93 protein-coding genes and 2 pseudogenes (2 of these 95 running past the window's edge) are annotated in these 115,343 nt (G+C 37.1%); 23 read left to right on the top strand and 72 right to left on the bottom strand.

Annotated features, from left to right (window positions below):
- The 10 genes from B7E05_RS03670 to B7E05_RS03625 form a co-directional block, all read right to left on the bottom strand.
- Window positions 1–367, bottom strand: partial view of a cupin domain-containing protein gene (locus B7E05_RS03670; RefSeq protein WP_080872601.1) — the start only. Its footprint begins 485 nt before the window's first position; 367 of the gene's 852 nt are visible here — the first part of the coding sequence; the start codon lies at window positions 365–367; its stop codon lies off the left edge, out of view.
- 655 nt (window positions 368–1,022) lie between these two features.
- Complete coding sequence (locus B7E05_RS03665) at window positions 1,023–1,676, bottom strand: GntR family transcriptional regulator (RefSeq protein ID WP_143833165.1); 654 nt, start codon at window positions 1,674–1,676, stop codon at window positions 1,023–1,025.
- Window positions 1,677–2,130: 454 nt separating this feature from the next.
- On the bottom strand, window positions 2,131–2,775 hold the full coding sequence (locus B7E05_RS03660) for a class II aldolase/adducin family protein (RefSeq protein WP_080872598.1): 645 nt from the start codon (window positions 2,773–2,775) through the stop codon (window positions 2,131–2,133).
- A gap of 19 nt (window positions 2,776–2,794) precedes the next feature.
- Window positions 2,795–4,186, bottom strand: coding sequence for a four-carbon acid sugar kinase family protein (locus tag B7E05_RS03655; protein WP_080872597.1), 1,392 nt, complete (start codon window positions 4,184–4,186; stop codon window positions 2,795–2,797).
- A gap of 33 nt (window positions 4,187–4,219) precedes the next feature.
- Complete coding sequence (locus tag B7E05_RS03650) at window positions 4,220–4,741, bottom strand: TRAP transporter small permease (RefSeq protein ID WP_080872596.1); 522 nt, start codon at window positions 4,739–4,741, stop codon at window positions 4,220–4,222.
- An 18-nt stretch (window positions 4,742–4,759) separates the two neighbouring features.
- The gene (locus B7E05_RS03645) at window positions 4,760–6,043 is read right to left on the bottom strand and encodes a TRAP transporter large permease (RefSeq protein WP_080872594.1); all 1,284 of its coding nucleotides are present in this window, start codon (window positions 6,041–6,043) and stop codon (window positions 4,760–4,762) included.
- On the bottom strand, window positions 6,040–6,960 hold the full coding sequence (locus B7E05_RS03640; RefSeq protein ID WP_179134444.1) for an NAD(P)-dependent oxidoreductase: 921 nt from the start codon (window positions 6,958–6,960) through the stop codon (window positions 6,040–6,042). Before B7E05_RS03640 ends, B7E05_RS03645 begins: the two co-directional genes overlap by 4 nt.
- A gap of 112 nt (window positions 6,961–7,072) precedes the next feature.
- Window positions 7,073–7,552, bottom strand: coding sequence for a PPC domain-containing DNA-binding protein (locus tag B7E05_RS03635; RefSeq protein WP_179134443.1), 480 nt, complete (start codon window positions 7,550–7,552; stop codon window positions 7,073–7,075).
- A 46-nt stretch (window positions 7,553–7,598) separates the two neighbouring features.
- Entirely contained in the window at window positions 7,599–8,615 is a 1,017-nt protein-coding gene (locus B7E05_RS03630) for a TRAP transporter substrate-binding protein (protein WP_080872590.1), read from the bottom strand.
- A gap of 95 nt (window positions 8,616–8,710) precedes the next feature.
- Window positions 8,711–9,424 (bottom strand): FadR/GntR family transcriptional regulator, encoded by a 714-nt coding sequence (locus tag B7E05_RS03625; RefSeq protein ID WP_080872588.1) that lies wholly within the window; start codon window positions 9,422–9,424, stop codon window positions 8,711–8,713.
- Window positions 9,425–9,684: 260 nt separating this feature from the next.
- Between B7E05_RS03625 and B7E05_RS03620 the strand changes: the two genes are divergently transcribed.
- The gene (locus B7E05_RS03620) at window positions 9,685–10,077 is read left to right on the top strand and encodes a helix-turn-helix domain-containing protein (RefSeq protein WP_080872587.1); all 393 of its coding nucleotides are present in this window, start codon (window positions 9,685–9,687) and stop codon (window positions 10,075–10,077) included.
- A gap of 456 nt (window positions 10,078–10,533) precedes the next feature.
- Here the strand turns inward: B7E05_RS03620 and mqo are convergent, their stop codons facing one another.
- From mqo to B7E05_RS03590, 5 genes are all read right to left on the bottom strand, one after another.
- Window positions 10,534–12,057 carry a malate dehydrogenase (quinone) gene (mqo, locus tag B7E05_RS03610; protein ID WP_281252430.1) on the bottom strand — a complete coding sequence of 508 codons (1,524 nt, stop codon included), beginning with the start codon at window positions 12,055–12,057 and terminating at the stop codon, window positions 10,534–10,536.
- A gap of 95 nt (window positions 12,058–12,152) precedes the next feature.
- The gene (locus B7E05_RS22345) at window positions 12,153–12,326 is read right to left on the bottom strand and encodes a hypothetical protein (RefSeq protein ID WP_245832941.1); all 174 of its coding nucleotides are present in this window, start codon (window positions 12,324–12,326) and stop codon (window positions 12,153–12,155) included.
- Window positions 12,327–12,355: 29 nt separating this feature from the next.
- A complete protein-coding gene (locus B7E05_RS22340) occupies window positions 12,356–12,439 on the bottom strand; it encodes a helix-turn-helix domain-containing protein (RefSeq protein ID WP_245833222.1) in 84 nt (27 codons plus the stop codon).
- A gap of 704 nt (window positions 12,440–13,143) precedes the next feature.
- The gene (locus B7E05_RS03595) at window positions 13,144–13,701 is read right to left on the bottom strand and encodes an RNA-dependent RNA polymerase family protein (protein ID WP_080872580.1); all 558 of its coding nucleotides are present in this window, start codon (window positions 13,699–13,701) and stop codon (window positions 13,144–13,146) included.
- Window positions 13,694–13,990, bottom strand: coding sequence for a transposase (locus B7E05_RS03590; RefSeq protein ID WP_080872578.1), 297 nt, complete (start codon window positions 13,988–13,990; stop codon window positions 13,694–13,696). Before B7E05_RS03590 ends, B7E05_RS03595 begins: the two co-directional genes overlap by 8 nt.
- 432 nt (window positions 13,991–14,422) lie before the next feature.
- Between B7E05_RS03590 and B7E05_RS03585 the strand changes: the two genes are divergently transcribed.
- Window positions 14,423–14,773: a hypothetical protein gene (locus B7E05_RS03585; protein ID WP_080872576.1), complete on the top strand. Its 351-nt coding sequence runs from the start codon at window positions 14,423–14,425 to the stop codon at window positions 14,771–14,773.
- 521 nt (window positions 14,774–15,294) lie between these two features.
- Here the strand turns inward: B7E05_RS03585 and B7E05_RS03580 are convergent.
- From B7E05_RS03580 to xsc, 14 genes are all read right to left on the bottom strand, one after another.
- Window positions 15,295–15,924, bottom strand: a complete 630-nt coding sequence (locus B7E05_RS03580) for a class II aldolase/adducin family protein (RefSeq protein ID WP_179134442.1) — start codon at window positions 15,922–15,924, stop codon at window positions 15,295–15,297.
- Between the two features lie 27 nt (window positions 15,925–15,951).
- The gene (locus B7E05_RS03575) at window positions 15,952–16,974 is read right to left on the bottom strand and encodes a zinc-dependent alcohol dehydrogenase (protein ID WP_218672690.1); all 1,023 of its coding nucleotides are present in this window, start codon (window positions 16,972–16,974) and stop codon (window positions 15,952–15,954) included.
- Window positions 16,975–17,216: 242 nt separating this feature from the next.
- A complete protein-coding gene (locus B7E05_RS03570) occupies window positions 17,217–18,665 on the bottom strand; it encodes a PTS galactitol transporter subunit IIC (RefSeq protein WP_080872569.1) in 1,449 nt (482 codons plus the stop codon).
- 8 nt (window positions 18,666–18,673) lie between these two features.
- A complete protein-coding gene (locus tag B7E05_RS03565) occupies window positions 18,674–18,961 on the bottom strand; it encodes a PTS sugar transporter subunit IIB (RefSeq protein WP_179134441.1) in 288 nt (95 codons plus the stop codon).
- Window positions 18,961–19,443: a PTS sugar transporter subunit IIA gene (locus B7E05_RS03560; protein WP_080872565.1), complete on the bottom strand. Its 483-nt coding sequence runs from the start codon at window positions 19,441–19,443 to the stop codon at window positions 18,961–18,963. Before B7E05_RS03560 ends, B7E05_RS03565 begins: the two co-directional genes overlap by 1 nt.
- A 122-nt stretch (window positions 19,444–19,565) precedes the next feature.
- On the bottom strand, window positions 19,566–21,524 hold the full coding sequence (locus tag B7E05_RS03555; RefSeq protein ID WP_080872564.1) for a BglG family transcription antiterminator: 1,959 nt from the start codon (window positions 21,522–21,524) through the stop codon (window positions 19,566–19,568).
- Between the two features lie 628 nt (window positions 21,525–22,152).
- A complete protein-coding gene (locus B7E05_RS03550) occupies window positions 22,153–22,947 on the bottom strand; it encodes a sugar phosphate isomerase/epimerase family protein (protein ID WP_080872562.1) in 795 nt (264 codons plus the stop codon).
- A 45-nt stretch (window positions 22,948–22,992) separates the two neighbouring features.
- Window positions 22,993–23,772, bottom strand: coding sequence for an SDR family NAD(P)-dependent oxidoreductase (locus B7E05_RS03545; RefSeq protein ID WP_080872561.1), 780 nt, complete (start codon window positions 23,770–23,772; stop codon window positions 22,993–22,995).
- Between the two features lie 48 nt (window positions 23,773–23,820).
- The gene (locus B7E05_RS03540; RefSeq protein WP_080872559.1) at window positions 23,821–25,107 is read right to left on the bottom strand and encodes a TRAP transporter large permease; all 1,287 of its coding nucleotides are present in this window, start codon (window positions 25,105–25,107) and stop codon (window positions 23,821–23,823) included.
- Window positions 25,097–25,591 carry a TRAP transporter small permease gene (locus tag B7E05_RS03535; protein WP_179134440.1) on the bottom strand — a complete coding sequence of 165 codons (495 nt, stop codon included), beginning with the start codon at window positions 25,589–25,591 and terminating at the stop codon, window positions 25,097–25,099. The genes B7E05_RS03540 and B7E05_RS03535 overlap by 11 nt, the downstream gene beginning before the upstream one ends.
- Before the next feature lie 167 nt (window positions 25,592–25,758).
- On the bottom strand, window positions 25,759–26,802 hold the full coding sequence (locus tag B7E05_RS03530; protein WP_080872555.1) for a TRAP transporter substrate-binding protein: 1,044 nt from the start codon (window positions 26,800–26,802) through the stop codon (window positions 25,759–25,761).
- An 82-nt stretch (window positions 26,803–26,884) separates the two neighbouring features.
- Window positions 26,885–27,895 carry a zinc-dependent alcohol dehydrogenase gene (locus B7E05_RS03525; RefSeq protein ID WP_080872553.1) on the bottom strand — a complete coding sequence of 337 codons (1,011 nt, stop codon included), beginning with the start codon at window positions 27,893–27,895 and terminating at the stop codon, window positions 26,885–26,887.
- A 75-nt stretch (window positions 27,896–27,970) separates the two neighbouring features.
- Window positions 27,971–28,936 carry a 5-dehydro-2-deoxygluconokinase gene (gene iolC, locus B7E05_RS03520; protein ID WP_080872551.1) on the bottom strand — a complete coding sequence of 322 codons (966 nt, stop codon included), beginning with the start codon at window positions 28,934–28,936 and terminating at the stop codon, window positions 27,971–27,973.
- A gap of 93 nt (window positions 28,937–29,029) precedes the next feature.
- Window positions 29,030–30,805, bottom strand: coding sequence for a sulfoacetaldehyde acetyltransferase (xsc, locus tag B7E05_RS03515; RefSeq protein WP_080872549.1), 1,776 nt, complete (start codon window positions 30,803–30,805; stop codon window positions 29,030–29,032).
- Window positions 30,806–31,106: 301 nt separating this feature from the next.
- Here xsc and B7E05_RS03510 point away from each other — a divergent pair, with 301 nt between their 5' ends.
- Window positions 31,107–31,448, top strand: coding sequence for a helix-turn-helix domain-containing protein (locus B7E05_RS03510; protein WP_080872547.1), 342 nt, complete (start codon window positions 31,107–31,109; stop codon window positions 31,446–31,448).
- Between the two features lie 1,252 nt (window positions 31,449–32,700).
- Here B7E05_RS03510 and drmB read toward each other — a convergent pair.
- Genes drmB through B7E05_RS03495 form a run of 3 tightly spaced genes read right to left on the bottom strand, consistent with a single transcriptional unit; the run spans window position 32,701 to window position 40,567 of the window.
- Window positions 32,701–34,632 carry a DUF1998 domain-containing protein gene (gene drmB, locus B7E05_RS03505; RefSeq protein ID WP_080872544.1) on the bottom strand — a complete coding sequence of 644 codons (1,932 nt, stop codon included), beginning with the start codon at window positions 34,630–34,632 and terminating at the stop codon, window positions 32,701–32,703.
- 15 nt (window positions 34,633–34,647) lie between these two features.
- Complete coding sequence (locus B7E05_RS03500) at window positions 34,648–38,151, bottom strand: helicase-related protein (protein ID WP_080872542.1); 3,504 nt, start codon at window positions 38,149–38,151, stop codon at window positions 34,648–34,650.
- A 4-nt stretch (window positions 38,152–38,155) separates the two neighbouring features.
- Window positions 38,156–40,567: a hypothetical protein gene (locus tag B7E05_RS03495; protein ID WP_080872540.1), complete on the bottom strand. Its 2,412-nt coding sequence runs from the start codon at window positions 40,565–40,567 to the stop codon at window positions 38,156–38,158.
- Between the two features lie 101 nt (window positions 40,568–40,668).
- On the opposite strand from B7E05_RS03495, the gene B7E05_RS03490 reads away from it, so the two are divergent.
- Window positions 40,669–41,943, top strand: a complete 1,275-nt coding sequence (locus B7E05_RS03490; protein WP_080872538.1) for a DNA cytosine methyltransferase — start codon at window positions 40,669–40,671, stop codon at window positions 41,941–41,943.
- A 358-nt stretch (window positions 41,944–42,301) separates the two neighbouring features.
- Here the strand turns inward: B7E05_RS03490 and B7E05_RS03485 are convergent, their stop codons facing one another.
- The 6 genes and pseudogenes from B7E05_RS03485 to nagA all read right to left on the bottom strand — a co-directional run bounded on the left by B7E05_RS03485 (window position 42,302) and on the right by nagA (window position 48,279).
- A complete protein-coding gene (locus B7E05_RS03485; protein WP_080872536.1) occupies window positions 42,302–42,769 on the bottom strand; it encodes a hypothetical protein in 468 nt (155 codons plus the stop codon).
- Between the two features lie 22 nt (window positions 42,770–42,791).
- Window positions 42,792–43,718, bottom strand: coding sequence for a hypothetical protein (locus tag B7E05_RS03480; protein ID WP_080872534.1), 927 nt, complete (start codon window positions 43,716–43,718; stop codon window positions 42,792–42,794).
- A gap of 146 nt (window positions 43,719–43,864) precedes the next feature.
- Window positions 43,865–44,134, bottom strand: a pseudogene (locus B7E05_RS22635) (IS1634 family transposase); the annotation flags it as partial.
- Window positions 44,135–44,620: 486 nt separating this feature from the next.
- Window positions 44,621–44,764: pseudogene (locus tag B7E05_RS03470) on the bottom strand (UDP-glucose 6-dehydrogenase); the annotation flags it as partial.
- A 653-nt stretch (window positions 44,765–45,417) separates the two neighbouring features.
- The gene (locus B7E05_RS03465; RefSeq protein ID WP_080872533.1) at window positions 45,418–46,746 is read right to left on the bottom strand and encodes a UDP-glucose dehydrogenase family protein; all 1,329 of its coding nucleotides are present in this window, start codon (window positions 46,744–46,746) and stop codon (window positions 45,418–45,420) included.
- A gap of 345 nt (window positions 46,747–47,091) precedes the next feature.
- Window positions 47,092–48,279 (bottom strand): N-acetylglucosamine-6-phosphate deacetylase, encoded by a 1,188-nt coding sequence (gene nagA / locus B7E05_RS03460; protein ID WP_245832939.1) that lies wholly within the window; start codon window positions 48,277–48,279, stop codon window positions 47,092–47,094.
- Between the two features lie 917 nt (window positions 48,280–49,196).
- On the opposite strand from nagA, the gene B7E05_RS03455 reads away from it, so the two are divergent.
- From B7E05_RS03455 to B7E05_RS03425, 7 genes are all read left to right on the top strand, one after another.
- Window positions 49,197–50,300 carry a C40 family peptidase gene (locus tag B7E05_RS03455; protein WP_080872531.1) on the top strand — a complete coding sequence of 368 codons (1,104 nt, stop codon included), beginning with the start codon at window positions 49,197–49,199 and terminating at the stop codon, window positions 50,298–50,300.
- 320 nt (window positions 50,301–50,620) lie between these two features.
- Window positions 50,621–51,652: a YheC/YheD family protein gene (locus B7E05_RS03450; RefSeq protein ID WP_080872529.1), complete on the top strand. Its 1,032-nt coding sequence runs from the start codon at window positions 50,621–50,623 to the stop codon at window positions 51,650–51,652.
- Window positions 51,653–51,772: 120 nt separating this feature from the next.
- Complete coding sequence (locus tag B7E05_RS03445) at window positions 51,773–52,789, top strand: YheC/YheD family protein (protein WP_179134439.1); 1,017 nt, start codon at window positions 51,773–51,775, stop codon at window positions 52,787–52,789.
- 88 nt (window positions 52,790–52,877) lie between these two features.
- The gene (locus B7E05_RS03440; protein WP_080871944.1) at window positions 52,878–54,125 is read left to right on the top strand and encodes an ISL3 family transposase; all 1,248 of its coding nucleotides are present in this window, start codon (window positions 52,878–52,880) and stop codon (window positions 54,123–54,125) included.
- A gap of 376 nt (window positions 54,126–54,501) precedes the next feature.
- On the top strand, window positions 54,502–55,533 hold the full coding sequence (locus tag B7E05_RS03435; protein WP_080872525.1) for a YheC/YheD family protein: 1,032 nt from the start codon (window positions 54,502–54,504) through the stop codon (window positions 55,531–55,533).
- Window positions 55,534–55,743: 210 nt separating this feature from the next.
- Entirely contained in the window at window positions 55,744–56,136 is a 393-nt protein-coding gene (gene tagD / locus B7E05_RS03430) for a glycerol-3-phosphate cytidylyltransferase (protein ID WP_080876202.1), read from the top strand.
- 357 nt (window positions 56,137–56,493) lie between these two features.
- Window positions 56,494–57,798, top strand: a complete 1,305-nt coding sequence (locus tag B7E05_RS03425; RefSeq protein WP_080872523.1) for an LCP family glycopolymer transferase — start codon at window positions 56,494–56,496, stop codon at window positions 57,796–57,798.
- Between the two features lie 587 nt (window positions 57,799–58,385).
- On the opposite strand, the gene B7E05_RS03420 is transcribed toward B7E05_RS03425, so the two are convergent.
- The 5 genes from B7E05_RS03420 to B7E05_RS03370 form a co-directional block, all read right to left on the bottom strand.
- Window positions 58,386–58,883 carry an RpnC/YadD family protein gene (locus B7E05_RS03420; RefSeq protein WP_080872521.1) on the bottom strand — a complete coding sequence of 166 codons (498 nt, stop codon included), beginning with the start codon at window positions 58,881–58,883 and terminating at the stop codon, window positions 58,386–58,388.
- A 175-nt stretch (window positions 58,884–59,058) separates the two neighbouring features.
- Window positions 59,059–60,135 carry an MraY family glycosyltransferase gene (locus B7E05_RS03415; RefSeq protein WP_080872519.1) on the bottom strand — a complete coding sequence of 359 codons (1,077 nt, stop codon included), beginning with the start codon at window positions 60,133–60,135 and terminating at the stop codon, window positions 59,059–59,061.
- Between the two features lie 163 nt (window positions 60,136–60,298).
- The gene (locus B7E05_RS21845) at window positions 60,299–63,757 is read right to left on the bottom strand and encodes a peptidoglycan-binding protein (RefSeq protein ID WP_143833163.1); all 3,459 of its coding nucleotides are present in this window, start codon (window positions 63,755–63,757) and stop codon (window positions 60,299–60,301) included.
- Window positions 63,758–63,971: 214 nt separating this feature from the next.
- Window positions 63,972–64,130 (bottom strand): sigma factor-like helix-turn-helix DNA-binding protein, encoded by a 159-nt coding sequence (locus B7E05_RS03375; protein ID WP_080872518.1) that lies wholly within the window; start codon window positions 64,128–64,130, stop codon window positions 63,972–63,974.
- Window positions 64,127–64,528 carry a sigma factor gene (locus B7E05_RS03370; protein WP_080872516.1) on the bottom strand — a complete coding sequence of 134 codons (402 nt, stop codon included), beginning with the start codon at window positions 64,526–64,528 and terminating at the stop codon, window positions 64,127–64,129. The genes B7E05_RS03375 and B7E05_RS03370 overlap by 4 nt, the downstream gene beginning before the upstream one ends.
- Before the next feature lie 380 nt (window positions 64,529–64,908).
- Here B7E05_RS03370 and B7E05_RS03365 point away from each other — a divergent pair, with 380 nt between their 5' ends.
- The 3 genes from B7E05_RS03365 (at window position 64,909) to B7E05_RS03355 (ending at window position 65,648) form a co-directional block, all read left to right on the top strand.
- Entirely contained in the window at window positions 64,909–65,142 is a 234-nt protein-coding gene (locus B7E05_RS03365; protein WP_080872514.1) for a DUF1659 domain-containing protein, read from the top strand.
- Window positions 65,143–65,175: 33 nt separating this feature from the next.
- Complete coding sequence (locus tag B7E05_RS03360; protein WP_080872513.1) at window positions 65,176–65,388, top strand: DUF2922 domain-containing protein; 213 nt, start codon at window positions 65,176–65,178, stop codon at window positions 65,386–65,388.
- Window positions 65,389–65,507: 119 nt separating this feature from the next.
- Complete coding sequence (locus B7E05_RS03355; RefSeq protein ID WP_080872512.1) at window positions 65,508–65,648, top strand: YvrJ family protein; 141 nt, start codon at window positions 65,508–65,510, stop codon at window positions 65,646–65,648.
- 64 nt (window positions 65,649–65,712) lie between these two features.
- Here the strand turns inward: B7E05_RS03355 and B7E05_RS03350 are convergent, their stop codons facing one another.
- Window positions 65,713–68,679 (bottom strand): peptidoglycan-binding protein, encoded by a 2,967-nt coding sequence (locus B7E05_RS03350; RefSeq protein WP_080872510.1) that lies wholly within the window; start codon window positions 68,677–68,679, stop codon window positions 65,713–65,715.
- Window positions 68,680–69,078: 399 nt separating this feature from the next.
- Here B7E05_RS03350 and B7E05_RS03345 point away from each other — a divergent pair, with 399 nt between their 5' ends.
- Window positions 69,079–70,086 carry a YheC/YheD family protein gene (locus tag B7E05_RS03345; RefSeq protein WP_080872509.1) on the top strand — a complete coding sequence of 336 codons (1,008 nt, stop codon included), beginning with the start codon at window positions 69,079–69,081 and terminating at the stop codon, window positions 70,084–70,086.
- 51 nt (window positions 70,087–70,137) lie between these two features.
- On the opposite strand, the gene B7E05_RS03340 is transcribed toward B7E05_RS03345, so the two are convergent.
- From B7E05_RS03340 to B7E05_RS03320, 5 genes are all read right to left on the bottom strand, one after another.
- Entirely contained in the window at window positions 70,138–71,328 is a 1,191-nt protein-coding gene (locus B7E05_RS03340; RefSeq protein ID WP_245832937.1) for a YheC/YheD family protein, read from the bottom strand.
- A gap of 59 nt (window positions 71,329–71,387) precedes the next feature.
- Window positions 71,388–72,383, bottom strand: a complete 996-nt coding sequence (locus tag B7E05_RS03335) for an ATP-grasp domain-containing protein (RefSeq protein ID WP_080872507.1) — start codon at window positions 72,381–72,383, stop codon at window positions 71,388–71,390.
- Window positions 72,384–72,589: 206 nt separating this feature from the next.
- Window positions 72,590–74,050, bottom strand: coding sequence for an acylphosphatase (locus B7E05_RS03330; RefSeq protein ID WP_080872505.1), 1,461 nt, complete (start codon window positions 74,048–74,050; stop codon window positions 72,590–72,592).
- Window positions 74,051–74,198: 148 nt separating this feature from the next.
- The gene (locus B7E05_RS03325; RefSeq protein ID WP_080872504.1) at window positions 74,199–75,446 is read right to left on the bottom strand and encodes a YheC/YheD family protein; all 1,248 of its coding nucleotides are present in this window, start codon (window positions 75,444–75,446) and stop codon (window positions 74,199–74,201) included.
- 162 nt (window positions 75,447–75,608) lie between these two features.
- Window positions 75,609–76,649, bottom strand: a complete 1,041-nt coding sequence (locus tag B7E05_RS03320; RefSeq protein WP_245832935.1) for a CapA family protein — start codon at window positions 76,647–76,649, stop codon at window positions 75,609–75,611.
- Window positions 76,650–77,073: 424 nt separating this feature from the next.
- Here B7E05_RS03320 and tnpB point away from each other — a divergent pair, with 424 nt between their 5' ends.
- Both tnpB and tnpC read left to right on the top strand, forming a co-directional pair.
- Window positions 77,074–77,430 carry an IS66 family insertion sequence element accessory protein TnpB gene (gene tnpB, locus B7E05_RS03315; protein ID WP_042528993.1) on the top strand — a complete coding sequence of 119 codons (357 nt, stop codon included), beginning with the start codon at window positions 77,074–77,076 and terminating at the stop codon, window positions 77,428–77,430.
- Between the two features lie 97 nt (window positions 77,431–77,527).
- Window positions 77,528–79,084 carry an IS66 family transposase gene (tnpC, locus tag B7E05_RS03310; protein ID WP_080872501.1) on the top strand — a complete coding sequence of 519 codons (1,557 nt, stop codon included), beginning with the start codon at window positions 77,528–77,530 and terminating at the stop codon, window positions 79,082–79,084.
- 228 nt (window positions 79,085–79,312) lie between these two features.
- Here the strand turns inward: tnpC and B7E05_RS03305 are convergent, their stop codons facing one another.
- From B7E05_RS03305 to B7E05_RS03295, 3 genes are all read right to left on the bottom strand, one after another.
- Window positions 79,313–80,758, bottom strand: a complete 1,446-nt coding sequence (locus B7E05_RS03305) for an acylphosphatase (RefSeq protein ID WP_080872500.1) — start codon at window positions 80,756–80,758, stop codon at window positions 79,313–79,315.
- Window positions 80,759–81,004: 246 nt separating this feature from the next.
- Window positions 81,005–82,195: a YheC/YheD family protein gene (locus B7E05_RS03300; RefSeq protein WP_080872498.1), complete on the bottom strand. Its 1,191-nt coding sequence runs from the start codon at window positions 82,193–82,195 to the stop codon at window positions 81,005–81,007.
- Window positions 82,196–82,216: 21 nt separating this feature from the next.
- Entirely contained in the window at window positions 82,217–83,662 is a 1,446-nt protein-coding gene (locus B7E05_RS03295; protein WP_080872496.1) for an acylphosphatase, read from the bottom strand.
- 501 nt (window positions 83,663–84,163) lie between these two features.
- Between B7E05_RS03295 and B7E05_RS03290 the strand changes: the two genes are divergently transcribed.
- Window positions 84,164–85,852: an ATP-grasp domain-containing protein gene (locus B7E05_RS03290; protein WP_080872495.1), complete on the top strand. Its 1,689-nt coding sequence runs from the start codon at window positions 84,164–84,166 to the stop codon at window positions 85,850–85,852.
- A 61-nt stretch (window positions 85,853–85,913) separates the two neighbouring features.
- Here B7E05_RS03290 and B7E05_RS03285 read toward each other — a convergent pair whose 3' ends face one another.
- From B7E05_RS03285 to galU, 13 genes are all read right to left on the bottom strand, one after another.
- Entirely contained in the window at window positions 85,914–86,945 is a 1,032-nt protein-coding gene (locus B7E05_RS03285; RefSeq protein WP_080872494.1) for a CapA family protein, read from the bottom strand.
- Between the two features lie 55 nt (window positions 86,946–87,000).
- Window positions 87,001–88,650 (bottom strand): acylphosphatase, encoded by a 1,650-nt coding sequence (locus B7E05_RS03280; protein WP_080872492.1) that lies wholly within the window; start codon window positions 88,648–88,650, stop codon window positions 87,001–87,003.
- A gap of 99 nt (window positions 88,651–88,749) precedes the next feature.
- Entirely contained in the window at window positions 88,750–90,372 is a 1,623-nt protein-coding gene (locus B7E05_RS03275) for an acylphosphatase (RefSeq protein ID WP_080872491.1), read from the bottom strand.
- A 45-nt stretch (window positions 90,373–90,417) separates the two neighbouring features.
- Window positions 90,418–91,764, bottom strand: a complete 1,347-nt coding sequence (locus B7E05_RS03270) for an ATP-grasp fold amidoligase family protein (protein ID WP_080872490.1) — start codon at window positions 91,762–91,764, stop codon at window positions 90,418–90,420.
- Window positions 91,751–93,907, bottom strand: a complete 2,157-nt coding sequence (locus B7E05_RS03265) for a glycosyltransferase family 2 protein (protein ID WP_080872488.1) — start codon at window positions 93,905–93,907, stop codon at window positions 91,751–91,753. Before B7E05_RS03265 ends, B7E05_RS03270 begins: the two co-directional genes overlap by 14 nt.
- Window positions 93,888–95,843 (bottom strand): glycosyltransferase family 2 protein, encoded by a 1,956-nt coding sequence (locus B7E05_RS03260; RefSeq protein ID WP_080872487.1) that lies wholly within the window; start codon window positions 95,841–95,843, stop codon window positions 93,888–93,890. The genes B7E05_RS03265 and B7E05_RS03260 overlap by 20 nt, the downstream gene beginning before the upstream one ends.
- Before the next feature lie 367 nt (window positions 95,844–96,210).
- Window positions 96,211–97,836: an ABC transporter ATP-binding protein gene (locus B7E05_RS03255; RefSeq protein WP_080872485.1), complete on the bottom strand. Its 1,626-nt coding sequence runs from the start codon at window positions 97,834–97,836 to the stop codon at window positions 96,211–96,213.
- A 126-nt stretch (window positions 97,837–97,962) separates the two neighbouring features.
- Window positions 97,963–98,739, bottom strand: a complete 777-nt coding sequence (locus B7E05_RS03250) for an ABC transporter permease (RefSeq protein ID WP_080872484.1) — start codon at window positions 98,737–98,739, stop codon at window positions 97,963–97,965.
- A 624-nt stretch (window positions 98,740–99,363) separates the two neighbouring features.
- Window positions 99,364–100,140: a glycosyltransferase family 2 protein gene (locus B7E05_RS03245; RefSeq protein ID WP_245832934.1), complete on the bottom strand. Its 777-nt coding sequence runs from the start codon at window positions 100,138–100,140 to the stop codon at window positions 99,364–99,366.
- Between the two features lie 24 nt (window positions 100,141–100,164).
- Window positions 100,165–101,289 (bottom strand): glycosyltransferase, encoded by a 1,125-nt coding sequence (locus B7E05_RS03240; protein ID WP_080872480.1) that lies wholly within the window; start codon window positions 101,287–101,289, stop codon window positions 100,165–100,167.
- Window positions 101,290–101,321: 32 nt separating this feature from the next.
- Window positions 101,322–102,446 carry a glycosyltransferase gene (locus B7E05_RS03235; RefSeq protein WP_080872478.1) on the bottom strand — a complete coding sequence of 375 codons (1,125 nt, stop codon included), beginning with the start codon at window positions 102,444–102,446 and terminating at the stop codon, window positions 101,322–101,324.
- 425 nt (window positions 102,447–102,871) lie between these two features.
- Window positions 102,872–103,000, bottom strand: coding sequence for a hypothetical protein (locus B7E05_RS22495; RefSeq protein ID WP_281252429.1), 129 nt, complete (start codon window positions 102,998–103,000; stop codon window positions 102,872–102,874).
- Between the two features lie 249 nt (window positions 103,001–103,249).
- Window positions 103,250–104,131 carry a UTP--glucose-1-phosphate uridylyltransferase GalU gene (gene galU / locus B7E05_RS03230; protein WP_080872476.1) on the bottom strand — a complete coding sequence of 294 codons (882 nt, stop codon included), beginning with the start codon at window positions 104,129–104,131 and terminating at the stop codon, window positions 103,250–103,252.
- Between the two features lie 191 nt (window positions 104,132–104,322).
- On the opposite strand from galU, the gene B7E05_RS03225 reads away from it, so the two are divergent.
- Window positions 104,323–105,633 (top strand): nucleotide sugar dehydrogenase, encoded by a 1,311-nt coding sequence (locus B7E05_RS03225; RefSeq protein WP_080872475.1) that lies wholly within the window; start codon window positions 104,323–104,325, stop codon window positions 105,631–105,633.
- Window positions 105,634–105,677: 44 nt separating this feature from the next.
- On the opposite strand, the gene B7E05_RS03220 is transcribed toward B7E05_RS03225, so the two are convergent.
- Window positions 105,678–106,787: a glycosyltransferase family 4 protein gene (locus B7E05_RS03220; RefSeq protein ID WP_080872474.1), complete on the bottom strand. Its 1,110-nt coding sequence runs from the start codon at window positions 106,785–106,787 to the stop codon at window positions 105,678–105,680.
- Window positions 106,788–107,083: 296 nt separating this feature from the next.
- Here B7E05_RS03220 and B7E05_RS03215 point away from each other — a divergent pair, with 296 nt between their 5' ends.
- The 3 genes from B7E05_RS03215 (at window position 107,084) to B7E05_RS03205 (ending at window position 108,876) form a co-directional block, all read left to right on the top strand.
- The gene (locus B7E05_RS03215; RefSeq protein ID WP_080872472.1) at window positions 107,084–107,506 is read left to right on the top strand and encodes a hypothetical protein; all 423 of its coding nucleotides are present in this window, start codon (window positions 107,084–107,086) and stop codon (window positions 107,504–107,506) included.
- 90 nt (window positions 107,507–107,596) lie between these two features.
- A complete protein-coding gene (locus B7E05_RS03210; protein ID WP_080872469.1) occupies window positions 107,597–108,349 on the top strand; it encodes a threonine/serine exporter family protein in 753 nt (250 codons plus the stop codon).
- 83 nt (window positions 108,350–108,432) lie between these two features.
- Window positions 108,433–108,876, top strand: a complete 444-nt coding sequence (locus B7E05_RS03205; RefSeq protein ID WP_080872467.1) for a threonine/serine exporter family protein — start codon at window positions 108,433–108,435, stop codon at window positions 108,874–108,876.
- Window positions 108,877–108,993: 117 nt separating this feature from the next.
- On the opposite strand, the gene B7E05_RS03200 is transcribed toward B7E05_RS03205, so the two are convergent.
- Both B7E05_RS03200 and B7E05_RS03195 read right to left on the bottom strand, forming a co-directional pair.
- A complete protein-coding gene (locus tag B7E05_RS03200) occupies window positions 108,994–109,293 on the bottom strand; it encodes an RpnC/YadD family protein (protein ID WP_281252428.1) in 300 nt (99 codons plus the stop codon).
- Between the two features lie 70 nt (window positions 109,294–109,363).
- Window positions 109,364–110,272 carry an Rpn family recombination-promoting nuclease/putative transposase gene (locus B7E05_RS03195; RefSeq protein WP_080872462.1) on the bottom strand — a complete coding sequence of 303 codons (909 nt, stop codon included), beginning with the start codon at window positions 110,270–110,272 and terminating at the stop codon, window positions 109,364–109,366.
- Window positions 110,273–111,187: 915 nt separating this feature from the next.
- Between B7E05_RS03195 and zwf the strand changes: the two genes are divergently transcribed.
- Window positions 111,188–112,663, top strand: a complete 1,476-nt coding sequence (gene zwf, locus B7E05_RS03190) for a glucose-6-phosphate dehydrogenase (protein ID WP_080872460.1) — start codon at window positions 111,188–111,190, stop codon at window positions 112,661–112,663.
- Between the two features lie 102 nt (window positions 112,664–112,765).
- On the opposite strand, the gene B7E05_RS03185 is transcribed toward zwf, so the two are convergent.
- The 4 genes from B7E05_RS03185 to B7E05_RS03170 all read right to left on the bottom strand — a co-directional run.
- Window positions 112,766–113,059, bottom strand: coding sequence for a hypothetical protein (locus B7E05_RS03185; RefSeq protein WP_080872458.1), 294 nt, complete (start codon window positions 113,057–113,059; stop codon window positions 112,766–112,768).
- A 373-nt stretch (window positions 113,060–113,432) separates the two neighbouring features.
- Window positions 113,433–114,074, bottom strand: a complete 642-nt coding sequence (dhaL, locus tag B7E05_RS03180) for a dihydroxyacetone kinase subunit DhaL (RefSeq protein WP_080872455.1) — start codon at window positions 114,072–114,074, stop codon at window positions 113,433–113,435.
- Window positions 114,075–114,091: 17 nt separating this feature from the next.
- A complete protein-coding gene (locus B7E05_RS03175) occupies window positions 114,092–115,093 on the bottom strand; it encodes a dihydroxyacetone kinase subunit DhaK (protein WP_080872453.1) in 1,002 nt (333 codons plus the stop codon).
- Between the two features lie 108 nt (window positions 115,094–115,201).
- A protein-coding gene (locus B7E05_RS03170) for a tripartite tricarboxylate transporter permease (RefSeq protein ID WP_179134438.1) crosses the window boundary here: on the bottom strand, window positions 115,202–115,343 show its end. The gene runs 1,337 nt beyond the window's last position; 142 of the gene's 1,479 nt are visible here — the last part of the coding sequence; its start codon lies beyond the right edge, outside the window — the gene reads right to left on this strand; its stop codon occupies window positions 115,202–115,204.

The following is a 115,343-nucleotide window of genomic DNA, read 5'->3' as shown; positions in this document are numbered from 1 at the left end:
CTTCAAAGTCATCACTGATTTGTGCGAAACGGTACCTATACAATGCAGGTACTATCGCAGAACTCTCGGACACGAGCTCATGCGACGAACCATCTTCGAATTCCAGACGGGCTGATCCCTTAATAATAAAGAACTGGTTGAAATCGACATCATCCGCCTGCCATTCCCCTTCAGAGGCAATACCCCGAACATGAGAGCCGCCGAGTTTACCATTAGAGGCCTTGTCAAGATTCAAAGTCCTCTTTTCAAAAAACGGTGTAGGGCCGTCCTCCCACTCCGCGCTAATCAATGGCGCACCAACCGACTTATTGATTGAAATGGGATGTTTGACATCCCAGTCCGTGATCCATGGAGTTACAGTAGTCATAATTATCAATCCTTCCCTTCAATCTTTTTAGTTGTTTTTAAAAATAATCTTTCTGTTCTGCGCAACATTTACATCATCAATATTTATTATTGTTTCACTACTTTCTCTACTAGCTAACTTCAGGCTCTATATCTCCCCCCTTCGTAATCTATTAATCATATTCGTCAAGCATTCAGCGTGCCTCAGCCGTTTTTGAGCGTGTATCTCCTGTTTTGGGATAGGCTCTCCTGTATGGAAGCTAAGATGCTTAGTCCATTTTAAATTCTAACCCTTAGTGATTCTCATAAAAATGGCTATTATGAAATGGAGTCATCTAGTCAGGTTATCTTAAATCAATGAATCTAAATTAAACTTATTCTTCGCAGTCTGATTAACCATTTACCCTCATCTATTTGTCACCGCTTTCATATTTTACAAAAACCTATTAATTATCAGATTTTTATAAAATAAATAGGTGTGTTATTTATTATGGAAGGCTTTGAATTGGGAAACCTAACTCCGATTTGATGCTAATAAAAGACTTTTCCAAAGCAAACATCTCTCCTTTTGTAATTTCTTGAAACTTATTTTTCTTCATTAATATTAATTATTTTACCTAAATTAAGATATTCGTTATCATCTTCCATTCTAGTAAATAAATTCTTTTTATTACTCTTCACTTTTCAGATTCTTCTATCATATTTAACAAATTTTTATAACTTTTATATTTGTGATCTTTAGTTAACTTTTCAGCTAATTCTTTATCTCTTTCTTTTAATGCCGCTAATATTTCTTTATGCTCTATAATTGATTGCTCTACTGACTCACGTGTACGAAAAAGTTGTGGATACCTTCGCGTATTACTCCATAGATCAAAAATCAGCTTATAAAGACGTTGGTTATTACAATGTTTATATATTGATTCGTGAAAATGACGATTCCATTCTGCATACTCCTCAAATCGCTTTTCATTAATAAAAGTTTGTGAGTCTACAATTATATTTTCCAGCGTTTGAAGGTGGTAGTTTGTTAAATGATCAACAGATAAATTTGTAGCAAGCCCCTCTAACGTGATGCGTAACTCAAATATCTCTCGTATGTTTTCAGTGGACATACTACTGACAACAGCACCAATATGCGGCTTGAATGTAACATACTCTTCTATAGAAAGCTTTTGCAAGGCCTCTCTTACTGGAATTTCACTCATTTCAAATTGACGAGCAATTTGAGAAATTTTTAATCGTTCTCCGGGGGTGAGTAAGCCGTTAATGATATTTTCCCTAAGATGACTGTAAACCTTATCTTTTTTTGTACGATATATATGTTCCACAATTTCTCTCCTTTTGTAAAAAACTATTATTGAAAATAATAATAGCAAGAATATAAGAAGATTAAAATCATTTCATTTGCATCATTAATTTCAAATAAGTATTAGTTTCAAATTCGTATACTTGAATATTTAATACAGCATATCAAAACTATATTTTATGAGTGATTGCGTCTTCTTCTCCAAAACAAAAGTGAAGACTTTTTACAATTTATTTTTTTGAATAAATTTTCTTAATTATTTTATATAAAATAATATAATACAATATATGATTTATGTCAATAATATATTATTTGAATTTTGATATATTTTTAGACAAATTCATTTTTGGTAAGAACTGTTATCAAAGACCTGATTCTACCAACTTACTAATGGATGTATGCATAATTTTATATTTTTCTTAACAAAAAAAGCTATCCATCCCGTCAAACCCAACAGAATGAATAGCTCCCTATCCTTATTTTACTTTATCTATCCCCTTATACCCCGAATTCGCCAAAAAGTCCTCCGCAATTTCATCCGTCAACACGCTCAAAGGTATACCCGATCCCTTCGCCATAATCGCCATTCTACACGTGAACTCCAACGTCTCCAACCGCATCACAGCTTCCTCAACACTATCATCCAAAACAATAACTCCATGATTTTTCAAAATCAGAACATTCGCCTTCTTTGCCGCCTCACCAACTTCTTCTCCTAAAGCGGCACTGCCTGGATGGAAATACGGGACTTCCTCTATCTTCTCAAGGTAATACATCGATTCTATAAATAGCTTCGATTCCATCGTTTGTTCCGAACAGGCAATCAGCGTAGACCAAAAAGGCGATGCATGAATAATGACATTTGCGTCAGGGCGGTTCATATATATGGCACGATGCATCGGTATTTCCTTAGAAGGTTTCTTTGTTCCTTCCCACTCTTGCGTTTCTATATGAACAAAAGCAAAATCATCTTCTGATAGCTGACCCATATTTGTCCCTGAAGCCGTGATAATCATGTTTTCTTTATCATTTCGAGCACTGATATTTCCGGAGTTTCCCCATGTAAGTTGCTTTTGTAGTAACTCATTTCCGGTATGCAGTAATTTTGATTTTATATTCATTGGTTCCCCCCAACTATTTCTATACTTTTACAACATTCCCTTGATGCACTTTAGTAAAATAATCCACTTGACCTAATTGGCCTCCCTTCAAAGCAATTTCTAATCCATTAAATTTCTGGATATCTGAATATGATTTACAAAGTGGGGCTCCAGGAGCGATGCTACGAATCATTTCTAATGCATAAATATTCATTTTTAATGTTGCGTAACTTGACGTATCTCCACCAGCTATGACGATGCGTTTTAAGGTTGTATTTTCTACCGTCGTTTTTATTAACGTTCCAAACTGTTCTCCTAGAAGTTGCCCGCTGTTACTTGGTTCTTTCCCAATAGATTGCAAATATTCTCGGGTTTCATCAATTGATATATCATCAGGTCCAAGTGCCGAATAAACGATGACACTCTTTCCTTCATCAACCAGGTCCTTAACATCATTCATCAGGCCATTTAAATAAGCTGAACTTGTTTTTGAATCCATTAATTTTACAGGAGAAACGTTTAAACCAGTAAAACCATTGTCTAAAGCATGCTTAATTTGATCAGAAGTAATTGGCGAGCAACTTCCTGAAACGACGAGGACTTGCTCTTTTTCTATCCTTCTTTCCCTATCGTTCTCAACATGCTGTTCCTGATTTCCTTTCATAGAATTCCAATACTTCGTTAGCGCATATTCCACTCCAGATGAGCCGATAACAAATGATTGATTCGTTATTGATTTTTCCCAAACCAACTTACCAACTTTCGTTAAATGATCATCCGTCAACACATCAAATAGCAGGCCTTTTGTTTTTTTCTTTGTAACTGTTTTATTTACTGTCTCTTCCAGCTCCGTAAAATAATCATTCATTGTTAAAATATCTGCCAAATCTATAAAGTAATCTGTCTGTTCAGCTAAATGTTTTATTAAATCAGCTTCCTGCATTGGTGTTATTGGATGATTTGACATCACAGGATGATTATCCAGTCGAAACGTTTTATAACCAACTCTGGCAAAATGATTCCCAAACACGGTATAGCGATGTAATGGCGGAGCACCTGCAATAATAGGAACAAAAACCTGCGTAGTATTTATCTCCAAAACCATTTCCAATACTTTACCGATATTCCCCACACTCGGAGAAGAATCAAAGGTGGAACAAACTTTATAATGGTTTGCTGGTGCACCGAGTTCCTGCATTTGTTTCAATATCGGTTTTAATTTTGTTTCCATCTGCTCTGGAGTCATCGTTCGGCTGGTTCCAGCAATGCCAATGCATTGAATATTTGCAAATTTTTCATCAAGCAACTCTTTTGTAGGCGGTTTCAAAAATAAAACTGTCTTTAGGCCGCTAAGTGTCAATGCCTCCATTGCATCTGTTGAACCTGTGAAATCATCTCCATAAAAACTTAAGAGCTTTTGTTGTAACTGCATTTGTAATCCTCCTTGGCAGGAATGTAGTGTTTCCTAAATAGAAGATACATTATTATTAACTAATTCATGGTTCGTATCTTCTTTATTTTTCTTCTTATAACTCTTAAAAATATGATCGAGTGCATGTATTATCATAATAAATCCAGCAATCGGTATGATGGAATATACATATCCCATTGAAATTCCCGATTGTAGACTAACGACATTCATATTAAGTACTGCTAACTGTGTTCCATAGTAAATAAACAAAGCAAACAGGATTAACGCAAAAATATCTTGTATGACTTCAACATATTGTGCTGTTTTACCTTTTAATTTACTAACAATAAAATCCATTCCCATATGCTCTTTACGTTTAAAAGCAATAGCTGCACCTATGAAAGTCAACCACACAAATGTAAATCTTGAGATTTCTTCTAAAGACGCAAATGAAGTGTTAAAAAAATTCCTTCCAAAAATCATAATAACCAGGCTGGCTGTCATTACTACTGTAATCACAATCAGCAGGAACATACATAGTCTGTCCAAGCCTTTACTTAGCTTTGAAATAAACATGTATTCTTCACCTCTTTTCTATCCATTTAATAAGCTTGGTATAAAAGTAATTATCTGCGGAAATACGAGCATCAGGATGACACATGTTAATAACACCAATACAAATGGAACTAAATCTCGCATCAATTCATCAAATCGTAAATCCGCGATTCCTGCAGCCACATACGTACACAAACCCACTGGAGGTGTTAACAACCCGAGCCCCAATGTAGCAATAAGTACGACACTGGCATGGATTGGGTCAATTCCCGATGCTACAATTACTGGGGCAACCACTGGAACGGTCATAATAATGGCTGCATTTGCATCTAAAAACATCCCTAAGAATAAGAACAACAAAATAAACATGAGCATCAGCAGAAAAGGAGAAAGATTCATTTCAATGACAAAACTCGCTAAACTGCTTGGTACATCGTTAATGGTTAACAGGTAAGAGAATGCTCCTGCACTAATAATAATCATCATAACAGTAGCCGTCATTTTACCGGAGTTAATAATAATATCTTTCAAATGCTTTACCTTTAATTCCTTATATACGAAAAATCCAAGTAACATTGAATAAAGCACAGCTACAACAGCGGCTTCTGTCGGCGTTACAACCCCAGTGATAATACCGACAATGATAATAGCAGGGGTGACCAGGGCTAAGATACCTTCTTTCCCTTTTCCGAATACATTTTTAAATGCAAAAGGAATAGATGACTTATATCCTCTTTTTATCGAAATAACGGTAGATGCTGCTAATAGAGCAACACCAACTAAAATGCCAGCTCCAATACCAGCTAAGAATAAATCAGCTACAGAAAGACCAGCAGTGAACCCCCATAATATCATCGGAATACTTGGCGGAATGATAATGCCAATAGGTGAAGAAGCAGCTGTCACTGCGGCTGAATATCTAGAGCTATAGCCTTGCCTAACCATTGCCGGAATTAAGATGGTACCTGTAGCAGAAGTATCTGCTACAGCGGAACCGGACACGCCTCCAAAAAACATACTAGCCGTGACATTCGTTGCTGAAAGACCACCTGGTAAAAATCCAACAAGTGCATCTGCAAAATCAACCAGACGTCTTGTCACGCCACCCTTTTCCATGATGTTACCCGCCAGTATAAAAAACGGTATGGCTAAAAGTAACCATGAGTTCGCTCCAGAAAACATTTTTGAAAATACCTGCGTCAACATGCCGGGATCAATCATTAACAAAGATAAAATAGAAGCACCTGCCAATCCAAAAGCTACTGGTATGCCCATCAGCAAAAAGATAATAAAAGCTACAAATAGAACAACAGCAGAAGTCATTGTGATACCGCCTTATTTCTTTTGACAACTTCTATTTTTGCTAACGCTTCATATAACGTAATAACTGCAGCGTTATCTTTTCCTCCATCCCCTTTTGCCTGCAATGTTTTAAATAGTTCATGGACGAGCGAAGTTGCGTATAAAGGTACCTGAAGATCTTTCCCTACTTCAAGCGCCAACGAAATATCTTTAGTGTGCAAGTCCACCGTAAAACCTGGGTCAAAATCTCTGTCTAAAATAACCGGCATTCTATCCTCAAGTGCCCAACATCTTCCGGAACCATTCAAAATAACATCACGCATAATTTCCGGATCTACGCCTCCTTTGACACCTAAAGTGAATCCTTCTGACATGCTGACCAGATTTACCGCTGACATAAGCTGATTAACAATTTTAACAGTCTGACCACTTCCAACCTCCCCGCAGTGAATAATTTTATCTCCCATGATTTGAAGTAAATCTAGCGCTTGATCATAGTTCTCTTTTTTTCCTCCAACCATAAAGGTCAAAGTTCCATGAACGGCTCCAGTTTGTCCGCCACTGACAGGTGCATCTATCATATCAATGTTTTTTCCCTCAAGTTCTTCATTGATTTCTTTTGTAACAGTCGATGAAATACTGCTCATATCAATAATCAAAGCACCTACTGATAATGTTTCTATTAATCCTCCCTTCCCGGTTATTGCTTCTTTCACATGGGGACTGTTTGGCAGCATGAGCAGTACAATGTCAACTTGTTTTGCTAGTTCTTCCTTGGAACCTGCAATTGTCACACGCTCTTGGAACGGAAGCTGTGCCGCTTGTTCTAAATTAATATCAAAGACAACTAATTCTTTCCCTGCGTGTAATAAATTACTAGCCATTGGGAATCCCATAACACCTAAACCGATAAAACCAATTGAATTTTTGTTATTCATATCGTATAATCTCCTTATAATTGATTTGCATAGCCATCTGAACAACATTGTCGGAGATGTTCTTGGTTCAGATGGCTATGTATTTTTAATTATTGATCTTTTTAGCCATCTATTATTCTGCTTTTGGATTAAACTGAATCAAGTCTGTTTCGTCATCATAATCACGATACATATGTGCATTTTTTACTTCATTAATAACCAAATCAACGGTTGTTAGTACCGGCGTTTTTCCTTTAACCATATGACCGCCAAATACCTTTCCTTCTTTATCACACATTGTCGCATGGAAATGTGTATCGTAATCTCCTTCACGCTGACAAACAACGCCTGTCCCATTTAAAAATTCAACCGGACCATCTGCCACAAACAAGTCTCCATATCCAGCACCTACTACAGATTCTTCTTGCGGAACTAAATACATGTAAGCTGCTTCCTGAAAACTTCCAAAGCAATTTGCAATAGAAGCATACGTAATGTCATTTACCTTACAAATTTCTTCAATACCCGTGATTAAATCCGTTCCTGGTAATAATCTTCCTGCTACTGTTTTACCAATTTCTCCAGTTGCATACTGTACTCTTGTCTCTTTCATTATTTGATACATCCTTTCTCTTCATCTATTATTAATATAATACCGCTTAATCAGCAGCTGCTTGTACTTCTTCTAAAAACTGTACAAATTCACTGCCATACTCAGCTTCATATTCTGGGTAAACTCCCTCAACGACTTGCTTGAAAGCCTCCCAATCAATCTCTTCCTTATGAGTGATTTCTATTTTGTCTTCTAATTCATTGAGTATCTCTTCGTTCTGTTCAGCAGCTTCTTCTGACCAAAGCTCTGTTGTTTCCGAAGCTGCTTCATCCAATGCTGTCTGCTGTTCTTCAGATAACTGTCCCCAAACTGCATCACTCAATGCTAGAACATTTGGCGTGTAAGCAAAATCCATGACTGTCAAATAATCTTGTACTTCATAAAACCGTTGCCCTTCAATATGCATTAACGGATTATGCTGTCCGTCAACTACCCCTCTATCCATGGCTACATATAGCTCTGAAAAAGATAGCGGTATTGGATTCGCTCCAAATTCCTCCAATGCAACACTGTATGATTGGACTTCCGGACTCCTTATTTTCAAGCCATTGAGATCCTCTGGTGTTTCAATCGGACCTCTCGAATTCGTAATTTGTCTAAACCCATGCTCCCACAAAGAAAGGGCTTTCAATCCTGCGTTTTCTTCTAAGTTATCAAGAACTTCTCTCCCTATCTCGCCGTTGTTAACCTTTAAAGCATGTTCTTTATCTTCAAATAAGAATGGTACTTCAAACGCTTCCATAACATTATAGCTGGATGCAAATAAACCGGCAGAAATAATTCCTCCATCAATCGTACCCATTTGCACTCCTTCCACAAGCTCTCTTTCGTCACCAAGCTGGGATGAATTGTAGATTTTAATTTCGACAGAGCCGCCTGTTTTTTCTTCTACCAATTCTGTGAAAATATCTGCAGCCCCTTGTTGCGGACTAACTGGTGCCCCAACATGTCCAATACTGATTTCCACTTTTTCCTCTTCTGCGTTCGTTTCACTACCTGAATTCCCACAACCGTACATGAACAGTACGGAAAGTACTCCTAAAATGAAAAAGATCTTCTTCATTAATCCTATTTCCCTCCTTTTTATTAAGATTTTTCAGATATCGATGTTTCCAAATCACCCCCTTTAAGGATTTAAATAGTATGTCTACCCAGTCATTATTCCTTATTTTGTTCCATTTGCTGAAATAACCGCTTCTCTCCACGGTTCAAATGTATTTCCATCGTCTCTATAGCCTGCTCAACATTTTGTTGTATAATTGCCTCCAGAATACATTGATGCTCCTTGATGGAGTTTTCCACATTATGCGAGTCTTTGAGTACATTTTCGAACCACTCTTCTAACGACATTCGGATTAAATCCAATAAGTTGTAAATCATTTTGTTATTACTCGCTTTAGCTATTGTCATATGAAACATTAAATCATTTTGCTTATTTCGATGCACTTGTCCTTCTTGCTGCATGTTATCTATCCATGACGCTAATTCTGCTATTTCCTCTTCTGTTCGATTTAACGCAGCCCGCTTTACTGTCTCCAATTCTAAAATCTTTCTTAATTCAATCAGTTCGTTAAATGGGGCAGGGTCCAGATATAGTCCCCATTGCAGCTGTTGTTTAATGTTATCCGAATCGACTTTTCTTATAAATGTCCCTTCACCCAACCTTGCTTCTAACAGCCCCATGGAAGTCATACTTTTAATCGCTTCTCTGATCGTAGACCTCCCCACCCCAAATTGATCTGTTAAATCTCTTTCAGGAGGTATTTTATCTCCAATTGACAATTCACCTTCTTTAATCATCCTTGTAAATTGGTTCATGATTATCTCTCGTGTTGAATCCCTTTGCGGTATTTTTTCAAATAATGGTTTCATTGTTTTTCTCCTATTATTGGTAGTATGTCTAATGGTCAGACCATTAAGTGCATACTGTGTTTTTATGTCTAAATCTATTCTTCTAGAATTCTATTGGACATCGTTTAAACAAATCCAAACTAAATTTTCTAACTATTTGATAATCATTTTACACAACATTTGGTTGTTTGTAAATACTTTATACAATAATTTGTTGTATAAATAAAAATAACCCTTCTCTAACGGTATAATTTTACTGATAGTTAGGAGGGAATCTATACATGGACATATTTAGTGAAAGAATAATAGACCTTCGCATTGAACATGGATATAGTCAGGAAGAAATAGCCAAAAAGCTGAATGTTTCAGCAAGTGGTTATGGTTATTATGAACAAGGCAGAAACGAGCCTTCTTTAGAAACACTATATAAAATTGCCGACTTCTTTCAGGTATCCATTGATTATTTGTTAGGAAAAATAGATTCTCCTCAGCATACTGCTTATTATTCTATTTCTGATAATTTGAATTTGAATGAAGACGAAATCAATGCTATTGAACGAATGAAGGAATTAGGACTTCTTGAAAAGATTGGTGAAAATCCTAAGGTGAATGTGGAACGGTTGAGCCGGATTTGGGGATTTTTGGAGAATGAATTAGGAATTGATGAAAAATAAATTTATTATTACCAGTAATAATAAAAGAGACTGCATTATGCATTTGCATTGGATGCAGTCTCTTTTTGTTGATTTTCAAAATAAATCTATTCGCTAATACCTATTACTATTCAATTGATTTAATTCTACCTGTTATGAAATATATTATTCCTTGGGGATGCGTCGTCAACGTGTACTCTCGCGTATTTTTCATTGTTAAACAACTTGATTGTTTGTAAAGATAAGTTCATCCGTTTTTTCTACAACATTAACTCTTCCCATTAATTCATAATCTTGATGAGCAACACAATTATGAAGTGATTCCCTAATAACATAGGAATCGTATTGGTCTATTTCTATAGGAAATAAGCTGAAGATTAAGGTGGTTTGAAGGGGCACTAGCAAAGCATAGATGCCCCTTCCTTGTTACTGAACCAAAAATTGGATGAAACAATGATGTCCGCTTCATTTGATACATCAAGGTGTAACATTGTTATGTTCCAGGGCAAGGTAATGTGAACTAGATTTCTGGACCTTTTCCAATAGCTGGGCGTTTTCTGCCAAGGACTCATCAAAAGAAGGTATCATTTCTTTTATTTTTGGTTTCCATGTTTCCATATATTCTGGGAAATTCTCGCGTAAGACGTTTAACATAATAGACACAGAAGTAGAAGCACCCGGAGATTCCCCTAATAATGCCACGATAGAATGATCCTCAGATTGAATAATTTCAGTGCCAAATTGGATATATCCTCGGCCGGAATGATTCGTATCTTTAATTATCTGGACACGCTTACCAGCAATTAGAAGATCCCAATCTTTGTCCTTTGCTTCGGGTATAAATTTTCGTAACTCTTGCATCCGATCCTTTTTTTGCATGAGCATCTGTTGAATCGAGTATTTAACCAAAGGAATGTTCTTCATACCTGCAGCCAACATGGTTAACACGTTATTTGGATTAATAGAACGTAAAAAGTCTAAATTAGAACCATTCTTCAAAAACTTAGGTCCTATCGCAGCAAACGGTCCAAATAATAGGCTATCCTTATCTCCATGATATCGTCTATCTAGGTGTGGTACAGTCATGGGAGGCGTACCAGGAGGCTCTTTCCCATAAACCTTCGCTTCATGTTGTTTGACTACTTCTGGATTGCTACAAACCAAAAATGCACCACTGATTGGAAAGCCGCCAATTTGCTTGCTTTCCGGAATCTTTGTTTTTTGTAATAGGGGGATTGCGTTTCCACCAGCCCCAATAAAGACAAAATCTGCTATGTGAGACTCAAGGGTATTATCTTTAAAATTACGAACGATCACTTCCCATTTACCGTCATTTAGACGATGAAATTTAGTAACAGTTGAATTGTAATGGATTTCTATATTGTCGTTTTTCTCTAAATTATTCGCTAGTTTCCGAGTAAGCTCACCAAAATTGACATCGGTCCCCAAATCCACTTTCGTTCCAGCAATAGGCGCTTCTGACGTACGCCCCTTCGTCACTAAGGGAATCCACTTTGCTAACTCTTGAGGGGAATCCGTAAATTCCATTTCCTTAAACATGGGAAGGTGGGATAAAGCTTCAAATCGCCTGCGTAAAAAATCTACGTTCTCTTCCCCCTGTACAAAACTGATATGAGGTAATGGACGGATGAAATCTTGTGGGTTCTGAATTTCCTCACTTTTGACTAAATAAGACCAAAATTGCTTGGAAACTTCGAATTGTTCATTTATCTCTACCGCTTTACTGGCATCAATCGATCCGTCTTCTTTTTCAACTGTATAATTTAACTCACATAACGCCGCATGCCCGGTGCCGGCATTATTCCATTCATTGGTGCTTTCCTTGCCTGCACCATCCAGCTTTTCAAACAGTTTCATATTCCAATTTGGTTCTAATTTTTGTAGAAATTTTCCTAAAGTAGTACTCATAATACCAGCGCCTATTAGAATAACATCCTTTTTTTTCTTTTCATTCATTGCCTTGCTCCTTTCTGTTTTCATTATCTCTCATGCCTTTCCTATTTGGTACCTTTGAATGCCAGCATATTACCAACTCCAGATATCATACTGTCCCATCTCTCACTTTTATTGTTGTTCTATATGTTTAAAGAGCCGGCTATTCCTACTTCGATTATTTTACGAACCTGGTAAAGTTCCTTCACATCTTCCAGCTTCATTAAAAAGGCAGAGGTTACCGGTAAGGTGAATTTTGAAGAATCAAATTCTTTCACATATGCGCCCTTGCCCTGCCGCATTTCCAAAAGTCCCATGGTCCGAAGTCCACTGAGCACCTCCCTAATTACCGAGCGACATTGAAATTCTTTGACAGATGTTCCACAGAATCCAGCTTATCTCCCGGGCTTAAGTTGCCGGCCTTAATCATACCAATCAGAGAATCTGCGACCTTTTCATAAATCCAGAGCCCCGAACAAGATTAATAAAATCTAAAAGCCTTATGGACATCCTCTTAATCGCTGGCATCCATAATAATACAAGCAAGATAAAGGGAACAATAACAGCACTAAGTGCCACCAACATCAACATCGAATCGCTCTTTTCGATTATTTCCTCTCCTCCCTTCAAATCTTCCACATCCTTTAAATGATAAGGTCATCAGATGATTTATCGCTAATGTTAACCGCTCTCATTTTTAAATGCAACCCTTTTTTTCGTAACTTCTAGAAGAGAAACACGGGAAAACAGCGTGAATTCACTGTTTTCCCGTGTTTTTAAATTTCAAATAATGGTCACCAATCATAACTTGTTCCCGATTATCGTTGGTTAACTCGATAGAATCTTCAATAGCGAGTTGCTTTCTTTCCTCTATCGACTGATTATATTCAAGTTCCCAAACATCCTGCTCTATATTATATTGATAAACATGGATGATATTTATTGTATAATCGCTATCTGAAGCACTTTCCTTCCTAAATTGTGCATATACTTCCGGTAGTTCATTTCCTGTAAAATGATATGGTTCATATTAGATTAAAGAATAGTCCGTGGGCGTTTCATTATAAAGGATTTTTTTATGACTTAACATATTAAAAAGCGAAAATTGGGATTATTTCTTATTATAAGACGTAATTAATGCAACGCTAATGGTTTATAAAGATGAAAGTCATTTTTAAAAGCACAAAGCTCAGATGAATCCATTATTTTTTTCAATTTACCTGTTTTTAATAATTCTTTTTGTTTCTTGATTCCAAATTTCCGTTTTAAGAAAGCTTCAGTATCGGATTTATCCACATAAGAAAATTGTGTAATGTTTTTAAATACTTTGAACCAGTCTTTTGGTAACTTTTCGATATCAAAAACGGTCTTTATATTTTGTTTAAGTATCGCATGATTAATATGATCAAAAAATTCTTTAAAATCAATAGAAATAACTATTGCTTGTTCTTGATTTAATAGAAAGTCAAATACTTCATAGGCAAAATCAATATTATTTTTTCCTTTTTTATTATTCCTATATGCCAAAGCAATATCATCAATACGATGCTTCATGGCCACTTCTTCGGCTGATGGCAGCACTGGCTTGTAGTAAAGACTGGAACGATTGATTCCAAGCAATTTAGCCTGTTCCGAGATAGATAGTTCTCCATCGTTCCAGTCCACCAATTCCATGCGTTCTTTTTTAGTCATGGTGGATTCCAGATTTTTTTTTAAGCCACGACAATTGCGTGGTTAGTTTCCCTACTTCGGCATACAAGTTTTCTACCTGTGCTTCATGTTCGGCTTTCATTTTTTCCAAATCTTTGTTTTGCTTCTCAAAGATTTGAGGCATATCTTGCAGGAACTGTGTCTTCCATTTATGAATTTGGTTCACATGGATTCCGTGTTCCGATGCAATTTGAATCATAGATTTTTCTTCCTTCAAGACTTCTAACACGATTTGTGATTTAAATTCGGCTGTATATCTTTTTCGTTTCATATACCTACCTTAACATCTCCTTTTTTCGTGTCTAGATTCTTGGGTCCATTATATATCGCCAATCCGTTCTGGAGTATGCGCATCAGGACCAAATGAAACAAATACACTATAATGATAAGCCAATTCCAGAATTTCATCACTTGGGTACCATCCGTCAGGATCTTTTTGCTTAGCAGATGTGTTCACTTCAATAGCTATATCATTTTCCGCAATAACTTTAACCGCTTAGGTGTATAGATACCAGAGATAGCTGTATTAACACTTTAATGGCATCAATATGACCAAGCACATCAAACATACCGTTTCTTGCAGATTATTGAATCAAATCATAATATCTTTCTTTTTCTCGAAGCATTTCTTCTTCAGTTATCCCTAACAGTATACAAATAATTCAATCTATTATATAATAATATTTAGAAAGGAGGAAAAATTATGAAAAAAATAGCTATAATAGTCCTTTCATTGGTATTTATACTAGCTGTTCCTTTATTAATTGTTAATGGTGTACAAGAGCTTCAAGAAAGTGCTCAAGGAATGGGTTCTTTTATTAATAATTCAACTGATAAAGCTATTAATGGTGAGCCTATTCCTAGCAAAGAAGAATCCTTTTCTCAAATAGGCCAAGGTACAGGAGAACTGCTTTTTGGATTGGTAAATTTTGATAGAACTTTTATTGATATTGGGTTACTAACAACATCATTTATTACGGTAATCTCTTTTATAACAGCTCCTAATATTAAGAAATTTTATTCAACATTGAAAAGAGTCATTTTACCTTTTTAATAATGTGTCTCTTCACTATATTACGTTGGTGTGAAAGGAATTTCCGGAGATTTTATATGGAGCGGCTAGGCATAATAGCATTTGATACGAAAGCCAAATCCCCTTGAAACTAGTAGCTTGCTCTAAAATCATACCTAGAGGAATCCGTGTTAAATCTATTCTATTATCTTTCTATGTTTTTTAAATTCCACATTAAAATTAACTATCTTAAGTAAAACAAAATTTCCAACCATTTGAAGTATTTGTTTATTTCATTTGTATAGTTAACAAACTATATTGTCAGTGAGTGCTTACCTATTGTTCTATGTATTTGTGATTCTCTTGTAATTATTGTGCTATCACTCACAAAAAAACTGTTACACAATCGGCAACCGATTGTGTAACAGTTTTAATATATAAGCAAGTGTCATTATTTAAGCCATATAATGACTGTGAAATGGGTGAATTTCATTTCCCATCCTATGATCAATCTATATGGATTAGTAGATTGATTTTACATCAGTCTTGTTAGAATTGTTTTTTCAACCACTTATATAAGTTTTAAAACCTTCTAAAGCATCATCTAAATCTTCAGATGTTAACGGATTAACGCTGTCTAATGTGTAACTTCCGTATGCCAGTTGTGCTACTTCTTCAATTACTTCAGCTCGACGATAAGCATCTTTTAAATCGTCTCCCACTGCTACCAAGCCATGATTTGCTAACAAAACACCTTTATTATCTTTAAGTGTTTCTACTGTATTATTTGCCAATTGTTCAGATCCATAAGTAGCATATGAAGCAACAGGAATTTCTCTGCCAATATCCGCAATCATATAATGTACTGGCGGAATTGTCTTATGCGCACAAGCAAATATCGTAGCATAAGTTGAATGTGTATGCACAATTGATTTGATATCCGAATTCTTTCTATAAATAAAACGATGCATTGGTGTTTCTGAAGAAGGCTTCCGTGTTCCATTTACTACTTCACCACTTTGCAAATCCACTTCAAGAATATCTTCTTCCTCCATTTGATCATATGGAAGTGCAGAAGGTGTGATATACATAACCTGTCCTTCTCGAACACTTAAATTCCCTGATGTTCCTGAAGTAAGTCCACTACTTGAACAATGCTTTGCATATTGCACTAATTCTTTTTTTATAGACATAAAATTTTCCTCCATTCTATATTTAAATTAAAATAATACTGCATTTTTAATAACTCTACCTTCTTTATGATTAATAATAGCTTTCTCTACATCGTCTAGCTTATATTCACCATTCACAAAAATATCAGCAGAAATAGTTCCTTGTACAATAAGATCAAAGGCTGCTTTTACATGGCGAGGCGTTGTATGGAATATCCCTTTTAAAGTCAGTTGAGAATAGTGAAGTAAATTCGTTTGGGTTGTAATAGTTGTGCCCGATTTTGGCCCCCCAAATAAATTCACTAGTCCTCCTTTTCTTGCCATAAGAATGGTTTCTTCCCATACTTCAGGCATCCCTACTGCCTCAATAGCTACATCTACACCTCTATAATCTTCAGTAAGACCTTTTACTGCTTTGACAGTATCCTCTACTTCATTAATATTAATGGTTACCGATGCTCCCAATTCTTTTGCAACATTTAATCTTTCTGGATTCATATCTGTAGCTATTACGTATGCTCCTTTTAAAGACGCTAGTTTAATAAAAAACAACCCAATTGGCCCAGCTCCATTAACTACTACGCTATCTCCAAGTTTAATCCCAGATTCTTCTATACCATAAACAGCGCATGATAGCGGTTCTGTCAATGCAGCGCTCTTAAATGAAATATCGTCTGGTATCAAAAAGGTATTTTGATCTACAATCCTTTTGGGAATCCTCTGATATTCTGCATAAGCGCCCCAATTTATGAGTAAATCCTCGCACATCGAATGCTGGCCTTGTTTACAGTAAAAGCATTGATTACAAGGTGCAGAATTATGCGCTACAACTCTATCCCCTACTTTGAACTTAGTTACATTTTCTCCAACTGCTTCTATAATTCCAGCTGCTTCATGCCCAAATAATAAAGGAGGCTCTAAAAGTGGGTATCCTCTCACATAAGTTTTCACATCTGTACCACAGGTCAGCGCTACCTTATTTTTCACAATAATCTCTCCTTCATTTGGAGAAGGTTTATCCATTTCCTCAATTCTTACATCCTCCGGCGCATAAAAAGAAGCTACCTTCATCATATCTCTCCTCATATAATAAGTTTAAAATTCTATTTAGAATAACTATCAATTGGTTAAGTTAAAAAATGTTAAATATATTTCTTTTTAAGGGATATTCCGTTAATATCTTGTCGATTAGCCTCTATAATTTCTCATCCTAATTTTCAACTAATCGGATAAGGAAGAAACAAACATTTTATAATCTGTCTATCAAATAAATATTAAGATTAATCGGATTATTCATAAAATAATATTTGATTTTATAGTATATCTTCCTTTTGTATCTCGCTATCCTTACCTTTTTTAAATTCTTTTTGGCGCAATTTAGGTATGAAAAAGTAAATATAAGAAAGGATAGTCACTGCCACTAAAATAATAACCCCAATAATTAATCCTATAGTCCATTCTGTTCCGTTAATAAACGGAAGCATTAATAACCATGAAAGTAAAAATGATCCTCCTCCTAAACTAGATATCAGGGAAGTGCCTTCTGGTATATTAAAACTTGCTGCATCTGCTAATTGTGTTTGCAACGGTGCAATAAATGTAGCAATCAGTAATATTCCCGCCATAAAAAAGGAGCCTATGAGTATTCCTCTAACTATATTTCCTCTGCTCCAGACTACTGCCCAAACAGCGAAAAATGGCAATACAGCTAAATCAGTAAAAGGCAAAAGTTGATTAATTCCAGTGAAACTTAGTAATACAGCAAGTATTAACGTAATAGGAACTAATAACAAACCAGTTGCTACCACACTTGGATTCCCTACAACCGTTGCAACATCTAAACCAATAAGAAGTTCTCTACCAGGAAGTTTTTTATTTAAAAACTTTTTAGCCCCATCAGAAATTGGCAACAATCCTTCCATCAGTAAACGAACCATCCTTGGAAAAATTAACATTACAGCCCCCAATGTTATAGCAGTTGTCAACAATTGACTAATTCCATTCTCAAATTCCCCACCAATAATCTGTGGAAAATACGCAAGAGCTCCAATTAATGCTCCCAATACTGTTCCTATAAATAAGGGTTCCCCTAAAATTCCATATTGCTTTTGAATCTTATCTGGATCTGCTTTTAATTTATTTAAACCTGGTATTTTATCCAGAAATTTATCTAATACCATACCAATCGGTGCCCAAGCCATTGTCTGCATATGAGGTAAGGAGACTCCAGGTAACCCAAAAAATTCTTGTACTTTCGGTGCTGTCAAATCGGCAAGTTTTAGTGTTATCACTAAAGTTACTAGCCCTAAGATAATTGACAGAATAAAATTGTTTGTTGCAGCATAGATAAATGCCGCACCAAATATAAATTGCCAATAATTCCACATATCAATGTTTAATGTTTTAGTAAACTTAGTAATAATTAGCAAAATATTTAACAAAATACCTAATCCAAAAATCCATGGCAAGATAGTAGTAGCTGAAAATGCAGCAGCAGCCGCTGTTGGCCAACCTGTATCAAGAACTGTTAAATTTATATTTAAATTGCTTACCATAGCTTCAGCTGCTGGTCCCAGTGTTTCCCCCATTAAACCAATTACCAAATCAATTCCTATAAAGCCTATACCTACCGTTAGCCCTGCTCGTAATGCCTTACCAATTTGCACTTGAAAGATCACTGCCATAATAAAAATAATAATTGGCATAATGATGCTCGGGCCAAGATTTAAAATAAAATCAATAAATCCAAGTACAGCTTCCATAGTTATTCTTACCCCCTCCGGAGATAGCTTTTTATTTCTTCATTTACTTCTTCTGCACCAATACCTGTTAGAAAAGGTACCCCTCGAAGTATAGGAATTTCCGTATCTAAGTTTACTTCTGCTGTACTAACAATCACATCTGGATTTACAGATTGAATTTGTGAAGCAATTTCAGAAGTACGACACTGATAAAATTCTGCCTTATACCCATTATCTTCCAAGTATTGTCTTATCTGTTCAATTACTGAAGTAGATGTCGCAATTCCAGTACCACAAGCCACGATAATCTTATTCATTATTTTTCCTCCTCTTCTTGATTCCATTTGTTTATAAGTGCAGAAATTTCATCTGCGGACTGTGCCTTCAATAACAAGTTTTTCTTTTGATTATCTTTGAAAAGTTCCATCACCCCTTTCAATACATTTAAATGCTCAGAACTTTCTTTTAGTACTAACACAAATACGATATCAGGATAAATTGTCTTTTGTTTGTTTTCCATCAATTGAAATGGAATATTATTTTTAAGCTTAATAACACTAATAATAGAGTGTTTGGTATGTTCTATTTCAGTATGAGGAATAGCAATAGAATAATCTCCCATTAATAAACCCGTTGGATATTCTTTCTCTCTTTTTATTAAAGCCTGTTTAAATGAATCTTTAACATAACCTCCCTTTATTAGTTCATTGCTAACATAATCAAATAATTCTTGTTGGTTCGAAGCGTTTTCAAAACTACTTGCTATAAATTTATGGTTTAAACCTAAACTCTCCATCATAAAGTCAATCCCCCAAACTGATTACACTTTCATAAATTTTATCTATTGAACAGCTTTAAAATATCAAAGCATTTCAACATATATTGTGTTTCACCAAATACATTATGGCGGTTTATTACATATCATTTTTTAAATAATTGGATTAATTGTTCCAAATCTGTAAAGGTCTTCACCTCACTCTCCATTGATTCCAACTGGAGTATATTTCGAAACATATTCCCTAATAACTTGCGTATCTTTCCCATGTCTTTTTCAGCAACAGCCAATAAAATAATTAACGATACTTGTGATTCATCATTCCATTTAACAGGCTGCCTAGTTGACATGACAGCTATTTTGGTTTCCTTTACAGTTGTCATTTCTCCATGAGGCGCAGCAATCCAACTTTGTACTAATGTATTGCCTAGCTCTTCTCTTTCAAAGACGCTTTGTTTAAATTCACTCGTTACAATACCATTTCTTTCAAATGAATTAATCATTGTATTTAAGCATTCCTGCTTATCAGTTGGTTCTTCATTTAAAAACAAATATTTTCTATCTAAATAAGCCGAAACCTCATCTGAATATGATTCCTGAATAGGTTCTTCCTGTTCAGTGGTGGAATACTTTAAGTAAGATCTATAAATATTTATTAAATCTTCATCACTTACAACAGGAGAAACATAGACAGTAGGGATAGAAATCTCCTTCAGATCAACAGAAGAAATGATAAAATCTACGTTTGAAATATCTTCATTATCTAGCATAGGCTTAGCAATCAATTTAAAATGAATATTAGCGGGCAGCATTTTTTTAATACGGTTCATAATTAAATCAGAAGTCACCATCCCGGTCTGACAAACTACTAAAATCTTTCTCATTGATGTTTTCCGCTCTATAGCAACCTGAAAATAAATTGTAATAAAGGTAACATCATCATCAGACAATTTAATGTCATATTTCTTTTCAAAGTTTTCTATTGCATACCAAACTATTTGAAATAAAATACCATAGTTCCTTTTTATATCATCTGATAAAGGGTTATAAATTATAACACCTGTTTTCATTCGGTAAATCATCGGAAACATGTGATAGATTAGCGAATTATATAACCGTTCGTCTGAATTTAAATTAATCCCCATTGCAAAGCTGACTTTTGAAATCATATCTTGAACGTCACCCGAGAAGAAGCTTTCAATGTATTTATTATTTATCTTTACTTGAACCCGATGAGCAAATAGTTGATTGCTTATATATTGAATTTCTAAATCTGTAAATTCAAAATTCATATTACTAGTAATTTGTTGACATATTTGTACTGCTAACGGATAATCTGTCAAAGTCTCATACCGCTCCCAATCCATCATAGGAATATCCTTGATATGATAACCTTTAGAAGAGCGCTCTGTTAAAATTATGAGAAAAATGAACAAAGATTTTAAATATTGTTCTGAAATATCTCTATCTAAGACCGAAATCATATCTTTCATTGTTTGTTCAACATGATTAATAACATTTTCATCAAATAGAAGGGCTAATTCCTTAACATAACTAAATATTGAATAATTGTAAGCTTGCTTTTTAATTACGTAATAAGCAAAACGTTTTAATGATTTTTGGATACCAATTTCAGATCCTTTAATTCTTGTTCCTTTTACATCTGATATTAAAAATACATCATCACCTATAAATCGCTTTATTTGGTCTATATCTTTCATAATAGAAGTAGTACTGACATACAATTCCATAGATAAAAATTGATATGTTAAGATTTTATTTTCTAACAATAGCCATTTAACAATTAAAATTTGCCGATTTAATGCCGAATAAAGAATATTGTCTTGTAATTTATTGTTTTTCAACAGCTGCTGATAAAATAAATTTGAAGTTACCACGTCTCCTGATAGTCTAATCCCTCGATTTGGCTTTCTTTCAAACTTTATATCAAAACAATTGAACTCATCTTCTAAATTTGCAATATCATTAAAAATAGTTCGTTCGGAAACATTTAAGATGTTTGCATAATAATTTGCTGGCATATATTCTTCTTTATCAGACATTAATTGAATTAATTTTGCTTGACGTACTGTAATATCAAACACTGTAAACACTTCCTAAGACAAGATTATATTGGGAGCCATCTATTCTACAAATTTATATCCGCTATAGTGAATCTTCGTTACAAGTTATTTTTCATCAACTCTTTTAAAGTCTATTTTATTTCTCCTCCTACTCCCTCTTTTTTAAAATATTAACTTAACTATCTTCAGATTATCATGTAAGCGTTTACCTTTCATTTCAAATTGATTCAATAATGATGATGAAAAAAATTATAATCTTAGGATTCGTATCAATTGATAAGAATCACCGACACCATATAATAAATGGAACTTTTACATTTCACACTTTGAGTCGCTATATTTCTGTTGCTTTACCTTTTATCTTTTTATGTATAACTGCTTCACAATAAACAGTACAACCAGTAGCTTTCATCTATGTATAATTGAACCACTGCATCCGGAATAATCAATGTGACTGAAAGACAAACTTAAAGAAGATTCACTAATCATTCTTTTTTATAAAACTAGCTATTAACAAACACAAAAGACACCTGAAGGAATCCTCTCCAATCCAGGTGTCTAAAAAATAGTTCATATTCATTCAACCAAATTCACAACATCTCTTCTAAGCCACCCACGCATACTCTTCCACCTAATCAACACCCCACACTCAAAAACCCTCCCCTTCAAAAAACGCAGATATCAACTTTACTGTCTCCTCCTGATCCGACAAAGGTAATAATTCCGCAGACAAAGCACCATTGTATCCTGTACTTGTTAATACCTCCAGAATCCTAGTAAAATCTAAGTGACCACATCCCATCGGTTTACGATTGCTATCAGCAACGTGAAAATGGGAAATAGCATCACCAGCTGTGGAAATAGCATCATATATAGACTTTTCCTCGATGTTCATGTGAAAGGTATCTAAAATCAGTTTCAAATTATCACTGTTTAATAAATGGATTATTTTAAGTCCATCATCGACCGTATTAACCAGGTTCATTTCATAACGGTTGATTGGCTCTAACGCCAGGACCACTCCCATTTTTTCAGCATGCCATAAGCACTGTTGCAGAGAGTCAATAAATACTTCATAGTCACCTTCTTCCACGGCTGTGCCACGAATCGATCCAATAATAACTTGCGTTTCTAATAAGCTTGCCAAATTGATATATTCATTGATTCGATGGATAGCTTTTTTTCTTTGAATGGAATCTTTAGAAGTGAAACTGACATTTTCATGAAAATAAGGATATCCGGATGATAAAGCCGCTACTTTTAGATCATTATCAGACAAAAGATTTTTAAGTTCTTGCATGCTTAAAGTAAAAGGACTTCTTAAATTCAATTCAATGTATTTATATCCCAATTTGGATACATAAGGTAAGGTATCATTTAAATCACCTTTTATCGGGATTGGTCCAAATTTTGTTTCTTCGCCAACAACAATACATTTTTGCATTTTGTAAACCTGCCTTCCTTTGTATTTACTCCTAACATACTATTTTTAGTATGATGTATATCCGCCATCAACGGTAAGAACGGAACCAGTCATATAACTTGAAGCTCCCGACGCTAGGAATAAAGCAGTTGCAGAAATTTCCGAGGGCTCTGCGAACCGCTGCATAGGAATTAAGTCAATCGTCGGTTTGTTAATCTGTCGGTCTCTCATCCACGGGTTAATCGGTGTCATAACATAACCGGGAGCTAGTGCATTTACCCGTATATTGTATTTCGCCCATTCGACAGCTAAGCTTTTGGTCAGCATGATAACGCCTCCCTTCGATGAACAATAAGCAGAGATGGTCCGATCTTTATTGACAATCATCCCTGACATCGATGCTAAATTAATAATATTACCTTCTTTTTGCTTCATCATGATTTTAGCAACACACTTACAACATAAAAACGTTCCTTTTAAATTGATATCGATCACGTTATCCCAGTCTTCTTCACTTAAATTCTCAGCTGGAACACGGCTATTGATTCCTGCACTATTCACTAAAATATCAATGGAATCAAAGGAGGATAATAAGTCATTTATCATTTGCTCAACGGAAGAAGCATCCGCCACATCTACTTTCAGCACCTTTGATTTGATTCCAAGTTTCGTCATTTCATGGTAAACACTTTTGGCATTTTCTTCGTTTATATCTGCAACAATGACATCTGCCCCTGCTTCAGCAAAAGTAATGGCAGTTTCTCTTCCTATTCCTGATGACCCTCCTACAATAAGTGCTGTTTTCCCTTTCAATGAAAACATTGATGGGATGTTTGAACGTGTCATTATTCCACTCCTTTTTTATAACATTAAAAATATTTTAACTTCATTTCATTAGATTCCTCCAAACATTTCTGGAAGAAAAAGAATAACATTTGGGAAAAAGATAAAAAAGATCACAAGTAAAATCAAAACAAATACGTAGGGCAAAGCCCCTTTAGATACTCTTTCTAGCGATAATTTGGATATATTCATGGAAACAAATAAGTTGACTCCTAATGGTGGAGTTAACATGGCAACTTCATTTGTAATAATCCATATAATACCAAACGCATACGGGTTAATGCCTACACTTGTTACTGCAGGTAATAGAATGGGTGCCAGTATCACAATGGTGGCTAATGTTTCCATAAACATGCCTAAAATAAGTAACAATAAAACAATCATAAACAAGACGATATACGGATTCGTACTTATATTCAGTAATATTTCCGTGAATTTTTGCGGGATTTGTTCAACGGTTAACAGTTCTCCAAATAACACAGAAACGCCAACGACAACTGTTAACATCGCAATCGTTATATTCGTATCTTTTATACTTTCCCAAATTTGCCTGATTTTTAGTTGCTTCGTAATAAATATACCTACAAAAAGAGAGTAAAACACAGCAATTGCTGAGGCCTCAACTGGTGTTGTAATTCCTAAATAGATGACTCCCAAAATTACAAACGGTGCTGCCAGCGACCATTTATTATGGTAGACTGTTTTCGCAAAATACGTTATCGTAAAATCTTCCGTACTCCCCTTATACCCTGCTCTCTTTGCCAGGGCATAAGCTGTTAACATCAAAACCAATCCTGTTATGAAAGCAGGAACGATACCAGCAGCAAACAAACCTGTTATAGAAAGATTGGCAATGACTCCATAGACGATTAATGGATTACTGGGCGGCATTAATATGCCTAAAGTTCCTCCTGTTGCAGATACACCAGCTGCGTATTCCCGGGAATATCCTGCTTTTAGCATAGACGGAATCATTAAACCGCCCATAGCAGCAACGGTACCAGGACCTGACCCTATCATCGCTGCGAAAAACATAGAACCCAGGATTGTGACAATTCCCAAACCACCTTTTATCCGTCCTACAATCATAGAAGCTATCTCAACAATTTGATTAGCCATCCCTCCTTTTTCCATCAGAGATCCTGCTAAAACAAAAGCAGGTACGGCTAATAAAGAATACATTTTAGATACTTCAAATAAATCGATGGATACCATGGTAATCGGAAAACCATTATAGACTAGCGTTATGACAGAGGCTATACCGAGTGAAACATAAACGGGTACTCCCAAAAGTAACGTCGCAAACAACAGCACCCATATTAATATCTCAACTGGCATTGGAATCGACCTCCTTGTTTCGAATTGTATACATCCAGGACTCCACAATTCGAATGGTCTGTAATAAAAATCCAATCGGAATAATCAGAAAAATATACTTCATATCCCAACCCATTACAGGAGAATACAAGGAGTTACTTGTCATCTGGTTAAACATAATCAAGCCTTGGTAAACCACAAATATATTAAAAGAAATCCATATTAAGTCCGTCACCATTGCCAAGATGTTTCTTATTTTTTCAGGAAGCAGTTTTAAATGTGCAGTAACCCTAATATGTACTCCTTTCTTAGCACCTAGGCTGGCAGTGATATAAATCAGCCCAAGGAATGCAAATTGAATTAACTCTACAGTTGCAGCAAATGATGTATTAAATAAATATCTGCCAATAACCTGTACAAAAAGAATTATTATAAGCGACGCTAATAAAAAACCACTAATGATTTCTTCCGCATGATAATACAGCCAACTTATCTTTTTTTTCATGATCATCCTCCATTTTAAGTATGAAAACATAGCCACCTATCTGATAGGTACAAAACATGAGTAATGGTGACTTTTTAGGTGGACCCATCTTTCGTCCGGAAAAAGATGGGTCCCCTACTTTTTCTAACAGCAATAAAAGTATCTTTGAACGCTTTTCTTGAGGTTTTCTATGGTTTTTCTCTGCCTACAGATTCCATGAAAGAATCTAGAATCGCAGGATCGCCAATGTCATCATAAAAATCTGGCCAAATTTCAAGTGATTTTTCCCTCCATACTTCTTCATCTTCCGGAGCCCCGAGTAATTCAACGCCACTTTCTTCGATTGCATTTTTGGCCTCTTCTTCTTGTTGCGTTATAATTTCATCGCTATATGTCCCAACTTCTAATCCTGCTTCCCTAATGACTGTTTGAACATCTTCAGGTAATCCATCCAAGAAATCTTTATTGATTAAGAAGGGACCTACCCAAAGTTTATAATGTGTCTCCGTAACATAATCCTGTACCTCTTGGAATCTATTGGTGTATATACTGACATAGGGATTTTCTTGTCCGTCCACTACTTTTTGTTGTAATCCACTAAATAACTCATCAAAAGCCATTGGCGTTGGCTCCGCACCTAGCGCTTTGAAAGTTTCTATTTGCAAATTATTTTCAGGAACCCTGATTTTGAACCCTCTCATATCGTCCATCGTATTGATTGGTTTACTACTGCTGATGACCCTAAATCCTTGTTGTGTCCAAGCAAGCGCTTCAAGGTTGGCATCTTCTTCAAGCTTTTCATTTAATACATCCCTGTTTTCGTCTATAATCTTTCGAAACTGATCGACATCCTCGAACATATAAGGAAGGTCGAAAGCGCCCAGCGAAGGACTATATTCAGATGCATTGTTCACAGCAACCATCGTTGCTTGTAACACATTGTTTTGAACCTTTTGAATCGCGCTCTGTTCGCCTCCCATTTGTCCACCCGGATAAATTTCGACTTCAACTTGTCCATCCGTTCTCTCTTCCACAATACTTTTAAACTCTTCACTTATTGCTGTATAGGGATCTTGATCACTCGGGGCATTGGTATGCGCTAATTTAAGTACAATCTTTTCACCTCCGTTCCCATCGGCAGAAGATGCTTCATCAGCTTCTGTATTCCCACACCCCTGCAGAATTGCGAACGTTATCAACATGATTGCTATAAACCCTACATACTTTTTCATCACTTCATCTCCCTTTTTAAAAGCTCATCGTAAACGCTTTCAAATACTGAAAAAATGTAACCTGGGTTCTCTCTCTATCCTTCTAACTTTTTAATAAAATTTTCATCCCATTTTTAGAAATAGCTGATGAAAATCCTTCCTCGAATTTTTCTAACGGCAGCTTATGACTAATCAGTTTTTGCAGTTCTTTTGTTTCAGGTAATCGCTTTACGGCCGTGCGAAAGCTTTTGTTCGTATAAACCATTGTCCCAAGAACTTTTAATTCCCTCAGGTTCACGTCACCGAGATCAACCGGAACGGGCTCTCTTTGAAGTCCCACGATGACAGCAGTTCCTCTCGTGCGAAGGATACTTGTCATTTGAGCAGAAGTTTTCTTAACAGCAGCTGCATCAAAGACGATGTCTGCCCCCATTCCATTCGTTAAATCATGCACCTTATCTAGTAAACGATATTTTTTGGCATCAATAGCTATAAATCCTAATTCCCTTATGATGTGCAGGCGATCATCACTCATTTCACTAACTGCAACCAGTTCCGCACCTGCCGCTCTAGCTGCTAAAGCAACCATAAGCCCAATCGGCCCTCCACCAAGTACGAAGACCTTATCACCAATGGTAAGATGCGAACGCTCCACTGCATGAATCCCCACCGCAAAAGGTTCCGTGAGAGCTGCAGTGTCCAAACTTACTTCATCCGGTACTTTATGAACATGGCGACCTTTCACTTTGATATAATCAGCAAATGCACCATCTACATCGATTCCATACAGACCAAAGTTACGACATAAATGCGTCCATCCTTGCATACATAGCTCACATTGCCCGCAAGATAGGAGCGGGTTCACGGTGACAGCATCTCCAAGCCTTATTTCTCCTGTACATGCACTTCCCATTTCAACCACCTCACCGGATAGTTCATGTCCCATGATCAAGGGATATGTAACACGCGGGTTTTTTCCAGCTCGTATGGATAAATCTGATCCACATATTCCTGTATACGCAACTTTTATTAACATCTCGTCCTCCACGATTTGTGGTACAGGGGTCTCTTTTAATACGAATGTTTCGTTTCGAATCAAATGTAAAGCCTTCATATTTTCATCCTTCCAACTATTAACGAGAGAATATTAGATATAATCTGAAAACGAAAGTAATACTTATCTTTCTATTTAATTTGTAAACGTTCCGACTATCCTATTTGTATGGATTAATGCTTCTATTTCTTCCAGCGATGGCATTGCTTCGGAACAACTATGACGGCTTACTACAATCGCTCCAGCTGCAGAGGCAAAGCTGATTCGATGTTCCACGGGCCATTTTTGTAATAACGCATAGACATAAGCAGCTCCGAATCCATCACCAGCACCTAACGTGTTCACGACGGAAACTGGATAAGGATCTACTTTACATATGTTTTCTCTGGTGAAATGAAAACACCCCTTACCTCCCCGCTTGGCTACCACTTCAGAAACGCCTAAAGATAATATTCTGTTTGCTGCCTGCTCCGGATCCGTACTACGGCCAGCAAATTCCAATTCTGGTTCATTTGCCAAAACGACATCGGTAAATTCTAAAGCAGCATCATAATATTTTTGCGCATCTGTTTCTTTTTGCCAAAATACAGGTCTCCAGTCTACGTCTATCACATTACAACCACCATGATTCCGGTTTTCTTTTAATGCCCATAAGGTTGCTTCCCGACTAGATGGCGTAGAGAGAGACGTTGCTGCCACGACAAGAATACGTTCGGATTCTAAAGGATCAAACTTGACGTCCTCTACATTTATTTGTGAATGCGCATTGGGATAACCATAATGCAATACCTCCGAATCATTTGGTGGAAATGGCGCAGCAAATACTAACGCAGTTGGGTAATCCGGATCCGTACGTAACAGCTTTATATCTACCCCTTCACTAGTTAAGCGATCTTTAATATACTTACCGAATATATCATTCCCTACCCTGCTGATCAGTCCAACATTTATTCCCAGGCGCCCTAGCCCAATGGCCGTATTAGCTGCAGAGCCGCCTACATACTTATGGAACATATCCGTTTTATCCAAGGGAACGCCACTTTGATTGGCGTACAAATCGACTAAAACACGACCCATTGTATATACTTTGATTTGAGTCATTTTGAACACTCCTTCAAGCTAAGAATTTAAATAATAAGGTCATTCACCTATCCATTCCTTTCTCCATCTCAACACACAGGTTACTGCTTTTCTTTATTTTCCCCAGACATCATAATCCAAATGTTTATACTTATCTAGAAAACGCTTCGGCATTTTTAAGGCATCCCTGCGAAATGGCGGAGCAAGCTGTGTCCCATCCACATAAATATTTAAGACTGCCGGTTTTCGTTGTTCAAGCGCTTCTTTTACGATTGGAGCAATATCCTCTGGATTATCAATGGTATATCCTAATGCTCCCATTGATGTTGCCACTTCAGCAAATTCCGGTGCTTCGATATCTGATCCGATGAAACGGTTATCGTAATAGTCTACTTGATTCTTTTTCTCCGCTGCCCATGCTTTATTATTAAATACACAGGCAATCACTGGAATCTGTTGTTCTACCGCTGTACTTACTTCGTGCAGGCTCATCCCCCAAGCGCCATCCCCGATAATGGCTACTACTGGTGAATGAGGTTCTGCCAACTGCGCTCCTAATGCGGCAGGATAGGCAAATCCCGTATTACCAAATGTTAAAGCTGCAATATGCCGTCTTGTCTGATTAAATTTTAAATATGCATTCGCCGTGGATGAAACGTTGCCAATATCAGACGATATAATCGTATTTTCCGGCAATGCTTTTGTTAATTCGAGTAACGCACGACGCGGATTAATCGGATTCCCGTCCCCCATTGCCAAATCAACTAATTCTTCTTCCCATTTTTCCTTCTCGCTTTTCAATTCTGCTAGCCTATCCAGCTTTTTCTCAGAAGAAGGTAATGCTGCTTGTAATTGGTTATACATTTCATCCGCGGTTGCTTTCGCATCTCCAATTAACCCTACTTCGACAGGATGCTTTCTCCCGATTTGACGTGGATTAATATCAACTTGAATGATTTTTGCATTTTTCGGAAAATAATCGATGTCATAACATGGCAACGTTCCAAAATAGGATAATCGTGTACCAATCGCTAAAACAACATCCGCTTTTTTCAACGTATGCATTGCAGCTTTGGAACCCATATAACCAATAGGACCAACTGAAAGCGGATGATCAGCAGGGAACGCATCATTATGCATATAAGACATCGCAACTGGTGCTGTTAGATGCTCTGCTATTTGACGAACGGAATCCATCCCATCGGCATCAACTACCCCGCGTCCAGAGATGATTACTGGGTATTTTGCTTCTTTTAATAACGTTACTGCCCTTTCAATAGACCCTAAATCTGCTGGACCTCTCACATCCATACGGTATTGATAGGGTTCTAAAATTTGATCTTCTAACTCCCCATAAAACAAATCTCTTGGGATATCGTATAATACCGGCCCACGTTCTGCATAAGCTATCCGAAATGCTGTCCGTAAGCAATCTGCCACTCTGCTTTTATGCGTTACACGTACCGTCTCTTTCGTAATATCTTCAAAAATAGATACTTGATCAGCTTCTTGGAATCCATCCCATCCAATCGTAGGCGTCCCAGCTGAGGGTGATATCACAACCATTGGCGTATGAGATTGGTTCGCTGCAGCAACCGAAGTTACCATATTGGTAATACCCGGCCCATTTTGGCCAATGATAACGCTCGCTTTTCCAGATACACGTGTATATGCATCAGCCATATGCCCCGCACTTTGTTCATGACGTACTGGTACGAATCGAATCCCTGCAGTTGAAAATAAATCAAGCATATCCATAAATGCAGAACCAACAATACCATATACTTCCTTAACCTCTTCCGCGACTAATGTTTCTACAATTGCTTCACTTGGTGTCATTTTCATCTTTTGATTTACTGCTTCTTTTTCTTTTGTTTGTTGATTTATCATTTTAAAATCCTCCTTGTATCTTCAGCCTATTTCCGCTCTAATAAAAAACCATATTTAATTTTCAAAATAGAATATCTCTCCGACGGCTACTCTCTTTTTTTAAATTCCAATATCCATAACAAAAACACACTCCCTCTTACTCATATTTTAGAAAAATTAATTTCTTAATTTTCTATTATTAAATATAATAACGTAAATAAATATATTGTCAATACTTTTATCGTTATTTACGTTGTAAAAGTTAATACAATTCTGACCCCTCGATAATGATAGATATTATAATAGATTTGGGAGGTGCAGAATGGACATAGGAAACCGCATTCGAAATTTACGAAAAGCTAAAGGGTTCAATGTTACAGAGTTAGCAAATAAATCTTTTATTTCTCAGTCTTATTTAAGCGATATAGAAACAGGAAGAACTGCTCCTTCTATTGATAAATTAAAAGTCATTTGCGATTCACTGGAAATTTCATTGGGGGAATTTTTTGGAGTTGTACCAGGATTACCTTCAAATATAATACGGCTAGTGGAGAACGCTCAGAAATTAACAGAAAAGGAAGTACAGCTCCTTTCTGATCTTCTTGAAGAAATGGTAACAAGAAATCAAACAACCGATAATGTTAAAAATCTGCCGGATGCATAATACATCGGCAGATTTTTTATTAGGTTTTATTTTTTGTAAGTAAACGTAAAATAGTCCATACTTTTTAATAGGTGTGGACTATTTTACGCTTACACAATCAAATCAAAAAACCTCCTGTGCCTTTGTCTTAAAACAAGTGTACAGGAGGTTTAGGTGTTATTATAGATACTTCGTTATTAGACGCTTACTCTGTAACTCACAAGATCTGATTCCAAATTTGCTATCTGCTGTTCATATTTATCTATGATGTTAGAGGATCCTTTAGCGCCTGCTATTAAGTCATCTCCTTTTTTTCCTCATTTTCATCTTTAAACGCTGTTACCTTTTTGGCATTTTCTACACAATGAAATACGTCACTGACAGAGCTCTTCCCAACATTTTAGTTTTTGCGATCATATTGCGAGACAGCTCCATTTCTCGGTATTCGAGAATGGTCTTAGTCGGAATTTTTCTAGCCATAAAAGTGGACTCTGTATGTGAAATAGTGGACTTTAATTGCGAATTCAATTAGATGTACAGCTGGACTCGATATGGATATTGATGAACCTGTTTATGCGAATTAATCAAGTTAGCAAAGCATTAGGTAACATAGGCGGAATGTCCAAAACTATAACTAAATAGTTTCTTCTTCGACTGCAAACAGCGGCTTATTTCTTAGCAAACTATAGTAAATACTTTAAAATAAACGAACATGAATTCATATTAAAGAAATATAAACACTCTTGTGATGGTTCACGCGTAATTGCAAGGGTGTTTATACTTACCAACCAGCCTACCAACCGCAAAAGTACTGTAATCCCTATGCAGGTGTTTTAAAGACAATAATTCCGTCAACCAAAACAGCTGCTAATAAATATGTGGGTATGGCATTCAATATGTACCAACCTTACAATCTTATTCACCACTAAATGCGGAGAGTTTTACCACCTGATGCAGAAGGGTTTACCATTTCTAATTATAAGTATCTTAATATGCTATCTATGACTATGATGACCTGTTCAACTGAAGAATAAGCACTGATTAACCACAGTTTTAACTGCTTGCCCTTGAACGCCATGCCACTTCTTAGTAATCGCTAGAAAGGGAACGGGCTCACCCGCAAGCGGAATTTAGAAGTGAATGTCCATGATACGCTATTTAAGCGGATGAATCCATAAAGGCTGGGTTTCTCCATCCGCCATTAAAACCACTATCACAGACACGAATTTCTGTTCTTTTCTACTTTTTCATCGCATAATTTTTAAGTTATTTTCTAAGAGTTATTGGTCACTTCCATATTACGGGTCTTATTAAAAAATCCTAACTCAGGTTCATTAATACTACCTATAAGCATGCTCCTATCAAGAAAAACGTTCATTTTCTCACAGCTTGTTTCTGAAATAAGCGAACAAGCATGACAGGCAGCAGCATTTAAAGAGTCTCTCCCTTGAGAATCACTTTCAATACACACTGGATCAAAACTACACCATTGAGCTTTTTCTAAACAAGAATCCAATATTTCAAAGAACTTTTCAGGAACTCCTTGCTTCACAAGCCCTCCTAAAGTCCCTTCTGAATCCGCACTTGAAGTATATATTAATATTCCATACATTTCTTCATCTTTAGCATCTGAAAAATAAATCCTTTCCTTCAATGCAGATGAAGAATAACCACTGCTAAAACTTAATTCCTTTATTAACAGATGTGATAATGTATGAATTAAATAATAATCACAATTGATATATGAAAGTTCATCCGAAAATCGAACTTTTTCTTCCTTTCGAATAATACGATTGTACACTGAAGTATTTTTAATTCGTTCCTTCCAATCTTTGACTAATTTTGGATTAAGCGAGAAGAAAATCCCTTCCCCTAATGAACGCATCCCCACATAATATCCATCTTTTCGTTTTAAAGATACTTCAACCGCTTCATCAATAGTTTCTTCTCCATCTAAAATTTTTTCCTTCATTAATTCAGAATCCGTAGTTTCAATTCTACTATAAGAGCGAAGAGCGCTAACCACCTCTAATTGATGTACCAATGTAATACTATTAATTAGTTTATTATACGGTGACTGTACAAATTCACTTGAAGGTAATATTTGAATGTTAAATCGTTCAGATTTTTCATCATATTCCTTTTGTCCTGTAAGAACATCAAATTCAGGCCTTCTATAATCCATGATATCTCCAGTTACTTCCGAAGTTTCAAATTTAAAAAATTTTAATGATATTTCACTCTTTACTTCATTAAACTCCTTCTCTATCTTCTCTGCTATCCATTCAATAAGCATCTTTACCTTTGTATTGTTACTTAGTTTTTCTATTCCATCAACTTTAGAAACAGAATTTAGTTCATCTTCTAAAGAAGAATATTCAGGACAACTTTGAATCATCTCAATAAGCTTATTCTCTTTAAACGGGATGTTAACTGAACTAGATATATTAGGAAAATGAAAATTATTAGCATTTCTTAAAAGTACTTTTAAACTCTCGTTGCATTTCCTTCCCCTTTCAGATTTCTTCCATTCATAATGCCCTTGACATTCAATCCCAATATTTTCTATCTTTTTTTGGAAATTCTTTTCATCAAAAACTCCACTTAAATTTCTAGTTATTTTTTTGGGGTATTTTTTCGAGCATGTTTTACATGTAACCATTAAGTCTGAAATCGATCCTGATTGCGCAGTACTTTCCAACTTAATTTCGTGATTTTTATACTCATTATAACTCATTCCTTCGTGAGGCCATTCCAACCAAGGGAAATCCTGAGCATGCCCATTTTTACAAGCACAAATTATACGTACGGGCACTAATTCAGTTCTTTTATTTCTGGGATCATAAGGTGTATTATCAAAAGCAACAATTCTTGAAGAAACTCCTTGCTCTAAAACCATCTCACGCCATTCATCAAATTTCTTCAGAACACGATCATAAGGAGAAAAATACCATTTAGGAAACCTTTTTCCCACGATATCTTGCTCGTCTTTTACTGGAGGCTCGATAAAACCAGCCGCACCCATTTCAGTCTCCAACCGAATATCATGTACCTTGTTACATTTCTCTGTAAGCCAGTGTTCAGAGTCTGCAATCATTACCGACTGATTGTTCACATCCATTAAAGCACCTATACCAAATGGCGTTAATAACTGAGACCTTCTAACATTAAATTCTGGATTAGCATTTTTTTTATTATAGGCCATTTTATCCCACCTCAATTAGTCGATTATTTTTAAATAAGCTGCATCTTCTACATTTCTCATTGTCCCCATTACCCGTGTTGCTTCGAAGTGGTGACTGCTGTCATCAAATGATTTTAAAACTAATTTCCCAGGAAACTCTTCACTTTTAGTTTTATATAAATAGTAATTCGTTTGATGTTCTTCTCCTTCAAGACTATCTGCTTCTTCTGCAAGATTAAGCCAATTGGCAACGAAATTTTTAATTATTTGTTTCGCATCTTCCCTATAAAGTTGATGAAAGTCTTCACTTGCCTTAACTCGACACATTAAATAGTCAACAGCTTCATCAATCTTTTCTTCATTATTTAAGATATTTATAGGTGAACTATCTCCAGAAAGTTCTTCAACCGTGTTTCTTAGCATTGCCACTAGTACACCAGCTACAGCTTTTTTGAGTGCTGGAACTGAAAATGGTGTAACACTACTAGATTCAACATATTTGTATAAACTTTGATGATAGGATTGAAATGTTTCATAATGTGATCTATCTCTACTTCTAGAAGAGTTATATAAGGTGCATACTAAACCAAGAGAATTACGTCCTACACGACTTGTTGCTTGAATATACTCAGATGTAAGTTTAGGCTGCCCAACTACAAACATTGAGTTCAAACGTTCAATATCAACACCAACTGATAACATATTAGTAGCTATTAATGTATCAACTGGTGGTTGCTTCTCTCTACTTTTTGAAATTTCAGTACTATCATGCTCTATATCTAATTTTTTTAATATTTCAGGGATTTCTAACCCCCGAATTCTAGAAGTTAATTCGACACTAGTGTTATCATACATTAAACGTTTTTTAGTATTGTTTCGTCTATTTAATTGGTTGATATATTCCTTAACATCATCTTTAATTAATCCAGAAGCCTTTCCAAGTTCACGAATACTATTAAAGTACCCTGCAACAGTCCAAAATATTTCTTCTTCATTAATGGTGAGATCGAGTTCTGTTATACTCTGCAACATTGCTGATAACAAACGCACTTCCGCAGTTACCTGCGATTTCCCTGTTGCCATAATCCCCATATATTCACGTCCATAATTTGATGTATCTTCTCTCACAAAGAAGTTGTCAGAAATATCAATACCATTTGGCGGGAATTGAAATAGTTTTCTATCAAAAATCGATTGCACTTGATCCTCAGCATTTCTAATTGTTGCAGTTGAAGCAATGTATTTTGGAGGAGTTCCGTTCCCTCCATTTTTAAATATATAATCAAATCCTGCTTCATACAAACCAACAATACTCCCAAGTGGACCCGATAATAAATGTAACTCATCCTGTATAATTACCTCTGGTCTACGATATTTTTGAGGATTATCAGACCCAAATAATTGTTGAGTCGATTCTTTTAGTGGAGCTTGTGCGAATTTGTCAACAGTACCAAATAACAATGTAGGTCGAACATTGTAAATACTCTCATCAACTACGTAAATAGGAAGACCTTTATTAAATTCGCATAATGAATTTGTACATTTCATATTATATTTTGAATTTGGCCGATCAATTGGGGCGTAACCCCATTTCCTTTTCTTATTAAAATATTTCTTATCTGGTATTATACTATGCTCTTCATGGCACCAAGGACACTTCAATACTTGAAAATTATTGCTTTTCTTCGCTTCATCTAAATCACTTTTTTCAACCATTGATTTAAAATTTTCTTTTGCATTTTTTAAATAGTTCTGTGTTCCTTCACCAATCCAAAGGCCAATTGTAATTTCTGTTTCACCTAGGTTATCTTTTTTTCTTCTTAGGAACTCAAGTGCACATATTAATTGAGAAGCTCGTTCAAATTGTTGAGCTGTCAACAATCGAAGAGTATATCTCATAATTACACTAACACCTTCATAGTTTGAATAATTCATACGCCTATATAATATAACTGCTGCGATTGCAAATAAATAGGCTTCTGTTTTCCCTCCACCGGTACTTACCCATATCAAATCAATTGTATCTCTATCAAGACTTTCCTCATTTAAAATTGATTCAAATGAATTTAAAACAAATGCAAGCTGAAATGGACGCCACACAAAATTTACATTACCATAATTTGACTGCTCATAATAATCTACTTTATCATTTGCTTTCTCTATTCTTTGTAGAAGCATTGCTTCATTTGCTAAATTGAAAGACTCAAAAGCTTTATCATCTTTTTGAAGCATAGCTATTGTATTTCGCATTCTTTCACTACAAATCTTACATTTTTCAATATTTTCTTTTGCATAGCTTTGAAACTCTTCTTTTATTTTAGAAATGCTCGTTTCAATTTTGTCAATCCATTCCTCGTACGCGCTTACAAATATGTCTAATTTTTCCAATTGTTCTTTGCGGTCCATATTAATATAACTATCTGCTCGAAGTATTCGCTTATCAAGATTAGGTATTTCAAATGACATTGGCAACAGTTCATATCGGGGTATATAATTTGTCTTAATTTGCGAAACTGAACTACCTTCTGCAGTCCACTCTGCTGCAACCCCTCTGCCAAAAGCATACGTTTTTTTATGACGATATAAAAATAAATTCATTGCATCCTCTTGATTCAACTTAGATAAACTGGGTAATTTAATATCCTCTGATGCCCAAAAATTTAATCCTGATTGTTTATCCACAGAAATTTCTGTTTGAAATAAATGATTGGCAGAATTATTTTTTACGACTAATGTAACTGCTAGAACCTGATGATTTTCTACTTCAATTTTTTGTATCTTTGAATACACTGTCACCTGTACTTTTTTGTTAAAAACACCATTTGATTCTTGTTCTTCACCATTAGAAATCTCCTGTTTTTGTACTCCTTCTTTTTGAAGATCAACTTTTATAGATTTACTATATGGGAATCGTTCATAACAATCCTTTTTCCTATAATTAATATTTTTAATCTTATTTACCAAAAATTTTAATTCACTGGAAATATCAGTTCTTTTATTAAGTTCTTTATTCAATTCATTAATTATATTTTCACGGTCTTTGGAAAAATAAGCATACCTAATATTGTTGTTTTTCTTATCAATTTCGAACAATGATTTTGCTTTTTCCGTTTCTGCTAGTCCAAGAAATCTTATAAGTTCATCAAGTGTCTCCTTATCTGATTGAATATAGGGGTTTTTAATCCTCTCATAATAAGCAGTTTGAAATAAAAAATCTAAGGATTCATTTTTAGTAGAACAATAAAAAGTCATTCCAATTGACGAAGGTAAGAAGCTATTATCAATCTCTGCAGATTCTTCTTTTTCAAATCCTTCTTGAGCTTCTTGAACAACTTCTTTACGTTCTTCTTTATCATGGTTGTCTTGTAATGGATATAAAATTCCTGTTACATATCTATTTTGTGGTTTTTCCGAAATTATTTCTCTAGTTTTGTCTATATTAATTCGTTCTGAACCTGGTCCAAGTAAAAGCTGACTGATTGCATCAGCATATTTGCTTCTTACTATTTTTTGCCTATCTTTATTAACTTTTTCGACCATTTCATTACCCCCTCAATATTTTATTTGTTAAAACCCTAGGAACTTCTTCAATGAATTCTCTTTCGATCAATACTACTTTATCCATAATAAACGACTTAATGCCTGAATTTGATTTTATTTCATCAAGCGAACGCCCTTCCAATTCATCAAGGAATTGTGCTCTGTCATCTACCAATTTTTTCTTTACTGATTTACTAGCCTGCTCATATTTTTCAGGGTAAGCTTTTATGTCATAATCTCCTATCATTATACCAACATATCTAATGAATTCTTTATCTCTTGATAAGATTGGTATTTTTTCAATAGAGGACCAAGCAGCATAAAAAGCAACTGTCTTTGAAGAAAATCCTAAATTCTCCATTTTCTCTTTTAATTCTAACGAGGATAAACGTCTATTCTCGATATAATCTAGAAGAGAATTTTTCCATCTATAATCTAAATACACTTCATTTGAACTCTCTTTTAAGGAATCTAATCTAGTAACCATGGACTTAAAGCGATTACGATAAAATTCATCAGCATATGGTACAAAAAATTCAATAATTGTTTGCCCAACTTTTAATTTTTTAGTCTCTATTTCTCGTACTATATTATCGGAGTCAACTACAAATATTTTGCTAAACTCAGTGCCAAACATGTTACCTCCAGATTCTAAATCAATACCTATTGTTACATCAACAGTACTGTTGTCACTTTGTATTTCCTCTTCAGAAGCATATTTTGAAATAAGTTCAGAAAATTTCTTTTCAATTAACTCTTCTTCTTCAAAATCATCAATTGAGTTTTTATGTAAATTTACACCTATACTATTATCAGTTTCCTTTCTATTCAAATATTTCTCAACAGCATGAAGATATGCTGAATTGTTTTTTGAATTAAATAAATCCATATTATCTAGCTTATGAATAATATGTTTATCTTTTTGTAAAGAATACTTTAGAAATTTTTCTTGTAATTGTGGTACTAAGACTGTAATTTCTTTTGCTAGGTAACTAGACAACCACTTTCTGCGTTCCGTTTTATAAGGAGATATTAGTATAACCTGTTCAAACTTACCATATAAATCCTCAGTAATATCAGATTTATACGAAAATATGGTTAATTGTTTGTCATTTATAAAATGTTCCCTACTTTCCTCTAGCATTTCATCCATTACAACGAGTAAACAGTTAACATTCTTATTTCTAATATTTTCAATTTTATTTCTTACTTGATATCCAAATCTGTTAGAATAGATATCATACAAAATTCCTGAAACTTCATCTACATTTTCTAAATTTTTTTCGAGCATATATTCACTTACTGCAATCATTTGCCTTTCTAAAGTATCTGAACTTCCAATAACCTGATTATAATTCATTTTTAAAAATAACTTAAGCAGCTTATCTAAATACTTCAATTTAGGTTCTTGACTGATTTCCCATAGGTATACATTAAGCTTTTCAATAGCCTCTGAATATGCTCTATTATTCGCTATAAAGTCGAAAGTGATTTCATATTCATTATTACTAGTCTCAAGCCAACAATACTCATTATTTATACCTTCTATAAATTCCACTGAGCTATTATTCATCACAGAAAACACACTTGAATATGTTCTGAGTGGTATTTCAAACTCTCTACAAGCATCCTCAAGATTTATTAAATTGGATATCTGACTCTTATTAAACCACTTATCACCAACTATAAAAACTCTACTTTCGTCAACAATTCCATCGTTTTCTTCTAAATATTCAACAACTGCATCTGGGCTAGAAGAGAAAAGAATCATACGTTTTTCAGTATTATTTGCATTAACAAGGTTTGATATCCTCATTGAATCTTTGAGATAATCCACACTACATATTTGACCAATACTATATGCTCGTTTTCCTAAATCTATTTTAGCAGTTAATATTTCATTTAATATCTTCTTTTCAGCCAAAATGATAACAGATTTTTCATTTGTCCAACTTAAATTTTTAATACCAAAATAAGCCTCAAAATCTTGCCTTACTTTGGGTATTTTTCGACGTTTTGTGCGATTAACTTTACTAGATTCGTTCTCTAAGATTTCTCTGGAAAATATCGATGTGACACCGTCTTTTTTTCCGTAAACTAATTTGATTCTATAGCCCGCACTCAGTTCATCCTTTCCAAGAAATTGATAGTATTGATTTCTAAATTGAATTTCTTGACCAACTTGCAATTTATCTATATCAAGCTTTCCACCATCGGAAATATTATCTAAATAAGTTTGCAAACTGATAGCGACAATTAATTCTTTGTAGTAACTACTATTTAGATATTGATACGTATACGAGTTATTATCTTCATATTCCTCCATAGCCAAGAAATCGGATATCACTCTTTTTTTATTCTTTGATATGTATCCAAATGGACTACTTGAAAATAACAAACTTTTAATACTATTCATACACGCTCCCCTTATAGACCTTTTACCTATAATTGTACACCATAATATATTTTTCTGGAACACTTATTGCAAAATTGGTATAATCATAATGAGGTGATATCATGTTAAATATAATTGACTTATTCTCAGGGGCAGGAGGTCTAACTGAGGGTTTTAGGAATCCACTTTTTTTCAATTTACTTTCCCATGTTGAGATGGATAGGGCAGCATGTAAAACTCTAAAAGTCCGTGATGCATACTACTATTTAAAAAAGAGTAACAAGCTTGATTTCTATTATAATTATATCACTGGAAAAATAACCTATAATGAATTTATTTCTGAAATTCCAGCAGAAGAAACTTCTAAGGTTATTAATCTGTGTATCACCGAAGATACTATAAAGGAAATTTTTTCTAGAATTGATACAAATGCAGACGGAATGAAAATTCATGGGATAATTGGGGGGCCACCTTGCCAAGCATATTCCACTATTGGTCGTGCACGAAATGATAGAAATAAAAGCCAAGATGAACGCATTTATCTTTACAAATATTACATAAAGTTTCTTGAAAAATATGATCCAGATTTTTTTGTGTTTGAGAATGTAAAAGGTTTGCTTTCTTTTAAAGATTTAGATGGCAGCAAGTTAATCGATAAAATTGTAAATGAATTTTCAAATATTAAGGAAAAAGGACACTATAAAATCACTGTCAAATTAGTTAATTGTTCCGATTATGGTGTTCCTCAAAATCGAGAACGGCTCATTATTTTTGGACAAAAATCAAAAATGGATGCTGGTGATTTTTTTAACTGGTTAGAAGAATTTAAAGAAACTCCTCCTATCATTAATGATTTATTTCGTGATATGCCAAAAGTTGAACACGGGGAAACTATTAACAAATACTCTAATCTGCAACCAATCGAATACGTTACTAAAAATATTCGAAAAAAAAATGTACCAGTTACACAGAATATTTGCCGTCGTAATAACAAAAACGACTTGGAAATATATAAAATTGTAGCTAAAGAAAAACAGGAAAACAGAAATGTAAAGTATTCTGATTTACCGCAGGAGTTAATCACCCATAAAAGATCTAATATTTTTTTGGATCGTTTCAAAGCTATTAATGGGAAAGGATTTAGTCATACAATTGTTGCTCATATCGCAAAAGATGGTCATTATTATATCCACCCTGATGTATTTCAAAATCGTTCCATAACTGTAAGAGAAGCTGCAAGAATACAAACTTTCCCTGACGATTTTTTCTTTGAAGATTCACGAACATCAGCATTTAAACAAATCGGCAATGCTGTTCCTCCACATTTTTCAAGAGTAATTAGTAAAGCTATAGTAGAAAATCTTTACAACAAACAAAAATTCGAACAAATACTATAATCCCGTTTAGGAATATATGATAAAATATCGTAAACACTAATATTAATATAATAAAAGAACATAAACATGTTGGCCAATAAAGTCCTTCTCAAATTTCTTAAGCTAAATCATATTCGAGATATGAATGAATTCATTCTTTATCTCTTGAGTTGATTTTGTACAAAAATATTCGTATTAGTCTTGAAGAATCGTCTTTGATTATTTCGCAATAAGAGGTCTTCTAATCTTTAATAAGAGTCCCTTAATTCTCAGTGGAAATCCACTCACGACATCAATATCGGATTGAAGCGCAAGCATAAAATAGTCCACACCTATGAAATGGTATGGACTATTTGACGCTTTCAATTTTCATGTTTAATTATCCTTGTCTAACCATTTTTATAATATTAAGTACATTAATTATCGATTTTACAAAGAAGGATACACCCATAAACAAAAAAATTTGTTCCGTTCTTATCAAAAATCCATGGTTATCAATTCCAGGTATAATTATCAATAACAACGACATTGATATTGAAAGAACATGAAAAAACAAACCGATGTAAATTGCGTTAAAATAGTTATCCATATATCCAGCTTTATCCAATTTTAAAATTCTTTCTTTATCTAAGATGCTAATCATAATTCCTAAGCTTGTAAACAAAAAACCTGCAAAAACTGAATTTATAGTCAATATTCTTACATGAAAATCGGTTTCCACACTTAAAGTCTGGAATACATCATAGTAAAAGCATAAATAAGCTATCATTACTAATAAAACTAGCAACAAAATGTTGCTCTTATTTCGTCGATAATAATTTTTCTTTTTTGGCTTATTTAAACTCATTTTAAACAACTCATCTCTTAAATTAATTTACAAGCCTTAAAATATCATCACGATTTGTCTCAAACACATACTCTAGCCTTTCTCGAATTTCATTTTGTATATTTTCTGCTTCACGATCAAAATCAAATCTTTCATTACGAGTAAATGGCGAGTCTTCTAGTTTAAACGTTTGCATATACTCGTTATTATTTTTAGCCTTAATTTTTATATTTCTTGCAACATCAGCTATACTTTCAAAAAATCCTCGTAAAGCACCCCTATTTTCAAAAGCATCACGATTTCTTTCAGCAACTAATTTCACAGTAAAATCTATATTTTTCTGATTCGTAAGCATTTCAAATTGTTGTCGATTTAAACCAAGTTGATCAATATCTAAAAGTTCATCACTAGGAACTGCTACCTTATATTCCATTGATCCTATTATATCTTTGTTTGCTAGTATTGGTATAGCATCATCTATCATCACACTTGATATTTCTGAATGAAGTTCCCAATTAGGTCCTAAGAAATTACTAACTAACTTGCCAAGTTCTTGGATACTTGGCGCTGATTGCTCTCTTAAAAAAGAAATAATATAATTTTCTCTTTCTATCAATAAATAGGTGAATATTTCAAGCTGCTGATTTCCGACCCTCTCGATTTCCGATGGTTCTAAAGTTTCTGTATCTCTAAGATGAACTGTAAGTATATCTTGTTGCTTCCCAATACGAGCATAAATATAACGTTCAGATACATTGAGGATTTCAAGTACAACATTCTCTTCAAATTCACCATTCAAGCGAAGACAATTATTCTCGCTATAATTATCTATTAAATCCATAAATGTTTCATCTAGACGTTGTAAGGGCTGATAATCTTTTTCCATAACTTCATTCCCGTTCGGGTTTTGTCTAAAAAACCTCCTATACATTAACATTCTATGAAAGAATACATTTTTATATACTGGCATTTTTATACTTTCCCCTTTTTTTCTAAAGTATTATTGTTCGACCAAAAGCAGGAAATTCCTGCATGAAAAAGCAATCCGTTATAAAATGTTTAAAAATTAATTAATGTTTTTTTGTATTCTGGCTGTATAGCCTGTATCCCCGGAATTTATAACGAGGGAATATCAACGCCAAGCTTCTGATAAAGTTCTTTCTGTTTTTTGTGATTTCTCCCAACACCCGTCCCTGTCCTAGCGCTTCTAATAGCTCAATAATATCCAATTCATCGAGCAATCCTTGTATGGTCCAATTTTTAAATAAATCTGACCCTGCATCTTCTTTTCGGTATGAGATAAGTAAATAAGTGCGATAAATTCAACAAACAGTTTGCCATTTTTAAGGCTAATTCCGAAGAAACTTCAAACCTTCTAAAACTAAGGCTGAGTATGGCATTCAATATGTACCAACCTTGCAATATTTTTTACCACTAAAAGCGGAGAGTTTTACCACCTGTTGCGGAAGTCTTTACCACTGAAGAAGAAGCACTTATCAACCAAAGTGTCAACTGCTTTCCCTTTACCGCCGTGCCAATTCTTAGTGAATGCTGGGAGAGGACGGGGCCCCCGCCAGCAGAGCTTAGAATTGATTGTCCTTGATACACTATTGATGCGGATAGAGCCATAAAAGCTTCTATTTTACTTTCCGCTATAAAGTTCACTACCACGAAAACAAACAAAGTCAAGGGTGGTGGGATTGTTGCTGTATCAATAATTAAACTGCTAAATTACTCTATGGCAGAAGTAGTTCAACTCCCATGGCAATTCTTTTTTTTGTGTGGTAAAGTGCTCCGCAATAAATGGTACATTCCTCCGCAAAAGGTGATAAAAAAGATTGCACAAGTGGTGAAAATCATCCGCCGTACTCATGCAACGTCCTGAATATCTGCACCAACCAGCTCACAAAGGTTAGCAATATCATTCATGCAAGAAACTTTTAAAGCAAGAAAGCCATTCGAAGCATATTTAATTATTTCAGCAGAGCGACGATTCACAGATACAAATAGAATATGCAATTAATCAAAGTCGATATATTGATTACGGCCACTCGATTTTACCACCTTTGCCATGTTATTTACCATCGTTTGCCAAAGACAAAGAATTTACCACACAATGCCAACACGATTACCAATTCTAAAAAGTAACTTAAGATTCTTTAATTGATGCAGTGAACTGGCAATTAAAATACAAAATACTCCTTGTCTACTTCCTACGCAGAATGCCTTAACATGGAGCCTCTATGGTCATGAAAACTGGCAATGAGGAAGGGGATGAACTTTGCCTGGCTGGAAAGCCTATCATGACCACTTCTCCATGTAAAGGCGAGAAAGAATAATATTTATCGCATACTCGATTGCCTCATATGTATTCACAAGGCAGAGTGGTAAACGCTTGTCATTCACTGATACATTCCATGTCATTAGGTGGTAAATAATATGTCAGAGGTGGTACATTTGAATGGCTGTAATCACGTCACTATAAAAATTTCTCATATTATCCAGCAAATCCAAATTTTAAAACTTAAAACCATGGTAACATGTTTACAGACCTTTGTACCATACATAATGAAAAAAACTGTCGAATTCCATTATATAGTATCACAATGAAATCCGACAGTCCTATTAAATAACTTATTCGTTCAACTCTGCAGTACCTAATCTATTTATTAATTCTTAACTGACGGCCTGCCAATCGAATGATACTCCACGCCTTTATCAGCCATCTCCTGAAGATCATAAATATTCCTGCCATCAAACACCAAAGGAGACTCCATAAGCTCTTTATATTGACTTGGCATTACTGCTCTAATCTCTCCCCACTCTGTGAAGATAAGACATACTGCAGCTCCTTCTAATGCATTTTCCGGACTATCTACATAAGTGATATTCCCTTGTCCGTATCTTCCTTCTGCATAAAATTGCTTGAAGTTCTCCACTCCGATAGGGTCATAAGCATAGATATCTGCCCCTTGTTCTAAAAGCAATGGAACATTTGCAAGGGATGGAGCTTCACGAAGATCATCTGTGCCTGGTTTAAACGTTAAACCAAGAACAGCTACTTTAAGACCATCGAATGAGGCTAATCGTTGTTTCGCTTTTTCATACAGCTTCAACTTTTGCTCATTATTAATACTGATTGTTGCCTGCATGGTTCGCAGATCATACCCATACTGTCTAGCAAGAAACTCTAAAGCACTTGTATCTTTCGGGAAGCAGGATCCTCCGTAACCAATACCAGCATTTAAAAATTTGCTGCCAATCCGCTCATCATAACTCATACCCTTTGCAACGTCCTGAATATCAGCTCCAACCAATTCACAAAGGTTAGCAATATCATTCATGTAAGAAATTTTTAAAGCAAGAAAGTCATTAGAAGCATATTTAATCATTTCAGCAGAGCGACGATTCACAGATACAATTGGAAGGTTAAATGGTGTATAAATCTCTGTTAAGAGGTTTTCTGCCCATGCACTCTCCGTACCAATAACGATACGGGCTGCTTCTAACGTATCCCTCACCGCTGAACCCTGTGCGAGAAACTCAGGATTCGATGCTACTTCGACTCTTACATTATGCACAAGTGAATCACCAATAAGCTCTTCTAGGTTATCATTTGTACCAATTGGCACCGTTGATTTGACGACAACTAAACAGTCATTTTCAATTGAATCTGCAATTTGTTTTGCAACGGTTTCTACATATTGCAAATTCGCGGATCCATCTTCTTTTTCAGGTGTACCAACACCAATAAATACAGCATCCGCATTTTTATACGCAGCATGATAATCTGTAGTAAAATGCAATCTTCCTGCATCTATATTTTTGCGCATTAATTCCTCCAATCCGACTTCATAGATTGGAGAAATGCCTTCTCGCATTGTTTTTACTTTTTGTTCATCTATGTCTACACATGTTACGTTATGCCCGTTTTCTGCCATGCACACGCCGGTTACAAGGCCGACGTAGCCTGTTCCGGCTACTGCTAGGTTTTTCATTTACAAACTCCTTTAGATAGAATATTTAATGCAGAAAATTAACTTGCAATACCTTTAAATAATAAGTATAGATAATCTTGGTTATTTGTATTTAGTGACTCATACTAATGTAGAACGCATCATCTTCATAGCACGTAAATCCAAATAAATAATTCACTTTATTTACTATATTATAGAATACCTCTTTTAACGATTTCCAACTCTAACTATTTTATAAGATAATACGATACAGTGGAACTTCCTTGATATAAGAGTAGTGTCCTAATACCAGCTTATCAAATTTGTTCTTATAGCTATACGCAGCTTAACCTTCCCTGTCACCTGTACGCGATAATGGAGTTATGCCTATCTCTCGCCTTGATAAACCACTTCACCCCTGCAAATCGTATAAGCAATATCAAATGCATTATTTAATAAAACAACATCTGCATCCTTCCCTACCTCAATACTTCCTTTTCTATCAAAAATACCGACTTGCTGCGCCGGATTTTCTGCAGTCATTTTTTTGATATCCTGTAACTCTACACCATCCAGCTGCAACATATTTTTTACTGCGTCTATCATTGTCAAAATACTCCCTGCCAAGGAGCCGTTCTCCAGGTTAGCATGTCCATTTTTGACAATAACAGGCTGACCGCCCAGTTCATACCTTCCATCTTCCAGCCCTTTTGCCCGCATCGAATCTGTAATGAGAATGATTCGGTCTGATCCGACATTATTATAAATCAGCTGCAGCATTTCCGGCACAACATGAATGCCATCCGCAATCAATTCAGCATGTAAACCTTCCAATTGAAATGCCGCTCCTACCGCGCCAATATCCCGATGATGGATGCCATTCATCGCATTACATAGGTGTGTGAGCTGTTTTACGCCTGTTTCGACAGCAGCTTTTATCTGTTGGAAAGAAGCATCTGTATGCCCTGCAGATACATTCACTCCCGATTGGTTGAGTGTTTGGATAAACTCCCCCGTTTTATCATGTTCCGGCGCCATCGTGATGGTCCGTATGTTACCATCCGCATCCTTTTGCCACGCCTGAAATTTGGCTATATCCGGTTCGGTCATATATTGTTCCGGCTGTGCACCTGCTTTGGAAGGTTCTACAAACGGTCCTTCTAAATGCACACCAACCAGGTCGGCACCTTGCTTATGTTCGCCAGTTGTCCATGCTGCCACATTTTTTAAAGCATGACTTATTTCTTCATCGGATTGCGTAATGGTGGTTGCCAAATAACTTGTCGTCCCCTCAGATGGCAAATGGTTCGCCAATGTCTGCAAGGTTTCCGGTTTGGCATCCATTACATCCACTCCATAGCCGCCATGAATATGTCCATCTATAAAACCCGGGAGCAACTTCAGCTTATTTTCTGCATCGATGATTTTTCCGTCGAATGCCATATCAGCAGCTTCTTCTTGTGTAAGAATTTGCGCTATCTTTCCGTTCTCTATCACAATAGACGCGTTTTTCATTATTTCCTGAGGCAGATAAGCTTCCTGAATGTTTTTTATAAGTAACGTTGATTGTTCCACTGTATATTCCTCCGTTTCGCATTATAATAACTGTTGCTTCTATTATAACGCTATCTACTGATTAAATGTATATTTTGTAGATATTTCCCGGGAAATGATATGATGATTCGAAATTTATGTCGTTAAAACCTATCAATCTGACATGCGTTCATATGCATTTTTGATGGCTTGTAAAGATTATCTAACTGATTAATGGCTTTTATGCAGGACTTTATGATTACTTCCTGTGCAATTCAACTTGCCACAAATCAGCTTTTTGATTTATTTTTTAATATTTTATTTTCCAAATCAGTTCCATAGTCCTTATTTTTATAACATTACAAAGTTGTTACAAATATCTATAAGACCTACCATTATTATCTATAAAACGATATAATTCTATGAAGATGTATTTATTGGATTATTTTTCAGGTTGACATCAAAATATACCATTTGATGTACGAATAAAGACGGCAGAAAGCTGATAGGCGACAAAAAACACGAAGACTTCTGAAGAAAAAGACAGTATTTCATCCACACTGTCTGCGACTACATAGGCAACTTGAACCTGTTATAGCAATCACTGCCTTCATTATTTGTCATCTCCTTTTTTGGTGAAAAGCCTGGAAAATCTAATGATACTCTTCCCTTTAAACAAGCAAACAATACTCTAAAAATAGCAATAATCGACATTTCGGAGTATGCAATACATCTTACATTGAATTTGCGGAATATGGAATTTGTACTTGTATTTAGATTGTTACGTACTTATTTAGAATTTTTTCTTCATTATGAAACAGCAGACGTATAGGCAGGGTTTTGGAGATATACCATTATGTGATGGTATTTCCCTATGCTTCCCTCTTTAGTCTCCTCACAAATCCGATTCAATCATTTCTGCAAAAAACAACAATTATATCTAAGGAGGAAACATACACATGGCAAACAAAAAAATCATCTTTTCTGTTACAGCATCTGCAGCGATTGCATCTGCTCTGGTTGCTACAGACGGTGCTGACGCAGCATCCTACAAAGTAAAAAGCGGTGACAGCTTATGGAAAATCGCTCAAAATCAAGGAACTTCCGTATCCAAATTAAAATCGCTTAATAATCTTTCTTCGGATACGATTTTCCCAAATCAAGTATTAACAACATCCGGGTCTTCAAGTTCGAACTCTAGCTCAAGTTCTTCCAGTTCCAATTCTGGCTCAAACAGTTCCAGCGGAAGTACATATACTGTTAAATCCGGAGATACGTTAAGTGGCATCGCTAGCCAACATGGTGTTTCTTTAAACAATTTAATGAAGTGGAATAACTTATCTACAACATTAATTTACCCTGGAAACAAATTAACGGTAAGCAGCAGCGGAAGTTCCAGCAGTTCGAACTCCAGCAGCTCCAATTCAAGTTCTGGTTCCAGCTCTTCTGGCTCAAGCAGTTCTTCATCCAGCACGTATACAGTGAAATCCGGCGACAGCCTTTCTAAAATTGCAAGCCAGCAAGGGACAACTGTATCTAACTTGAAATCTATCAATAATCTATCATCTGATTTAATTATTGTTGGTCAAAAACTAAAAGTGAATGGTTCTAGCAGCTCCAACTCCGGATCTTCTAACAGTGGTTCCAACAGTGGATCAAATAGCGGTTCCGGCAGCAGCTCTTCTGCAAGTGCAGATTATGACGTAGATCAGCTTATCTCCAGCGGTAAAAGTCAACAAGGTACACCGTATGTATGGGGCGGCACAACGCCAAGCGGATTTGATTGCAGCGGTTTTATCTATTATGCTTACAATCAAGCTGGTAAAGACATCCCTCGTACAAACGTAGAAGGATATTATGATCGTGCGCAGACTGTCAGCAGTCCGCAAAAAGGAGATTTAGTATTCTTCTCTGGAACGTATAAATCCGGTCCTTCGCATATGGGAATTTATGTTGGTAATAATCAATTCATGCACGCAGGTACATCTACTGGTGTTACAATCACCTCTTTGGATAACCCTTATTGGAGTTCCCACTTCGACAGCTATAAACGTTTCTATTAATACGATATAAATAGAATCATATAAAAAATCTGTACCACGCCGTTCCAAACGAACAGGAGGTACAGATTTTTTTCATTCACCCACAAGCTTTTCCAACCCTTTTTACATCATCTGGTGACCGCTCTCTTACTTCGTTGATAAGCATCCGCTCCGCTACGAATCCCAAAGCTATTTCTTGATTAGGCCTTCTTGCCATCTTTCCTCTTCACACATCCGCATTCTCACTCAATTTAAAAAACATCCTTCAAAACAACTTAGATTATGGTAAAATTATTGGTAGATAATTAGAACAACAAAGAAATGGGAGGAGAAATGATTCCATGTTAGTAGGATTAATGCAGCCATTTAAAGAACCTACAGAACTAGCAAAACACATAACTATCGAGGCGAAAGCAAAGGGAATCGATATTCTGTATATGAATCCAAGTAACGTGAACGAAGAGGACCATACCGCGCTAGGGATGATGTTACATGAAAATAATTGGGAAGAAGTAGCAAAGAATATCCCCGAAATCATTGATGTTTCTGCCTTTTGCTTAAAATCCAAAGAAAAAATCAAGTACCTGCAAAAAAATGCCTACTTAACCGAAGATGGGAGAAATAGAATCACCAAGGAAACGGTACAGAAGATGCTGGAGAAGGATCCGCAATTTCAAACGTACGCCATTCCCACAGCCCGGTGTAAAACATTCTCCATCATTAAAGGTTTCTTATTAAAATATGGCACTGTTGTCGTAAAGCCTGTCTACAGTTCCCCTGGAGAAAACATACACAAAGTCGAACAAGTGGATAAAGATGCATTTGTGGTCAGTCATCAGCAATCGACGCTCAGGCTATCTTTAAAAGAGACCTTTGCCTATTTTCAAGACATGATTTCCAAACATACATATATTGTTCAACAATATATCCCTTCTAATACCGAGCAAGGAGAACCTTTTAACTGCCGGATTCATCTAGAAAAAAATAAGGAAGGTACATGGACGATTGTGAAAAAATATGTCCGCATTGGAACGGGGCAGCTTGTTTCACCTAATAGCCAGAAAAGTATTGCCACATTTGATGCAAGTATGTTTTTGAAATTGAAATTTACCGAAGAAGCTCCGGCTGTCGTAGATCAACTTGACGCCTTTGCATTAGATATCGCCAAAAAGATAGAGAAAACCCGAAAAAAAGAGTTAGTGACACTTGGTCTGGATATCGGAATCGATAAAGATAAGAATCTTTTTCTCTTTGAAGCAAACAGTGCGCCCGATGCTTCCTTACTGCAAGAAGAAGTAGCTAAGTTACGCGCAGATTACTATATGTATTTAGTAAAACAACATGCGGAACATATTCCGAAAGAACGAACTTAATTAGAATATATGAAAATGAATAGTTCAAACCTATTGAATTTTAACATGTATAAATAATCGTGTTTTATCGTATATTTATATATGGTTTATGTAACAACGAATTTGGAGGCCAAGCAAACGATGAGAATTGGGTATTTACGTAATTACAAACAACCTCGGCAATTAGCAAATCTTATTGCTTCCGTTGCTCAATCAAAAGGGGTGGATATTTTATATTTCAGCCCGAAAGATGTTGACTTAAATAAAAGTAGAATTAGAGGTTTACTCTATAAAGATGGCAAATGGAAGCGTGTAAAAGCAAAGATTCCTAAAATCATTGATGTGAATTCCAATTGTTTAAAACATAAGAAAATTATCAAACATTTAAGAAAAAATGCGCACTTGACCGAGAACGGACAAAATCGGTTATCCAAGTTTACGTTGCAAGAACAACTAAACGCAGACTCTGATTTTCAAAAACTTACTATACCCACTAATAACTGCTCTTCCTTTTCTGACATTGAACAATTTCTTCATGAGTATAAAGATATTGTTCTACGCCCTATACGCAGTAATCACGCAGATGGTGTATATAAGGTTACAAAAAATAGTCCGGAAAAGTATACGCTGAACTATTATAACACTTCCATAGAAGTCTCATATGAGGAACTTATCGCTTTTTGTAATAATGAAATCCTTATAAAGGATTATATTGTACAAAAATATATAAGCTCCATAACACCTGATGGCAATGCATTCGACTGGCGGATGCATTTCGAAAAAACCGGACATGGAAATTGGCGCATTATCAATAATCAGATTCGCGTCGGTCTAAATCAAAAAACAACAACTAATTGGAAAAAAGGCGGCGGAATTATTGATACAGATATATTTATGAAGTTGAAATACGAGGATGAAGCAGAAATCAAACTGGAGCAAATCAAAGAACGTGGACTTCAAGTAGCAGCAAAAATAGAATCGATGCGAAAAGAGACATTAGCCACGCTCAGTATCGATTTTGGAATTGATCACAATGATGATCTATTTATATTTGAAGCAAATGATGCTCCTGTAACAACAAACTTACTTGGTGAAATTGCGATGTTAAGAACAGATTACGGGTCTACACCAAAATCTATGGGTGACACATTAGGTTAAATATGGTAATAGATCCAAATACATGAAAAAACACCCGTAACCCTGCTATAGTGAAAGTACCAACAACCAAAATAGCGAGGTGTTACCGGTGCAATTTCACTATATCAATAAATTGATTCAACTTCCAGAAATAAACGTAAAAAATATATTATTTGATGACAAAACAGGTGTTGTTTATCTATCTGTTGAGCCGATACAGTACGTTCAACCGTGTCCTTATTGCGGCAGCCATGACGTTCATCGGGATGGTGTATTATACCACCGTCATGTCCGCCATTTGCCATTGGCAAACTGGCGAACACTGCTTTGTATTCCAGCAGTGAATATGGAATGTCAGGAATGTAAGGCCCATTTCGTTTGGCAATATGCCTTTGTTCCGCCGAAAAAGCGATATACAAAAGCTTTTCAGCATCAGTTGATGAAACAAGGACAAGGCGTAACGGTACAATCCATGTCTGCTTCTCAATCCGTCCCTTATTCCACAGCGGAAAGGTATTTTAAAAATGGACTTCAAGCAGAAAGGAAGCATACCCAAATGACCTGCATTCAAGATGCGGTCCAGCGTCATCAATTGGTGCTTGGCATCGATGATTTTGCCGTGCGGAAAGGACACAGCTACAATACAGGCATTCATGATTTAAAAGGCGGCAACATGCTGGATATCATTTCTGGGCGGAAACAGGAAGACTTACAAGCGTTTCAACAAACATCTTCCTATATGCATCTATTAAACCCTGTCGCTGTAGTGATGGATTTAAGCTATACGTATCATAAATTTGTCAAAGAAACCTTCCCGCAAGCGATTCGGATTGCCGATCGATTTCATGTCAATCGTTATGTGACCGATGCAATGCATGCCGTGCGAAAAGAGGTGCAGCAAAAACTTTCTACACAGGCAAGGAAACAACTGAAACGTCATCATCAGCTGCTGGAAACACGCTACGATGCTCTGTCCAAAGAAGACCAGACAACGGTTCAAACCCTTTTAAACTATGATAACCAATTAAAAGCCATCTATGAATGGAAAGAAGCTTTTATTGACTGGTATGATTTGAGTTTAAACGCACAACAAGCGAAACAAATGCTGGAACAATGGTATCGACAAGGACATCGTATCCAGCATAAAGCAGTTGAATCCTGTCTCCAAACGATTAAAAACTGGGAAACAGAAGTGATTAATTATCACCGGATGCGCTTTACGAACGCTGTGGTGGAAGGACGTCACAATAAGATAAAAGCGATACAGCGCCGGCATTTTTTCACACGTAACCGGGATGTATATGAGAACCGTATTTTAGTTGAATGTAATTGGGCTTACATGCAGGATATTATTTAATCGTCAACCATAGATTTTGGTGATGAGCCCAGATTACTATCAATATTTACTAAAAACAAAGATAGATAAATAAACAAATTAGGAAGAATAAAATAGATTCTTCCTAATTTGTGTTGAAACGAAAATGCACTCAATGAGCGCTTTATGGGCGATGATCCATGATAAGACCTGCCCACCCGCCTTTTTTGCTTTCTAACCCCATATTGCTTGTTTAAATTCATACTATAGCGCTTCTGAATAAAATATGACACATTCAAACTTGACAAAAGCATTATTATCATTCTTTTTTCTTATTTGCCTTCAAATTATTTTATAATGTGGTAAAATTGTTACTAGCTAATCAGGAGAATGAAAAATCGGAAGGAGATATAATTCCATGTTAGTAGGACTAATGCAACCCTTTAGAGAACCAACTCCATTTGCTAAAAACATGTCCATCCAAGCAAAATCTAAAGGGATCGACATACTCTATATGCATCCAAGCAATATTAATGAAGACGACCATACAACATCGGGAATGATTTTAAATGGAGATACCTGGGAGGAAATACAGACACATATCCCTGAAACAATCGATGTTTCTGCGTTCTGTTTAAAGTTTAAACATACCATCGAATATTTACAAAAACATTCCTATTTAACAGAAGATGGGAAAAATAAAATCTCCAAGGAAAAAGTACAAAAAATCATGGATCAGGATAAGTACTTTCAACAGTATGCTATTCCCACATCCAGATGTAAGACTTTCTCTATCATCAGAGGCTATTTATTTAAATATGGTGAGGTTGTTGTTAAACCAATCTACAGCCAATTAGGGAAAAACATCTATAAAATCTCCCAAGTAAATAAAGATGAGTTTCTGATTGGTTACCAAAAGTCCAGCCAAAAAATGAACTTGCAAGAGACTTTTGCTTATTTCCAAGATATCATTTCTAAAGACAAATTTATTGTTCAAAAATATATTCCTTCCAGAACACATCTGGGTGATCCATTTGACTGTCGTGTTCATCTGGAAAAAAATAAACACGGAGAATGGGTCATTGCCAAAAAATATGTCCGCATTGGAACAGGGCAACAGGTTGCTTCCAATATTCAACAAGATGGTAATATGTTTGATATTGGTATGTTTTTAAAATTAAAATTTGAAGAAGAAGCTACATCGGTTGATGCGCATATCAATACTTTCGCATTAAATGTAGCAAAACACACAGAAAAAGTACGTCAAAGAGAGTTAGTGACGCTTGGGCTGGATATTGGAATAGATGATGATAAAAATCTTTTTCTTTTTGAAGCTAACAGCGCCCCGGACACCTCTTTATTGCAAGAAGAAGTAACGAAATTACGTACCGATTATTATACTTATTTATTGGAACAAGTGTCTGAACGAGTTCCAAGAGAATTAGCTTAAAATTGCTATTATATATGCCTTCCTAGGTAATTGGCTGAGGAATCGCTGATTTCCCGGCCGATTCCTACTACAGTTAAGAAGAACACTTCCCCATTATTCTTATTTTCCCTCTTCAAAAAACAAAAAAACATATTTTTCGCACCCGCATTTATTCTTTCTCCTTTTCTTATGTTACGATTACGTTAATACGGCTTTTGGGAGGTGGAAATGATACGAACTATTATCACTTATGGAACGTTTGACTTACTGCATGTCGGCCATGTGAATTTATTAAAACGTGCAAAAGAAATGGGTGATTATCTTATTGTAGGATTATCCACCGACGATTTTAATATACTGAAACATAAGCAATCTTTTTATTCCTTTGAAGATCGGAAAATCATTCTTGAATCCGTTCGCTATGTAGATAAAGTAATCCCTGAGAGAACTTGGGAGCAAAAGAAAGAAGATATTTTAACCTATCATGTAGACACCTTTGTGATGGGGAATGATTGGAAAGGAAAGTTTGATGAACTGCGCGCTTATTGTGAAGTTGTCTACCTGCCCCGTACCGTCGGCATCTCTTCCACGATTATTAAGGATAATTTAAGAGACGACCTCTAAATAATGGGAAGGCTATTTTGGCTGACTTCGTTTGCACAGGCGCATTAAGCTACCTTTTTGCGTCGTATAGGCACGTTCTCATGCCCTCTTTGACAGCATTTATAAGATGTAATGGAATTGTAAATTTACTAATGGTTTTATCCATAGTAAAATGAAATGGGCTTTACAAAGAAATCTGTCGATATTTCTGATATTTTAGGAAAACCTAACATTATTGTTACTGCTTTTTTTAGGTGGAAATGAATTGATAACGCCGAAAAATTATACAGCGTAACAAAATGTAATCATACAAATATAACAAACATTTTTACAGGGCATGCAACCTTGCCAAGCTTTCTATATAAAAGGAGATTTATAATGGTGAAACAAAAAAACATGCGAGGACGGAGAGTGACGCGAAAAAAGCGTAAGCTCCGAAAAGGTGTCGTCGTCACCTTACTTATTGTCGGCCTTGCTTTACTGAGTGTTGTTGGTTATGGAAGTTATTTATATGTGAAAGCAAATAATGCTGTCAGTGATTCTTACGAAGATGACGGTCGTGAAAAGTCAGACTTAAGGGATTTTGAAGTCGATCCGAATATTGATAATGTTTCGATGTTAATTATCGGTGTCGACTCCAATGAACATCGGGATAACGCAGGATCCTCCCGCTCCGATGCATTAATGCTGGCCACATTTAATAAAGAAGAAAAAAGTGTGAAATTAGTCAGCATCCCGCGCGATACGTACACCTATATCCCGGAATTAGGTCGGGAAGATAAAATCACGCACGCCCATGCGGCTGGCGGTCCAAAAGCAACCATTGATACGGTCGAAAATATGATGGATATTCCGGTCGACTATTATGTACGTGTTAATTTCCACGCATTTGTAGATGTGGTGGATGCCATTGGCGGTATTGACGTCGATGTACCTTATGAATTTGAAGAGTCGGATTCCATGGATAAACGGGACGCTATCCACCTTCAACCAGGAGAACAGGCCGTTGACGGAGAAGAAGCACTAGCATTCGCACGTACCCGTAAACTGGATAATGACATTGAGCGCGGTAAACGGCAAATGGAAGTAGTAAATGCGGTCGCTGATAAAGCTACATCTCTTGGTTCTGTATTCCAATATGATGACTTGATTGCAGCGGTTGGTAATAACATGAATACCAATATGTCATTCAAAGAAATGATGACTTTTATTACCTTTGCTACCGATGGTCTTAACATTGAAGACTTTACGCTGGAAGGCAGTGACTACCAGCCTGCTGGTTCCCCATACTACTGGTTACTGGATGAACCTTCATTAGAAGAGACGAAAAGAATGCTGCAAGAACACCTAGAAATAACGGGTTCTCAAGCGGAAGAAAGCGAAACGTATGAAGATTCAAACGCAGAAGATCCTGCTGGTGGAGAAGGAACATACGAAGAAGATGGTACAGAACAAGAGGATCCTTATCAGGAGGATCAGGGAGAAACCTATCAGGAAGAGGACCCTTACCAAGAGGACCAAGGGGAAACCTATCAGGAGGAAGATCCTTACCAGGAAGAACAAGGCGAAACTTATCAGGAAGAAGATCCTTATCAAGAAGAACAAGGTGAAACTTACCAGGAAGAGCCTTATCAGGAGGAGCCTACTGAACAAGAAACAGATGAATATGGAAATCCTATTTAAGAAGAACGCTTCCCCGATAAAAATCGGGGAAGCTTTTTTAATCTAGGAAAACAGATAAGCATATTGCTTTTTATCATATAGAAGGATGTTTGGGATTTTGAGATTTGCTTTTCTTTTCGTACATATTATCAAAATGGCGCTCGAATATATAATACGGCAGCAAATTATTGGGGTAACTACCGAATATAACAGGAATCACCGTTGATATTTAGATGGGTTCAACAATGTGTGTATTGTCCCGAAACTGCTTTGTATTCATTTGTATCATAACGGTTGATATATTCCTGACATTCCGAACCCAAACATGTAAACACAACCAATTTATACTTCAGCGTCCAACCACAATGTGGACATATGTAAATATCCCTGTCATGGATACGTTCATAACTATTCATCAAACGTTTGATTATATATTCATCATGCCGGAGTTGCTTTCCTAACCGCAGACGCAGCTCCTCCTTATCTGCAACTTTTATTAAAGGATCTTCGATTAAAAAGGTTTAACAAAAACATGGCAGCCATCCATATATTGGAGTAACTGCCATGTTTTTGTTCACTTCCTTATAAGAGGGTGCTTTATGTTAAGATTACGAGTTCAGATCTTTTTTGATTTGGTCTATTTCTTCTGCTGTTAAATTTGTTATTTCCATAATTTGTTTTACATCCATGTTTAACATCAATGCCTTTTTAGCTACTTTTATACTGTTTTCTTTCTGTCCTTCTTTCTTGCCTTCATTCCGTATTTTCTCAGCAATAGACATAAACCGTTTCCTCCCTTCGATAGTCAATCGCTCCTTTACTGTTTCTACAGGCAAATCATCGCGGATACTCAATATATAAATCATCACCGTGTCAAAATAGGATAGATCATATGCATTTAACAATTCGTCCACGGTCATCATAGCCTCCAAAAATCTTTCCATATCTTTAATGAAAATATGTTTGGATAATTCCAGGTATGCCTGTAACTTCGGATTTTCTTTTACATCTTCATCGCCATGAAGCGAAAAATTATAATACATAAAATTATAATCGGAACGTATTGCTGGATAGATGCCGGAAATTGATGATAACCGCCAATCCAATCACTAACCTTTTTCGTTTCTTCCCATTTTTGCTCTCCATGATAAAAAAGAAAAAGAATAGATTTGTACGTGTTCAAAACTCTCAAGACATTTTCATAACTGTACTTGAGAGTTTTTTAACTCATTAAAAAAGCCTTCCTATTCCTGATCAACCAAGAACAAAAAGGCTTTTACATTATTTTAATCTTCTCTTCTCTATTTCATCTTTTCTATTTATCAACGAAACCACGATACCGCCCGAACGGATTCCACAAATAATCGAGAACAGGTGTATCCCCAAAATAACAACACAGAACACCGCTAAGGATGTCATCAGCTGCGCGTTGTTAACAACAATCGCCATGGCTCCGAAAAACATACTGAATGCATAGATAATCCATACAGATTCTCTATGAGAGTATCCATTTCTTAGAAGCCTGTAATGAATATGCTGTCGATCCGCTTCTGAAATACCTTGTCGATTATGAACTCTCCGGATAATCGCAAGGAGCGTATCAAACACAGGAAGCGCAATAACAATAATCGGAATCACAAAGCTGAAGAAGGCTACATTTTTGAACAAGCCGAGCATCGATATGATTGCGATGGAATATCCTAAGAATAATGCTCCAGTATCTCCCATAAAGATTTTAGCCGGATGAAAATTGAATACCAAAAATCCGAGTGTAGCGCCAATCAACAGGACACATAGTCCAACGACGACAAAACGGTAATCCATAATGGCCATAACCAAGATACTGATAAACGCAATCGTTGATACCCCGCCGGCCAGACCGTCCAATCCATCAATTAGATTAATGGCATTGGCAGCAGCAACAATCCAAAAAATCGTGAGCGCGATGCCAACATATTCTCCCAGAAAAACAGTGCCCATAAAAGGTAGTGTTAATTTCTCAATGACTAATCCGGAATATGCAACAACGGAAGCAGCGAAAACTTGCCCTAATAGCTTCGTACCGGGACGAAGGTCAAAAAGATCATCCAGAAATCCGGTTAACAGCATAATAACTGCTCCGATAATAATCGCTGTCATTTGCGGATGTTCCGGTTGTAAATAGAAGAATCCAGCGGCGATACCGAAAAATATTCCCAATCCGCCAATACTTGCTACAGCCTTTTGATGTTGTTTTCTTTGATCCGGTTGATCTACCAGATTGAACTTTTTGGAAACGTATATAATAATTGGTGTCGTGATGATTGCTGTCAAAAGTGCGATAGCGAACGCAATCAGCAATTCCACTGCACTCCACATAGTCCTTCACCTACTTCTATTATTCTAGCAAATGATTCTCTTTCTATTCTATTACCCTTTCTTTCGTTTATCATATCATAATTTGAAGCTACCTGTTATACAAAAAAGCAAAAAAACACCCGGGCGCTGTAAATATGCGCTCGAGTGTTTTGTGTGAAGCATTTTAACGGTATTGTGTGACGTTAAAGTTGAATACTGGATTATCCAGCATATCATATAATCTTTTAATGCTTGGAACTTGCTTTACTGCCCAGCCGATATCTGTTGCATATTGCGGATATCCAGGGTTTGCAGGGTTCCATCTCATTTTGTATAGCGTATTTTGATCATATGAATTGTGAATGTAGCTATCTCCAATAAATTTAGCTCCGCCAATGATTGCTTGTTCCGGCGAGAACCATCCTTCCTGGTAAGCTCTCACAGCCCCGCCATTGCGAGGATTGCTGTCTACAGCACCAATACCATAAATATTATACGTCGTTTTGATATTTCGAAGGCTGCTTCGATTGGACGAAGTGACAACAACTGGGTTTCCACTGCTGTTTAATCCGACTTCAATTCCTTTTGCTAATGCGGAACTTCCATTCCCTGTTTCCAATAGCGCATGAGAAATTAAATAGATTTCGTTCACATCGTGCCGGCTTCCTGCTGTTATAAAGGCTTGTCCCCTTCCAGCAAGAATTCCTTTACCGCTTAAAATATCGCTATTTAAAGAGGAAGCTGTGACACCAACACTGCTGGTCAAGTCTAAATGCTGGAATATATCATTATTCTCCGGATTTAGATACCTGCTCACGTCACTTCTTGTCGGATTCCTCCAAGCACCATAGCTGATTCTGTACCAGTTACCTGAAGTTCCAAGGATAGTAACCCTTGTCCCTTTGCTAAGCTGTCCAAAAATGTGGCTGGAATTGCTAGCTGATGAACGGACATTAACATTAGCAGTTGTTGTGTTTGAACCATTTACATAGTTCTTATGCACATAAGCAGCATCATTTCGGTACATATCCGTCTGCTGCAATTGGTTCATTTGTGTGTTTAATGCTTGATTTAGCGTTACGTTATAAGATTCATGGTTCACAACCCAACGATTATCGATTGCTTCGTCGAGGGCAGCCATTGTTTTTTCGTCAACAATTCCATTGACTCTTAAGTTATTGTCTCTTTGGAATTGTTTTACTTGGCTTTCCATATAACTTCCGAAGAGTGTAGTCACTGTGATATAACCATAACCTAGTGTATTCAGCTGACGTTTTATCTCAGGAATATCATTATGTCGTTTTCCTCGTTGGAAAGGACTGTTATAGACACTGTTTAATTTGTTTTTCGTTGCTTTATTGATTTTTCCTGTTTGACTTAGTCCATAGTATGCCTGGAACCTCTTTACTTGTGTTTCCATGAAACTTCCAAATAGCGTCGTTTCTGTAATATACCCAAATCCGATTGCATTTAATTGTTGTTTAAACTTAATCATATCTGCATGCCGATCGCCACGTTGGTAAGTATCTTTTGGCGCAAGTTCTTTTAACTTGGCTACAGTAATTTCATCAGCTATTCCGCTGACACGTAGTCCTTGATCTTTTTGAAATTCTTTTATTTTCTGTTCCATAAAGCTTCCAAACAATGTTGTCACAGTGATATAACCATAGCCTAGACTGTTTAATTGTCTTTTTATTTCCGGTATGTCATCATGCCGTTTTCCCCGTTGAAGTGGATTATTGTAGACACTGTTCAGTTTCTCTTTAGTTGCTTTATTGATTTTTCCTGTTTGACTTAGTCCATAGTATGCCTGGAACCTCTTTACTTGTGTTTCCATGAAACTTCCAAATAGCGTCGTTTCTGTAATATACCCAAATCCGATTGCATTTAATTGTTGCTTAAACTTAATCATATCTGCATGTCGATCGCCACGTTGGTAAGTATCTTTTGGCGCAATTTCTTTTAACTTGGCTACAGTAACTTCATCGGCTATTCCACTGACACGTAGTCCTTGATCTTTTTGGAATTCTTTTATTTTCTGTTCCATAAAGCTTCCAAACAATGTTGTCACAGTGATATAACCATAGCCTAGACTGTTTAATTGTCTTTTTATTTCCGGTATGTCATCATGCCGTTTTCCCCGTTGAAGTGGATTATTGTAGACACTGTTCAGTTTCTCTTTGGTTGCTTTATTGATTTTTCCTGTTTGGCTTAATCCATAGTATGATTGAAATTTCTTTACTTGTGTTTCCATGAAGCTTCCAAAAAGTGTCGTTTCTGTGATATAGCCAAACCCAATTGCATTTAATTGTTGCTTAAATTCAATTATCTCTGCGTTTCTGTCTCCACGTTGGTAAGTATCTTTTGGTGCAAGCTCTTTTAACTTAGACACAGTAACCTCATCGGCTATTCCACTGACACGTAGTCCTTGATCTTTTTGGAATTCTTTTATTTTCTTCTCCATAAAACTTCCAAATAGTGTTGTCACAGTGATATGACCATAGCCTAAACTGTTTAATTGTCTTTTTATTTCCGGTATGTCATCATGCCGTTTTCCCCGTTGAAGCGGATTATTGTAGACACTGTTCAGCTTATTTTTAGTCGCCTGGTTCATCTGACCATTTGCAGTAAGTCCATAGTATGATTGAAATCTCTTTACTTGTGTTTCCATGAAACTTCCAAATAGCGTCGTTTCTGTGATATAACCAAATCCAATTGCATTTAATTGCTGCTTAAGCTCGACAATATCTTCGTGTCTGTCTCCCTGTTTGAAAGTACCATTTGCTGAAAATACTGTTGATCTGGAAAAATTTTGTATACTGACTTCTGAATCTTCTTCTACATCAGCATCTTCCTCGTCACTTTCTTCCGTTTCTGTGCTTTCTTCGGCTTCTTCCTCAGAACCTTCCTCGGATTCTGTGCCTTCTTCAGATTCTTCCTCAGCATCTTCTTCGGATTCCGTGCTTTCCTCAGATTCTTCCTCAGAACCTTCTTTGGATTCTGTGCTTTCCTCAGAACCTTCTTCGGATTCCGTGCTTTCTTCAGATTCTTCCTCAGAACCTTCTTCGGATTCTGTGTTTTCCTCAGATTCTTCCTCAGAACCTTCTTCGGATTCCGTGCTTTCTTCAGATTCTTCCTCAGAACCTTCTTCCGTTTCCGGTAATTCCTCAACCTCTTCCTCTTCCGTTACAAATTCCTCAGGTTTACTGAATTCTAAGTGCTCTTCACGGTCGAATGAATCGTCTGATAAAATGTATTCTATTGTTAGTAGTGTGTCTTCATCTGCAATTCCCGTGTCTTCCAATTCATAAAACGTTTGAAAGGCTTTTACAGCTTCTTCCGTATGTAGGCCAAAATAAGATGTTGGTTCTTCTAATGTAGCAAATCCAAGCTCTGTTAAATCCTCTTTCAGTTCTTGTATTTCTTCTGAATCCTCGCCTATTTCAAGTTTTATTTCTTCTGACACAGTTTCATCCGTGGAAGAATCCTGTTCATCACCTGATTCTTTATTCCTACCTTCTCGATCATTTTTTTCTTCATCTTCTTTCGATGGGTTACTCATCCCATATACTTCACTTACAGAAGCAAATGGTGATGCTACCAATAAAATGATAAGAAAGAAAGGAAACCACTTTCTTCTCAAATCTTTCCACCTCCTATATGCTATTCTATCTTTCTATTTATCTATCGGCAATACCTAATCTTTTCTTTAATATAAATTTTAGGTTGGAATCGCTTCAATCTATAAAACGTTCATGAAATATTCAATATTTCAATAGAATTCCACAAATAATTCTTAAGACCTAAACCTTTTAACCTTTATCTCCTGCATCAAAAATACAATAACCGGATTCCTTTCATGTATTGTTCCATTCCATTTTTCGTAGTTTTCGCTTTGCACTTTTCGCCCAACTTTTAACCGCTTCTAAACTTACCTCTTCCTTGTCTGCAATTTCTTGATTAGATAACCCATCTACAATAGCATGACAAAACCATCTTTTTTGTCTGTCAGTCAATGCTTTTGTGTGCTTTTGAAATCGTTTTCATTAATAAAGTCTACATTCTCCTCCAACTGGTTCTTCCCTTCATCTGCAAAAGGAGTTTTCATCCGGTTCATGTAATTTCCGGATTGTGTCTCAATTTTTTGTTGATAACTCAGATGTTGAAAATACTTTTTTTCTGCGATTGATTTGCGGAACACATCCACTAAACGGTTACGAATTTGAAAATTCATATATGTAGCTAATGGTCCTTTATCCGGATTATAGTTTTCATATGCCCTCCACATTGCTACTAAACCTTCCTGAAAATAGTCCTCTTTCTCATTTTCGATTTGCAGTCTGCTCATTTGATAATAAACCCTCCGTTGATTTTGATGTAAAAAATCTTCCAAGTCCCAATGCTTTTTTTCCATTTTCACCACTCCTTTTATTAAGATTAGTTCTAATCTAGCAGATTTTTAATTTTTTGTCATATTAACAAAATTCATTTTACATTGAAAATAGTAACATTTTTGTAATTTATGGTTAATTTATTAAGATTTTTTGTTGTTTTCCTATACTTTTTTCTTTATATTTCAATTTTCCTCATTCTTTATATGTATATTTTGGTTTTTTTACTTTTTTCGTATTTTTTTGTAGACAAATTTCTAAAAATTCTGCAAATATTCCCTTCAAACACTTGTTATATAGCCTTTTTTTACATTGTTTTAAAGAAACCAATATTATTTTTTGCAATCATGCCCCTTTTTTAAAACGACAAACGAATTATAGGGGTGTAAGGAGGTGATAAGCAATGGCAGTCGCTCAATTAAATGAATCTGTTTTGCAGCTGACGCTGAATGAAGGGATCGACCCAATGTCTGGAGAATTTATCCTAAAAAACAAACGATTCAATAATGTTAAAACAGAAGCTACTGCTGAACAGTTATTCCAGACAGCAAACGCATTTGCATCTGTTCAGCAGCACACACTCTACGGCATTAGCCGTCGTGATGTTTCAGACATTTTTGAAGAAGAAGAAGCCTAAGTTAAAAGTCACTCACGAAAGGAGGGGAAAAATTTGAGAAAATTGGAGTTGAAATTTCTAAATGAAGAAGGACGCGTTGTTACCTATTCATTAGACAATCCTGTGGAACCAGTGGATCCGGAAACGGTTCAAGAGGCAATGGATACAATCCTTCAGGAAAATGCCCTTTATTCCACTGGCGGGGAACTAACTGAAATACACAGTGCCCGCGTTGTTGAACGTACTGTAGAAGACATTGAATTATAATTCTTCTTTTTTAAGACATCAGTCCGTGGGGAACCTCTCCACGGCATTGTCTTTCATCAGAAACTTTATCGTCTAGAAGTTTGTTCTTGTAAGATTTGTTCAAAAAGGTGGTGAATTTTATGGAAGCATGGATTTCCCTTCTAACAGATGTCGGCTTCCCAGCTGCGGTCACCTTCTATTTACTGCACCGGGTTGAAGGAAAGCTAAATCAGTTAATTGAATCCATCTACGCCATTTCCATTCCGAAGAAAACACATTAAAAAGAGGACTTTCCCATAGGCTAAGTATGGGAAAGTCCTCTTTTCTATTCAATGCAATACGTTTCTACTGTCTTTTCAAGTTGTAAGAATCAGCAATTGCATCCGCTGTATATTGTGCTAATTGATTTTTGTAGTTATCGCTTTTTAACAAAGCATTTTCTGTGAAGTTATCAATAAACAAATATTCGATGAGAATAGCCGGCATATTTGTATTACGAAGAACACTAAGATTCGCAGATTTTTGTCCTCTGTCGGAAACATTTAAACGAGAAGAAATATATGAGTGAACATCATTTTGTTTATCCCTTGTTTCCTGCGAAACGTTACCGTTGTAAATATACGATTCAAATCCACTTGCTGAACCATTATGAGCGTTATTGTGAAAGCTTACAAAGTAGTCTGCTCCCCATTGGTTCGCTTGGTTCGCGCGCTCAGTTAATTCAACAAAGGTATCTGTTCTTCTGGACATTTCAACTTCAACGCCTTGATACTTACTAGTAAGGATTCGTTCTGTTTCAAGTGCAATGTCTAATACAACGTCTTTCTCGTTTAATCCATATCCTTGGCCACCTGGATCATGCGCACCATGACCTGGATCAAGAAAGATTTTTACTGTGGATTGCTGATTATATGCTTGGTTTAATTGACTTAATGTTACCTCGTCTACGATTCCATTTACCCGCAAGCCTTGATCTCTTTGGAACTCCTCAACTTTTTGTTTCATAAAGCTTCCAAATAACGTCGTCTCGGTGATATAACCATATCCGAGCGTATTTAGCTTTTCCTTTATTTCCGGAATGTCATCATGACGTTTTCCTTGCTGGAATGAACTGTTATATACACTATCTAGTTTTTCTTGCGTTTCCTGATTCAATTGCCCATTTGCTGAAAGATTATAGTATTCTTGGAATCTCTTTACTTGTGTTTCCATGAAACTTCCAAATAATGTTGTTTCCGTGATATAACCAAAGCCAATTGCATTTAGCTGCTCTTTAAACTCAATCATATCTTCATGTCTATCCCCACGTTGATACGTACCTTGTGGAGCTACTTCATCCAATTTCTCTAAAGTTACTTCATCAGCGATTCCGCTCACACGCAGACCATAATCACTTTGGAACTCCTCAACTTTTTGTTCCATAAAGCTTCCAAATAACGTTGTTTCGGTGATATAACCATAACCAAGATTATTTAGCTTTTCTTTTATTTCTGGTATATCATCATGTCGTTTCCCTTGCTGAAATGGACTGTTATATACACTGTCCAACTTTTCTTGCGTTTCCTGATCTAATTCCCCACTTGTTGTAAGGCCATAGTATTCTTGGAATCTTGTTACTTGGCTTTCCATGAAACTTCCAAATAATGTGGTTTCCGTGATATAACCGAAGCCGATTGCATTTAATTGATTCTTAAACTCAATCATGTCTTCATGTCTGTCCCCACGTTGATACGTATCTTGTGGAGCTACTTCATCCAATTTTTCCAACGTTACTTCATCGGCAATTCCATTCACACGCAGACCATAATCACTTTGGAATTCCTCTATTTTTTGTTCCATAAAGCTTCCAAATAACGTTGTTTCGGTGATATAGCCATAACCGAGGTTATTTAGCTTTTCTTTTATTCCTGGTATATCATCATGACGTTTACCTTGCTGAAATGGACTGTTATATACGCTGTCCAATTTTTCTTGTGTTTCCTGGTCTAGCTGCCCATTTGTTGTAAGGCCATAGTATTCTTGGAATCTTGTTACTTGTGTTTCCATGAAACTTCCAAATAATGTGGTTTCCGTGATATAACCGAAGCCGATTGCGTTTAGCTGCTCTTTAAACTCAACCATATCTTCATGTCTGTCTCCACGTTGATACGTACTTTGAGCAGAAAAAGTTTCTGCTCCATCTAAGTTTTGCTCACCGATTTGCTGTTCCTCATCGGCATCTTCTTCTGTCTCAGATTCTTGTTCTTCCTCTGATTCAGCATCTTCTTCTGTCTCAGATTCTTGTTCTTCTTCTGATTCAGCATCTTCTTCTGTCTCAGATTTTTGCTCTTCCTCTGATTCAGCATCTTCTTCTGTCTCAGATTTTTGCTCTTCCTCTGATTCAGCATCTTTTTCTGTCTCAGATTCTTGTTCTTCCTCTGATTCGGTGCCTTCTTCTGTCTCAGATTCTTGTTCTTCCTCTGATTCAGCATCTTCTTCTGTCTCAGATTCTTGTTCTTCCTCTGATTCAGCATCTTCTTCTGTCTCAGATTCTTGTTCTTCCTCTGATTCAGCATCTTCTTCTGTCTCAGATTCTTGTTCTTCCTCTGATTCAGCATCTTCTTCTGTCTCAGATTCTTGTTCTTCCTCTGATTCAGCATCTTCTTCTGTCTCAGATTCTTGCTCTTCTTCTGATTCAGCATCTTCTTCTGTCTCAGATTCTTGTTCTTCCTCTGATTCAGCATCTTCCTCTGTCTCAGATTCTTGCTCTTCTTCTGATTCAGCATCTTCTTCTGTCTCAGATTCTTGCTCTTCTTCTGATTCCGAACCTTCCTCTGTCTCCGTTTCTTGTTCAAATTCTTCTTCTTCCGTCTCAAAAGCTTCAGGTTCACTAAATTCCAAATGCTCTTCGCGGTCAAATGAATCTGTTAACAAGACATCTTCTATTTTTTGGAGCGTATCTTCCTCTACAATACCAGTATCTTCTATGTCGTGGTATTCTTGAAAGGCTTTTACAGCTTCTTCGGTATGTAGGCCAAAGTACTCTGTTGGATTTTCCAATTCTGCAAATCCAAGCTCTGTTAAATCTTCTTTTAACGTTTGAATTACTTCATCCTCATCACCGAGCTGAAAAATTATTTCTTCTGACTCTTTGTCGTTTTCCAAAGTATCCTCTTCGTTGTCTGTTCTGTTGTTGCCTTCCTCTGGATGTTCACCGCTTTGCTCTACATCTTGGGAATGATTATCATCCATCGCAAAAACTTTACTCGCTGTAGAAAATGGTGAAATAATCAGCAAAGCAATAACTAAAAGAGGAATCCATTTTTTCCTCAAACTTTTGCACCTCCTAGTTTTTCTCTTACTGTGTCTTTGTCGGCGTAAACAGAATTATATTCAGTAAAATCAATACAAAATATAATTCAACCAAGGCGAAAGACTTATTCATCATAAGTTGAGCCACTCTTAAAACAAGTCTATATCTCCAGCATATTGTGTTATTATGTATATGTATTTTTTAATTGTATAGTAACTGCAATTAACTCTATTCTCTTATTCTATTTAAAAGTATATAGACCTCTATTTAAAAGTGAATCACTGATAAGGTTAGCAGAAAATGAAATTTTTAACAACTATACATATGGAATTGAAATTTTACTTCATTGGTGTCTTATGCTATTTTCTTTTTTAAAGGGTAAATGATTTACTCAATAAAGGGATAACAGGAGGCATAAAATGTATATATGTTTTATGAGGAACTTTACGAAACCGCCCGAATATGTAAAATTATTAGCAAAAGCTGCAAAGTATTATGATATCGAATTAATTTATAGCCACCCTAAAAATGTGGATATCAATAAAGAGGTTATTAATGGGCTAACACTCCATAATAACGTATGGCGTGATATAGAGATTTCGGTTCCTGCCTATATAGATTTGAATAGTTATTCTTATAAATACAAAAATGTGATTGCTTTTTTAAAAAAGAAAAGCACCCTATTAAATCCAAAAGGTTTTGGTTCAAAATTAAAAATTTACAATACATTGATTGAAGATGGAGAGTTTGCTAAATACATTCCGGATACCATTCAAATTAATGGTTTCGATGATGTTATGAAGTTTATCCAAAAATATGATAAAGCTATTCTTAAACCAAGAGTCGGCCACAAAGGGATTGGGGTATATTTAATCAATAAAATAAATGAAACATCTTATCAGTTGTACTTCAAGAATTCTGAAAAGACCCTGTCTGCTGAAGAACTGAGAACTTATATAGAGGATTTAATAAGTGATAAAGTGTATTTAGCACAACAATATATTCAATCTGTTACTACTGCAGGGGATCCTTTTGATTGCCGGATACGATTAGAAAAAAATGTGGAAGCGAAATGGGCAGTGGCAATTCATCTGATTCGTATCGGTTCCAATAACAAAGTTGTTTCTAATGTAGCGCAGGGTGGAGGCGTACAAAAGCTTGTCCCTTTTATTAAATTTCACTACCCAGATAAGTGGGAAAATATTAAAATAGAATTTGACTATCTGGCAGAATATCTTCCTCCTAAATTAGAAGCCCTCTATCATAAACAAACATCCTGTCTCGGCATTGATATAGGGATTGATAGGGATGGGAAAATTTATATATATGAGGTTAATGCTGCCCCAGGCATGGAATTCGGTGAAGCAGAAATTATTAACCTAAAAGTTGATTATTATCATTACCTTCAACAGACAACAAGTGAATAACACAATGGAACAATGCATGAAGCTGCATTGTTCCATTTTACATACAATCTGTTATGTTTTCTTCACCAGCTTCTTCGCTTTTCTCAAAAAACCGGTTATTTTCCATGAAGTACTGTTTATCATTTCTTGGATTTGCTTTTCTTTTTTCTCTTTTTTTTCGGTTTCTTTGCTTACTGCTGTTTCCAATTGTGAAATTTTATGTTGGTCATCGTCAATCACATCTACCAAATCTTTCAGTGGGTAATTTAGCTTTTTATTTAATACATATGCATAATAGTTGCTTCTATGAAACGCCGCTTCAGAAACAACATTTGTTGTACCTGGTCCATCATTTGTTTCAAATAAATAAATATCGCCATTTGATTCTATCCCAATATCTATTCCTAAATGCATAATATGTGTTTTTCTTAATTTTTCCATTTTCTTAGGCAACGTCTTTCCTACCCTTACTAAATTACTATAAATCGTCTCCCATTTATCTCCATAGAATGCTTTTAGAAAGGCAATAGGATCACTAACGCCGCCACCTTGACTCACATTAGATACAACAGACTGCCCAATCCCAATTCGTACATAAATTTTTGCAATCGACCATTTACCAGAACGGTCTCTTTCTACATGAATACGAATATCAAAAGGATCTCCTTGAGGTGTTTTCGATGCAATATATTTTTGAAGAATATAATTCCTTTGTTTCAAGATCTCATCAAAATACGTTTTAAGTCCGTTTAAATTAACATTCCATTCATTTCTTTGATAACCTATTTTAAATGTATCCTCTCCTATTTTTTCAATAGAATAAATATCTTTGCCTTTTATCCCTTTACCAGGTTTTATAACCACTTTATTATATTTTATTAAGTTCGGATATAAATCATCAAATACCTCTAATTTATGTGTAGGAATGATTAAATGAGCAAATTTTGCATCATCTTTTAAAACTTCTTGCAATTTTTCTTTACTAATTAAGTTGACTCTAGTATCAGACAGAAAAGTGGATTCTCTTAAAAAATCCATTACTTCTTTATTTTCTTTTTTAAAGCAATATATAGCTGCATCAATAAAAGGCGGAATATCCGTTTCCTTATTAACCCATTTACTATCCACCATTACTTTTCCATTGATTTTCTGTTCTTCTATATTTACATCTTTTGGTGTCATGTAAACTATATCTATCCCGTATGATTTCGCTATTAATGATGTCATCGTTGCCAATTTTGTAGGTTTTTTAAAATTAGTCATAATACCTACCTCGTACATGGATTCTACCACCTTTATGTTCTTTTAAAATCCTATCATTCTTATGTTTTATCAGGTTTCGCTGTTTCCGGGAATAATGCATCCACTACTTTTTCAATAACATTACGCTTTTTACCAACCCACGGGAAATGATGCATGGTAAGCATAGGACCTAAAGGGCCAACGTTCATTTCTAAAATATGAATGTTATCACCATTAATCAATACGTCTACACCACATATCCTTACTCCTGGAATGGAACGGACCGCTTTCCTTACTGCTTCTTTAATTTCAAAATTGATTTCATCCGTTACGTCAATAGCATCTCCACCTGTTGAAACATTGGAATTCGACCTCAAGTATACCATTTCACCGTCTTCCGGGATAGTATTATATGTGTAATTCGATTTAGATAATACACGTTCTATTTCCTCATCTAAGTGTATTTTTATATGAATGGGATTTTTTCTTTCTTCACGTTTTTTGTTCTTTTCTTCTATTAATTCAGCAATAGTTGAGATGCCATCACCTGTAACATTGGCCGGAATCCGGCGAGCTACACCTACAATTTCATTTTTTACATACGTAAAACGATATTCATTCCCGCTGATATATTCTTCAATCAATACTTCTTTATGGTTTTTTCCCACTTTATGAAAACAATGAACAAATTCATTATAATTTGTAATTTCTACGTAAACATGTTTGCCTTTTGCATCATTATATGGTTTTATCACCACTGGTAAAATTGGCTGTGCCCATGACCAAGCCCTCTCTACATCTTTATTAGAGAATACAACATTCTCTGGAGCTGGGAATCCTTTTCCTCTCAACATTCTGCTCGTAATTTCTTTTCGGTTCGTTACTTCAATAGCTAACGGGGTGTTATAGCTGTTTACTATCATCCCTTTTCTAATTAAATAAGACTTGCCATTGTATTCCATTTTAAACCTTTTATTCAGCAGTGGTGTTATCTCCACACCTCTTTTGTAAGCTTCTAGGACGATCATTCGATTAGAACGATTTAATACCCGCCCGGTTAATTCCTTTACTTTCATAATCTGCCTCCTTATGTATCTGCCAGAGGATGGGGTGAAATTGTTTTACTAATGGTAAATATCGAACTTAGAACGTAAATTGTGGAAATATCAACAGATAGATTTAGATATTATTCATTTTAAAGGTTTCATGCCTTTTTAACCTCAATCTCTGGCAGATTAGTTGAAATCATCAAAACTTCTATTTACTTGTTATACTGATTACTTCACAGACGATTTGTTTTTGTAATAATTTGAAAACCTGTCTTTCTCGGTTCATTCGTATAAATAAGGTCTTGCTCCTCTATCTTCTCAACAGAGGATTTTTTATTTCCTTTTTCTACTGTCTTTTTAAATATATCCAGTCCTTCTTTTTCCTTGCTGATAAGATAAATTTCTACGGTGTTTTTATTTATTTTTTTCGCATAGCCAAAGAAATCGCTTTTCAGTGCTTGTCTTTTTATAAAACTCAGATAACCTGTTCGGTTTACCTTTCCGGTTACTGTATATTTTTTGGCATACATGTCATTTGACGGCGTTTGAATAACTTTTATTTCATCTACTGCATATTTCTTTAACGGTTCTAACATGCAAGGATAATCAAAATAGAAGTAAGATTTATCATTCCCTTTTGTTTCCGGGAAGTAATAATCTATGATTGCCCCAGGGACATCTTTTGCTTTTCCAACTAAAGGGAATAAATGGAAACCTATCTCTGCGGTCCCGTTTATTTCTAGAACAACGCCTTTCCGATTATCTTCTGGGTTAACAATAATATCTAATCCCGCATGCGGAAGAGAAGGCAGTGCTTTTAATGCGTTAACAGCAATCTGTTTCACTTCTTCTGTTAGTTCATCGGTTGCTTCAATTGGGTCACCTCCGGTAGACAGGTTACTTTTTTCCCTTAGGAAGACCTGTTCGTCTTTTTCCGGAATACGGTCTAACGTATAGCCCATTCTTTGAAGCATTGCATTCACTTCATAATCCACTTCTATCGGTTTTGTTGCTAAATATGGATTCTTTTTTCTCTCTGTATTTTTTAACTCGATTAATTTTTCAATAGTATTTATTCCATCACCAATAACATTGGCAGGAATTCTGTTTGTAGCACCAATTACTTTATCCCCGACTACATAAACACGATATTCCCTGCCGTCGTAGTGTTTTTCTACAATATATTCACGATAAGAATAACTCGCCCTTAATTCTTTTAGAATAGCAGCTAACTCATTTTCATTATTTATATTTGTATAAACACCTTTTCCCATACTTCCTTTTAGCGGTTTGATAATAACCGGATAACCAATTTTATTCGCATACTCAATAATATCTTCATCTGTTTCTAAAGTCTTTCCTGCGGGGACAGGCACACTACTCTGCTCAAGAAAGGATTTTGTTTTTTCTTTATCCAGGCATATAGTAACGGATTTATTGGCTACTATATCTCCTCTTGAACGATAGAAATAATGCAGCTTTTCTCCATTGCTTAGAGAATAGAATTTTCCATGAGTACTACTGAACATCCGATGCAGTTTACAAAGACTGGATTCATCTCGATACCACTTCAGCTCTAATCCTCTTCTCCATCCTTCTAAAGCAATTAAATAGCCGCATAACTGATAGCCGGTGACACCTTCAACAGCTTCTTTCGTCAGTGTTGGAAGCAGTTCTACTTGTTGTGTTTTCATAAACAGTCCCCTTATTTTATTATTTTTGTTTATTCTAAAAAGTTGTATAAAACACCATACGTTAGTTGACTGTATTTTAGGGACTATACTGCTTAATGAACTGTTTTCATTTCTGTTACGTTTCGATTATATTATGACAGTTATATATTTACTTCTTTACAACCTTTCCAGCTTTCCTTAACAAACTAGTAATTTTCCATGATGTACTATTTAAAATGTTATTCATCCGCTTTTCCTTGCATCTCATTTCTCTGTCTTTTTGCATGATTTCTTTATCTTTGCGAATGATTATCCTTTCTTTTGTTTCTATCTCTTTTTCCAATTGCGAGATTCTGTTACAACTACTTTCAACCTTATCTATTGGATCTTTTACGTTATAATGTAATTTTTCCTTTAATACATACAAATAATAATTGCTTCTAAAATAAGCTACTTCGGATTTTAATACTTTTGAGCTAGGACTGTCATTTACTTCAAATAGATAAAATTGTTCGCCACTTTTATCTATACCAATATCCAGCCCTAATGTCATAATATCCTTTCCTCTTAGTTCTTCCATTTTTTTAGGGATAGTTTTCCCTATTCTTTTTAATTGATTATAAACTTCTTGCCATTTTTCACCATAATTAGCCTTTAAAAACTCTCTCGCATCACTAACTCCTCCCCCTTGGTTAACATTGGAAATAACAGACTGTCCGATACCAATTCGTACATAAATCTTGGCAATAGCCCATCTGCCTCTACCATTTTTTTCTACATGGATTCTGCAATCAAAAGGATCTCCTTGGGGCGTTCTAGATGTAACATATTTTTGAAGAAAGTAATTTTTCCCATTAAATGTATGATCAAAAAATGCTTTCAGTTCGGTTAAATGAACCTCCCACTTCTCTGTATTAAAACCGATTCTAATTAAATCTTTTCCTATTGTTTCCATAAAATAGATGTTTTTACCACGTAACCCGCTTTCGGGTTTCAGTACAACTTTCTGATATATTCTTAAATAATAGTGCAAGTCTTCCAAAGTCTCCATGCGATGAGTAGGTATCATTAAATGGGAAAAGGCTTCATCCTTACTTAATACATCTTGTAAATATTCCTTCGTGATAACATTTTTTCGATCCTCTGATAACATCGTTTCCTGTTCCAAAAAATCCATTACTTCTTTTGTTCCCGGTTTAAAACAATAAGGAACAGTATCAATAAAAGGCGGAATATCTGTTTTTTTATCAATCCACTTATTATTGATTAACACTTTTCCCTGCACTTTTTCTTCTTTGATATCAACATCTTCCGGATTCATATAGAGCAGCTCTATTCCATATGATTTAGCGATTAGTGAAGTAGTTCTTGCTAACGAATCCGGATTGGGTAAATTACGCATATAACCAATTATCATCTGCAACCATCCCTCCTGTTGTCTGAAAAAAATATGCTCAATCTGTTCTTATTCATTCTCTTCCACATGACCATATAATTTTATACATAATTTACCAAAAATAATTAAAAAATCTGACTTATTAAATGAAAGGAACTTACATTCCTATTTCATACACTATCATTACCTGATTTTAAAATCTGGAACCCACTGTGTTAATCTATTTTTGAGCTCGGTAAATATCTCTAAACTATCGAACTTTCCAAAGTCCGTTTTTATATAGCGATTTTTTTCAATATAATCTCGAAATAAATGCATTTGAAAACTAGTATTGTTCTCGTCATCCACAAAAGTTAAATCAATTTCCGGCTCTCCAATTGCAACTTTTCCTTCTTCATCTTTACTAATATCCAAAGATAGCACCCCACCGATTTGTCTGTAGACTCCAAATTGGCCTGTATAAAGATTCCCCAGAGAATAAATTGCCAATGATTTGTTTGCTCTAGAATTTAGTATCCATTGAGCTGGCTGTAATACATGGGGGTGGTGGCCCAGGATAATATCAGCACCTGCATCCGATAAAGACGTAGCAAGATTCACTTGAGAAGAGGATGGGTTCAGAGCATACTCTGGTCCAAAATGTACGGCTAGTACAACTACATCTACTTTCTTTTCTTCTTTTAATCTCTCAATTATTTTTCTAATAGGAATAGTTGAACCACCAATGATTCTATTTAACAAGTACCTCTTTCCTTTAGGAAAATCCTTATTATTTGAAACTGTAGAATACGCCATAACACCTACTTTAATTCCATTTCTCTCAAATATGCGAACTGTGTTCTTATCTGTCTGCGACTTGTGCGAACCTACATAAGGCAAACCTATTTTTTCAAGATTTTCAATGGACTTCAGCACGCCTTCTTCCCCGAAATCTAAACTGTGGTTATTCGCATTGGTTATAATATCGGTACCAAATTCCTGCAAATTTTCTGCGATTTCTATTGGATTATTAAATCTCGGGTAAGTTGCAAGACCAAATTCTTCTCCAGCTACAATCGATTCTAAATTAACAATAGACAAATCTCCTGCCTGCAATAATTCTTTCACTGGAGCCATTTTATCTCGAAAATCATATTTTCCATCTTTTAAGCTTTTATTGTATACTCTATCATGTAATAAGACATCTCCTGCAGCTACTAATTTCATCCGTGACATATTTTTCATCCCCCACCCATCCATTACATTTAAAAATTTATATAACGACTTTTTAACTTCGTGTCTATGTATATACTGTACCAAAAAAGACCCCTTTTGACATGATTTTATGTATTTCTCACTTATGTTTTCTAATTATGCTCATGTTTATATTTCTTCGTTTTCACGAAATACTATCCATTCTAAGGTAAGCGGGAAATAATAGACCGCATTCTATTATAACGGAACTACCTCTATACTTGGATTTAACAAGTAACAGGAGGTAGTTTTTTCATGAAGGAAAACCCGATTGTTCCCGTAACGATCCCAGCACCATCTTCCTCTACGCCTGTAAATCCAGTAGCGGAAGTTTCTTGTCATTCTCTACAGCTAACAATCTTTGAAGGTTGTCAGGAATCTTTGGCAGTAGCCTTGATAAAGGAGGTGTGCCGTCATGCTCGTTGACTTCTCCCAGATGAAAAATTGTTATTTAGTCTGTGGCTATACAGATCTTCGCAAAGGCATTGATGGTCTGGCTTCCGTAATCACCAGTCAATTTCAATTAGATATTTTAGATGAATCTGTTTTCTTATTCTGCGGGAGAAGAACGGATCGATTTAAAGCTCTCTGGTTTGATGGAGAAGGTTTTTATTTGCTTTATAAGCGATACGATCAGGGAAAGTTAACTTGGCCGCGTTCGCAAACCGACGTTGAAAAACTGACACCAAAACAAATCGAGTGGCTGTTTGACGGTTTTTCCATCTATCAAAAACAAAAAATTCAACCTGCCAAATTAGGTGTCCTCACTTAATCATGGGGGAGAGAAATTGTTTTTTAAATTTTTTCTTCCCTTTTTGATAAAGTGTGGTACGATAAAAGAAATTATTTGGACACAGGGGGTGAATACGTTGACAGAATTGGAAAAGAAGCTGATGAAACAAATCGAACATTTGACAATTCAAAATGAAAAACAAGCAAAACAAATTGAACAGCTGATTAACCAGCTGACCAATATGAATCGTCGACTATTTGGAACATCATCCGAAAAGAATTCTCAAGGTCAACTCTCCTTCTTCGAAGAAGACAATAATCCCCCTTTTAGCGAGGCAGAGCAACCTGCAGACAAAGCCGTTGAAATAGAGACCATCTCTTATCAGCGAAAAAAATATCAAGGGCAGCGGGCCGATATCACAAGAGACTTGCCTATCGTGGTGGAAGAACACACTCTTCCGTCCGATAGCCAGGTCTGTTCGTGCTGTGCCAGCCCATTAAAACATCTTGGGAAGCGAGAAGCTCGAACGGAGTTAGAGTTTATCCCAGCTCATTTAGTAAAACATGTACATTATGAACATGCTTATGAATGCTTAGCCTGTAAGAAAACCGGTCAGAATCACATTCTCCGACAAAAAGCACCGGAACCAGCCTTAGCTAAAAGTTTAGCTGGACCGAGCGTGTTAGCCTATAATCTCTATCAAAAGCTGGAGATGAGTATTCCTTATCATCGTCAGGAAAAAGAATGGGCAAGATATGGGTTGAAGGTTTCCCGGAGAACGTTGGCAAACTGGGCGATTCGAAGTTCCGAAGAATGGCTGGAGCCATTGTACCAACAAATGAGAGAAAAATTACTTCTAGAACCTGTGCTCTCCGCTGATGAAACGACCTATCAAATTTTACGCCGGGCAGACGAAAAGTCAGCTACAGCCGATGCGAGGATATGGTTATTTCGAACAGCGGAAGCTGCCAAACATCCCATTATTCTCTACCATTCTTCCGAGACACGCCGGTTTGAAGTAGCAGAAACCTTTCTCAAAGGATTTCAAGGACTTCTTCATTGTGATGGATATTCCGTCTATCAAAAATTAGAAGATGTGCAACTTCAAACGTGCTGGGCGCATGTTCGGAGAAAGTTTTTAGAGACCAATGATTCAAATGGACAAGGCGCCGTCGGCGTCCATTACTGTGACCAGCTTTTCAAGCTGGAAAGGCAATGGAAAGATTTATCTCCAGAGGAACGCCTGCAGCAACGCCAGCTGGAAAGCAAGCCGTTACTGAAGGAGTTTTGGGGATGGCTGGACGCTCTCGTTACAATGAAAGGTCCTTTACAAAAAGCTGTGGATTATACACAAAAGTTAAGGGATTCCCTTCAACGCTTTTTAACAGACGGACGCCTTTTCATTAGTAATAATCTCGCAGAACGTTCCATTCGGCCTGTCACCGTCGGACGTAAAAACTGGTATTTTTCAACCAGCGTAGCTGGAGCTCATGCGAATACCATTGGATACAGTGTTATCCAAACAGCTAAAGAAAATGGAATTGATCCGTTTGAATACTTAACCGTTTTATTTACGGAACTTCCCCAGCTTAATATTTTTCAAGACTCGGAACAATGGGAAAACTATTTTCCATGGAGTCCTTATATCCAAGCCAAGGTGAAGCCACTTTCAAAACATATAAAACGAGCATAATAGCCCTAATGGAGCTTCTTTACAAAAAGTTTACTCCTTTCAGGGCTATTTGTCATGGCGTCATATTATTTCCCGCTTACATTCTAAGCATAAAAAGGATATGATTAGTTTTTATATAAATATATCGAACTATTTAACAATCGAATATATGAAAGAAAAATGAACTATTAGGAGTGGTCCCATTCCTAATAGTTCATTTTTATATAATGCAATAAAAAACATTAAAGTTTATACGATAACTTTAAAGCCGGTTTTTCTTGGCCTGCTTGAAAGTTCCAAATCTTTTTCTTTAATATTTTTTACTACAGATTTTTTCGATCCCTTTTTCACATAATCTTTAAATGCATTTAATTCTTCTTGCGATTCACCAACAAGATATATATCTACTGTATTGTCATCTATTTTTTTTGCATACCCATATAGATTTCTTTCCAATGCATATCTTTTTATTTTTGACATATACCCTACCCTATTTAATTTTCCTGTTGCAGTATATTTCTTTGCATATTTTTTATTCAACGGTGTTTTATCAACCTTTATTTCTTCGATAGCACCCGTTTTTATAGGCTCTAGGATACTAAGATAATCAAAATAAAAATGCGTTTTTTCAGCACCTGCTGTTTCTGGAAAATAGTAATCTATTATTGCCCCAGGAATATCCTTTGCTTTCCCCTCCAGTGGAAATAGATGAAAAGCAATCTCCGCAGTGGCATTCACTTCTAATACTACACCTTTTCTATTATCCTTAGAATCCACAATAATATCGACACCTGCATGCGGAATAGAAGGAAGTGCTTTCAATGAGTCAATGGCAATTTGTTTAACTTCATCTGAAAGTTCATCTGTTGCTTCAATCGGATCTCCACCAGAAGAAAGATTGCTTTTTTCCCTTAAATAAATTTGCTCTCCTTCTTTAGGAACACTCGTTAATGTATAACCAACTCTCTCAAGCATGTATTTCACTTCATAATCTGCCTTTATCGGTTTAGGTGCCAGATATGGATTCTTTTTTCTTTCTTCATTTTTAACTTCGATTAACTCTTCAATTGTGTCTGTCCCGTTTCCTATGACATTAGCCGGAATTCTGTTTGTTGCGCCAATCACTTTGTCACCGACAACATAAATGCGATATTCATTGCCATCATAATGTTTCTCCACTAAATAACGACGATAAGAATACGTTGACCTTACTTCCTTCAGAATACTTTTTAACGATTCTTCATCAGCTATATTTGTGTACACTCCAACTCCCATGCTTCCATTTAAAGGTTTTATAATAACAGGATAACCAACCTCATTCGCATAGTTAATAATATCCTCATCGCTTTCTAATGCTTCTCCTGAAGGAACTGGTACATTATTTTTTCGCATGTATGATTTGGTTTTTTCCTTATTTTGACAAATTCGCACCGTTTTATTGACAACTTTATCTCCTCTTGAACGTAGAAAATAATGCACTTTTTCTCCATCACTTAAAGAGAAAAATTTTCCATGTGTGGTGCTGTTTAACCGGTGCAGTTTACATACACTTGTTTCATCTTTATACCATTTTAATTCTAAGCCTCTTCGCCAACCTTCTAAAGCTACTGCATAAGAGCATAGTTGAAAGCCTGTTATATCTTTCACGACTGTTTTTGTCAAATCTGGTAAAAGTTCTGCTTCTTGAGATTTCATTGTGACTCTCCTTCATTTTATATTCCATTATTACTTATCAATCGATATTCTCAAAATATGGATTTTAAATAGAAATTCTATCTCCATCTTATCATAAATTATATTGTATTCTTGTATCATTTCTTTGAATAGGTCAAAAAAATGATAAAAAAGCAGCAGTAATAAAACAGCCTCTACACTTTAAGGTAGAGGCTGTTTTATCATTTAATGCAGGAAACAGAAACGCTAATTATATAAATTTATTAATTACTTTTTTGTCTTTATTATATTTTTTGCTTTTCTCATAAAACTTGCAGCTTTCCAAGAAGTACTATTTAATAAATCGTTCATTTGTTTATCTTTTTTTATAATGCTTTCCCTTAACTCTATAATCTCATCATGACTACTTCTCAATTTTTCAATTGGATCTTCTACTTCTATTTTTAATTGTGTCTCTAAAATATATAAATAGTAATTACTCCTTAAGAAGGCTACTTCAGATATCAGAGCTTTCGTACTTGGCCCATCATTTACTTCAAATAAATATAATTTGCCGTTTTTATCTATTCCAATATCCAGCCCTAACGACATGATATGCGTTCCTCTTAGCTGCTCCATTTTAGCAGGTATTTCTTTACCGAGCTTTAATAAATTCTGGTATAGTTTCTTCCATTGATCACTAAAATTCGCTTTTAAAAATTCTTGTGGGTCACTAATTCCTCCACCTTGGTTTACATTGGAGATAACAGACTGCCCAATTCCAATTCGTACATAAATTTTGGCAATTGCCCACTTGCCTGTGCCATCCTTTTCTACATGCACCCTGCAATCAAAGGGGTCTCCTTGTGGCGTTCTTGAAGTAACGTACTTCTGGACGATATAATTTTTTCCCTTTAACGCTTCATCATAGAATGCTTCCAAATTATTTAAATCTACATCCCATTTATTTTTTTGGAAACCGATAAGAAATAAATTCTTATCCTTTTTTTCAATAATATAAATTCCTTTTCCCCGCAGCCCTTTTCCCGGCTTCAGTACTATTTTATTATACTCATCCAGGTAGCGATACATTTCCTTAAAAGTTTTCATTTTATGTGTTGGTATCATTAGATGGGAAAAGTAATTATCATTATTCAACGTATTTTGTAACATCTCTTTTGTTACAACGTTTCTTCTATTATCAGACAAAAATGTCTTATTTCTTAAAAAATCCATTATTTTTTTGTTTTCTTTTTTAAAACAATATGGAACAACATCAATAAAAGGTGGTATGTCTGTTTTTTTCTCTATCCATTCATTGTTTACCAATACTTTTCCATACACCTTCTGTTCTTCTATATTTATATCTTTTGGACGCATATAGATAAGTTCAATACCATATGATTTTGATATTAATGCAGTCATTTTTGCTAATTCTGTCGGCTTATTAAAATTAGCCATCATGCCTATTTCATGCATAAACGACCCCTTCTCTCTTTGTTAAGTAATCATTATAAATCCGGTTTTTTTAGGTTTATTAGAATATTTCAATTCTTGTTCCTCAATATGCTCGACAACAGATTTTTTAGACCCTTTTCTGACAAATTTTTCAAAAGAGTTTATTACTTCTTTTTTGTCACTGATAAGGTAAATTTCCACTGTATTTGCATCTATTCTTTTTACATAGCCGTAAAGATCATTTTGTAAAGCTTGTCTTTTAATATAATTCATATACCCTACTCGATTCAATTTCCCAGTTACAGTATACTTTTTAGCAGACATCCCATCCATTGGCGTTGAAATAACCTTTATTTCTTCAACAGCATATTTCTTTAATGGTTCTAATAAACTGAGGTAATCAAAATAAAAACAAGATTTATTTTTTCCGATTGTATCAGGAAAATAATAATCGATAATTGCTCCAGGAATATCTCTTGCTTTACCCACTAGCGGGAATAAATGAAAGCCAATTTCCGCTGTTCCATTTATTTCTAGCACTACTCCCTTCCGATTATCATGTGGATCAACGATAATATCGACTCCAGCATGAGGGAGTGAAGGAAGTGCTTTTAATGCATCCACAGCAATTTGCTTCACTTCTTCCGAAAGTTGGTTTGTTGCTTCAATTGGGTCTCCACCAGAAGATAAGTTACTTTTTTCTCGTAGAAAAACTTGCTCATCCTTTGCTGGGATACTTTCTAACGTATAACCAGATCTTTCAAGCATGTATTCTACCTCATAATCCACTTTTATTGGTTTAGGAGCTAAATAAGGATTGTGTTTTCTATCCATATTTTTCATTTCAATTAATTTTTCTACACTGTTTATCCCGTCACCAACGATATTAGCAGGGATTCTATTCGTAGCACCAATTACCTTGTCACCAACAACATAAATTCGATATTCATTACCATTATAGTGTTTTTCAACGATATACTCACGATAAGCATATTTTAATCTTAATTCTTTAAGAATATCAACTAACTCATTTGTATGGGATATATTTGTGTAGACACCCTTCCCCATACTCCCATTTAACGGCTTTATAATGACAGGGTATCCTATTTCATTCGCGTACTGGATAATAGCTTCATCCGTTTCTAACGTTTTTCCAATAGGTATAGGCACATTATTCTGTTCGAGAAAAGATTTTGTTGCTTCTTTATTCTGGCAAATTCTTACTGCTTTATTAGCAACTTTATCTCCTCTTGATCGAAAGAAATAATGCATTCTATCTCCGTTGCTTAAAGAAAAGAATTTCCCATGCGTACTACTATTCATTCTATCTAGTTTACAAAGGCTTGTTTCGTCTTTATACCATTTTAATTCCAATCCTCTTCTCCAGCCCTCTAAGGCTACTAAATAGGAGCACAACTTGAAACCAGTTATATCTTTAACAACTTTTTTACTCAGTGTAGGTAATAGTTCTACTTCGTGAGATTTCATCATTATTCTCCTCTTCTTCTGGTTGTTCTGACTAATAGTAAAAACGATTCCTCTTTATCATTTAGTCAGTTTTCTGATGTTGTTCTTTTATAGGGTGTTCAAAATCCTTCATAAAATATATCATTAATAATTTCGAAACTTTCATTATTTTTATTCCTGTCATGATTCAAATTACGAAAAGTTATTTTACCTTTTTTATTAATACGAGAAAATTTTCATCAACTCTTATTTGTTTTCAACAATTTACTACTTATTTTTTGTCAGTTGATTAGTATTATATAAATTAAAGTAAGTATTGGAAAGTAATATTTGAAATTTTACAATGTTGTAATCCAAATGAAATATATTTTCTTTGTTATCTAAATAGAAATTGTTTTATTTTTAATTATTTACACAATTTCTGAAGTTAATTTGATGTGACAGTTTATGAAGAATTCATACTAAAAAATATGTTATAATATGAATAATCATTTTAACGAATTTATGTTAGGAGAATTGATTATGGAAGAAAATCGATTTCTAAAAAGTTTAGACCACCCCATACCCCAAAAAGCAAATGATTATATGTTAAGTTCCTATAGCATTATATTAGAAGCTTGGAGAAGGGGATTGAAAATATCCTTTCGCATTGTAAAAGAAGGTACTGGAAATTTCGAAACAGATTATGTAATTTCTGATGGCAATAGAAAGCATCACTTCAGTGCTACACGGGGAGATTTAGTTTCTAAACAAACCAAAGATTTAACTAAAAACAAATTAGTTACGAAAGAAATTTTACAAAAGAAGAAAGTATCTACACCGGGTGGACGAGATTTTGACGCTGATGTTAGTGACTCTGATATAATAAAATACGCTTCCGAAATCGATTATCCCCTAGTAGTAAAGCCCTTAGCTGGAACCGGCGGCAGAGGAGTTATTGCTGGTATTCGAAATGAAGAGGAATTAATTGAAGCGTTAAATTATGTACGTGTTAAATTAAAATTTCCTCATATTATTTTAGAAAAGTATTTTACTGGAGAAGATTATCGTTTATATGTATTAGATGGCAAAGTCATTGGTGCATTAAAAAGAGTAAAAGCAAATGTTATTGGAGACGGTAAAAGTACAGTAAGGCAGCTAATTAATCAGAAGAACATTGAACGTGCCAAACTTCCATCACTAACAAACCGTAAAATAAAAATCGATGATGAACTTAAAAATATGCTTCGTAGAGAGGGCTATGATTTAAAATCTGTCATACCAAATGGAGAATTAGTTTATATTAAATCAAAAAATAACGTATCTGCTGGCGGAGACTCTATTGACGTTACTGATAAACTATCTGACAACATCAAACAAATCGCTGTAGATGCGGTAAATGCTTTCGATGATCTGCCTCAATGCGGTGTAGATTTGATGATTAATGAAGAAAGTGATACTGGCGTTGTTATTGAACTTAATACACGTGCACATATCACGCAGCATTTATTCCCAATGAAAGGACAAGCTAGAGATATACCATCTGATTTAATTGATTTCTATTTTCCTGAAACTATTAATTACAATCGGGAAGGTGCTCAAAAGTTCTTTTTAGATTTCAACTTCATTTTCGATGCTTGTATGAATGGAAATGCAACTGATATAAAACTACCCGTACTACCTACAGAAGCTTTAACTCTTACTCGCTACGTCATTAGCGGTTGTGATTATACGGAAGCTTTTGCAGATCGCGTTCAACGTTTGGCAGCATATAATGCACGTGTTAATGGTTATATTAAACCTTTAAATAACGGAGACATTTCTATTATTGTCGGCTCAAGTCAAAAAAGAATTAATGATTTTCATACTAGACTTGAGAAATACGTAAAAAGGGTTAGCAAGTCTGCAACAATTACAGAAAAGAAACGCTCTAGTCCTATTATGCATGGTTTTCATATTGAATCGACAAATGAAGAAACTGTCGATAATAACAAAGGTAACTCTAAAGAGAAATCTGTTCTCGATAAATATATGAAAGATTATGCTAAACTAAAGTCTGACTATCAAAATGCCGTCAACCGTTTAGCAAAATATGAGCGGGATGAACGTACTTTGGAACTTACCCAACGACAAAATAAACAGTTAAAGAAACGACTACAGCAAATGGAAGAAAGTAATTCTTGGAAAATGACGAAACCCATTCGAGCATTTACTGAGAAATTAAAAAAATAGCCTTATGAATTAAATAGAAGCCATAAGCAGTTTAGACTGTTTATGGCTTCTTTATTTGTTATTATTTTAATTTAAATTCCGGCATCCACTGTGTTAATCTTTCGTTTAATTCACTATATACTTCCAAACTATCAAACGTATCGTGCACTGTTTCTATATAAGGATTTTTAGCTATATAGTCACTTAATAAGTGCATTTGATAATTGTTTTCACGGCTGGCATCTACATAAGTTAAGTCCATTTCAGGCTGATCGATAGTGATTCTTCCTTTTTCATCTTTACTGATATTTAAAGATAACACACCGCCGATTTGTCTATACAGCCCTTTTTGGCCACTATAGAAGTTTCCTAATGAATGAATGACAAAAGATTTTTTACCTCTGGAATTCAAAATCCATTGTGCAGGTTGTAATACATGCGGATGATGTCCTAATATAATATCCGCTCCAGCATCTGATAAAGAAGTAGCAATATCTACTTGAGAAGCTGGCGGTACAAGCGCATATTCTCTTCCGAAGTGTGCTGCAACGATGACCACATCCGGATTCTTTTCTTGTTTTAAACGTTCAATATCACGCCTAACTTCCTTCGTAGAGCCACCCACAATACGATTTAAAAGATAAGGTTTATTTTTTGGAGGGTTCTTTCCTAAAGTTACTGCTGTATAGGACAGGATAGCTACTTTAATTCCATTCTTCTCAAAGATACGAAACTTTTTATGATCTTCTTTTGATTTATGTGAACCAACGTAAGGTAAGCCAATTTTTTCAAGGTTCTCCACAGATTTAATAACGCCTTCTTCCCCTAAGTCGAGGCTATGGTTATTCGCATTTGTTACAATATCTGTTCCAAATTCCTTTAAATTTTCCGCTAATTCTATCGGATTATTGAATTCCGGGAAAGAAATTAGTCCTAACTCTTCCCCAGCTACAATTGATTCTAAATTAACAACAGAAAGATCTCCGGATTGGAGTATTTTTTTTGCAGGTGCCATTTTGTCTTTAAAGTCATATTTCCCATCTTTTTTACTTATATCGTAAACTCTGGAGTGTAACAACACATCTCCAGTAGCTACTAATTTCATTTCTGACATTGCCATTCCTCCACCATTATTTATCAATTTATCTAATATAGGCTAGATAAATAAATTACTTTTTATCCTTCACCTTCGACCCAATCTTCCGCATAGACTCCGTCACCTTCCAGGAAGTACTATTCAAAATATGTTTCACATCTTTCTCCGCTCGATCCTTCTTCTTCCTGAGCTCTTGCAGATCTTTATCCATTCTGCGTAAAGCATGCTGTACGGATTTGATATTATTGGTATTGTATTTCTCAGAGATTTCAAATCCTACGGTGACAAAGCCATCATAATCCTCTGCTTTTATACGAGTTACTTCCGAGCCCTGCGGATAGCCTTTAATGACTTCTCTAAAGTCATCTACGACTTTTTTATCTGTTCCGGCTACAACGACTTCAATTTCATCAAAAACGACACTTTTGACATAGCCATGGAGATTGTTCGCAAGTGCTTGTCTCTTCAGCCATTTATGGAAATTGTATCGTTGCACATTTCCATTCACAATATATTTCTGAATATACAATTCCCCGATTGGTGCCGGTGCAACTTCCACTTCCAATGCTGCTCTGTTTTCCAGAGGTTCGAGGACATTGATTAAATCAAAAGATACTTTTGATTTAGTGGTATCCACTCTTCCTTTTGTTTCCGGAAAATAATAATCAATAATGGCTTTCGGTATATCTCTTGATTTTCCTTCAATCGGGAAAAGGGCGCCGCCGATTTGTGCAGTCGGGTTTAACTCAATCACCACTGCTTCTCCTCTTACATCACTGCGGTCATTAACAATAATATCAACACCGCCTTGCGGGAAATCATCGATTGCTTTTAATGCTTTAATCGCAATTTGCTTATATTCTTCCGGCATGGTATCAGTGACGTCTACGGGATCACCGCCGGAGGATACGTTGGTTTTTTCCCGTAAGTAAATAACTTCGCCTTTTTCAGGAACGCTCTCCAGGGTATAGCCTGCTTCCTGGATAAATTCAAGAATTTCTACATCCATATGAATCAGACAGCTGTTAAGACGTGCATTTTTTCTTCGTACCGCGTTTTTAATATCGATTAATTGTTCAATGGTATGTTCTCCGTCCCCCATAATGTTGGCAGGTACACGGTTGTAGGCAGCGATGACTTCATCTCCCACCACATAGACACGATATTCTTTTCCGCTGACGTACTGTTCCAGCACGACTTCTTCATACTCCAATTCACGCCGGACATAGTGGATTGCTTTCAGTAATTGTTCATGATTTTTAATATTGGTTACGACACCATTTCCCAGACTGGCATTGGTCGGTTTTAAAACCATCGGAAAACCGACTGATTCTGCGAATGCGATGATTTCTTCATTGGTTGCTTCTGCTTCAAAGCCTTTTCCTTTGGGTACAGGGACGCCTGCATTGCCAAGATAGATTTTGGTATCATCTTTTTCTGATCCAACTTCTACTGCCTCATTGGAAACCAAATCTCCTCTTGTCCGAAAGAAGTAATGTGTCTGCTTCTCTGAAGTTAACGAAAATAGACGGCCGGGCGGGTTCACTCCAAAAATAACCATATTTTCAAAGTGCTCGGAATCCTTTGTATACCATTTTAGTTTGAGGCCTCTCCGCCATCCTTCTAATGCAACGGAAAATGCATCGAGACGTGTTTTTCTCGCATTTCTTACCATCTCATTATTCAGATGTGGAAGACTTATCCCTAACTGATTATCTTTCATGTTCATATCCTCCTGTTATCGTCCAAGTTCAAAAAGTCCAATGAAATTCACCGTGTCTTTTTTATTGAACTTTTTGAACATCCTTTAATCCGCTAATCCTTATCCCTTAAACTTCTTGAAAACCGAGCCAACCGCACGAATCGGCGAGGTTGCCTTCCAAGAGAGGCTTTCATAATGCTTTCTCCGTCTTAATTCTGCTTTCTTCAGTGCAAGCTCTGTTTCTTCCAGTTCCCGTTGGTACCATTTCAATTCTTCTATCTGTGTTTTCAGGTCTGTTTTGATTTCGAAACCGACTTTAACCGGCTCGTCCACCTCTTCTTCTAATACTTCCATCACGGATGCCCGTTCTTCATCTTCCCAGATGCCGTGCTTGAAGTCTTCTACCATTTCCGGATCTGTGCCGGCAACCACGATTTCGATATCGCCAATTTCTTTAGTCATGATATATCCGTGCAGCTCCCGTTCAAATGCCTGTTTGCGAAGGCCGCGATGATAGCCGATGTCCAGGACATCACCGACAACAATGTATTTCTTCATATAGACTTTCTGCTGCGGGCATGGTGTGACGGTTGTCACTGTTGCATCCCGATTTTGGAGCGGGTCCAATACATCATGAAAGTCGAAGAAAGTGTTAATCTGCGTTACTTTATTTTCTTTTGTTTCCGGGAAGTAATAATCCATGATTGCTTTAGGAATATCCCGTGATTTCCCCTGGATTGGATATAATAATCCGCCCAGCTGTGCTGTAGGATTCAGTTCAATCACATAGGCCTGGTTATCCGCTTCGTTCACCATTAAGTCAACTGCTCCGTGTGTCAGTCCTTCCACAGAACGTATGGCTTGCAAGGCGGTTTCTTTCACTTCTGCAGACAGGTCGTCCAACACATCAATCGGATCGCCGCCAAGTGAGATATTGCCTTTGAAGTTTAAATAGACAAGCTCATTCTTTTCAGGAATCGACGTGAGTGTTCGCCCTTCTCTGGCAATAAAGTCTGTTAACTCATCGTTTACCGTAATCAGACAGCTCACCAGACGCGGATTTTTTTCCCGCTCTGCATTTTTCTGATCGATTAACTGTTCCAGCGTATGTACACCATCTCCGACAACGTTTGGCGGCTGACGATGCATTGCTCCGACAACTTCATCTCCTACAATATAAATGCGGTAATCTTTTCCGGCGATATGCTGCTCCACAATGAGATCCTCATCGGTTCCCAGCTCTTTGGTATAGTCCAGACATGCCTCCAATTCCGCTGGGCTGGTAATGTTCACAAAGACGCCGCGGCCAAAGCTGCCGTCTTTTGGCTTTAAGACAACCGGAAAACCGAGTTCTTCCGCGTATTTCTTGATGGCTTCTTTGCTTTCATCGCCAGTGAATATTTTCCCGTTTGGCACAGCTACCCCATTCTTCCGCAAATGTTCTAGGGAGTTTCCCTTATCTTTTCCGGTATAGACCGCTTCATTGGTTACTTTATCGCCTCTGGAACGGAAGAAATAATGCGTGCGGTTCGCTGAACTTAATGAAAATAATTGTCCTGGTCTGTCTGTATACCATGTAACCATTTCACTGAATTTTTCCGAATTTTCCACGTGCCATCTTAATTTCAGACCTCTGCGCCATCCTTCCAGTGCAATAACGTATGCATCTAATAAACTTCCGTGTACATCAGAAATGACTTCTGATGTCAAATGCGCTAGCCATTCGGCATTATTCTCACTCATGCCCTGATCCTCCTGATTTATCCATTTTAATTCATCATTTTCCTGCTATGCTTCTTTAAATATCTCAAATACCTTCCCCTGAAGCAAGTCTTTATCCAATTTTGCTTGCGCTTCGATAAATAAATTTCCTAAATACGTATCTATTTTATCATTAAATGCCTCATAGTTGCCTGGTTTCGGTGTAAATTCTCCAAAAATAAGTCCATCCTCGGACCTTAAAAAGTCGATTCGCATAAACGGACTGGGAATTTGACTGCTGATTCGCTCTGCCATGTCGATTTCTTCTTTGGAGACACCTTTCCCTTGAAATGCTTTATCGTCATATTTTCCGGTTTGAATGCGTTCCCCTTGTCCATCCCACCAGCAGTATGTCATCTCCGGGGTCCGGATGATTTCTAAGACAACGCCAACCTTGCCGTAAAAGCAATAAAATTTCACGTCACGTCCGGATACTTTTTTGTCGGTATCTTCCAAGATTAATTCTTCGATACGCCACGCATCCTGTGCGACTTTCTTTTCCAAAAGGTCCTTCTCCATCCGGTGCTTCAGCAGCGACCAGTTGGATAATGTCTCTCCTGTCTTTACACTTATTATATCACTAGAACCGTATACAATGTAAACGCCACGTCCTCCAGCTCCATCTGCCGGCTTGATGACGATATTTTCTTGTTCCGGCAGTGTATCGATCGTATATATCTCTTCTGGACTATGCGGTGTACGCATTCCTTGTTTTTGCATAAACCGGTAAGCTACTTGCTTATCATCCAGCGTATATTCCGGCAAGGTGCCAGCCAATTGGTACTGTCGAACCCGCATATTCATACAGGCACGATAGGAGGCAACATCCGAAAGGGACACTGGCTCTTCCGTCAACCCTGCCCGTACCATGAATTCCGAGGCATGTTCTCTTGCCCCTTCTAATACTTTCGTGAAAACACGCTGTTTAAAGGCTGTTTCTTCTTGTTGAAACTGGCGTGCCGTTGCTTCCAGGATATACCGGAAATGACGGTCTTCTAGCTTTTTCTGTTCGATGCGTTTATCTAATTCAGAAATGATTTGTCCGGTATCTTTCTTTTCTTTGATATATCGCCACAGTGTATCATAATCCAATTGCTCCTGTTCTTGCTGCGCTTCCAATAACTGTTCCTTCAGCAAAAGCTCTTCTGATTGCTTGTTCAGGAGCTGTTCTTCTAAATACGCAATATAATTGTCTTTTTCTTTCCCGGAAGGAAGGAGCTTGCGGACAGAAGCTGTTTTTTGATACGTATTGCTCTTCATGATTTTTTTGATTTGTTTATCTGTCTTGGCGATACTTGCTTTGGTATGATCCAGTTGTGCTTCTTTTTCGATAAGCTGATCAATCAATGCTTCATATGATTTATCCTCTGCCATCTTCTTGTTCTCCTTCCTCCTGTTTCTTTTCGGGAACAGTGCCGGATTTACTGTGAATCACAAAATTATCCTGCAGCATATTGATAAATGCCTGTTTTTCATTCGTCCAATTGAAAGCTGCCACAGGATAATAACGCAGACTATGGCTTTGTTCTTCAATCAGTTGTTCTCTGATTTCCGTACTTGCCGGATACCATGTTGCAGGATGCCCCAGATAACGGTGCAGCCGCATGGCAGCGCGGCGCATGCTGTATGCTGTATTGTTTTTCGCCGGCACTTGATCGATAATGACTTTGGCTGCAGGGCTCTGCAGTTCCGGCAGATAGCGCTGTTTATCCTGAAAAATCAGCGGGTTTTTAATGATGGTCAGCTGTGCTGCTGCTTTTTCGCCGTATACAAGCATGCTTACTTGTTCTCCATCGAGATGCTCTCTGACTTTCGCATGAATAAACTTGGTTTGTTTCAAATCATATATTCCGCATTGAATCAGGCCGATGGTAAGACCTATTTCCTTCAGGATATTGATTTCCTTCCATATCTCCTTGTCATAGCGTCGAAAATCAGCGATATAGACCACATCGACCTGATGCAGGGCTCCTTTTTCCAGCATCGGCTTGGGTACCGGAAAAGGGCGCGTCTGTTGCTGATAAGGAAAATAGAGACTATCTGCCTGCTGGTGCATCCGGTTATGTGCTTCCGCATATTCCTTGCGCGCTCCCATTAAAAAGCCATTATATCCAAAGGAAGAGCTGCCCGTTAACGAACCGGAAGACTGCATCGGGAAAGAAAGCGGTCCGGTTGGCACGTCTTGTACCTTCTCCGCTCCAAAGGTGAGCGCCAGCCGTTTTTTAAATTCACTGTCTGCGGCAAAGCGCACCTGATCCCAGTAGCCGACCTTTTCTAAAACAGGACGTCTGCGGAACATAATTGATGACATATTGGAAAAAATATATTTTCCCGGCATGCCTCTGCGGTATAGATATAAATCCTCTGTCAGTCTGGCATGCTCCGATGTATTGGCGATAACATCCGGATTGTTCAGCAGATGGCGTGCCTGCATTTCTATTTTTCGCGGGTGCGACCAGTCGTCTGCATCGTTAATGGTCACCAACGCTCCCGTAGCTTGATTCAGGGCAATATTTCTGGCCGCATACGGACCGGAATTGGTTTCTGTCTGCAGGAGTTGAATCCGCTCGTCCTGCTGCATCCATGCTTTGACTACCGCAGCGGTCTCGTCCGGACTGCAGTCGTCCACCACGATGATTTCCAGATTGGTCCAGGTCTGCTTTGTCAGCGACCGTAATGCAACAGAAATGCCCGATTCCGAATGGTATGCCGGGATGATAACCGTTATTTTCGGCTGTTCATCCAGCTCCTCTTTTATCTGAATCGGGTTGGTGTCCAATTGATCATAGAGATAGCCGCCTGCGATTTTCTGATTGATAAAAAGCGGCTCCAGCTGATAGGCACGGAGGACTTCATTGATCCAAAAGATGCGGTCATCCGGATTGGAGCACAGGTTAGCCAGTGCCAGTAATAAGTCCGGATGCTTATCCTGTTGAAGGGCATCTTTGATCAGCTGCATACCTTTAGAAGATTGTCCCATTATTTTATACGTTTCGGCGAGGAGGATGATAATACGACGGCGTATATCCGTATTTTGTTCTTCTTCCAACGCTATTTCTAAATAGACATGCGCTTGTGCAGCTCTATTTGGTGTCAGTTTATTGGCGAACCAAAAACCGAGTTCCCATGCTACTGCTTTGACCAAATATTTATTGTCGGAATGGTATAGCCTATCCTGCAAATCACGCAGAGCGCGTTCTTCAAAACCAAGGTCATACAAGTAATTCTTGATCGCCTTCAGCTGGTTGCTTGCGTCCTTTTGTTTATAAGCTTTACTGTATAGTTTTTTGATATTTCTCCGCCCCAGCGCATAAGAAGGAATAGCTTTTGCCAGGGAAACACTGCCTTTTTTCCAGCCTTTTGCTGTTCGTTTCAAGGTGTCTGCATACAAAAAGGCAGACTTATAGTGTCTATAAGTCTCCTTCAACGCTTCCTCTTCTTTTCTTTTTATCGCTAACTCCCCCTCTACGTGCTGGAGACGTGTGCGGAGTTCTGTTTTATTGATTGGTTGTTTCATCGTCAAGACAACTCTTTCCCCATAAACGGTTGGTATATGCCTGTTGGATATCCGTTACTGAAATAATCTGCCCGATTTCCTGTTGGATCTGTTCATTCGCCGGAAACCACACGCCCGGCTGTCCGAAATAGTTTTCCATATGCCCAGCAGCGTTGTTCAAGCTCTCTTCGTTGTCAGGTGACGCTGTCAGCACAACCTGCAGTTCATCCGTTGTCAGATGAGGCAGGTACTTCTGTTGATACTGGTAAATGGCCGGATTGATGCACACCACTTTTCGGGCAGCAATCTTTTCTCCATAAACAAGCATCTGCAGACGGTCGCCATCGATGTGCTCGCGGACCGCATCTGCTATTTTTTTCGGAAGGGTGAAATCATAAGCATTGATTTGCACCAGCCCGATTCGATGCGCCTCGGAATGGAAGCAGGTATGAAAGACGTGCCAATCCGCTTCATTCAAGGCTCGGAAATCCCCGGCAATCACAAGGTCAAACTTCCGGACACCCTCTGTCTTTTCTTCCTTAGCCGGCCACATCGGTTCCGGAACCGGGAATGGGCGGACGGTCATCGGATAAGCATAGCGAAGATGCGCTGCCTGCTGATGATGGTATTCCAATGATTCCACATACTCTTTACGTACTCCCATAAAGAAACCATTATAGCCAAATGCGGAGCTTCCTGTTAACGATGTAACGGCTTGGCGCGGCAGGGATAACGGCCCCGTTGCCACATCTGCGTAAGCCCGTATGCCAAACGCTTTTAACAAACGGCGTTTAAATTCGCCATCTGCTGCAAAACGGACGCTGTCCCAAAAACCGAGTTTCTCCATGACTGGCTGCCTGCGAAACATAATCGATGACATATTCGGGAAAATATATTTTCCAGGCGTCCCCCGACGGTAAAGTTTCATCTCTTCTGTGATCCGTGCATGTTCCGACGTATTGGCAATTACGTCTTTATTGGCTATCAGATGCTTGGCCTGTACCTCTAATTTAGAAGCATGTGACCAGTCATCGGAATCGTTCACTGTTACAAATTCGCCCGATGCTGCTTCCAGGGCAATGTTTCTGGCAATATAAGGACCGCTGTTTTGCGGTGTCTGTAATACCTTGATTCGGCTGTCTTTTTCGGCATATTCCTGTACAATCTCTAAGGTATTATCCGGGCTATGATCATCGACAATCAACAGTTCGATGTTCTGCCATGTCTGATGAAGCATTGATTCAATGGCTACCCGGATGCCATCCCCGGCATTATAGGCAGGGATAATCACAGAGATAAGCGGACCATCCGTGGTATCATCTTGTGTTTTCAGGGTATGAAGCCCGTCATACTGGCCGGTTGCATCTGTGGCAATGTTATCCAAGTTGTATAGAGAGAAAGCTTTATTCATATAAACAAATCGATCCGTGATAGCTGTTTCCAAGTTCGCTAAAGCGAGATAAATATCGGCATGCTCTCCTGTTTGTAGCGCGTCTGTTAGCACTTGGCTTGCTTCCTCTCGCCTGCCGATTGCATCGAGCAGTTCTGCTTTGATAATGGCAATGCGCCGTTGCTGGTCAGGCTGAAGTTCGCCCATTTCTGCCAGCGGCATATACTCCAGCGCAATTGCAGCGTCTTTTTCATGATATTGATTGGCATGCCAAAGTACCTTTTCCCAGGCTGCTGTTCTTTTTAAGGACGGGTCATTGGCCTCCTCGATATAGATCTCCAAATCTTCCAGCCCTTTATCGATAAAGCCCAAATCATATAAATGGTACTTTATTTGCTTCAGATGCTGTCTCTCTGCTTCTTTTTTTCCGAGCAGAACCCGTTTAATTGTATCTTTTTGCCGGGTGCTTAAGAGGTTTAAGAGCTTCTTCCGCTGCTTCTCTCCTAAAACCGAGTAGATAAACCAGTCTACTGGTTCTGCTACTATTTTTTTGATAACTCCTGCCATGATGACACCACCATTTTTTCTCTGATCCTTTATTCAACAAGCTTTAAATACTATTATATAAATGAATATTAAAAGCTACCGCTCCAGAAAAACACTACGCTTTCCGTGGGCTTGTCCTCAGCCTCCTCGATAAAGGAGACTTAGCGATTGGCAAGCCGGCAGGCGCAGACAGAGCTAAAGTCGCTCTTATGCCCCGCGGGTAAAAAAGAAGTTCGCTTTTTTCTGCAGGGTCTTCACACTACGCATTCCCACAGGAGTCTCCGTGTTTTTCTTCCGCTAATTAGTTGTTATAACCATATTTATTTACTTAACTCAATCATTGATTTTAGTATTGACTCTAAATTATAACATGTTTTAATTGAAGACTTTATTTTTGTTCTACACTCTGTACATTATTTGTTCCGGCTGGTTTGTTGGCATTTACTGTCCTTGTATTCTTCTTTACTGGCTTTTTCTGAACGCCCATTGCTTCGCGGTATTTAGCGACTGCTTCTTCTGCTGAGCCGTCGAATTTGACCTGTCCTTGTTCCATCCAGATGCCTCTGGTACATACTTTTTCTACGAATCCCATGCTATGGGAAACAATGATGACCGCTTTGGCGTGATCCATCATTTCCTGGATACGTACGCTGGCTTTTTCCTGGAAGGCGAGGTCTCCTGTAGACAAGGCCTCGTCCACAATAAATACATCCGGTTTTAAAATAGCCGCGATACTAAAGCCAAGCCGCGATTTCATTCCGGAAGAGTAATGCTTCACCGGTTTATCAATGGCTTTTCTTATCCCGGAGAATTCAATAATCTCATCGTATTTTTCATCCACGCGCTCTCGGGGAATTCCCAACAGCATCGCATTTAAATAAATATTATCGGTGCCCGTCAGTTGGGCGTTAAAGCCCGTTCCATAACCAAGCAGAGAGGAAGTCTGCCCGTTTACAGTCAGGTTTCCTTCATCAGGCTTCAATATATTGGTAATCGTTTTACAAAGCGTGCTTTTCCCGGCGCCGTTATGTCCGATAATCCCGACAACTTCGCCTTCTTTGATATCAAAATTGACATGTCTTAACGCCCAGTATTTTTCTTTTTTATTTTGAAGCTTGAAAAATACGCCGACGTCCTCCGCTTTGAGAATCGATTTATCACTGACATTGGTTTCTGTCTTGGTAACATTCAAACTGCGCTTTTGCCTGTTTTGACGTGCAACTGGCGGAACGGTCGCTTTATAATGTTCAACGACTGTTTTGGGGTCCCCAATTTCCTTGACGTAACCATTATCCAGCCAGATTAACCGGTCACAGTTTTTTTGCGCGTAACGCAAACTATGGGTGACAATGACTACCATTTTGGCGTTGGCAACCAGCTGCTTCAACTTCTCCGCTGCTTTCTGTCCAAATTTCACGTCTCCTGTATTTAATGCCTCATCCAAAATAAGAATTTCCGGCTGCAAATGCGACGCGACACTGAAACCAAGCCGTGCCTTCATCCCGCTGGAATAATATTTCATCGGCTGATCAAAAAACTGCCCGATTTCGGAGAAGGCATGAATATCTTCAATATAATCATTGATCAACTGCTTCTTAATACCAAGCATCATGCCATTTAAATAGACATTTTCTCTTCCAGTCAGTTCTTTGTTAAAGCCCATGCCAAAGGAGAAGAGCGCCGTGACATTCCCATCGACGTGCATCGTTCCTGCGTCCTTTTCTAGAATACCGGTAATAATCTTGCTCAATGTCGTTTTGCCGGCACCGTTTGAACCGATAATTCCTAAAATCTCCCCTTGGTAGCCGGTAAAGGTAATATCTTTTAACGGCCATACCTTTTCTTTTTTCTTTTGATTTTTTTTCCTTTTAAAAACGTTGGTCAGGGTAGATTTTAAATCATCTGCATGTCGGTTATCATGAAAGGATACAGCGATATTTTTCGACTTCACTACTTCTTCTTTGGACTGTTTATCGGACTGTTTATCGATTTTTTCATTATCATGATTTGACATAATAAAACCTCTTTTATAACACAATAGCTTCTCATTTTGGTACAAAAACCTGCTCCTGCATGCTGTAAAACCCTCTCCCCTTATAAAGAGAGAGGGAAATACACAGCGTGCTACGGGCATGATGAACTATAGTGCTTTAATAATCTTGTGTTCGTTCTTACTGTAATAATAAATCATGTAGACACAGATTGCTAAGCTGGCAACGAAAATGATGCCCAGCCCCAGAAAATCTGGTGCCCGATGATACATTAAAATATCACGGTAGGATGTTACCATAACCGCTATCGGGTTAATATCGACAAAGAAACTATATTCCGGCGGCAAGCGTCCGCCTTCCCAAATAATTGGGGATGCGTAGAAAAAGAGTCTTGTCACGTAACTGAGTAAGTTGTCGATGTCCCGAACAAATATGGTGGCATAGCCTAAGACAAGTCCCAGCATTAAGTGGAATGTCAGCTGTATCAGGATAAGGACTGGTAAATAAATTACATGCCAATCCGGAAACACACCATATCCTATCAGAAACCCTGCAATGACAATTAATCCAAATCCAAAGTTAAATAATTGCGTCAGTGTAAAGGATATTGGAAATATTGATTTTGGCAAATATACTTGGTTTATAATCGAACTGTATCTTAAAATCGATTTAGAAGCTGAGTTCATGCTGGTGGATACCCATCTCCAGACCACTAAACCGACGACCAGGAATAAACCAAAATTTTCTCCGCCGCGATCTAAGATAATGACGACTAAAAAGTAAAATACGAGTACGTTTAATAACGGATCGAGCAGCCACCAGAAGTAGCCGAGATAGCTGTTTCGGTGTTCTGCTTTGAGTCCGGACTTTACGAGGTAGAATAGTAAATCTTTTCTACGTAAAATCTCTTGTATATAGTTTTTCATTGTAATTTGACACCGCCTAATTGTTTCAATGCTTTCCAGTGTGGACATGTTGTGGTTGTCCTAACGGGAAAGGGCTTTTTTCATCGTTTCTTTGTCAGGTTCCTTATTAGAAGGTTTCCTGAGCATGGTTGCTATTATACACTAAAATAATGTTGTTGATTAAAATGGTATAAGTGGCATTACATTGTTTCGTTTATACTGTTTGTGTGATTGTGTTAAAAGTTATTTAGCTTTCTGGCAACCGCTACGGAAAAACACTACGCTTTCCGTGGGCTTGTCCTCAGCCTCCTCGAAAAAAGAAGTTCACTTTTTTCTGCGGGGTCTTCACACTACGCTTTCCCACAGGAGTCTCCGTGTTTTTCCTCCGCTACTTACAGCATTTAACTTTTTTATTGCAAAACAAAATTATAATTTAATAATCAGTTCTCATCAACAAAATTAATGGTTGGCAAATTTATTTAAATTCAATAATCGCTACAGCTCCAAAATTCCGCCCGCAGATATTACCTACCACCTACACTCCATTTTAGTACCCTGACAACATTGCTGTAACTACTTATATTAACCAAAACTATTTGCTAAAGGTTTCGTTGTTGTTTACTTATTATAAATGTTATTTCTTCTCTACTTCTTCGCATTCCATTTTAGTAAGTCCTTTAGGGAACGGGTTACGTAATGGGTGAAGTAGTATAGGGTTTGGGGAAGGGGTTGTTGTTCTACTTCCCGGAATACGTACCAGTTTCGTTTTGCTGCTTGCCATTTGTTGCTGGAAATGGAGTTGCCTACTAGTCGATATCTGGCCAGTACTTCTGGAAGGCCGTATGCAAAGTAGCCGGCTTTTGTAATTTCCAGCCAGAAGGCATAGTCTTGTCTGGTACGGATATTTACCATGCGCCGTTCGCCAATTCTTTCACGGTCCAGCATTACCGTCAAGCACCCTATAACGCAGCGCTTCATGAGGTCTTCATACATCACGGTTGCTGGTGCTGTGCTGATTGCACCGGTATCTGTGCCGTCTTCATTCATGCGCACATATTGTGTGAAGGAAAAGGCGGCTCCGTTATCCTGCATAAAGGCGAGCTGTTTCTCCAATTTTTCGGGCAGCCATAAATCATCGCTGTCCAAAAAGGCAAAATAGCGTCCTTTTGCCTGATCCATTGCTGTATTGCGCGAGATGGCCGAACCTTGATTTTCTGTTAATACGGTTAAATGAATGCGATTATCTTCTTCGGCATAGCTTTTCACTATTTCTGCCGTCCGGTCTGTCGAGCAATCATCAACAATGTTCATTTCCCAATCCGTAAAAGTTTGTGCCTGCACCGATTCAATCGTTTCGGCAATAAATCTTTCGGAATTATAGGTTGGCGTAATGACAGAGATGATTGGTTTTTTGTCTCTCAAACTGTTCACCCACTTTATCTCGTCCTATTTATTCAATAAACGCTGATAGATATTTATCAGTTTCTTTTCTTCTGTGCCCCAGTTCAGTTGTTCCTGAACGGCTTTTTTACCGTTTTCGCCCATTCTCTTTGCGGCCTCTGGATGATTTCTTATATCGTCCAGTGCATGTTTAATCTCCTGGTCATTATGCGGGTCAACCGTGATGCCGCATTGATACTGGTCGATAAAATTCTTCCAGACCGGGAAATTGGAGCAGATAATTGGAATACCGGCATTCATATACTCAAAGAACTTGGTTAATTCTTTCTTCATATAATGCTCCGTTTCCGGAAAAATCGCAACCCCTGCCAGCCAATTATGGTTCAGGTAAGCTTGTTCAATTTCTTCTTTAGGAATGTATTGGTCCACCCCTTTAATATGAATCCGGTCTGACTGATCCCCGGCAATGCGGTAAATTTCGTCTGCAAACTCCGTGGAGCATTTCCCAATATAATGCATAGCGATGTTATCATCTATTAACGGCAGTTTGGCATGCAAAAACGCACCGCGCACATCAGTTACATTCCCTGTATAAATGACTTTATCTTCGGTTTCCCCTTTACGTTGGTGCTCTAAAAAGGCCGTGTTTACCATCGGATAATTTAAAACGCAGTCACCGTTTGGATAGATATCCTTATAATACTTTTCTGCAAGGACCAATTCCATCTTTTTAGTAAAAAACTGTTCCATTTTCTTATATACTTTCGCAACAAGTTTACGGACCGGTTTTGGTAAATACTCTTTTTGCAACATGCTTGTGATGTAGTCTTCATGAATATCATAAATCACATGATTCCGGTTCTTTTTGAGCAGCCATGCAACTGGCAGCAGTTCCGGATCATGAAAATGATAGACATCGGCATTTAATTTCTTCGCCTGTTTATAAAGCATCCAGGCGCCTTTGGTCATCCGGTCCCATCTGCTTGTATAATCTTTGATGGGAATATGCTTGATGCCGCTCTCTTTGTCGACACCTGCTTCTGTTTCTTTGGCAATTAAGTATACATCGAATCCAGCTTTTTTTAATGATTTACATTCCTTATGATAAATTCTCGGATCATGAGGGTGATGTACTGTCGTTAAATGAACAACACGTTTTCCTTCATTCATTGCAGCTGTCCTCTCTATTTTGTTATTCCTTGTTATTGATCAATCGTTTGATTAAAGAGCATTTCATATTCTTTAACAATCTTCTCTGCACGAAAGGATGCTGCTCTTTCCCATCCCTTTTCCGTGACTTGGGTTCTTTTTTCATTATCCCAGTTTAAAACATCTTCCATTTGTACAGCAAGTGCCTCTGCATCTCCTACTGGTGTCATTACACCGTATCTGCCATTGTCCAGAACTTCGGCTGCGCCAGGCCTGGCATCGGTGGAGATAATCGGAACTCTGGTCGCAAGTGCCTCTGTCAGCACATGCCCGAACCCTTCTCTTTTGGAGGATAATACAAAAATATCCGCGTTATGAAAGTAAACATATGGATTTTCCTGAAAGCCTGCAAAATATACAGCGTGCTCCAGATTCTCTGCTTTGACTTGGTTTTTCAGCTTCTCTTCCAGTTCTCCTTCACCGAGAATGATGAGCTTAGCTGCGATGTTTTCACGTAATATTGCAAAAGCACGAATCAACGTCGCCTGATCTTTATCATCTACCAGACGTCCTGCTGTAATAATTACTTTTTCATTCGGGTTATCAAATTTAGATTGATGTTCCTCGGCAATTTCACCTTGCTTCATCAAGGATTCTATATTTTCCATATCGACCGGGTTATAAATAACCTCTACTTTTTTCGGATTTACTTTGTAGTTTTGAATGATATTCTGCCGCACCCCTTCTGAAAGGGCAACGACTTTTTTCGAAAATCGGTAGGCCAATCCATATAATTTCAGGTTCGCATTAAATGTTCCTTCTGTTCCTAATAACGCTGCTTCCCGGACAATATTTTTTGCTTTGTGACCGGACAGCAGTCTTGCTGCAATCGCAATGAGGTTATAGTTAGGGATGGTACTGAAGACGATATCGGGCTTTTCCTTTTTGATTATTTTAGAAAAAGGGATAATTCCCGAACGCAATCTTCTGGTCGGCAGTTTGATAAAAGTAATTTCTTCTTTTAAGTATTTTTCATAATCCCCTTCATAATTCAAGGTGATCAATGTCGGTTCAAACTCGTCTAAATCCATGTTATTTAACAGATTCAGCATCGTTCGCGCCGCACCGCCAGACCCCAACTGATATATAAAGAAAAATATTTTTTTCTTTTCCCCCATGTTTTTCATTCCTCTTCAAAGTAATTTGTCGATATTTTACCCAGAAGCATTATAACATAGGGGTACCGATAAATAAATTTTCGACAGTGAATATTTTGTAAAAAAAGGCTTGATAGCAGTTGATAAGCCATAAAAAATGAAACAAAGGGATGACAGGCTTTGTTTCATTTTTTATTTTAGATGAATAACATGCATAAAATACACCTTATAAGGGTATAGTTATATAGAACCCTTATTAAAAACGCATGCTTGCTCGCAAGAATAATATTTCTTGACTCAACGTATTGAATACTATTATAATAAGGGTGTAAAAAATTATTGTGCGATTTTCGCTTCAAGGGCGAATAAAAAAAGTTGGGGTGGTTCCCAGCTTTTTTTTTGAAAAAACGCCCTCTATAATATAGAGGACGGAAAAATTTTTTTATTTACGACAAGTACAACTTAAGGAGAACAGCTATATCTTTTATAAGGGTGGTTAATCCTTTGATAACAACCGTTCCTTTTTGTTGTCTTTCTCGCTTTCTTTTTACTGTGCGACTTTCTTTTTGCCCCAAGGGAGTCACCTCCTTTCAGTTGGCTAGTGCCAACTTGGGGAAGTTTTTGGTTGCATAAGATACGTGCTTGCCCGCCTTATGCTCTTAATAAGTCTACCACAAAATATAAATTCCCACTATTCAAAAAAACACATTCTTCCTTCTTATTTTAAATTTCTGAATATAGTTTTGGATACTTCTTTTTTAACTATATATTTTGCAGGTACAAAAAAGAATGCAAACTATTATCCAGCCTGCATTCTCTCCTTCCTATTCTTCTTTCTTTATTTTCGTTTTCATATACGCCATCACACTATCTTTCAAATCAGCTCTATCCAGCGCAAAATCAATGGTTGCTTGTATAAAACCAAACTTGTTCCCCACATCATACCGTCTGCCCTCAAAATTGTAAGCAACAACTTCCTGCTTCCGGTTCAGCTCTTTTAGCGCATCTGTCAGCTGAATTTCATTATCCTTTCCAGGCGGGAGCGTTTGTAAGATAGAGAAGATTTCCGGCGTTAAAATATATCTTCCCATAATCGCCAAGTTTGACGGCGCTTCTCCTGCTGCCGGTTTTTCTACAAAATCATGAACAAAGCGTGTTCTCTCTGATGTCTCTTCTTTATTTTCCGGGTCAATGACACCGTATTTCGAGATATTTTCCCAAGGAACAGAATGAGCTCCAATCACAGCTGTATGATATTCTTCGTAAACATCAATCAGCTGCTTCAGGCATGGCTTTTCCGATACAACAATATCATCCCCAAGCAAGACAGCGAAGGGTTCATTGCCGATAAATGCACTGGCACAGCCAATAGCATGCCCAAGTCCAAGCGGCTCTTTTTGACGGATATAGTGAATGTTCGCCAGCCCGGAGATACTTCTGACTTCTTCCAATGTCTCCAGGTCCTGTTTCTGCTCCAGTTTTTCTTCTAATTCATAGGATTTATCAAAATGATCTTCAATCGCACGTTTGCCTCTTCCGGAAATAATAATGACGTCCTCTATTCCAGAGGCTGCTGCTTCCTCTACAATATATTGAATCGTCGGTTTATCGACAATGGGAAGCATTTCCTTTGGCTGGGCTTTCGTTGCCGGTAAAAATCTCGTGCCCAGACCCGCAGCTGGAATAATGGCTTTTTTTACTGTCATCCCGTTCACCTCCAGTGTGTTTTTGTTGATCCTTCATTAGGTTTATCTACCATTTACTATACATCTAAAATGAATAATTGTATAATATGGATGGAGTAAGATTTTTTTATGATATATCCTATGTAAGGTATGAACGATGATGTAACCAGCAATATGTTGCATGAATTTATATAAAAAGGCAGGCTAGACAAATGAATCTATTTCAGCAAATTCAAGATAGACAAGCCAAGGTTTCTGTTATTGGTCTCGGTTATGTAGGACTGCCCCTCGCAGTAGAATTAGCAAAAAAATATGATGTGGTCGGTTTTGACCTAAACGAAGCAAAAGTAGCACAATATCGAAAAGGAATCGATGTCACCGATGAAGTCGGCGACGAAGCATTAAAAGATACAAGTTTAACATTCACAAGCGCACCCAGCGATATCAGTGATTGTACTTTTCATATCGTTGCTGTGCCGACACCGATTAACTCGGATAAAACACCGAATTTACAACCGGTTATTTCAGCCAGCGAAACAGTAGGACAGCATCTTTCCAAAGGTTCTATTGTTGTCTATGAGTCAACTGTATACCCAGGAACAACGGAAGAAGTCTGCATTCCTATTTTAGAGGATAACTCGCAACTCGAATTCGGTAAAGACTTTAAAGTCGGTTATTCGCCGGAACGAATTAATCCTGGCGATAAGGTAAATACCCTTGTAACGATTCAAAAAATCGTGTCTGGATCAGACAACGAAGCATTACAAGAAATTTCCGCTTTATATGGTTCTATTATTCAAGCTGGTATCTTTGAAGCGAAATCGATTAAAGTGGCGGAAGCAGCCAAGGTCATTGAGAATTCGCAGCGGGATATTAACATTGCTTTTATGAATGAACTTTCCATAGTCTTCAATAAGATGGAGATCGATACCAATGATGTACTGGAAGCAGCTGGTACGAAATGGAACTTCTTGAAGTTCACGCCAGGTCTTGTCGGCGGACATTGTATCGGAGTGGATCCGTACTATTTCACCTATCGGGCAGAGCAGCTCGGTTATCATTCACAAATTATTTTAGCCGGCAGAAAAATCAATGATGACATGGGCAGATATATTGCCAGCAGCATCATCAAGAAAATGATTAAATCCAAACTGCAGGTTGACGGCGCACGTGTTGCCATTCTTGGACTGACTTTCAAAGAAAATGTTGCGGATGTGCGTAATACCAAGGTCAATGACATTGTGGATGAGTTAACCGAATATGGTGTGAATGTGCTTGTACATGATCCCAAAGCAGAGCCGGAAGAAGTCAAAGAAGTGTTCGGATTTGATTTGGTTTCAGACGAGGAATTAACCGATTTGGATGCAGTTGTTTTAGCGGTACCGCACCGCGAATACAGCGAATATGATCCAAGCGACTATCTGCCAATGTACCGAACGGAAGATAAAGTATTTGTCGATATTAAGGGTGCTTACGGCAGAGAAGCTTTAGAAGCAGAAGGGTTCCAATACTGGAGCTTATAAAAGATATATAGCGCTAATTCCATTCAAAAAGCAGTGACAAATGCTCAGTCACTGCTTTTTCTTGATTTCTTTCTTTTTTTAAAAGGTTTAAACAAAAATGCCTTGATTCTTCTCAGCAGCGTAACAACCGGTCTTCTTCCACCCATCACTAGGCCGGCCAGTTCGGCAAAAATATGTAATAAAATAATCATCACAGCGGTAAAGATAAGGGAAATGGCTAAATCCGCCTCGGAAAAAAGGATTCCGATCACCCCAAATAATCCGCTGAACAGATAAATAATCACTACGGTTTTCCGGTGACTGTAGCCGGCATCGATTAATTGATAATGAATATGACGTCGGTCTGCTGTCATGATGCCTTCTTTGTTATACATGCGGCGAATCATCGCCACCAGTGTATCAAAGATGGGAACGGCCAGGATTACAATCGGAATAATGAAACTGAAGAAGGTAATGTTTTTAAATAAACCTAAAATAGAAATAATCGCAACGATATACCCCAACAGATTCGATCCCGTGTCCCCCATATATATCTTAGCAGGATAAAAATTATGGTATAAAAATCCGATATTTGCGCCAATAAAGGTAATACATAAATAAGCGACAAGTACCTGTGTATCCACAAGCGCCATGGCGAAAATACTGATCATGGCAATGGTTGTCACGCCGGTAGCCAGTCCGTCCAGGCCATCAATTAAATTAATGGCGTTGGTAATTCCAATAATCCAGAAGAAGGTAAGGACCGGGCCCAAAAAGCCGAGCTCCACAACACCTAAGAGCGGGATCGTAATCCGCTCAATAATCAAACCTGCATAAATAAGCAGACCTGCAGCAACCACCTGTCCGGATAATTTAACCAACGGACGTATCGTATATTTATCATCTAATGCGCCGGTAATCAAGATGATAAGCGAACCAACCAAAATTTCATCAATAAAAACATGCCTTGGCTGCAAATAAAGCATCCCAAATAAAGCACCGATAAAAATGGCTAATCCTCCCAATCTCGGTGTGACGCTTTGGTGTATTTTCCGGTGATTTGGCTTATCCATTGCTCCTATTTTCACTGCCAGTTTTTTTACTGGAAACGTAGCCAGCAAAGCTGTGACAGCAGATATGAAGAAGGCTATTGTTAAATCTATATAGTTAAGCATCGTATTCTCCTAAATCTTACATTCGTATACTCCTGAATCGCTCAGCAGCAATCATAAAATAATCTTCATACAAGTTTCCTTCGTATTTTCATGTTTTCGACATTTTTTCCTGTCGACTCCTTTAAATTATATAGGACTCTTCCTAGATTGCGCAATGATTTATCCAATTATTCTTCGGGAAACTTTCATGGCAGGGTTTTTGCTTGAATCGAAATAGACAAATATGGCTTTTATTACAGGTGAGGGTATGATACATTCAATAGTACATCAAAACTTCTCACCAGGAGGTGCCTGGATTGTTTTTATATCTCTATGTACTGGCGGCTGTTATTGCTGTTTTAGGGATTATTGCTACGTTCCGTTCCACATTGGATAACATGCTGGCAGACCCGGATCAATTTTCCGTCTATTTAAATCGTTTTTTTATCAAGGTATCTATGGTTGAAATGTTACCTATCGCCATGGTTATACTGGGATATGTTTTTTCTCCTGCTGAACAGTTGAAAATAAGTGATGCTTTCATTCCCATCATCATCGTTGCCCTTTTCATGATTATTGATATCTTTTATATTTTCTCCCAACGTTCTCCTGCAGGCGAGGTTGGAAAAGAGCTAAAGCAGCGCATCCAGTCCTTTATCCTTATCGCCATCGCTTTAGCTAACGCTATCCCTGTGATTGCTATTGTTTTTATCCTAGTAACGGTTAGCCCATCCGGATAGGTACGCTTTATTATTGGCATAGCGGAAATGCTGTAATAAAATAGAGAGAATTGACAGCGTTCATTTAGAATCGGAAGGGAGGATTATCTTTTGGAAAAACAATCTGTAACAGTGGAAAAAATTTGTTTATTAGCCGGAAAAATCATGCTGGCTGCCGGGGCGGAGACATACCGGGTCGAGGATACCATGGATCGGATTGCACGGGCTTATGGTGTCGAGCATCCGCAAAGTTATGCGACATTAACCGGGCTGCATTTTTCACCCGATTACACATCCAACAGTTACTTCTTAAGAATTACGAAACGGGCTACCGATTTACATAAAATTGATAACGTGAATCAGCTTTCCCGGGAAATTGTTGCGCTTCAACTCCCTTTGGAAAAGGCCTATAGCAAGCTGGAAACCTTAGAAACAAATGTGCCGACTTTTTCATTAAGCTTCCAAGTACTCGCAGCTACACTCGTGAGCGGTTGTTTCGCTCTCATGTTTGGCGGCACCTGGCCAGACTTTTTGCCGGCTTGTCTTGCTGGAAGCATCGGTTACTTAACGATGATTCTCTTTGATAAAATCGTTGAGATTCGCTTTCTTGCAGAGTTTATCGGATCCTCTTTCATTGGATTAACAGCTGCCACCTGCTTTCTGCTTGGCTTCGGCGCCAGTCTGGAAATGATTATCATCGGCGCTGTGATGCCACTTGTTCCCGGCCTTCCAATTACAAATGCGATTCGAGATTTAATGGCTGGCCACCTTGTTTCCGGTGTTTCCAAAGGAATCGAGTCACTACTCACAGCTGTAGCCATCGGAGCTGGAATTGCGATGGTTTATGGGTTCTTTCCGGTTTAATATTTATTTTAAAAGGGTGTTTCAAAGTCCCGCCATGTCACAAACACTTTTCGAGACACCTTAGAATGGAGGGATAACGTAACATGTTCGACATTATTGTCCAACTTGCAGCCAGCTTTATTGCGTCTGCAGGTTTTGGTGTATTGTTTAATGCGCCCAAAAAATCATTGATACCATGCGGCCTTGTCGGTATGCTCGGCTGGATTTTATTTTATACATTAAGGGAATTTCATGTTGATATCGTTGCTGCAACCACATTTGCAGCTATGCTTGTTTCCATTCTCAGTCAACTATGTTCCCGTATCCTAAAACGTCCGATCATTGTATTTACTGTGTCCGGTATTATCCCTCTTGTTCCGGGCGGTGTTGCCTACAATGCCATGCGGAACTTTGTTGAAAATGACTATAATACAGCGATTCAGCTCTCTGCGCAGGTAATGCTGCTAGCCGGGGGCATTGCGATCGGTTTAATGTTCTCCCAAGTTATTAATCAGATCATCTTGAAGTGGAATAAGGCAAAGCAGTGATGGCAGGGCGCTTCCTTTTAAAAAAGAGCGTGACTGTACAGCTTGAAACAAGGAAGTCGGTTTTTATTTAAAACAGGCTTCCTTGTGCCGCTTCATCATAGCAGATGAATTGATGGGTTATTTACTTGCAAGCTTTTTTATTTCTGCTTCGCTTAAGTCTGTAATCTCTGCAATGTCACTGATTGACATACCTCTTGTTATCAGTTTCAATGCTACCTCCCGGTTCCGCTTTTCTATCCCCTTTTCTATCCCTTCTTCTATCCCTTCTTGCTTCCCTCTCTCAAAATAAGAATTCGGCAGCTGCATGACCATTTCTTTTTCCTCTTCTGGCAAGTTTTTCATTTTCTCCATCATCTGTTCCTCCTCTTTGTTTCGTTTTAAATAAGTCTCGAAATAAATTTTGCTTCCTATAAACAAAGTGAACCAATTTACATGTAAACCAGCTCACTTTGTTTGGTTATGGAAACAGATAACCTATTTTATTTGTTTACTCACTAGCAAGCTTTTTAATTTCTGCTTCGCTTAAATCTGTAATCTCTGCAATATCACTGGTTGACATACCTCTTGTTATCAGTTTCAAAGCTAACTCCCGGTTCCGCTTTTTTATCCCCTTTTCTATCCCTTCTTCTATCCCTTCTTGCTTCCCTCTCTCAAAATAAGAATTCGGCAGCTGCATGACCATTTCTTTTTCCTCTTCCGGCAAGTTCTCCATTTTCTCCATCATTTGTTCCCCCTCCTTTTTGTTTAGTTTTAAATAAGTCTCGAAATAACCGTAAAGGAATTCCATTTGCACCGGATTGATTTTCATGCGGGTAATCATACGCAGAAATTCCAACTTTACTTGGACACGCTCGTGTTCTTCATAGCCCATCTGACTAAGCAACGCTGCTGCGGCCGGGTTATCTGATTGAATATATTCTTTCCAGTTTTTCTTTCTTAATTGTAATTGCAAAAAGTTAAATTGAAGTACTTCTTGGGTGGGTGTATTGATTTTGAATTGTGTCGGTTCTTCTTGGCTTCTATTATAACTCAAAACGGCGATGGGTTGAATTGGTTTGCGGTGTTTGGCGTAAAGATAGCTGAAGTAGAGAAACATTCTTTCGGGGAAATTTGCTTCATGGGTGGATTGCGCTTCGGTATGAATATGGAGAATTTTATCCTCGTAATGCAACTTCACTTCGGCGAGCACGTCAATTTCCTTTTTGGAGCCTTCGATGTAGTCCAGGTAGACTTCCTGCTCTAGGAATGTGACGTTGGTGAAATCAATGTAGGGGTGAAGGTCGGGGAAAAATCCTTCGATGAACTCTTCGAAAAACTCTTGTATCAGCTTTTTTGTCAGCCGATCATGTTTCATGTAATCTGCTTTTTCTTCGAATATAACGGGCGCTGTAAACAATAGAACACTTCCTTTCGTTGAATTATTTACATTTTAGCAATTATTCTGAAATAAAGCTAGTATTATTTTATCTCACTTCATCAGGGTGTTATTTCTTCCATGCGCTGTAGAATCCTATTAAAGCGCAGGCCAACCACGAAGAACGAGTGGTTTACAGGCTAAAACCGTGACTCCAGTCACAACGCCTGCACTTGCACGTCGTGGGACTGCGGTTACTCGCCCCATCGAAAACATTTGTGCATCGCAGGGCGAGCTGAAGATCCACTTGAAAAGCGGTTTTCTTTTCAAGTTAGCTGAAGCCGTCCCCATGGCAGACTAAGATCGCAACGTCCTGGGGTTGCGCTTACTCACCCCACCGAAAACATTTGTTGCAACGTCTGCACTAGTACGTCCTGTACGTCGGAAAGCGTAGTGGTTGGCCGGAGCGGAAGCTATACACCCTACCATGTTCAAAAAATACAAGAATGATTGAACGAAAAGCAAGCATGATAATAGCGATCATGTTCATCCTGGAACAGCAAGGCTTATATGCTTATTCTTAAGTACGAAAGTTGAGTTTTTAATAAGAGAATATCCTATATCGTCCTGTTGATAATGCACAAAAGACGTTGGCATGAAAGAGGACTTTTTAACTCCAATTAATTTCAGAAAAATAAATCTATTAACTCCTTTTTCGAGGTAAATAAATTGACAAAGCCACGGCTCATTCTGTAAAGTTAATGATTAATCCCCTTCTATCTTTAGGGAATTTTAATGTTTGATTGTTTATTCAAAAAGTTTTAATAAAATCAGCAATCCATCATTCACGAATCCATAAAAACCGTGATGGATATAATATGCAGAGATTTATTTATGAGCTTATGAAGCAGCATTTTGAACATCTTTACAGAAACTAAAGAATTGAGGAATCTAATCATGAGTGAAACTATACAACCAAAAGCAACGATTGTGATTTTTGGAGCCACTGGCGATTTGGCAAATCGCAAATTATACCCTTCCATTTACCGTCTTTATAAGAGCGGTAAATTAGATGAGAATTTTGCTGTAATTGGCCTTGCCCGCCGCGGATGGAATAACGATATTATCCGTGAGAAGGTGGCGCAATCCATTCAAGGACTCGTTTCTGAAGATGAAGACGTATCCGAATTCACGTCTCATTTTTACTATAAATCGTTTGATGTTACATCTACAGAGTCCTATAATGACTTGAAATTTATGGTGGAGTCGTTGGAACGGGAATACCGCACAGAAGGCAACCGCTTGTTTTATTTAGCTATGGCTCCTGACTTCTTTGGCACCATTGCCAATCAGTTGAAAGATCATGGTTTAAAAGAAACATCCGGCTGGACACGATTAGTGATTGAAAAACCATTCGGCCATGACTTGCCATCTGCTGAGAAATTGAATCAAGAATTACAAGCTGCTTTTAATGAAGATCAAATTTACCGTATCGACCATTATCTTGGAAAAGAAATGGTTCAAAATATTGAGGTTATCCGTTTTGCGAATGGCATCTTTGAACACTTATGGAATAACCAATTTATCAATAATATTCAAGTAACCAGCAGCGAAACGCTTGGTGTAGAAGAGCGCGCACATTATTATGATACATCCGGCGCAACCAGAGATATGATCCAGAATCATATGCTGCAGATGGTCGCCTTGCTTGCGATGGAGCCTCCAATTAATCTGAGCACAGAAGAAATCCGCTCAGAGAAAATTAAGGTATTGCGTGCATTACGTACGATTGAAGAAGAAAAAGTAAGTAAATATTTTGTCCGTGGACAATATGGTGCCGGGGAAATCGACGGTGAGAACGTAATTGGTTATCAAGATGAAGCGGATGCTTTAAAGGATTCTGCTACGGAAACATTTGTTGCAGGAAAGCTGGTTATTGATAACTATCGCTGGGCCGGTGTTCCATTCTATATCCGTACAGGAAAACGAATGAAGGAAAAGTCAACAAAAATTGTCGTGGAATTTAAAGATATTCCTATGAATCTGTATCATAAAAAAGATGATTTACGCAATCCGAACTTGCTTGTCATCAATATTCAACCGAATGAAGGGATAACCCTGCATCTGAATGCCAAGAAAACCGGAAATGGCAATTTAACCGAGCCTATTCAACTTGCTTATCATCAGGACGCCGCTTCCGGTATCAATACGCCGGAAGCTTATGAAAAACTGCTCTATGATAGCATGATTGGCGATGCAACCAACTTTACACATTGGGATGAAGTCGCGTTATCCTGGGAATTTGTTGACCGTATTTTAGCAAGCTGGTCTAATGAAAAGCCAGACTTTCCAAACTATGCGTCCGGTTCAATGGGGCCAAAAGCTGCTGATGAATTATTAGAAAAAGATGGCTTCCATTGGTGGCCGGAATAAGTATTATCATCGGATAATGAAATTTTCATCGGGAAATCCGTTTCCCTATATTAAAAAACCATCCTGCTTCGTTCAATCAAGCAGGATGGTTTTTATTTGTTTTTAATACCTTTTCGGTTGGAACACGGATATAATTAAGACAATACAAGTAGCCCAATGCAGCACCATACCTACTAAAGGAATAAAGCCGATAATGCTTGTCACAATACCTAAAATACTACCTGCTATCCACCGTCCATCACGGTTAGCGAGGAATAATGTAATAATATGAAGAATTAACATAACAAATAGTGGTGTATATCCGGATCCCATAATGTACACGCCGCCAAAAAGCGGAATTCCTAATAATCCTTCAAAGATACCAGTTATTAATTGCATCACTTGGGATATTATCATTTTATTTACCTTCTTTCCGTTACCCTTTTTTCTTTATCATACCCGATTTACTCTATTTTGAACAAAAACGAGAACGAAAGAATGAAAATGCTCATCAATATATTGCCGGCTTCTACAAGGCAGCTGCTTACCCTGTGTTTCCGTTTCATCATAACTTGTATCCTCTCTTTTATTCTACCCGAAATTACTACAAATACTGCAAAAAAATGTTTGTTTACATTTTGGTGTTGAACGTCATTTTATTGTTCTTCAGCTATTCATGTAGCTTACACCTGTACAATATCGGTATTTCATTACTTTTTACAAACAAAAAACAAGGGGAGCCGTGATGTCACAGCTGCTTCCCCTTGTTTTTTGCCTCTAAGGTATTTGGTTAACCTTTGTTCAAGTACACATCAAATCCTTTTACGATAAGCGCGCCGACTGTTGCACCAGGATCCTGATGTCCAATAGACTTTTCAAAATAGCGTTCTGCTCTTCCATGTTTCGATTGCAGATTTTTTGTATTTTCAGCACCGTCCATTGCCTTTTGATAAGCAGCAGCTGCCGCTTCCTCCAATGAAAGTCCCTGGTTAACAGATTCTTCTAACGCATCCACTGCAGGATATAAAGAATCTAAAATGGTTTTATCACCTAATTCAGCCTTGCCGCGTTTGCGGATTCCTTCAATCATGCCTTTAAAAAACAAAGCAACGTCGGACGTGTCCAGTTCTTCTTTCTCTTTTAACGCTTTTCCAGCTTGCATCAGTGCTGATGCTAAAATAGTTCCAATAGTTGAAGGCACCGCTTCAGCTAAGGTAAAACCGCTCTTTTTCACAAACAATCCGATATCTGTTACATCCATATTTGCTGTTTCGTCTATGATAGATTTAAATCCCTTTGTCACTGTCAAACCAATGTCCCCATCACCAAGCGCTCCATCTAATTCACATAAGTAATCTTTTTGTTCTTCCATAATGGTTTTTATTTCGACAAATATATTTTTCATATCCTGTACATCTAATTTACGTCCCATTCCTCATCATCTCCTCTCTAAACTTGAACATGGAAAGGTGTCGTATACGGTGTATTTAAAAGTCTCTTGAGCTCGTCATCTAATTTCAACACAGAGATTGATAAACCGGCCATTTCCAGAGAAGTCGCATATTCCCCTATATATACTTTATCCATCGTGATATTTTTTTCTTGGAATATATTGCTCACCTTACGAAAAATAATATATTGCTCTTCTAATGGGGTTGCTCCAAGTCCATTTACTAAAACAGAAACTTCATTTCCTGCTTCTAATGATAAATCACTGGAAATCTTGGAAACGATGGTCTCAGCGACTTCGTCAGCTGTTTGTATTTCCCCTTTATAATAGCCAGGCTCCCCATGGATTCCCATACCAATTTCCATGTGTCCTTCTTCTATTGTAAATGACGGTCTCCCTACTTCCGGCAATATACATGGACTCAATCCTACACCCATTGTTCTGACAGATTGGTTGGCTCGTTTCGCGACTTCTGCTACTTCTTCTAAGGAAGCTCCTTCTTCCGCTTTAGCACCAGCCAATTTATAAAGGTAAAATAAACCGGCTACCCCTCTGCGCTGATCTTCTTGTCCTTTTGGCATAGAGGCTACATCGTCTGTGCCGATTACTGTAGCGGTTTCGATATCTTCCATTTCCGCCATTTCTGCAGCCATATCAAAGTTCATAACGTCGCCGCCGTAATTCCCGTATAAATAAAGAACGCCTTTTCCACTGTTTACTTCTTTTGTAATATCGAATATTTGTTTGGAACTCGGAGAAGCAAATATTTCTCCTACTGCCACCCCATCAAGCATTCCTTTTCCAATATAGCCCAGGAACAGCGGTAAATGGCCAGACCCTCCGCCGGAAACAATAGCAACTTTATCTTGTACAGGTGCATCTTTTCTGGCAAGGTTCTTTGGATTATTCTCAACCGATTTTAATAAGTCAGAATGAGCTATTAATAATCCTTCTAACATTTCACTGACAACATTCTCTGGTTTATTAATAAATTTTTTCATTATCTTCTCCTCCAATTATTTTTTTAATAGGAACCCTTTGATGGACAGAAAGCATATCCAACTGGACGTTTCATCATCGTTTGATAAATCAGATGCAATCATTACTGCTTACAAAGTTTCTTTCGCTTTTAATTTGCGTATAACCGGGATAACAATGGAAACAGCTGCAATGATTAGTAAAATGAGAGCAATCGGGCTCGTTAGAAAAATCATCATCCCATCACCCTGACTAATTACCAGTGCTCTGCGG

Origin of the sequence: Oceanobacillus timonensis (assembly GCF_900166635.1) — a bacterium.
GTDB classification, from domain to species: Bacteria; Bacillota; Bacilli; order Bacillales; family Amphibacillaceae; genus Oceanobacillus; species Oceanobacillus timonensis.
Note: the sequence above shows the minus strand (reverse complement) of the source record. Positions and strands in the feature narration are given on the sequence as shown.

Excerpts from the sequence above, each read along its gene's own strand:
- B7E05_RS03465 (WP_080872533.1), bottom strand. The coding sequence starts at position 46,746 with ATGAAAAACCTAGCAGTAGCCGGAACAGGCTACGTCGGCCTTGTAACC.
- B7E05_RS03650 (WP_080872596.1), bottom strand. The coding sequence starts at position 4,741 with ATGTTTATTTCAAAGCTAAGTAAAGGCTTGGACAGACTATGTATGTTC.
- B7E05_RS03500 (WP_080872542.1), bottom strand. The coding sequence starts at position 38,151 with ATGGTCGAAAAAGTTAATAAAGATAGGCAAAAAATAGTAAGAAGCAAA.
- B7E05_RS03265 (WP_080872488.1), bottom strand. The coding sequence starts at position 93,907 with ATGAAACAACCAATCAATAAAACAGAACTCCGCACACGTCTCCAGCAC.
- B7E05_RS03550 (WP_080872562.1), bottom strand. The coding sequence starts at position 22,947 with ATGCAAAAATGTATTGTTGTTGGCGAAGAAACAAAATTTGGACCAATC.
- B7E05_RS03655 (WP_080872597.1), bottom strand. The coding sequence starts at position 4,186 with ATGCAGTTACAACAAAAGCTCTTAAGTTTTTATGGAGATGATTTCACA.
- B7E05_RS03540 (WP_080872559.1), bottom strand. The coding sequence starts at position 25,107 with ATGCCAGTTGAGATATTAATATGGGTGCTGTTGTTTGCGACGTTACTT.
- galU (WP_080872476.1), bottom strand. The coding sequence starts at position 104,131 with ATGACAGTAAAAAAAGCCATTATTCCAGCTGCGGGTCTGGGCACGAGA.
- B7E05_RS03275 (WP_080872491.1), bottom strand. The coding sequence starts at position 90,372 with ATGAGTGAGAATAATGCCGAATGGCTAGCGCATTTGACATCAGAAGTC.
- B7E05_RS03480 (WP_080872534.1), bottom strand. The coding sequence starts at position 43,718 with ATGCCAGTATATAAAAATGTATTCTTTCATAGAATGTTAATGTATAGG.
- B7E05_RS03335 (WP_080872507.1), bottom strand. The coding sequence starts at position 72,383 with ATGAAAGTAAAGGAATTAACCGGGCGGGTATTAAATCGTTCTAATCGA.
- B7E05_RS03205 (WP_080872467.1), top strand. The coding sequence starts at position 108,433 with ATGTTCGACATTATTGTCCAACTTGCAGCCAGCTTTATTGCGTCTGCA.
- B7E05_RS03635 (WP_179134443.1), bottom strand. The coding sequence starts at position 7,552 with ATGAAAGAGACAAGAGTACAGTATGCAACTGGAGAAATTGGTAAAACA.
- B7E05_RS03535 (WP_179134440.1), bottom strand. The coding sequence starts at position 25,591 with ATGAAAAAAAAGATAAGTTGGCTGTATTATCATGCGGAAGAAATCATT.
- xsc (WP_080872549.1), bottom strand. The coding sequence starts at position 30,805 with ATGATAAATCAACAAACAAAAGAAAAAGAAGCAGTAAATCAAAAGATG.
- B7E05_RS03490 (WP_080872538.1), top strand. The coding sequence starts at position 40,669 with ATGTTAAATATAATTGACTTATTCTCAGGGGCAGGAGGTCTAACTGAG.
- B7E05_RS03510 (WP_080872547.1), top strand. The coding sequence starts at position 31,107 with ATGGACATAGGAAACCGCATTCGAAATTTACGAAAAGCTAAAGGGTTC.
- B7E05_RS03260 (WP_080872487.1), bottom strand. The coding sequence starts at position 95,843 with ATGGCAGGAGTTATCAAAAAAATAGTAGCAGAACCAGTAGACTGGTTT.
- B7E05_RS03530 (WP_080872555.1), bottom strand. The coding sequence starts at position 26,802 with ATGAAAAAGTATGTAGGGTTTATAGCAATCATGTTGATAACGTTCGCA.
- B7E05_RS03365 (WP_080872514.1), top strand. The coding sequence starts at position 64,909 with ATGGCAGTCGCTCAATTAAATGAATCTGTTTTGCAGCTGACGCTGAAT.
- mqo (WP_281252430.1), bottom strand. The coding sequence starts at position 12,057 with ATGAAAACAGAAAGGAGCAAGGCAATGAATGAAAAGAAAAAAAAGGAT.
- B7E05_RS03620 (WP_080872587.1), top strand. The coding sequence starts at position 9,685 with ATGGACATATTTAGTGAAAGAATAATAGACCTTCGCATTGAACATGGA.
- tnpB (WP_042528993.1), top strand. The coding sequence starts at position 77,074 with ATGCTCGTTGACTTCTCCCAGATGAAAAATTGTTATTTAGTCTGTGGC.
- B7E05_RS03660 (WP_080872598.1), bottom strand. The coding sequence starts at position 2,775 with ATGAATATAAAATCAAAATTACTGCATACCGGAAATGAGTTACTACAA.
- B7E05_RS03485 (WP_080872536.1), bottom strand. The coding sequence starts at position 42,769 with ATGAGTTTAAATAAGCCAAAAAAGAAAAATTATTATCGACGAAATAAG.
- B7E05_RS03280 (WP_080872492.1), bottom strand. The coding sequence starts at position 88,650 with ATGAAAGATAATCAGTTAGGGATAAGTCTTCCACATCTGAATAATGAG.
- B7E05_RS03185 (WP_080872458.1), bottom strand. The coding sequence starts at position 113,059 with ATGATAATATCCCAAGTGATGCAATTAATAACTGGTATCTTTGAAGGA.
- B7E05_RS03270 (WP_080872490.1), bottom strand. The coding sequence starts at position 91,764 with ATGGCAGAGGATAAATCATATGAAGCATTGATTGATCAGCTTATCGAA.
- B7E05_RS03370 (WP_080872516.1), bottom strand. The coding sequence starts at position 64,528 with ATGGAAAAAAAGCATTGGGACTTGGAAGATTTTTTACATCAAAATCAA.
- B7E05_RS22340 (WP_245833222.1), bottom strand. The coding sequence starts at position 12,439 with ATGATTAAGGCCGGCAACTTAAGCCCGGGAGATAAGCTGGATTCTGTG.
- B7E05_RS03545 (WP_080872561.1), bottom strand. The coding sequence starts at position 23,772 with ATGACACGTTCAAACATCCCATCAATGTTTTCATTGAAAGGGAAAACA.
- B7E05_RS03240 (WP_080872480.1), bottom strand. The coding sequence starts at position 101,289 with ATGAATGAAGGAAAACGTGTTGTTCATTTAACGACAGTACATCACCCT.
- B7E05_RS03285 (WP_080872494.1), bottom strand. The coding sequence starts at position 86,945 with ATGTCAGAAATGAAATTAGTAGCTACTGGAGATGTGTTGTTACACTCC.
- B7E05_RS03625 (WP_080872588.1), bottom strand. The coding sequence starts at position 9,424 with ATGAAACCATTATTTGAAAAAATACCGCAAAGGGATTCAACACGAGAG.
- B7E05_RS03425 (WP_080872523.1), top strand. The coding sequence starts at position 56,494 with ATGGTGAAACAAAAAAACATGCGAGGACGGAGAGTGACGCGAAAAAAG.
- B7E05_RS03580 (WP_179134442.1), bottom strand. The coding sequence starts at position 15,924 with ATGTCTATAAAAAAAGAATTAGTGCAATATGCAAAGCATTGTTCAAGT.
- B7E05_RS03495 (WP_080872540.1), bottom strand. The coding sequence starts at position 40,567 with ATGAATAGTATTAAAAGTTTGTTATTTTCAAGTAGTCCATTTGGATAC.
- B7E05_RS03340 (WP_245832937.1), bottom strand. The coding sequence starts at position 71,328 with ATGACTAATTTTAAAAAACCTACAAAATTGGCAACGATGACATCATTA.
- B7E05_RS03175 (WP_080872453.1), bottom strand. The coding sequence starts at position 115,093 with ATGAAAAAATTTATTAATAAACCAGAGAATGTTGTCAGTGAAATGTTA.
- B7E05_RS03560 (WP_080872565.1), bottom strand. The coding sequence starts at position 19,443 with ATGATGGAGAGTTTAGGTTTAAACCATAAATTTATAGCAAGTAGTTTT.
- B7E05_RS03295 (WP_080872496.1), bottom strand. The coding sequence starts at position 83,662 with ATGAAATCTCACGAAGTAGAACTATTACCTACACTGAGTAAAAAAGTT.
- B7E05_RS03220 (WP_080872474.1), bottom strand. The coding sequence starts at position 106,787 with ATGCTTAACTATATAGATTTAACAATAGCCTTCTTCATATCTGCTGTC.
- B7E05_RS03630 (WP_080872590.1), bottom strand. The coding sequence starts at position 8,615 with ATGAAGAAGATCTTTTTCATTTTAGGAGTACTTTCCGTACTGTTCATG.
- B7E05_RS03330 (WP_080872505.1), bottom strand. The coding sequence starts at position 74,050 with ATGAAAACACAACAAGTAGAACTGCTTCCAACACTGACGAAAGAAGCT.
- B7E05_RS03435 (WP_080872525.1), top strand. The coding sequence starts at position 54,502 with ATGTTAGTAGGACTAATGCAACCCTTTAGAGAACCAACTCCATTTGCT.
- B7E05_RS03415 (WP_080872519.1), bottom strand. The coding sequence starts at position 60,135 with ATGTGGAGTGCAGTGGAATTGCTGATTGCGTTCGCTATCGCACTTTTG.
- B7E05_RS03595 (WP_080872580.1), bottom strand. The coding sequence starts at position 13,701 with ATGACTAAAAAAGAACGCATGGAATTGGTGGACTGGAACGATGGAGAA.
- zwf (WP_080872460.1), top strand. The coding sequence starts at position 111,188 with ATGAGTGAAACTATACAACCAAAAGCAACGATTGTGATTTTTGGAGCC.
- B7E05_RS03235 (WP_080872478.1), bottom strand. The coding sequence starts at position 102,446 with ATGGGGGAAAAGAAAAAAATATTTTTCTTTATATATCAGTTGGGGTCT.
- B7E05_RS03445 (WP_179134439.1), top strand. The coding sequence starts at position 51,773 with ATGAGAATTGGGTATTTACGTAATTACAAACAACCTCGGCAATTAGCA.
- B7E05_RS03585 (WP_080872576.1), top strand. The coding sequence starts at position 14,423 with ATGAAAAAAATAGCTATAATAGTCCTTTCATTGGTATTTATACTAGCT.
- B7E05_RS03225 (WP_080872475.1), top strand. The coding sequence starts at position 104,323 with ATGAATCTATTTCAGCAAATTCAAGATAGACAAGCCAAGGTTTCTGTT.
- B7E05_RS03525 (WP_080872553.1), bottom strand. The coding sequence starts at position 27,895 with ATGAAGGCTTTACATTTGATTCGAAACGAAACATTCGTATTAAAAGAG.
- drmB (WP_080872544.1), bottom strand. The coding sequence starts at position 34,632 with ATGGCCTATAATAAAAAAAATGCTAATCCAGAATTTAATGTTAGAAGG.
- B7E05_RS03255 (WP_080872485.1), bottom strand. The coding sequence starts at position 97,836 with ATGTCAAATCATGATAATGAAAAAATCGATAAACAGTCCGATAAACAG.
- B7E05_RS03590 (WP_080872578.1), bottom strand. The coding sequence starts at position 13,990 with ATGAAACGAAAAAGATATACAGCCGAATTTAAATCACAAATCGTGTTA.
- B7E05_RS03570 (WP_080872569.1), bottom strand. The coding sequence starts at position 18,665 with ATGGAAGCTGTACTTGGATTTATTGATTTTATTTTAAATCTTGGCCCG.
- B7E05_RS03320 (WP_245832935.1), bottom strand. The coding sequence starts at position 76,649 with ATGAAAAATATGTCACGGATGAAATTAGTAGCTGCAGGAGATGTCTTA.
- B7E05_RS03565 (WP_179134441.1), bottom strand. The coding sequence starts at position 18,961 with ATGAATAAGATTATCGTGGCTTGTGGTACTGGAATTGCGACATCTACT.
- B7E05_RS03325 (WP_080872504.1), bottom strand. The coding sequence starts at position 75,446 with ATGATAATTGGTTATATGCGTAATTTACCCAATCCGGATTCGTTAGCA.
- B7E05_RS03290 (WP_080872495.1), top strand. The coding sequence starts at position 84,164 with ATGGAAGAAAATCGATTTCTAAAAAGTTTAGACCACCCCATACCCCAA.
- B7E05_RS03300 (WP_080872498.1), bottom strand. The coding sequence starts at position 82,195 with ATGCATGAAATAGGCATGATGGCTAATTTTAATAAGCCGACAGAATTA.
- B7E05_RS03645 (WP_080872594.1), bottom strand. The coding sequence starts at position 6,043 with ATGACTTCTGCTGTTGTTCTATTTGTAGCTTTTATTATCTTTTTGCTG.
- B7E05_RS22345 (WP_245832941.1), bottom strand. The coding sequence starts at position 12,326 with ATGGGACTTTTGGAAATGCGGCAGGGCAAGGGCGCATATGTGAAAGAA.
- B7E05_RS03305 (WP_080872500.1), bottom strand. The coding sequence starts at position 80,758 with ATGAAATCTCAAGAAGCAGAACTTTTACCAGATTTGACAAAAACAGTC.
- iolC (WP_080872551.1), bottom strand. The coding sequence starts at position 28,936 with ATGACTCAAATCAAAGTATATACAATGGGTCGTGTTTTAGTCGATTTG.
- B7E05_RS03640 (WP_179134444.1), bottom strand. The coding sequence starts at position 6,960 with ATGAATAACAAAAATTCAATTGGTTTTATCGGTTTAGGTGTTATGGGA.
- B7E05_RS03250 (WP_080872484.1), bottom strand. The coding sequence starts at position 98,739 with ATGAAAAACTATATACAAGAGATTTTACGTAGAAAAGATTTACTATTC.
- B7E05_RS03575 (WP_218672690.1), bottom strand. The coding sequence starts at position 16,974 with ATGAAGGTAGCTTCTTTTTATGCGCCGGAGGATGTAAGAATTGAGGAA.
- B7E05_RS03355 (WP_080872512.1), top strand. The coding sequence starts at position 65,508 with ATGGAAGCATGGATTTCCCTTCTAACAGATGTCGGCTTCCCAGCTGCG.
- B7E05_RS03450 (WP_080872529.1), top strand. The coding sequence starts at position 50,621 with ATGTTAGTAGGATTAATGCAGCCATTTAAAGAACCTACAGAACTAGCA.
- B7E05_RS03345 (WP_080872509.1), top strand. The coding sequence starts at position 69,079 with ATGTATATATGTTTTATGAGGAACTTTACGAAACCGCCCGAATATGTA.
- dhaL (WP_080872455.1), bottom strand. The coding sequence starts at position 114,074 with ATGGGACGTAAATTAGATGTACAGGATATGAAAAATATATTTGTCGAA.
- B7E05_RS03455 (WP_080872531.1), top strand. The coding sequence starts at position 49,197 with ATGGCAAACAAAAAAATCATCTTTTCTGTTACAGCATCTGCAGCGATT.